At 70.7% G+C, this 113,730-nt stretch carries 99 protein-coding genes and 7 pseudogenes (1 of these 106 only partly in view); 50 read left to right on the top strand and 56 right to left on the bottom strand.

All coding sequences use genetic code 11. The features are described from left to right. Positions 1-1,241 carry the 3' portion of an FAD-dependent oxidoreductase gene (locus AB0P41_RS12480; RefSeq protein ID WP_365931711.1) on the top strand. It extends 409 nt beyond the left edge of the window, so the window shows 1,241 of its 1,650 coding nt (coding positions 410-1,650); its start codon lies beyond the left edge, outside the window; its stop codon occupies positions 1,239-1,241. Positions 1,242-1,300: 59 nt separating this feature from the next. Here the strand turns inward: AB0P41_RS12480 and AB0P41_RS12475 are convergent, their stop codons facing one another. Beyond that, positions 1,301-2,656, bottom strand: coding sequence for a SidA/IucD/PvdA family monooxygenase (locus AB0P41_RS12475; RefSeq protein WP_356707124.1), 1,356 nt, complete (start codon positions 2,654-2,656; stop codon positions 1,301-1,303). A gap of 244 nt (positions 2,657-2,900) precedes the next feature. Here AB0P41_RS12475 and AB0P41_RS12470 point away from each other — a divergent pair, with 244 nt between their 5' ends. Beyond that, a complete protein-coding gene (locus AB0P41_RS12470) occupies positions 2,901-3,848 on the top strand; it encodes a methionyl-tRNA formyltransferase (protein ID WP_365931709.1) in 948 nt (315 codons plus the stop codon). A 38-nt stretch (positions 3,849-3,886) separates the two neighbouring features. Further along, entirely contained in the window at positions 3,887-4,438 is a 552-nt protein-coding gene (locus AB0P41_RS12465; RefSeq protein ID WP_365931706.1) for a MarR family winged helix-turn-helix transcriptional regulator, read from the top strand. Positions 4,439-4,459: 21 nt separating this feature from the next. Here AB0P41_RS12465 and AB0P41_RS12460 read toward each other — a convergent pair whose 3' ends face one another. The 11 genes from AB0P41_RS12460 to AB0P41_RS12410 are packed head-to-tail and all read right to left on the bottom strand — an operon-like array spanning position 4,460 to position 14,516. Beyond that, positions 4,460-5,476: an aromatic ring-hydroxylating dioxygenase subunit alpha gene (locus tag AB0P41_RS12460; RefSeq protein ID WP_356707127.1), complete on the bottom strand. Its 1,017-nt coding sequence runs from the start codon at positions 5,474-5,476 to the stop codon at positions 4,460-4,462. A gap of 2 nt (positions 5,477-5,478) precedes the next feature. Further along, the gene (locus AB0P41_RS12455) at positions 5,479-5,703 is read right to left on the bottom strand and encodes a recombinase-like helix-turn-helix domain-containing protein (protein WP_356707128.1); all 225 of its coding nucleotides are present in this window, start codon (positions 5,701-5,703) and stop codon (positions 5,479-5,481) included. A gap of 28 nt (positions 5,704-5,731) precedes the next feature. Then, entirely contained in the window at positions 5,732-6,667 is a 936-nt protein-coding gene (locus AB0P41_RS12450; RefSeq protein ID WP_356707129.1) for a PDR/VanB family oxidoreductase, read from the bottom strand. A gap of 38 nt (positions 6,668-6,705) precedes the next feature. Then, positions 6,706-8,331 carry a thiamine pyrophosphate-binding protein gene (locus tag AB0P41_RS12445; RefSeq protein ID WP_356707130.1) on the bottom strand — a complete coding sequence of 542 codons (1,626 nt, stop codon included), beginning with the start codon at positions 8,329-8,331 and terminating at the stop codon, positions 6,706-6,708. Between the two features lie 10 nt (positions 8,332-8,341). Beyond that, on the bottom strand, positions 8,342-9,130 hold the full coding sequence (locus AB0P41_RS12440; RefSeq protein ID WP_365931702.1) for an SDR family oxidoreductase: 789 nt from the start codon (positions 9,128-9,130) through the stop codon (positions 8,342-8,344). Positions 9,131-9,149: 19 nt separating this feature from the next. Further along, the gene (locus AB0P41_RS12435; protein ID WP_365931700.1) at positions 9,150-9,905 is read right to left on the bottom strand and encodes an SDR family oxidoreductase; all 756 of its coding nucleotides are present in this window, start codon (positions 9,903-9,905) and stop codon (positions 9,150-9,152) included. Then, entirely contained in the window at positions 9,898-10,419 is a 522-nt protein-coding gene (locus tag AB0P41_RS12430; protein ID WP_073749699.1) for a cupin domain-containing protein, read from the bottom strand. Before AB0P41_RS12430 ends, AB0P41_RS12435 begins: the two co-directional genes overlap by 8 nt. A gap of 11 nt (positions 10,420-10,430) precedes the next feature. Next, positions 10,431-11,231 carry an alpha/beta fold hydrolase gene (locus AB0P41_RS12425; protein ID WP_365931698.1) on the bottom strand — a complete coding sequence of 267 codons (801 nt, stop codon included), beginning with the start codon at positions 11,229-11,231 and terminating at the stop codon, positions 10,431-10,433. After that, positions 11,228-12,025: an aspartate dehydrogenase domain-containing protein gene (locus AB0P41_RS12420; RefSeq protein ID WP_356707134.1), complete on the bottom strand. Its 798-nt coding sequence runs from the start codon at positions 12,023-12,025 to the stop codon at positions 11,228-11,230. The genes AB0P41_RS12425 and AB0P41_RS12420 overlap by 4 nt, the downstream gene beginning before the upstream one ends. Further along, entirely contained in the window at positions 12,022-12,999 is a 978-nt protein-coding gene (locus AB0P41_RS12415) for a VOC family protein (protein WP_365931696.1), read from the bottom strand. The genes AB0P41_RS12420 and AB0P41_RS12415 overlap by 4 nt, the downstream gene beginning before the upstream one ends. A gap of 32 nt (positions 13,000-13,031) precedes the next feature. Then, entirely contained in the window at positions 13,032-14,516 is a 1,485-nt protein-coding gene (locus AB0P41_RS12410; protein ID WP_365931694.1) for an aldehyde dehydrogenase, read from the bottom strand. Positions 14,517-14,805: 289 nt separating this feature from the next. Between AB0P41_RS12410 and AB0P41_RS12405 the strand changes: the two genes are divergently transcribed. Next, positions 14,806-16,173 carry an MFS transporter gene (locus AB0P41_RS12405; RefSeq protein ID WP_365931692.1) on the top strand — a complete coding sequence of 456 codons (1,368 nt, stop codon included), beginning with the start codon at positions 14,806-14,808 and terminating at the stop codon, positions 16,171-16,173. 36 nt (positions 16,174-16,209) lie between these two features. On the opposite strand, the gene AB0P41_RS12400 is transcribed toward AB0P41_RS12405, so the two are convergent. Beyond that, a complete protein-coding gene (locus AB0P41_RS12400) occupies positions 16,210-17,403 on the bottom strand; it encodes a TetR family transcriptional regulator (protein ID WP_365931691.1) in 1,194 nt (397 codons plus the stop codon). A gap of 69 nt (positions 17,404-17,472) precedes the next feature. Beyond that, the gene (locus AB0P41_RS12395) at positions 17,473-18,576 is read right to left on the bottom strand and encodes an XdhC/CoxI family protein (RefSeq protein WP_365931689.1); all 1,104 of its coding nucleotides are present in this window, start codon (positions 18,574-18,576) and stop codon (positions 17,473-17,475) included. A 150-nt stretch (positions 18,577-18,726) separates the two neighbouring features. Here AB0P41_RS12395 and AB0P41_RS12390 point away from each other — a divergent pair, with 150 nt between their 5' ends. The 6 genes from AB0P41_RS12390 to AB0P41_RS12365 all read left to right on the top strand — a co-directional run bounded on the left by AB0P41_RS12390 (position 18,727) and on the right by AB0P41_RS12365 (position 23,809). Continuing rightward, complete coding sequence (locus tag AB0P41_RS12390) at positions 18,727-19,611, top strand: FAD binding domain-containing protein (RefSeq protein ID WP_365931687.1); 885 nt, start codon at positions 18,727-18,729, stop codon at positions 19,609-19,611. Further along, positions 19,608-20,144, top strand: coding sequence for a (2Fe-2S)-binding protein (locus AB0P41_RS12385; protein ID WP_365931685.1), 537 nt, complete (start codon positions 19,608-19,610; stop codon positions 20,142-20,144). The genes AB0P41_RS12390 and AB0P41_RS12385 overlap by 4 nt, the downstream gene beginning before the upstream one ends. Positions 20,145-20,149: 5 nt before the next feature. Further along, a complete protein-coding gene (locus AB0P41_RS12380) occupies positions 20,150-21,379 on the top strand; it encodes a xanthine dehydrogenase family protein molybdopterin-binding subunit (protein WP_365931683.1) in 1,230 nt (409 codons plus the stop codon). A gap of 29 nt (positions 21,380-21,408) precedes the next feature. Continuing rightward, on the top strand, positions 21,409-22,539 hold the full coding sequence (locus tag AB0P41_RS12375; RefSeq protein ID WP_365931682.1) for a molybdopterin cofactor-binding domain-containing protein: 1,131 nt from the start codon (positions 21,409-21,411) through the stop codon (positions 22,537-22,539). Between the two features lie 42 nt (positions 22,540-22,581). Continuing rightward, positions 22,582-23,187, top strand: a complete 606-nt coding sequence (locus AB0P41_RS12370) for an SRPBCC family protein (protein WP_365931680.1) — start codon at positions 22,582-22,584, stop codon at positions 23,185-23,187. An 82-nt stretch (positions 23,188-23,269) separates the two neighbouring features. Further along, positions 23,270-23,809 (top strand): MarR family transcriptional regulator, encoded by a 540-nt coding sequence (locus AB0P41_RS12365; protein ID WP_365931678.1) that lies wholly within the window; start codon positions 23,270-23,272, stop codon positions 23,807-23,809. Between the two features lie 51 nt (positions 23,810-23,860). Here the strand turns inward: AB0P41_RS12365 and AB0P41_RS12360 are convergent, their stop codons facing one another. The 3 genes from AB0P41_RS12360 to AB0P41_RS12350 all read right to left on the bottom strand — a co-directional run bounded on the left by AB0P41_RS12360 (position 23,861) and on the right by AB0P41_RS12350 (position 25,804). Further along, positions 23,861-24,223, bottom strand: coding sequence for a DUF4180 domain-containing protein (locus AB0P41_RS12360; protein ID WP_356707145.1), 363 nt, complete (start codon positions 24,221-24,223; stop codon positions 23,861-23,863). Between the two features lie 77 nt (positions 24,224-24,300). Then, positions 24,301-24,783 carry a hypothetical protein gene (locus AB0P41_RS12355; protein WP_356707146.1) on the bottom strand — a complete coding sequence of 161 codons (483 nt, stop codon included), beginning with the start codon at positions 24,781-24,783 and terminating at the stop codon, positions 24,301-24,303. 55 nt (positions 24,784-24,838) lie between these two features. Then, entirely contained in the window at positions 24,839-25,804 is a 966-nt protein-coding gene (locus tag AB0P41_RS12350; protein ID WP_365931675.1) for a YihY/virulence factor BrkB family protein, read from the bottom strand. Positions 25,805-25,948: 144 nt separating this feature from the next. Between AB0P41_RS12350 and AB0P41_RS12345 the strand changes: the two genes are divergently transcribed. Then, positions 25,949-27,394, top strand: coding sequence for a glyceraldehyde-3-phosphate dehydrogenase (locus AB0P41_RS12345; protein ID WP_356707148.1), 1,446 nt, complete (start codon positions 25,949-25,951; stop codon positions 27,392-27,394). Positions 27,395-27,461: 67 nt separating this feature from the next. On the opposite strand, the gene AB0P41_RS12340 is transcribed toward AB0P41_RS12345, so the two are convergent. Then, a complete protein-coding gene (locus AB0P41_RS12340) occupies positions 27,462-28,289 on the bottom strand; it encodes a class I SAM-dependent methyltransferase (protein ID WP_365931673.1) in 828 nt (275 codons plus the stop codon). Between the two features lie 61 nt (positions 28,290-28,350). Between AB0P41_RS12340 and AB0P41_RS12335 the strand changes: the two genes are divergently transcribed. Then, a complete protein-coding gene (locus AB0P41_RS12335) occupies positions 28,351-28,947 on the top strand; it encodes a TetR/AcrR family transcriptional regulator (RefSeq protein ID WP_365931671.1) in 597 nt (198 codons plus the stop codon). A 66-nt stretch (positions 28,948-29,013) separates the two neighbouring features. On the opposite strand, the gene AB0P41_RS12330 is transcribed toward AB0P41_RS12335, so the two are convergent. The 4 genes from AB0P41_RS12330 to AB0P41_RS12315 all read right to left on the bottom strand — a co-directional run bounded on the left by AB0P41_RS12330 (position 29,014) and on the right by AB0P41_RS12315 (position 33,763). Beyond that, on the bottom strand, positions 29,014-31,074 hold the full coding sequence (locus AB0P41_RS12330; protein ID WP_356707151.1) for a SpoIIE family protein phosphatase: 2,061 nt from the start codon (positions 31,072-31,074) through the stop codon (positions 29,014-29,016). A 224-nt stretch (positions 31,075-31,298) separates the two neighbouring features. After that, entirely contained in the window at positions 31,299-32,483 is a 1,185-nt protein-coding gene (locus AB0P41_RS12325) for an SGNH/GDSL hydrolase family protein (RefSeq protein WP_365931669.1), read from the bottom strand. A gap of 53 nt (positions 32,484-32,536) precedes the next feature. Continuing rightward, positions 32,537-33,106 (bottom strand): TetR/AcrR family transcriptional regulator, encoded by a 570-nt coding sequence (locus AB0P41_RS12320; RefSeq protein ID WP_356707153.1) that lies wholly within the window; start codon positions 33,104-33,106, stop codon positions 32,537-32,539. A gap of 108 nt (positions 33,107-33,214) precedes the next feature. Then, complete coding sequence (locus AB0P41_RS12315) at positions 33,215-33,763, bottom strand: AAA family ATPase (protein ID WP_356707154.1); 549 nt, start codon at positions 33,761-33,763, stop codon at positions 33,215-33,217. 323 nt (positions 33,764-34,086) lie between these two features. Between AB0P41_RS12315 and kdpF the strand changes: the two genes are divergently transcribed. The 9 genes from kdpF (at position 34,087) to AB0P41_RS12270 (ending at position 43,859) form a co-directional block, all read left to right on the top strand. Further along, on the top strand, positions 34,087-34,176 hold the full coding sequence (kdpF, locus tag AB0P41_RS12310; protein WP_033304754.1) for a K(+)-transporting ATPase subunit F: 90 nt from the start codon (positions 34,087-34,089) through the stop codon (positions 34,174-34,176). Between the two features lie 8 nt (positions 34,177-34,184). Then, positions 34,185-35,849, top strand: coding sequence for a potassium-transporting ATPase subunit KdpA (gene kdpA / locus AB0P41_RS12305; protein WP_365931666.1), 1,665 nt, complete (start codon positions 34,185-34,187; stop codon positions 35,847-35,849). Beyond that, positions 35,846-37,945 (top strand): potassium-transporting ATPase subunit KdpB, encoded by a 2,100-nt coding sequence (gene kdpB / locus AB0P41_RS12300; RefSeq protein WP_365931664.1) that lies wholly within the window; start codon positions 35,846-35,848, stop codon positions 37,943-37,945. Before kdpA ends, kdpB begins: the two co-directional genes overlap by 4 nt. A 28-nt stretch (positions 37,946-37,973) precedes the next feature. Further along, positions 37,974-38,651 (top strand): potassium-transporting ATPase subunit C, encoded by a 678-nt coding sequence (locus AB0P41_RS12295; protein WP_356707157.1) that lies wholly within the window; start codon positions 37,974-37,976, stop codon positions 38,649-38,651. Positions 38,652-39,143: 492 nt separating this feature from the next. Then, positions 39,144-40,145 (top strand): glycoside hydrolase family 11 protein, encoded by a 1,002-nt coding sequence (locus tag AB0P41_RS12290; RefSeq protein WP_365931662.1) that lies wholly within the window; start codon positions 39,144-39,146, stop codon positions 40,143-40,145. Between the two features lie 113 nt (positions 40,146-40,258). Beyond that, the gene (locus tag AB0P41_RS12285; protein WP_365931659.1) at positions 40,259-41,257 is read left to right on the top strand and encodes a polysaccharide deacetylase family protein; all 999 of its coding nucleotides are present in this window, start codon (positions 40,259-40,261) and stop codon (positions 41,255-41,257) included. 230 nt (positions 41,258-41,487) lie between these two features. Beyond that, on the top strand, positions 41,488-42,303 hold the full coding sequence (locus AB0P41_RS12280) for an SAM-dependent methyltransferase (RefSeq protein WP_356707160.1): 816 nt from the start codon (positions 41,488-41,490) through the stop codon (positions 42,301-42,303). Positions 42,304-42,441: 138 nt separating this feature from the next. Next, a complete protein-coding gene (locus tag AB0P41_RS12275; protein ID WP_356707161.1) occupies positions 42,442-43,635 on the top strand; it encodes a cytochrome P450 in 1,194 nt (397 codons plus the stop codon). A gap of 5 nt (positions 43,636-43,640) precedes the next feature. Further along, complete coding sequence (locus tag AB0P41_RS12270) at positions 43,641-43,859, top strand: ferredoxin (RefSeq protein ID WP_356707162.1); 219 nt, start codon at positions 43,641-43,643, stop codon at positions 43,857-43,859. Positions 43,860-43,881: 22 nt separating this feature from the next. Here AB0P41_RS12270 and AB0P41_RS12265 read toward each other — a convergent pair whose 3' ends face one another. After that, entirely contained in the window at positions 43,882-44,547 is a 666-nt protein-coding gene (locus AB0P41_RS12265; protein WP_356707163.1) for a DUF998 domain-containing protein, read from the bottom strand. 204 nt (positions 44,548-44,751) lie between these two features. On the opposite strand from AB0P41_RS12265, the gene AB0P41_RS12260 reads away from it, so the two are divergent. After that, complete coding sequence (locus tag AB0P41_RS12260; RefSeq protein ID WP_356707164.1) at positions 44,752-45,015, top strand: DUF5133 domain-containing protein; 264 nt, start codon at positions 44,752-44,754, stop codon at positions 45,013-45,015. A gap of 71 nt (positions 45,016-45,086) precedes the next feature. Then, a complete protein-coding gene (locus AB0P41_RS12255) occupies positions 45,087-45,293 on the top strand; it encodes a hypothetical protein (protein ID WP_356707165.1) in 207 nt (68 codons plus the stop codon). Positions 45,294-45,383: 90 nt separating this feature from the next. On the opposite strand, the gene AB0P41_RS12250 is transcribed toward AB0P41_RS12255, so the two are convergent. The 4 genes and pseudogenes from AB0P41_RS12250 to AB0P41_RS12235 all read right to left on the bottom strand — a co-directional run. Next, on the bottom strand, positions 45,384-45,740 hold the full coding sequence (locus AB0P41_RS12250; RefSeq protein WP_356707166.1) for a hypothetical protein: 357 nt from the start codon (positions 45,738-45,740) through the stop codon (positions 45,384-45,386). A gap of 94 nt (positions 45,741-45,834) precedes the next feature. Beyond that, the gene (locus AB0P41_RS12245) at positions 45,835-47,553 is read right to left on the bottom strand and encodes an acyl-CoA dehydrogenase family protein (protein ID WP_356707167.1); all 1,719 of its coding nucleotides are present in this window, start codon (positions 47,551-47,553) and stop codon (positions 45,835-45,837) included. Positions 47,554-47,600: 47 nt separating this feature from the next. Continuing rightward, entirely contained in the window at positions 47,601-48,167 is a 567-nt protein-coding gene (locus tag AB0P41_RS12240) for a PadR family transcriptional regulator (protein WP_356707168.1), read from the bottom strand. A gap of 89 nt (positions 48,168-48,256) precedes the next feature. Further along, a pseudogene (locus AB0P41_RS12235) lies at positions 48,257-48,523 on the bottom strand (class II aldolase/adducin family protein); the annotation flags it as partial. Here AB0P41_RS12235 and AB0P41_RS12230 point away from each other — a divergent pair. Then, positions 48,510-48,644 (top strand): annotated as a pseudogene (locus AB0P41_RS12230) (DeoR/GlpR transcriptional regulator); the annotation flags it as partial. The pseudogenes AB0P41_RS12235 and AB0P41_RS12230 overlap by 14 nt on opposite strands. A gap of 24 nt (positions 48,645-48,668) precedes the next feature. On the opposite strand, the gene AB0P41_RS12225 reads toward AB0P41_RS12230, so the two are convergent. Both AB0P41_RS12225 and AB0P41_RS12220 read right to left on the bottom strand, forming a co-directional pair. Beyond that, positions 48,669-50,306: an MFS transporter gene (locus tag AB0P41_RS12225; RefSeq protein ID WP_365931654.1), complete on the bottom strand. Its 1,638-nt coding sequence runs from the start codon at positions 50,304-50,306 to the stop codon at positions 48,669-48,671. 117 nt (positions 50,307-50,423) lie between these two features. After that, entirely contained in the window at positions 50,424-51,557 is a 1,134-nt protein-coding gene (locus AB0P41_RS12220; RefSeq protein ID WP_365931652.1) for a PP2C family protein-serine/threonine phosphatase, read from the bottom strand. Positions 51,558-51,786: 229 nt separating this feature from the next. On the opposite strand from AB0P41_RS12220, the gene AB0P41_RS12215 reads away from it, so the two are divergent. From AB0P41_RS12215 to AB0P41_RS12205, 3 genes are all read left to right on the top strand, one after another. Continuing rightward, positions 51,787-52,425: a DUF4232 domain-containing protein gene (locus AB0P41_RS12215; RefSeq protein WP_365931650.1), complete on the top strand. Its 639-nt coding sequence runs from the start codon at positions 51,787-51,789 to the stop codon at positions 52,423-52,425. 239 nt (positions 52,426-52,664) lie between these two features. Continuing rightward, positions 52,665-54,287 (top strand): ATP-binding cassette domain-containing protein, encoded by a 1,623-nt coding sequence (locus AB0P41_RS12210; RefSeq protein WP_365931648.1) that lies wholly within the window; start codon positions 52,665-52,667, stop codon positions 54,285-54,287. 92 nt (positions 54,288-54,379) lie between these two features. Further along, on the top strand, positions 54,380-55,399 hold the full coding sequence (locus AB0P41_RS12205; protein WP_365931647.1) for a bile acid:sodium symporter family protein: 1,020 nt from the start codon (positions 54,380-54,382) through the stop codon (positions 55,397-55,399). 101 nt (positions 55,400-55,500) lie between these two features. On the opposite strand, the gene AB0P41_RS12200 is transcribed toward AB0P41_RS12205, so the two are convergent. Continuing rightward, positions 55,501-55,719 carry an MbtH family protein gene (locus AB0P41_RS12200; RefSeq protein ID WP_365931645.1) on the bottom strand — a complete coding sequence of 73 codons (219 nt, stop codon included), beginning with the start codon at positions 55,717-55,719 and terminating at the stop codon, positions 55,501-55,503. Positions 55,720-55,816: 97 nt separating this feature from the next. Continuing rightward, entirely contained in the window at positions 55,817-56,647 is an 831-nt protein-coding gene (locus tag AB0P41_RS12195) for a helix-turn-helix transcriptional regulator (protein WP_365931643.1), read from the bottom strand. 90 nt (positions 56,648-56,737) lie between these two features. Between AB0P41_RS12195 and AB0P41_RS12190 the strand changes: the two genes are divergently transcribed. Continuing rightward, entirely contained in the window at positions 56,738-57,658 is a 921-nt protein-coding gene (locus AB0P41_RS12190) for an alpha/beta hydrolase (protein ID WP_365931642.1), read from the top strand. A gap of 289 nt (positions 57,659-57,947) precedes the next feature. Here AB0P41_RS12190 and AB0P41_RS12185 read toward each other — a convergent pair whose 3' ends face one another. From AB0P41_RS12185 to AB0P41_RS12170, 4 genes and pseudogenes are all read right to left on the bottom strand, one after another. Further along, positions 57,948-58,514, bottom strand: coding sequence for a GNAT family protein (locus tag AB0P41_RS12185; RefSeq protein ID WP_365931640.1), 567 nt, complete (start codon positions 58,512-58,514; stop codon positions 57,948-57,950). 99 nt (positions 58,515-58,613) lie between these two features. Then, positions 58,614-59,534: an AEC family transporter gene (locus AB0P41_RS12180; protein ID WP_356707176.1), complete on the bottom strand. Its 921-nt coding sequence runs from the start codon at positions 59,532-59,534 to the stop codon at positions 58,614-58,616. Positions 59,535-59,682: 148 nt separating this feature from the next. Next, positions 59,683-59,975, bottom strand: a pseudogene (locus AB0P41_RS12175) (AraC family transcriptional regulator); the annotation flags it as partial. A gap of 100 nt (positions 59,976-60,075) precedes the next feature. Beyond that, a complete protein-coding gene (locus AB0P41_RS12170) occupies positions 60,076-61,134 on the bottom strand; it encodes a LacI family DNA-binding transcriptional regulator (protein ID WP_365931639.1) in 1,059 nt (352 codons plus the stop codon). Between the two features lie 272 nt (positions 61,135-61,406). On the opposite strand from AB0P41_RS12170, the gene AB0P41_RS12165 reads away from it, so the two are divergent. The 4 genes from AB0P41_RS12165 (at position 61,407) to AB0P41_RS12150 (ending at position 66,537) form a co-directional block, all read left to right on the top strand. Further along, on the top strand, positions 61,407-62,777 hold the full coding sequence (locus tag AB0P41_RS12165) for an extracellular solute-binding protein (RefSeq protein WP_356707178.1): 1,371 nt from the start codon (positions 61,407-61,409) through the stop codon (positions 62,775-62,777). Positions 62,778-62,799: 22 nt separating this feature from the next. After that, positions 62,800-63,732: a sugar ABC transporter permease gene (locus AB0P41_RS12160; RefSeq protein WP_356707179.1), complete on the top strand. Its 933-nt coding sequence runs from the start codon at positions 62,800-62,802 to the stop codon at positions 63,730-63,732. Positions 63,733-63,735: 3 nt separating this feature from the next. Continuing rightward, a complete protein-coding gene (locus tag AB0P41_RS12155; RefSeq protein ID WP_356707180.1) occupies positions 63,736-64,635 on the top strand; it encodes a carbohydrate ABC transporter permease in 900 nt (299 codons plus the stop codon). Between the two features lie 78 nt (positions 64,636-64,713). Next, positions 64,714-66,537, top strand: coding sequence for a sugar-binding domain-containing protein (locus AB0P41_RS12150; RefSeq protein ID WP_365931636.1), 1,824 nt, complete (start codon positions 64,714-64,716; stop codon positions 66,535-66,537). Between the two features lie 73 nt (positions 66,538-66,610). Here the strand turns inward: AB0P41_RS12150 and AB0P41_RS12145 are convergent, their stop codons facing one another. After that, positions 66,611-67,162: a YciI family protein gene (locus AB0P41_RS12145; protein ID WP_365931634.1), complete on the bottom strand. Its 552-nt coding sequence runs from the start codon at positions 67,160-67,162 to the stop codon at positions 66,611-66,613. A 107-nt stretch (positions 67,163-67,269) separates the two neighbouring features. Between AB0P41_RS12145 and AB0P41_RS12140 the strand changes: the two genes are divergently transcribed. Further along, the gene (locus tag AB0P41_RS12140) at positions 67,270-68,058 is read left to right on the top strand and encodes a hypothetical protein (RefSeq protein ID WP_365931632.1); all 789 of its coding nucleotides are present in this window, start codon (positions 67,270-67,272) and stop codon (positions 68,056-68,058) included. Positions 68,059-68,114: 56 nt separating this feature from the next. Here the strand turns inward: AB0P41_RS12140 and AB0P41_RS12135 are convergent, their stop codons facing one another. The 9 genes from AB0P41_RS12135 to AB0P41_RS12095 form a co-directional block, all read right to left on the bottom strand. Next, on the bottom strand, positions 68,115-71,123 hold the full coding sequence (locus tag AB0P41_RS12135) for a family 16 glycoside hydrolase (RefSeq protein WP_365931631.1): 3,009 nt from the start codon (positions 71,121-71,123) through the stop codon (positions 68,115-68,117). Between the two features lie 194 nt (positions 71,124-71,317). After that, positions 71,318-72,718 (bottom strand): MDR family MFS transporter, encoded by a 1,401-nt coding sequence (locus AB0P41_RS12130; protein WP_365931629.1) that lies wholly within the window; start codon positions 72,716-72,718, stop codon positions 71,318-71,320. After that, positions 72,715-82,689 (bottom strand): amino acid adenylation domain-containing protein, encoded by a 9,975-nt coding sequence (locus AB0P41_RS12125; protein ID WP_365931628.1) that lies wholly within the window; start codon positions 82,687-82,689, stop codon positions 72,715-72,717. Before AB0P41_RS12125 ends, AB0P41_RS12130 begins: the two co-directional genes overlap by 4 nt. 1 nt (position 82,690) lies before the next feature. Then, positions 82,691-83,476, bottom strand: a complete 786-nt coding sequence (locus AB0P41_RS12120; protein WP_356707187.1) for an ABC transporter ATP-binding protein — start codon at positions 83,474-83,476, stop codon at positions 82,691-82,693. Beyond that, positions 83,473-84,414, bottom strand: coding sequence for an iron chelate uptake ABC transporter family permease subunit (locus tag AB0P41_RS12115; protein ID WP_356707277.1), 942 nt, complete (start codon positions 84,412-84,414; stop codon positions 83,473-83,475). The genes AB0P41_RS12120 and AB0P41_RS12115 overlap by 4 nt, the downstream gene beginning before the upstream one ends. 50 nt (positions 84,415-84,464) lie before the next feature. Then, a complete protein-coding gene (locus AB0P41_RS12110; protein ID WP_365931626.1) occupies positions 84,465-85,490 on the bottom strand; it encodes an iron chelate uptake ABC transporter family permease subunit in 1,026 nt (341 codons plus the stop codon). Next, positions 85,487-86,485: an ABC transporter substrate-binding protein gene (locus AB0P41_RS12105; protein ID WP_365931624.1), complete on the bottom strand. Its 999-nt coding sequence runs from the start codon at positions 86,483-86,485 to the stop codon at positions 85,487-85,489. Before AB0P41_RS12105 ends, AB0P41_RS12110 begins: the two co-directional genes overlap by 4 nt. A 101-nt stretch (positions 86,486-86,586) precedes the next feature. Continuing rightward, positions 86,587-87,438 carry a siderophore-interacting protein gene (locus tag AB0P41_RS12100; protein ID WP_365931622.1) on the bottom strand — a complete coding sequence of 284 codons (852 nt, stop codon included), beginning with the start codon at positions 87,436-87,438 and terminating at the stop codon, positions 86,587-86,589. Next, positions 87,435-87,677 (bottom strand): phosphopantetheine-binding protein, encoded by a 243-nt coding sequence (locus AB0P41_RS12095; RefSeq protein WP_356707191.1) that lies wholly within the window; start codon positions 87,675-87,677, stop codon positions 87,435-87,437. Before AB0P41_RS12095 ends, AB0P41_RS12100 begins: the two co-directional genes overlap by 4 nt. Before the next feature lie 360 nt (positions 87,678-88,037). On the opposite strand from AB0P41_RS12095, the gene AB0P41_RS12090 reads away from it, so the two are divergent. Then, a complete protein-coding gene (locus tag AB0P41_RS12090) occupies positions 88,038-88,508 on the top strand; it encodes a PPOX class F420-dependent oxidoreductase (protein WP_356707192.1) in 471 nt (156 codons plus the stop codon). 232 nt (positions 88,509-88,740) lie between these two features. Here AB0P41_RS12090 and map read toward each other — a convergent pair whose 3' ends face one another. Both map and AB0P41_RS12080 read right to left on the bottom strand, forming a co-directional pair. After that, positions 88,741-89,523, bottom strand: coding sequence for a type I methionyl aminopeptidase (map, locus tag AB0P41_RS12085; RefSeq protein ID WP_365931620.1), 783 nt, complete (start codon positions 89,521-89,523; stop codon positions 88,741-88,743). A 119-nt stretch (positions 89,524-89,642) separates the two neighbouring features. Further along, positions 89,643-90,578, bottom strand: a complete 936-nt coding sequence (locus tag AB0P41_RS12080) for a LysR family transcriptional regulator (RefSeq protein WP_356707194.1) — start codon at positions 90,576-90,578, stop codon at positions 89,643-89,645. A gap of 132 nt (positions 90,579-90,710) precedes the next feature. Here AB0P41_RS12080 and AB0P41_RS12075 point away from each other — a divergent pair, with 132 nt between their 5' ends. Further along, positions 90,711-91,976 (top strand): MFS transporter, encoded by a 1,266-nt coding sequence (locus tag AB0P41_RS12075; RefSeq protein ID WP_356707195.1) that lies wholly within the window; start codon positions 90,711-90,713, stop codon positions 91,974-91,976. Between the two features lie 170 nt (positions 91,977-92,146). On the opposite strand, the pseudogene AB0P41_RS12070 reads toward AB0P41_RS12075, so the two are convergent. Beyond that, positions 92,147-92,233 (bottom strand): annotated as a pseudogene (locus AB0P41_RS12070) (IS5/IS1182 family transposase); the annotation flags it as partial. Positions 92,234-92,489: 256 nt separating this feature from the next. On the opposite strand from AB0P41_RS12070, the gene AB0P41_RS12065 reads away from it, so the two are divergent. Further along, the gene (locus AB0P41_RS12065) at positions 92,490-93,269 is read left to right on the top strand and encodes a hypothetical protein (RefSeq protein ID WP_365931618.1); all 780 of its coding nucleotides are present in this window, start codon (positions 92,490-92,492) and stop codon (positions 93,267-93,269) included. 266 nt (positions 93,270-93,535) lie between these two features. On the opposite strand, the gene AB0P41_RS12060 is transcribed toward AB0P41_RS12065, so the two are convergent. Beyond that, positions 93,536-93,883 carry a VOC family protein gene (locus AB0P41_RS12060; RefSeq protein WP_356707197.1) on the bottom strand — a complete coding sequence of 116 codons (348 nt, stop codon included), beginning with the start codon at positions 93,881-93,883 and terminating at the stop codon, positions 93,536-93,538. Between the two features lie 251 nt (positions 93,884-94,134). Between AB0P41_RS12060 and AB0P41_RS12055 the strand changes: the two genes are divergently transcribed. Together AB0P41_RS12055 and AB0P41_RS12050 are read left to right on the top strand one after the other, a co-directional pair. After that, the gene (locus tag AB0P41_RS12055; protein ID WP_356707198.1) at positions 94,135-94,506 is read left to right on the top strand and encodes a VOC family protein; all 372 of its coding nucleotides are present in this window, start codon (positions 94,135-94,137) and stop codon (positions 94,504-94,506) included. Between the two features lie 7 nt (positions 94,507-94,513). Continuing rightward, positions 94,514-94,810, top strand: coding sequence for a hypothetical protein (locus tag AB0P41_RS12050; protein WP_356707199.1), 297 nt, complete (start codon positions 94,514-94,516; stop codon positions 94,808-94,810). A gap of 5 nt (positions 94,811-94,815) precedes the next feature. On the opposite strand, the gene AB0P41_RS12045 is transcribed toward AB0P41_RS12050, so the two are convergent. Beyond that, a complete protein-coding gene (locus tag AB0P41_RS12045) occupies positions 94,816-95,643 on the bottom strand; it encodes an alpha/beta hydrolase (protein WP_365931616.1) in 828 nt (275 codons plus the stop codon). Positions 95,644-95,713: 70 nt separating this feature from the next. Here AB0P41_RS12045 and AB0P41_RS12040 point away from each other — a divergent pair, with 70 nt between their 5' ends. Beyond that, positions 95,714-96,676 carry a helix-turn-helix domain-containing protein gene (locus tag AB0P41_RS12040; protein ID WP_365931614.1) on the top strand — a complete coding sequence of 321 codons (963 nt, stop codon included), beginning with the start codon at positions 95,714-95,716 and terminating at the stop codon, positions 96,674-96,676. A gap of 11 nt (positions 96,677-96,687) precedes the next feature. Here AB0P41_RS12040 and AB0P41_RS12035 read toward each other — a convergent pair. Then, positions 96,688-97,009 (bottom strand): annotated as a pseudogene (locus AB0P41_RS12035) (redoxin domain-containing protein); the annotation flags it as partial. Positions 97,010-97,224: 215 nt separating this feature from the next. Between AB0P41_RS12035 and AB0P41_RS12030 the strand changes: the two are divergent. Next, on the top strand, positions 97,225-97,422 hold the full coding sequence (locus AB0P41_RS12030) for a hypothetical protein (RefSeq protein ID WP_365931613.1): 198 nt from the start codon (positions 97,225-97,227) through the stop codon (positions 97,420-97,422). 127 nt (positions 97,423-97,549) lie between these two features. On the opposite strand, the gene AB0P41_RS12025 is transcribed toward AB0P41_RS12030, so the two are convergent. The 4 genes and pseudogenes from AB0P41_RS12025 to AB0P41_RS12010 all read right to left on the bottom strand — a co-directional run bounded on the left by AB0P41_RS12025 (position 97,550) and on the right by AB0P41_RS12010 (position 100,230). Continuing rightward, on the bottom strand, positions 97,550-98,173 hold the full coding sequence (locus tag AB0P41_RS12025; protein ID WP_365931611.1) for a hypothetical protein: 624 nt from the start codon (positions 98,171-98,173) through the stop codon (positions 97,550-97,552). 257 nt (positions 98,174-98,430) lie between these two features. Next, positions 98,431-98,873, bottom strand: a pseudogene (locus AB0P41_RS12020) (IS630 family transposase); the annotation flags it as partial. 80 nt (positions 98,874-98,953) lie between these two features. Next, entirely contained in the window at positions 98,954-99,307 is a 354-nt protein-coding gene (locus tag AB0P41_RS12015; RefSeq protein ID WP_365931609.1) for an antibiotic biosynthesis monooxygenase, read from the bottom strand. A 428-nt stretch (positions 99,308-99,735) separates the two neighbouring features. After that, positions 99,736-100,230 (bottom strand): TetR/AcrR family transcriptional regulator, encoded by a 495-nt coding sequence (locus tag AB0P41_RS12010; RefSeq protein ID WP_365932112.1) that lies wholly within the window; start codon positions 100,228-100,230, stop codon positions 99,736-99,738. Positions 100,231-100,371: 141 nt separating this feature from the next. Between AB0P41_RS12010 and AB0P41_RS12005 the strand changes: the two genes are divergently transcribed. The 8 genes from AB0P41_RS12005 to AB0P41_RS11970 all read left to right on the top strand — a co-directional run bounded on the left by AB0P41_RS12005 (position 100,372) and on the right by AB0P41_RS11970 (position 111,192). Beyond that, entirely contained in the window at positions 100,372-101,343 is a 972-nt protein-coding gene (locus AB0P41_RS12005; protein ID WP_356707205.1) for an SDR family NAD(P)-dependent oxidoreductase, read from the top strand. Positions 101,344-102,428: 1,085 nt separating this feature from the next. Next, a complete protein-coding gene (locus AB0P41_RS12000; RefSeq protein ID WP_365931607.1) occupies positions 102,429-104,417 on the top strand; it encodes an ABC transporter ATP-binding protein in 1,989 nt (662 codons plus the stop codon). Positions 104,418-104,439: 22 nt separating this feature from the next. Further along, on the top strand, positions 104,440-104,667 hold the full coding sequence (locus tag AB0P41_RS11995) for an NUDIX hydrolase (RefSeq protein ID WP_365931605.1): 228 nt from the start codon (positions 104,440-104,442) through the stop codon (positions 104,665-104,667). 213 nt (positions 104,668-104,880) lie between these two features. Next, positions 104,881-105,096: a hypothetical protein gene (locus AB0P41_RS11990; RefSeq protein ID WP_365931604.1), complete on the top strand. Its 216-nt coding sequence runs from the start codon at positions 104,881-104,883 to the stop codon at positions 105,094-105,096. A gap of 76 nt (positions 105,097-105,172) precedes the next feature. Next, entirely contained in the window at positions 105,173-106,645 is a 1,473-nt protein-coding gene (locus tag AB0P41_RS11985) for an NUDIX domain-containing protein (protein ID WP_365931602.1), read from the top strand. Next, positions 106,642-107,904: a M15 family metallopeptidase gene (locus AB0P41_RS11980; RefSeq protein ID WP_365931600.1), complete on the top strand. Its 1,263-nt coding sequence runs from the start codon at positions 106,642-106,644 to the stop codon at positions 107,902-107,904. The genes AB0P41_RS11985 and AB0P41_RS11980 overlap by 4 nt, the downstream gene beginning before the upstream one ends. A gap of 126 nt (positions 107,905-108,030) precedes the next feature. Then, a complete protein-coding gene (locus tag AB0P41_RS11975; RefSeq protein ID WP_365931598.1) occupies positions 108,031-108,777 on the top strand; it encodes a hypothetical protein in 747 nt (248 codons plus the stop codon). A 423-nt stretch (positions 108,778-109,200) separates the two neighbouring features. Next, entirely contained in the window at positions 109,201-111,192 is a 1,992-nt protein-coding gene (locus AB0P41_RS11970; protein ID WP_365932110.1) for a serine/threonine-protein kinase, read from the top strand. A gap of 328 nt (positions 111,193-111,520) precedes the next feature. Here the strand turns inward: AB0P41_RS11970 and AB0P41_RS11965 are convergent, their stop codons facing one another. Continuing rightward, positions 111,521-112,465, bottom strand: coding sequence for a C45 family peptidase (locus AB0P41_RS11965; protein WP_365931596.1), 945 nt, complete (start codon positions 112,463-112,465; stop codon positions 111,521-111,523). 258 nt (positions 112,466-112,723) lie between these two features. Here AB0P41_RS11965 and AB0P41_RS11960 point away from each other — a divergent pair. Beyond that, positions 112,724-113,058: pseudogene (locus AB0P41_RS11960) on the top strand (transposase family protein); the annotation flags it as partial. Between the two features lie 256 nt (positions 113,059-113,314). Continuing rightward, positions 113,315-113,614 (top strand): hypothetical protein, encoded by a 300-nt coding sequence (locus AB0P41_RS11955; protein WP_365931594.1) that lies wholly within the window; start codon positions 113,315-113,317, stop codon positions 113,612-113,614. Positions 113,615-113,730 lie beyond the last annotated feature (116 nt).

Below are 113,730 nucleotides of genomic sequence, written 5' to 3'. Positions count from 1 at the left end.
CGGGCGCCGAGGTGACGCTGATCGACCGGCTGCCGGTCGCGGGCGGGCTCATCCGCTACGGTGTGGCGCCCGACCACCTGTCCACGAAGAAGGCCGGGGACACCTTCGCCCGGTTCCACACGCATCCGAGGGTGCGCATGTGCCTCGGCCTGGAGGTGGGCAGGGACATCACCCCGGAGGAGCTCGCCGCACACCACGACGCGGTGATCTACGCCGTCGGGGCGCCGGCCGGCCGCCGGCTCGGGATACCCGGCGAGGATCTGGCCGGCAGCATCTGCGCGACGACGTTCGTCTCCTGGTACAACGCCCACCCCGAGGTCGCCCCGGACGCCGTGGACCTGTCCGCGGAGCGGGTCGTCGTGGTCGGCAACGGGAACGTGGCACTCGACGCCGCGCGGATCCTGGTCTCGGACCCCGAGGCACTGGCGGCCGGGGACATCGCCGGACACGCGCTGGAGGCCCTGCGCGCGGGCTCCGTGCGTGAGGTGGTGCTGCTCGGGCGGCGGGGGCCCGAGGACGCGGCGTACACCAGGTCGGAGCTGCTCGCGCTCAAGCACCTGCCCGGTGTGGAGCTGGTGGTCGACGGCCACGACCCGAGGACCGGTACGGCGATCGACGCGGCGGAGCCGGGTGAGCGGGCCTCGCTGCTGGCGGATGTCGCCCGCGAGGAGGTGGACTGGTCGCGCCCGCCGCCTGCGGGGCGCCGTATCGTGTTCCGCTTCCACTCCGCGCCGGTGGAGGCGGTCGGTGACGGCAAGGTCCGCGTGGTGCGGGTGAGCGGCGGCGACGACGGCCGGGAGATACCGGCCGGGCTGCTGCTGCGGGCCGTGGGTCAGCGTGGACTGCCGGTCGCCGGGCTGCCGTTCGACGAGGCGACGGGCACCGTGCCGCACGAGGGCGGCCGGGTGACGGGCCGGCCGGGGACGTACGTCGTGGGATGGATCAAGCGCGGCCCCTCGGGCGGCATCGGGGCCAACCGCACCTGCGCCGCCGAGACCGTGGGCACCCTGCTCGACGATGCCGTCGGCGGCTCCCTGCCCACGCCGACGCAGGGAGAGAAGGCGTTCCGGCGCCTCGTGCGGCGCCGTAACCGACGGATCGTGGACGCCCGCGGGCTGGCGGAGATCGAGCGCGCCGAGCGCGCCCTGGGACGACGCGACGGCCGCCCCCGGGTCAAGCTGGCAACGCTGCCGGAGCTCGTGGCGGCGGCGCGGGGCGGCCGGCGGCGGATCCCCGGCTGAACGCCCGTCCGGGCCCGCCGGCTTCACCGGCGGGCCGGGCGGACGTGGGACCGTACCCCTCAGAGGGGCGCGCCGACCCCTCCGACCGCGTCGTGGGGCCGGCCGGGCGCGTCCCTCTGCCCGCGCTCCACGACCGAGTCGAGAATCTCGCCCACCCTGATCGCGGTGTTCGACAGCAGGGACGACGTGATGCCGTGGGTGTGCTCCGTGCCGCCCTGCAGATAGACGCCGCACCGCAGTGCGGGATCGGTCGCCACGCGGTAGTCGCGCTCGACACGGACACGTCCCTGGCCGTCGAGCAGGCAGTGCTCCGCGATGTCGCCGAGCAGGCCGAGCGCGTCGGCGGGCAGATAGCCGGTGGCGTAGACGACCACATCGGCGTCCAGGGTCGTACGTTCGCCGGTGACCAGCGATTCGACCGTGGTGCGGACCGTGTCGGGGGTCTCGACGGCGTCGACGACCCGGGAGACGTTGAGGAAGCGCAGCCGTTCGGTCCCGAGGACCTTCTCCTGGTACGCGGTGCGGTAGAGGTCGTCGATGAGGTCGATGTCCACCACGGCGTAGTTGGTGTTGCCGTGGTAGCCCATCAGCCTGCGTTTGGTCTCGTCCGGGGCGGTGAAGTACTCGTCGACCGCGTCCGGGTCGAAGATCCGGTTGGCGAAGCCGCTGTCGTCGGCGGGGCTGTAGCCGTAGCGCGAGAAGACCGCGCAGACCTCGGCCTGCGGGAAACGGCGGTGCAGATAGGCCACGTTCTCGGCCGCACTCTGGCCCGCCCCGACGACGACGAAGCGGGACGGCGGTTCGGCCCCGTCCAGGCCGTCCACCCGGGCCAGCAGGTCGGAGGTGTGCCAGATGCGGTCCGTGCGCTTGATCCCGTCGGGCATCTGCGGCCGCAGGCCCGTGCCGATCACAAGGTTCCGCGCCCGGTGGACCACGGTCTCCGATCCCGACCGGGAGGTCACGTCCACGTACTCCACGACCCCGTCGTGCACGACGGGCCGGACATCGATGACCTCGTGTCCGTAGGACACCATGTCGTCCACCTGGGCGGCGGCCCATTCGAAGTAGGCGTGGAACTCGACCCGCAGCGGGAAGAGGCTCTTGCCGTTCACGAAGTCGACCAGACGCCCCTGGCTCTGCAGGTAGCAGAGGAAGCTGAACTCGCTCGACGGGTTCCGCAGCGTCACCAGGTCCTTGAGGAAGGACACCTGCATCGTGGCGTCGTCGATCAGCATCCCGCGGTGCCAGCCGAACCGCGGCTGCTTCTCGAAGAAGTGAGCGGTGACGGCCTGCTGCCTGCCGACGCGTTGGTTGCGCTCCGTGAGCGCTATCGCCATGGCCACATTGGACGGTCCGAAGCCGATTCCTATGAGGTCGTGGACCGGTGGTGCGTCGTCGGGTGAAGCCTGTGACATGTCACTCCCATCGTGCGGGGGCAGCCGCTTTGGCGGACGTGGGGAAAGCGGAACAGAGCACACCGGCTGAGCGGCAGCCGGAATGAAACTTAGGTAAAGCTAACCTCATCATCGCACGCTGTCGACAGGGCGATCCGCATGAAGTCCGGAGGGGTGGCTGTCAACTCACCCCGCGATGACAGGCATTGCATGCTTAGGTTAGGCTTGCTTTACTAAGCTTCATCGTCATTCCGAGGAGGAACCTGTGCGGGTCGTCATGTTCGGTTATCAGACCTGGGGACACCGGACCCTGCGAGCACTCCTGGACTCCGCACACGACGTGGTGCTGGTGGTGACGCACCCCAGGAGCGAGCACGCGTACGAGAAGATCTGGAGCGACTCGGTCGCCGACCTCGCGGAGGAGAACGGCGTGCCCGTCCTGATCCGCAACCGGCCCGACGACGAGGAGCTGTTCACCCGTCTCAAGGAGGCGGAGCCGGACATCATCGTGGCCAACAACTGGCGTACGTGGATCCCCCCGCACATCTACGGGCTCCCCCGGCACGGCACCCTCAACGTGCACGATTCGCTGCTGCCGAAGTACGCGGGCTTCTCGCCCCTCATCTGGGCGCTGATCAACGGTGAGCGCGAGGTGGGCGTGACCGCGCACATGATGGACCCCGAGCTCGACGCCGGCGACATCGTGGTGCAGCGCGCCGTGGAGGTCGGACCCTCCGACACGGCGACGGACCTGTTCCACAGGACCGTGGAACTCATCGCCCCCGTCACCACGGAGGCACTCGACCTCATCGCGTCCGGACGTACGGACTTCACCCCGCAGGACCGGTCCCTGGCGAGCTTCTTCCACAAGCGCGCCGAGGAGGACATCCGCATCGACTGGAACTGGCCGGCCGAGGACCTGGAGCGTCTCGTGCGCGCGCAGTCCGCGCCGTACCCCAGCGCGTTCACCCACCACAAGGGCAGGCGTCTGGAGATCGTGACGGCGGTCGTGTCCGAGGGGCGCTACGGCGGCACACCGGGCAGGATCTTCTACCGCGAGGGCGACGGAGTGGTGATCGTCGCCGGGGCGGACGCCCGGACCGGCCGCAACCGCGGTCTGGCCGTCACCCGGGTGCGTACGGAGGACGGCCAGGAGCTGCCCGCGGCCGAGTACTTCACGTCGATGGGCGGCTACCTCACCGGCCGGCCCTGACCTCCGGCCTGCCGGCCGTCACCATGTGAGGAAGAACCATGCACGAGCCGAGAGTGCCGGGGGCAGCGAACGGTCCCCGGACCGCGGGAGCGACGCCGGCGAGCGTGCTGAGCCTCAACGCCTATCTCATGTACGCGGCGGGCAAGGCCGCACGCCGCAGGCTCACCGGCACGCTGACGGCGCACGGGCTGCGGCTGTGGCATCTGACCGTCCTGGCCATGCTGGACGAGACCGGCCCGTTGTCCAAGGGCGATCTCGCTTCGCGACTGGACATGAACCAGAGCGATCTGACCAGGACCGTCACGGACCTGGAGGCGGCCGGCTACGTCGTGTGCGCCCGCGGTTCCTCGGACCGCCGCCGGATCGAGGTCGCCCTGACAGCGGCGGGCGGATGCGCGCTGGCACGGCTCGACGCCGAGGTGTCCGCCACCGAGGCGGACCTGCTCGCCCCGCTGGGCCCCGGGGAACGCGAGCTGTTCGCCTCGCTGCTGCACCGCGTCCACGCGCACCTGGAACGGGGCCGGGCGGCCGACGGCCTCACGGCCACCGGCGCCGGACCGCGGGAACCGGGGGAGGACGTCCCCCGGTGAACACCCCGCGCGACGCGTCCCTCAGGCTCCGGCCGTCGACTGTGCCTCGGCCGCCGCGCGGTAGAGGCGTCGCAGCCGTACCACGCCGAGGTCGTGCTGGTAGAGGTTCTCCTGCTGGTCGGCGTCCGTCGGCATGGCCTCCAGCATGACGCGGTCCTGTTCCAGGACGTCCCAGTGGCGCTGTTCGATCAGCGTCCGGTAGAGGAAGCGCCAGGAGGCGCGCTGCCAGTCCTCGACCCGGCGGTAGCGCCAGAAGAAGACACCGCTGCGGCGCTCGTCCACCGGGCAGACCATGCCGACGATGCCGAACGGGCCACCGGGGCCGGCGGACGGCGGGTACGGGATCGAGAGGTCGACCCAGTCCACCCCGGTCCGGCAGAGCTCCACCCAGTCGAAGTTGACGCCGCGCTGGTCGGTCTTCTCGAAGAAGTAGCCGCGGTCGGTCTCCCGGATGCGGAACTTGGCCGTCGTGTCGCCGTCGAACATGGTGTGCGAGTCGTGGTGCAGGAAAGCGCCGTGCATGGGGTCCAGCAGGTTCTCCACGTCGTAGCGCCAGGGCGAGTTCCACTCCGCATAACAGAGGAACGCGTCCACTCCGGAGTCGGTCAGCGGCTCCGGAAGGGTCAGCTCGACGGGCTCGGGGTGTTCCTCGTCCCCGAAGTAGGCGAGGATCGCGCCCGCGACCTCGCGCACCGGCAGCGAGGTCACCAGCTTCTTGCCCTCCAGGCTGCAGCCCGGCAGCCCCGGGACCGAGGAGACGGTGCCGTCGGACTCGACCTCGACTCCGTGGTACCAGCAGGCGACCCGGTCACCGAGGTGCTTGCCGAGCGAGAGCGGTGCACCACGGTGGGGGCAGCGGTCGGCGAGCATCGACAGGGCGCCGTCGGAGCGCCGGAACAGCAGCCACTGCTCGCCGAGCACGGTCACCTTGCGCATCGCCCCGGGGGCCACGAAGTGCGAGGGGACGACCGGGTGCCACTGGTTGCGCAGACCGGTGGCGTAGATGTGGTCCGCGGTGGCGGAGGACGACAGCGTCATGGTCAGGCTCCCAGTCGGTTCATCTCGGCGCGGAAGGATTCCTCGGTCCACGGGGCGCCGTCGGCGGAGTGGACCTGGCGGGCGTTGAGCCCGCGCACGACGTCGGCGAGCTCGTGGCCCTCGCGGGTGTAGACCTCTTCGAGGGTGGCGGCGAGCTTGTACTCGTACGGGGTCGGCTCGTGCGTACGGGACTGGTGGACTTCCAGGTAGGGCCAGGTGTCGGTCACGGTGTCTCCTGTGGGTGCGGGGAAGGTGTCAGAGGTCGAGGACGAGCCGGCCGGAGGCGCACCGCGAGACGCAGATCATCATCGTGGTGTTCGCGGCCCGTTCGGCCTCGCTGAGCAGGAAGTCGCGGTGGTCGGGGATCCCTTCGAGCACACGGGTCTCGCAGGAACCGCAGATGCCGTCGCGGCACGAGTTGTTCACCGTGAGTCCGGCGCTCTCGGCGGCCTCCAGGACGGAGGTCCCGGCACCGACGGTGAGCGTCGTCCCCGAGGTACGACACTCGACCTCGAAGGCCTCGTCGTCACCGGTGCGTTCCACCGTCGGCGCGGCGAACCGCTCCAGGCGCAACCGGTCCGCGGGGCAGCGCTGTTCGACGGCCGCGAGCAGGGGTTCGGGGCCGCAGGAGTACACCAGGGTGCCCTCGGGCAGTCCGGCGAGCGCGGAGTCCAGGTCGATGTGCCCCTGCTCGTCCTGCGGGACGAGCGTGACGTCGCCGCCCAGTGCGTCGAGTTCGCCGGTGAACGCCATGGAGGCCCTGCTCCTGCCGCCGTACACCATGCGCCACCGGGCTCCCCTGCGGGCGGCCTCCCGGGCCATCGCCAGCAGTGGAGTGATGCCGATCCCGCCGGCGACGAACACGTAGGAGTCAACGTCTTCCAACGCGAAGTGGTTACGCGGCTCGGAGACCGTGATCTCCTGGCCCGGCCGCAGCTGGGTGTGCACGAAACGTGAACCGCCCCGCGAGGCGGGCTCGTTGAGTACGCCGATGCGGTAGACGTCCTGGGTGTGCGGGTCGCCGCACAGGCTGTACTGGCGGACCTGGCCGCCGGCGTGGACGTCGAGGTGCGCGCCGGGGGTCCAGGCGGGCAGGGGTTTGCCGTCGGGATGGGTCAGTTCGACGGACAGGACGCCCTCGGCCTCCCAGGTCATACGACGGACGGTCAGCCGCAGCGAATCCTCGCTCATGGTCTGTTGCCTCCTTGCCGGCGGTTCGGTCGGCCGGGCTACTGGCCCGGGATCCTGACGGGCGGGGTGAACGGGTTCTTCATCGGGCCGAGGGCGTCGAGGTCGACCTCGACGAGCGTGGGGCCTTCCGAGGCGATGGCTTCACCGAGCACCGGGCCCGCGTGCTCCTCGGCGGAGATGCGGGCGTACGGCAGGCCGCAGGCGCGGGCCAGGAGCTCGAAGTCGGGGGTGGTGAGGTCGACTCCCGAGCGGCGCTCGCTGTGGTGGTCCTGCATGTTGCGCAGAACTCCGTAACCGCCGTCGTTGAAGACGATCAGCGTCAGACGGGGCCGTTCCTGGGCGAGGGTGAGGAGTTCGCCCAGGTGGACGGCGAGTCCGCCGTCGCCCGCGATCACGACGGTGGGCGTGCCGGGCCGCGCGAGCGCCGCGCCGATGCCCATGCCCAGTCCCTGGCCGATGCCTCCGCCGCGCGGGAAGACGTTGTCCTTCGGGTCGTACATCTCCAGGAGCCGGTTGCCCCAGCTGCTGGAGGGGATGGTGACGTCGCGGGCGACGACAGCCTCGCGGGGAAGCGCGGCGCGGATGGCGTCGCAGATCGCTGCCTGCGGTCCGATGGTGTCGTGCAGGATCGCGCGCACCTCGGTGCGTACTGCTCCGACGCGGTCCGTCCAGCCGGGCTCGGCGGTCACGGCGTGCGGCAGCAGGGCTGTCAGGGCGTCCGCCGCGTCCCCGTGGAGCGGGTGGGTGACCGGATGGACCCTGCCGAGGGCAGCGGCGTCGACGTCGATCTGGATGTGGGCCCCGGGGAGTTCCAGGGTGTAGTCGGCGGTCTCGTTCGACCGGAAGTGCGTGCCGACGGTCAGGAGGACGTCCGCGTCCTCGAGAAGGGCGCGCACCGCCGGTGTGGTGGCGAAGTTCCCGATGACCTGCGGGTGGTCCTCGGGGACGCTGCCCCGGCCGGAGTTCGAGGTGATCAGTCCGGCGCCGGTCGCCTCCAGCAGCCGGGCCAGCTCGCCGCGGGCCGTGTTCGCTCCGCCGCCGGTCCAGACGAGCGGGCGGCGGGCGGAGGCCAGAAGGGCTCCCGCGGCGGCGAGTTCGTCCTTCGCGGCGGCCACCGGGGCGCTCTCGGCGTGTTCGGCGGGTTCGTCGGTCTGGGCGGCGTACTGGAGGTCGATCGGCCACTCCACGCTCGCGGGGCCGCCGGGCGCGGTCAGCGCCGCGCGGGCCGCCTCGCGCAGGATCCGGCCCGCCCGCACGGCGTCCGGGACGCTCGCGGCGTACGCGGAGACGGCCTGGAGCATGCCGAGCTGGTCCTTGGTCTCATGGATGAATCCCCGCCCGCTGCCCAGGAACTCGCTCTCCACCTGACCCGTGACGTGCAGCACGGAGCTGCCCGCGCTGAGCGCCTCGATCAGCGATCCGGCGGCGTTGCCCGCGCCGGTTCCGGTGGAGGTCAGGGCGCATCCGAGGGAGCCCCGGGCCCGGCCGTAGGCGTCGGCGGCGTTGACGGCCGATGCCTCGTGCCGCACGGGCACGAAGCGCAGCTCGCGGTCGACGGCTTCGACGAGCGGCAGGTTGTGGACGCTGACGATGCCGAAGACGGTGTCGATGCCGAGTTCGCGCAGGACGGTGACGAGAAGATCGCCTCCGTTGTCGTGACGCATGGTGGTCTCCTCAGAGGATGGAGCGGCCGACGCCGCCGCAGACGTCGATGCTGGTGCCGGTGATGTAGGAGGCGCGGGGCGAGAGCAGGGCGACGACCGCGTACGCGACCTCCTCGGCCCGGCCGAGGCGGCCCAGCGCGATGCCCCGGTCCTCGGCGAGTTCCGTCTGCCATTCCTCGTAGGAGAGGCCGGAGTCAGAGGCCGTGTGGCGGCGGGTCCACTGGCCGGTGTCGACGAGCCCGAGGCAGACGGAGTTGACCCGGATGCCGTCGCGTGCGAGCTCGACGGAGAGGGACTTGGAGAGGTTGAGGATGCCGGCGCGTGCCGCGCTCGTCGTGATCAGGCGGGTCTCGGGCTGTTTGGCCAGGACCGCGTTGATGTTGACGACGCTCGCCGCGCCGGATGCGGCGAGGTGCGGGCGCGCGGCCTGCAGGGGGTTCAGCACCCCGGCGAACTTCAGCTCCAGCTCGTCGCGCCAGTCCTCGGCGGTGGAGTCGTCGAGCCCCTTCATACGGGACTGTCCGGCGTTGTTGACCAGTCCGTCGATCCCGCCGAACTCCTCGGCGGCGCGGCGGACGAAGCCGCGGACCGCGTCGGCGTCCCGTACGTCGCAGACGCCGGTCAGCAGGCGGTCCCTCCCGGCGCCCAGGCCGGCTGCCGCCTCGGCGAGCCGGCCGGCGTCGCGGCCGCAGGTGGCGACGCGGGCGCCCTCGTCGAGCAGGGCGCGGACCGTGGCCAGGCCGACGCCCGAGCTGCCGCCGGTGACCACGATGGTGCGGTCGGCGAGGCCCAGATCCATAACTCGTGTCTCCTGGGTTTCAGTTCATGGTGAAGCCGCCGTTGACGGCGATCACCTGTCCGGTCAGATAGCGGGATTCCTCGCCGAGCAGGAAGGAGACGATCCCGGTGAGGTCGTCCGGCTGCTGCGGGCGGGAGATGGCCCGGTTCATGCGGTAGAGGTCGTGCCGTTCGGCGGGCACGGTCTCGGTCGCCTCGCACTCGGTGAGGCCGGGGGCCACCGCGTTGACGGTGATCCCCTTCTCGCCCAGCTCGCGTGCCATGGCACGGGTCAGCGCGATGACGGCGCCCTTGGAGGCGATGTAGTGCGCGAGCCGCGGGGAGCCGTACAGGGCGGCGTCCGAGGCGAGGTTGACGATCCGGCCCGGCTGCGTGAACAGCGGGTACAGGGCCTTCGACACCAGCCAGGGGCTGCGGGCGTTGACCGCCATCAGCCGGTCCCACACCTCGACGTCGATGTCCTGGAACTCCTTGCCGCCCACCCCGTTGGCGAGCGCGGCGTTGTTGACCAGGCCGTAGAGCGAGCCCAGTTCGCGCACGGCGTCGGCGAGCGCCTCCACCGAGGCGGGGTCGGCGACGTCACAGCGTACGAAGTGGGCGTCGATGCCCTCCGCGCGGAGTTCCGCCGTGGCGTGCTCGCCCCGCTCGCGTTCCAGTTCGGCGAGGACGACGCGGAAGCCGTCGGTGCCCGCCCGGCGGGCCATGGCCAGTCCGAGGCCACGGCCCGCTCCGGTGACGACGACGGTGCGCCGGCCTGCCGGGGGCTGGTCAGCCACGGGTCACGCCGTGCATCGGCGAGTACTCGGGGTAGGTCGGGACCTGCGGCTTCTGTGTGCCGATGACGACGCAGAACAGCGCGTCGGTGTCGCCCTCGTTCTTCAGGGACCGGGTCACACCGGCGGGGACGACGATCATGTCGCGGTAGCCCAGGGTGCGGTACTCGGCCTCGTCGGCGCCGCGGTGGATGCCGACCTTGACCTCGCCCTCAAGGACGAAGAAGGCCTCCTCGACGTCGTGGTGGGTGTGGGCCGGTCCCTCGGCGCCGGGCGGCAGCAGCATGTTGGAGAAGGTGAAGCCGCCGGAGGGGAGGATCCGGCTGTCGCTCTCGTGGTTGCCGGTGGCGCCGGAGCCGACGTAGCGGATCTGACCGCGGCGGAACTGCGGGCCGGCCTTCTCCTGGAAGGACAGGGTGTCGAAGTCGGCGACCCGGGATGCCTTGGTGGCGATGAGGGAGTCGGTGTACGCGGAGAGGTCGTCGCCGTTGTCGTACGCGTCGGTGGTCAGGGGCATGGTGGTGGCTCCTATTCGGGGATTGCCGCGGTGATGCGGAGGTGGGAGAGCACCCAGGCGTCGAAGTGGCCCGGCTGCTCCTGGTTGGCCAGGTGACCGGCGTCCTTGACGATCACGTAGGCGGTCCTGTGGATGGCCCCGGCGACGGCCTGGCTCGCCTCCGTGCCGGTGACCCGGTCCTGTTCGCCGCAGAGCACGAGGGTGGGGGCGGCGATCGAAGGGAGCTCGGCGCGCAGGTCCGCGGAGGCCATGGATTCGGCGGCGTAGGCGTACCCCGGCAGGCGTACCGAGTCGGCCATGGTGTCGACGACGCGGCGCACCAGCTCGTCGGGCGCGCCGGACGACACGAGCCGTGGGCCACGGGCTTCGGCGAAGGCGCGGGGGCCCAGCTCGGCGAGGTCGGCGGCCCTGGCGCGCATGCCGGCGGCCTTGGCCTCGTCGGTGCCCGAACCGGGGCTCGAGTCGGCGATGATCAGTGAGGCGACGAGCTCCGGGTGGCGGGTCGCCAGGCGCAGCGCGATCACCCCGCCCCAGGAGACGCCGAGGACGTGGGCGCTGGCGGCTCGCTCCCGGATGAGGGCGGCCGCCGCGTCGGCGTAGTCGTCGAGGCCCATCGGCCCGGTGGGATCGGGTGATCTGGCGTAACCGGGGGCGTCCCAGGCCACGACCCGGACGTACGCGGAGAGTTCGGCGAGCTGGGGGGCGAAGGCGGCCGAGGACGAGCCGATGCCGTGCAGGCACAGCAGCAGCGGTCCGTGGTCGCCCGCCTCCTCGACGTGGACGTGGGCGGCGGTGGCGGCGGCGGCGCTCACAGGATCTGCCCGGTCCGGCCGGCGAGGGCGGCGAGGCTGCGGAGCACGGCGTACGGCACCACCTGGCTGGTGGCGGGGTTGACGGGGTCGGGCAGGTGCGCCACCTCGAAGCGGTAGGTGCCGTGTCCGCCGGACGCCTCGATCACATGCCGCGTGTGGGACGCCGCCGGGTCGGCGACGACCTGGACCCGCACAGCGTCCAGGTCGCCGACGGCCAGCGCGACCGAGGCGGCCACGTTCGTCGACTTGGGGAATTTCACGGGGACGTCGCGGGCGGTGCCGGACATGACCTCGACCGGGCCCGTGGCCGTCCGCATGCGTCCCAGCAGCTCCTCGTCCATCCAGGGCTGTTCGAGGGTGGACGGCAGCTTGGTGGTGGTCAGCCGCACCTCGTCGAGTGGGCCGAGGGCGCGTACCGCCTGGAGCAGGTCGAGCCCGCCGACCGCGCCACCCGTGAAGTACACCCGGCCGGGGCCGGCCGCCAGCAGCCGTTTCGCCAGCTCGTCGTCGGTGAGCGCGCCGGTGGAGGCGATCAGCAGATCGGTGCCGGATTCCAGGACCCGCTCGCCCCATTCGCGTACGACGCCCTGGCCCGCGGCCTCGACGACGAGGTCGCAGGCCTCCATGGCCTCCTCGAAGGTGGCCTGGCGCACGGGGGCGGCCTCGCCGAGCGGGCGGTTGTCGACGACGCAGACCAGCTCGGCGCCGGTCACGCGGCCTTCGGCGAGCGCGGTGCCGACGACGCGGCCGATGGCGCCCCAGCCGACGACGGCTACCTTGCGTACGGTGCTCATGCGGTGGCCTCCTGGGCGTCTACGGGCACCAGCGGGCCGGCGCCCTGGGTGCCGGGGGTGGCGAGCGGGCCGGGGTCCGGGGAGCCGGCCATGCTGCAGCGGATCTCCTTCGACGGCGCGCCGGCCGTCCCCCACAGGTCGGAGAGCTCGGGGACCCGCCGCCACACCCGGGCGATCCAGGCGTCCTCGACGATCTGGGCGACCTCGGAGGTGTATTCGCAGACCAGCCCGGAAGGGTCGGTGAAGTAGGAGAAGGTGTTGTTCCCCGGACCGTGCCGGCCGGGGCCCCACCGGGGGGTGATGCCGTGGTGGCGCAGCCGTCCGAGACCCCGCATGAAGTGGTCGACGGAGGTCATCTCGTAGGCCACGTGGTTGAGCGAGGTCCACTCCGCCTGGTTGAAGGCGATGCAGTGGTGATCGCTGTTGCAGCGGAGGAACGCCATCTGGTGCTCGGACCAGTCGGAGACGCGCAGCCCGAGCACGTCGCAGTAGAAGGCGACCGCGGCGTCGATGTCGGTGGTGTTGAGCACGGCGTGCGTCACCCCGACGGGAACGGCGCCGTCCCTGCCGCGCGGTACGACGGCGTCGACCTGGGCGCTGATCTCGATGAGCCGGCCCTCGGGGTCGGTGAAGCGCAGTCCGTAGCCGCCGCCGGCCTGGTCCAGCGGGCCGGGTCCGGTGACGGGCACCAGGGAGCGTGCTTCGAGGCGGCGCGCCGCCTCGTCGACCTCGGCGGGTGTGGCGACGGCGAAGGCGATCCTGCCGAGGCCGACCCGGTCCCGCTCGGTCAGGTGCAGGACGTGGTGCTCGTCGCTCGTGCCCCGGAGCCAGCGGGCGCCGGTGTCTGACTCGACGGTTTCGAGGCCCCAGACGTCCTCGTAGAAGTCGGCGGCCTCGGTGAAGGCCGGGGTGTGCAGCTCGACGTAGCGGAGCGAGCGGAGCCGGGCGATCGGACCGGGCGGTATGGGGTGCATGGGGTCCCTCCAGGACTGGCAGGTGTGCCGGGTCAGTTGGCCCACGGAAGCGGGTGGTCCGAGATGCCCCAGTACAGGGACTTCTGGCGCTGGTAGGCGCGGATCGCGTCGCGGCCCTTCTCCGTGCCGAGGCCGCTGTCCTTCCACCCGCTGAAGGGGGTGGAGGCGCTGAACTGTTTGTAGGTGTTGATCCAGACGGTTCCGGCCTCGATCCGGCGCGCCAGCGCCCCGGCGGCGCGCAGGTCGCGGGTCCAGATGCCGCAGGCCAGGCCGTAGACGGAGTCGTTGGCCTGGCGGACCAGGTCGTCCTCGTCGTCGTAGGGCAGGGCGACGAGGACCGGGCCGAAGATCTCCTCCTGGCAGGTGCGGGAGGTGTTCGGGAGACCGTCGAGGACGGTGGGCAGGTAGTACGCCCCGTCCTCGTACAGCTGTCCCTCGGGCGCCGATCCGCCGCACAGTACGCGGGCACCTTCGGACCTCGCGAGGTCGACGTAGGCGGCGACGGAGTCGCGGTGGCGGTGGTGCACCAGGGGGCCGACCTGGGTGGCCGGGTCGGTGCCGGGGCCGACCCGCAGTTTCCGTACGCGTTCGACGAGTTGGCCGACGAAGGAGTCGTAGATCTCGCGCGCCACGAAGAGCCGGGATCCGGCGATGCAGGACTGACCGCTGGACGAGAAGATCCCGAACAGCACGCCGGCCAGGGCCTGTTCGATGTCGGCGTCGGCGCGCACGATCGTCGGCGACTTGCCGCCCAGCTCCAGTGAGGCGGGGATCAGCTTCCGGGCGGCGGTCTCGGCGATGGACCGCCCGGTCTCCGTGCCCCCGGTGAATCCGATGCGGCCGACGAGGGGGTGGCGCACGAGGGCGTCACCGACCACCCGGCCGCTGCCGGGCAGCACGGAGAGCAGTGCGGCCGGCAGCCGGAACTCGTCGAGCGCCTGGAAGACGATCCGTCCGAGTGCCAGGGAGACCAGAGGGGTCCAGGCGGCGGGCTTGAGGATCACTGCGTTGCCGGCGGCGAGAGCGGGGGCGATCTTCTGGGCGTCGCTGGCGACCGGGGAGTTCCAGGGGTTGATCGCGCCGACGACGCCGATGGGCTCGTGCGTGCTCACCGTGACGTACGGGCCCCGGGACGGGGTCACCGACTCCTCGGCCGTCTCCAGGACGGCCGCCATGTAGCGGAACGTGCCTGCCGCGCTGAGCGCGAGTGCCCTGGTCTCGGTGAGGGTCTTGCCGGTGTCGGCGGTCTGCAGGGCGGACAGCTCGTCGGCGGCGCGCTCGGTGAGCTCGCCGATCCGGTGCAGCAGCCGGGCCCGCTCATGGGCGGGCAGGTCGCGCCAGGCCGGCTCCGCCACGGCGTGCGCCGCGGCTTCGGCCGCTTCGGCGACCTCGTCCGCCGAGGCGGAGTGGACGGTGGCGAGGACCCGGCCGGTCGCCGGGTCGACCGTGTCGACGGGCTCGCCCGCACCGCGCCGCCACTGGCCCGCGATCAGGATGTGGGTGGGGAACTGCAGCACGGCTGGACCTCCGGACGAGGCGGAAAGTGGGTGGACTCCGGGTGCGGACAGGCTCGTTGGGTTACCGCCACCGGACTGCCGAAGTGCTAGAAATCTAAGCGCTTAAGTTTCTCCGCACAAGACCCCGAGGTGAAATCGTTGCCCGAACGGTCTTGAGCACCACTTCCGCGCGATCGATGATGGTGACCGAGTCGCGGAGAACAAGGTTCCTAAGCTCTTAACTATTGACCCCTTAGGTATGGCCCCCTACTGTCTCCGCAACTCATCTGCCCGCGGAAGGACCCCCTCCATGACGACTGTGGCCGGCAAGCCCGCTCTCGGCTCGATCGCCGCGAGACTCGAACGACTGCCGCACTCGCGCTGGCACATCAAGGTCCGGTTCCTGATCGGCGCCGTCACCTTCTTCGAGGCGTTCGACCAGCTGCTGGCCGCGTCCGCGCTCCCCGTCCTGATGAAGGAGTGGAACCTGTCCACCGGCCAGGCCACCTTCGCCGTCACCTCCGCCTCCATCGGCATGCTGCTCGGCGCCCTCGCGGCGGGCTGGCTGGGCGACCGCATCGGACGTGTGCGCACCGTCGCCCTGGGAGTCGGGGTCACGGGCCTCGCCAGCCTCGCCGTGGCCTTCTCCGGCAGCATCGAGACGTTCTCGCTCTTCCGCTTCCTCCAGGGCCTCGGCATCGGCGGCGTCGTACCGGTCGCGGCGACGTACATCAACGAGATCGCCCGGTCCGACAAGCGGGGCCGCTTCGTCCTGCTGTACGAGATGATCTTCCCGGCCGGACTGGCGGCCGCCACCCTGCTCGCCGTCTGGGTGGTCCCGGCCTTCGGCTGGCGCGCGATGTTCCTCGTGGGCGCGCTCCCCGTGGTGATCGCCGCGATGCTGCCGCGCCACGTCGAGGAGTCCCCGCGCTGGCTGCTCTCCCGTGGACGTACGGCCGAGGCCGAGGCCGCGATCGCGCGGATCGAGGCGGAGGTCGCCCGCGCGACCTCCGAGGAGCTCCCCGCACCGGTTCCGTCCGTGGACACGCCGGACGAGCCCAAGGGCACCCTCATGGACCTGTTCCGTGGACGCTATCTGCGGCGTACGGCGGTCCTGTCGGGGCTGTGGTTCGTGGCGTACTACGTGAACCACGGCATCTCCACCTGGCTGCCCTCCCTCTACACGAAGGAGTTCGGCCTGGACCTCACCACGGCGCTCGTCTACACCCTGGTCAGCAACGTCACGGGCCTGCTGGGCACCTTCGTCGTGGCCATGCTGATCGACCGCATCGGCCGCAGGCCCGCCCTGGTCGGCGCCTTCGTCGGCACCGTGCTCTCCCTCGCCGTACTGGCGCTCGCCGGCGCGACCTCGGGAGGCCAGGTGGCCCTCTTCGCCTCCTGTACGACCTTCTTCCTGTACGCGATCAACGCGGGGCTCTACCTCTACTCCCCCGAGCTGTACCCCACGTCCAACCGGGCCAGGGGTGCGGCGTTCGGCGGCCTGTGGAACCGGTGCGGCGTCATCCTCGGCCCGGTGGCCGTCGGCGCGGTCATCGGCGCGGGCGGCGGCCTGGGGCTGGTCTTCGCCCAGCTCGCCGTCGTGGGCGCGGTGGGCGCCGTGATCGCCTGGTTCGCGGTCGAGACCAAGGGCAGGACGCTGGAGGAACTCAACGCCTGATCACACCGGTTCGGGGCCGGTGGCCGGGAGCAGCGCTCACTGCTCCGGGCCACCGGCCCCGAGCGTGTGCGCCAGGGTCCCCAGGAGGGCCGTGAGCCGCCGGCGTTCCGCGTGTCCCAGGCCGGCCAGCAGCGCCCGCTCCTGCTCGGACCGCACGTCCGACACCCGCCCGGTCAGTTCGAGGCCCTCGGGGGTGAGACACAGCCAGACGATCCTGCGGTCTCCGGTGTCCCGCTCCCGGCGGATCAGTCCGGCCTCCACCAGCCGGTCCGCCTGCTGCGTGAGCCCGCCCGCCCGGGCTGAGCCGGCCGCCGCCACCTCACCGGTCGTCAGCCGGTACGGGGCACCCGCCTCGCGCAGCGTGGCCAGGACGTCGTAGGCGGGCAGGCTGATGCCGTACGCGCGCACCGCCCTGCCGACGACGAGCTGGTGGCGCGCGGCGCAGTCGTTGAGCAGGGCGAACAAGGAGGCCGTGCCCGGAGTGGTCCCCGGTTCCTCCGGGGCGGCAGGGCCGGCCTCCCCCGGGCCGGGGGCTTCCCGGTCCGGGCCTTTCGTCTCCGCCCCGGCCGTCCCCGCGGCGGCCGGACCCCCGGCGTCGCCGAACGCCGTGGCGAGTACGTCCGTCAGCGCCGGGGCGAGCTCCGAGGCCGGCACAGACGCTGCCGGTTCGTGCGCGAAGACATAGCGCTCCATGATGACGCCGAAGAGCACGCTGCGGATCACCGCGGTACGCACATCGGCCTCGTCGGTCGTGCCGAGGACCTCGGCGAGCGGCTCCCCCACCTGCGTGTCGAGAATCGTACGCAGCAGTTCGGCGCTCGGCGGGTGACTGACCGCCGAGCGGATCAGCGCCGGCCAGGGGTCGTCTGCGGGCAGTCGGTCCCACCGGTCGAGATAGGCACGGGCGAGGACGCCCGGAAGGTCCCCCGCCTCACCGCCGGTCGCCGCGAGTACGTCGCGGCTGACGCCGGCCCCGCTGCCCACGGCCTCCCGGAAGAGGCCGTCCTTGGTCCCGAAGTACGCCATCACGAGGCCGGGCGTCACCCCCGCCTCGGCCGCGATGGCGCGCACCCCGACGCCTTTGAAGCCGTGCGCGCCGAAGAGACGGCGTGCCGCGTCGAGGACCGCGCGGCGATTGCCTTCCGGGTCGTGCGAACCGGGGCGGCGTGGCGGCGCCGGTTCCGGAGCGGGGGCACCCACGCCGTCGCCCGGCCGTCGTCGCGGGCTCATGCTCTTGCTCTCTGGATCCACATGGTTCAGATTAAACGGGTGTGTATAAAAACAGTCGTTCAAAAATGCTCACAGAGCGTGGACGGGCCCTGTCCCGACGGTGAGCGGAAGACCGGTGCCGCCCCGCCGTACGGCGACGATCTCCGCCAGCACCGAGAGGGCGGTCTCCTCCGGCCCCCGGCCACCCAGGTCGAGACCGATCGGCGACCGCAGACCGGCGAGCCGGTCCTCGCCCACGCCGGCCGCACGAAGACGCGCCATCCTGTCCTCGTGTGTGCGGCGGCTCCCCATCGCGCCCACGTACCCCGCGGGGCCGCGCAGTGCATGGGTGAGGGCCGGAACGTCGAAGCGCGGGTCGTGGGTCAGCACGCACACCGCGGTCGTGCCGTCGACCACGTCCCCATGGGCGCGGAACCAGCGGTCGGGCCGGTCGGCGACGACCTCCTTGGCACCCGGGAAACGCCCGGGGTCCGCGAAGGCCGGCCTGGCGTCGCAGACGGTCACACGGTGGCCCAGTGCGGCCCCGAAGGCCGCGAGCGGCCGGGCGAACTCGGTGGCCCCGAAGACCAGCAGCCGGGGCCTGGCAGCGAAGGACTGCACCAGAAGTCGCCGCTCCGGGACACACCCCGGGTGCCCTCCGTGCCTCTCCGCCCCCTCCCCCAGGGTCACCAGCCCGCTCGCACCACGGCCCAGCATGCCTTCGGCGGCCAGGGCGGCCGCCCGGTCGACGGCCGCGCCGCCCAGTGAACCGCTCACCTCCCCACGCCCCACGGCCAGGCTTCCTCCACCGTCGAGCGGAGTGACGAGCGCGACCGGGGCCCCCGCGGCCAGGTCCGCCGAGAGGCGGTCGAGCGGCACCCGAGGGCCCACTTCACGGATCAGGACCTCGATCGTCCCACCGCAGGTCAGACCCACCGCGAAGGCGTCCTCGTCGCCGACTCCCCACCGCTCCACGACCGGTGGCCCTCCGGCGAACACCTCCTCCGCGGCCGCGACCACGGCGGCCTCGACGCAGCCGCCGGAGACACTCCCGACGATTCTGCCGTCCCGGGCCACCAGCATGGAGGCGCCGGGCCCGTGCGGGGCGGAGCCCCAGGTCCGCACCACGGTCGCCATCACACAGCGGGTTCCGGAGCTCTGCCAGGCCGCCGCCTGGTCGATGACGTGTCGCATGTCGCTCACCTCGGGCCGTGAAATCCGCGGATACCTCTTGCCAACGAGAAACTTTAGTGTAAATCATTTCAGGTACTAGATACATCTGTGCGTAACGATCGGCACACCGACGCCCGAGTGCCACGGCGTGTCGACCATCCGAGAGGCCCGGTGGCAGCAGATTTGAAACCCGCACCGTTCGACTACACCGCACCCCGCTCCGTCGCCGAAGCGGTCACCCTCCTCGCGGACCCCTCGCGGGACGCCAAGATCGTGGCGGGCGGCCAGTCGCTGATCCCCATGCTGAACATGCGCCTCGCGCGGCCTGAGCTCCTCGTGGACATCACCCGCATCCCCGCGCTGGCCGAGCTGTCGGTCGACGCCGCCGGCGCCCTGCACGTAGGCGCCGCCGTCAGGCAGGCCCGGGCCGCCGCCGATCCGGCCGTCCGTCATGGATGGCCCCTGCTGGCCGCGGCCATCGGGCACATCGGCCACCCGCAGATCCGCGGTCGCGGCACCGTCTGCGGCAGCCTGGCCCACCACGACCCGGCCGCCGAACTGCCCGCGGCGGCGCGGGCACTGGACGCCCGGTTCGTGATCACCGGACCGCGCGGCAGCCGCACCGTCCCCGCCGAGGACTTCTTCGTCGCCACGTTCTCGACAGCGGTCGGCGACGACGAGCTCCTCTCGGAGGTCGTCGTCCCCCCGGCACCGGCACCGCACGGCTGGGCCTTCGAGGAACTCACCCGCAGGCACGGTGACTTCGCGACCGTCGGAGTCGCCGTCCTGCTGGGGCGCGACCCCGGCACGGGCACGGTCCGCACCGCCCGCGTCGTCTTCAGCGGTGCCGGACCCGTCCCCGTACGGCTGCCCGCCGCCGAGGAGGCGCTCGTCTCCACCCGAGTCGGTGAGGAGGCCCTGGCCGCCGCGCGGAGTGCCGCGCTCACCGGCCTCTCCCCCACCGACGACGTCCACGCGAGCGCCGCGCACCGGCGCGAGACCGCCGCCCACCTCCTCGTCCGTGCCTGTACGACCGCATGGGAGCGCTGTTCATGACCCCTTCCGTCCCCGCCCCTCCCACCGTCCGCACCCCGCCGCTCGCCGAACCGTCCGGCTGGCACCGGATCGCCCTCACCGTGAACGGTGAACAGATCACCGCCGAGGTCGAGTCACGGCTGCTGCTCAGCGACTTCCTCCGCGACCGGCTCGGGCTCACCGGCACCCATGTCGGCTGCGAGCACGGAGTGTGCGGTGCGTGCACCGTGCTCGTCGACGACGAACCGGCCCGCACCTGCCTGACGCTGGCCGTGCAGTGCGACGGCGTCGCTGTCCGCACCGTCGAGGGCCTCGCCCCCGGCGACGCCCCCCTCAGCCCGGTCCAGCGCGCCTTCCACACGTGCCACGGCATGCAGTGCGGCTTCTGCACGCCCGGGTTCGTCATGACGGCGACGGCTCTCACCGAGCAGCCCGATCGCCCGGGGCCGGAAGAGGTCGCCGACGCGCTCAGCGGGCACCTGTGCCGGTGCACCGGCTACCGCAACATCCGCCGTGCCGTGTGTCAGGCACTCGACGAGCGTTTCGGGGAGTGATCCGCATGTCCCACGCTTCCGACACGGGCCGGCAGGACGGCGGCGGCTGGATCGGCAGGGCCGTCCCGCGCGTCGAGGACGACCGGCTGCTGCGCGGCAACGGCCGTTACGTCGACGACATCGCGCTTCCGGGTGCCGTCGAGGCCGCGTTCCTGCGCAGTCCGCACGCCCATGCCCGCATCGAGTCCATCGACGTGAAGGCGGCGCTGGAAGCACCCGGTGTCGTCGCCGTGTGGACCGGCGGCGACGTCGCGGACCTGCCTCCCCTGCTCAACAAGGAGGAGCTGCGCACCCCGCCGGGCCTCGCGGAGCTCCTGGACCCCACGGTCCGGATGACGCCCATGCCCCTCCTCGCCGACGACAAGGTGCTCTACGTCGGCCAGCCCGTCGCCGTCGTCCTCGCGGAGAGCCGCTATCTCGCCGAGGACGCACTCGAACTCCTCGACGTCCGCTACACCCCGCTGCCCGTGCTCGTCGACCCCGAGGACGCCCTGTCCCCCGGGGCCCCGCTGCTGCACGAGGAGCTGCCGGACAACACCGCCGTGGCCGTCGCGACGCGCGTCGGCGAACCCGACGCGGCCTTCGCCTCCGCGCACACCGTGGTCGCGGAACGCTTCGAGGCGCACCGCTATGTGGCCTCGCCGATCGAGACCCGCGCGGTATCCGCCCAGGTGGACCCCTACAGCGGCGGGCTCACCGTCTGGGCCGGGACGCAGACGCCCCACCGTCTGCGGGACGCCATCACCCACACGCTCGCCCTCCCGGCGGGCACCGTCCATGTCATCGCGGCCGATGTGGGCGGCGGCTTCGGACAGAAGGGCATCCTCTACGTCGAGGAACTCCTCGTCCCGCACGCCGCCCGCAGGCTCGGCCGCCCCGTGCGGTGGCGCGAGGACCGCAACGAGAACCTCACCGCCTCCTCCCACGCCCGCGAGCAGATCCACCACATCGAGCTGGCCGCGGACGCGCAGGGGCACCTCATCGGCGTACGCGACCGGATCATGGTGAACTTCGGCGCTTACAACATGACCGGCCTGGTCGTGCCGTACAACTCGCTCTGTCATCTGCTCGGCCCCTATCGGGTCCCCCACGTGGCCGTCGAGGTCACCGGTGTGCTCACCAACACCACGTTCGCCACACCGTACCGAGGGGCTGGCAGGCCGGAGACGGTGTTCGCGATGGAACGCGCGATGGACCGGCTGGCCGCCGAACTGGGCATCGCCCCGAGGAGCTGAGGGCCCGCAACCTCGTCGGACCGGACGAGATGCCGTACGAGACGGGGCTGGTGGACCGCTCCGGCAGCCCTCAGTCCTACGACTCCGGGGACTTCCCCGAGCTCCTGCGCCGCGCCGTGGCGAAGGCGGATGTCGAGGGGGTGCGCGCCAGGCAGCGCGCGGGCGGCGGCGACGGCAGGCGCATAGGTATCGGTTTCGCGATGTACATCGAGGCCACCGGCCTCGGACCGTTCGAGACGGCACGGATCGACGTCGCCCCCACCGGGCGGGTCCGGCTCTCCATAGGCGCGCCGTCCCAGGGTCAGGGGCACCGTACGTCCATGGCGCAGATCGCCGCGGACGCCATCGGCGTGCCGCTCGACGTCATCGACGTGACCGGGGGCGACACCGAGGCCACACCGTTCGGCGTGGGCACCATCGCCAGCCGTGCCCTGGTCAACGCGGGCAACGCCACCCACCGGGCCGGACTGCTGGTCCGCGAGAAGATCATCGACGCGGCCGCCCGCCGGCTGGGCGTCCCGGCGGACCGGCTGGGCCTGCGTGACGGCGTGGTGGCTGCGACGGAGCCGGGCGGCCCGTCGATGGACCTGGCGGAGCTGGCCGGCCGGGCGCCGCTGCCCGGGACGCCGGAACCCTCCGACGGCCGTCACGGCACCGAACTCAGCGAGACCGTCCACTTCCGGCCGCCCGGCTTCGCCGTCGCGAGCGGAGCGCACGCGGCCGTCGTGGAGGTGGACGAGCACACCGGCGTCGTGGAGATCCTGCACTACGTCGTCGTCCACGACGCGGGCGTCATCGTCAACCCGATGATCGCCGAGGGCCAGGTCACGGGCGGCGTCGCGCAGGGCATCGGTGGCGCCCTGTACGAGGAGATGGTCTACGGCCCCGACGGGCAGCCGAGGACCGGCACCTACATGGACTACCTGGTGCCCACCTCCTCGGAGATCCCCGACCTCGACATGGACGAACTCTTCACCGCGAGCCCGATGAACGACCTCGGGGTGAAGGGACTCGGGGAGGGCGGCGCGATCGCCCCGCAGGCGGTGCTCGCCAACGCCGTCGAGGACGCGCTGCGCCCCTTCGGCGTGGTCGTACGCCGCGGCCCGCTCTCGCCCAGCCGGGTGCGCGACCTGATCCGGACCCCGGCCGCCGGCGGCTGACCTGCCCCCACGTCCGCCTTCGAACCCAAGGATGGGAAAACCATGCAGCTCGACCACACCTTCACCGTTCCCGCCGGTCCCGATGACGCGTGGAAGCTCTTCCACGACCTCGGCCGGGTCGCGCCCTGTATGCCCGGTGCGGTGCTCGACACGCTCGACGGCGATTCGTTCACCGGCCGGGTCAAGGTCAAGATCGGTGCGGTGCAGATGAGTTACCGCGGCGAGGGCACCGTCACGCGCGACGAGGCCGCTCGCTCGATGCACCTCGACCTCACCGGCAGCGAGACCCGGGGGGCGGGAACCGCGTCCGCGACGGTGACCGCCACCCTGGCCGGGGACCCCGACGGCACCCGCGTGCACGTGCGCACCGACCTCGACATCACCGGGCGTCCGGCGCAGTTCGGCCGCGGGATCATGACCGAGGTCGGGGACCGGCTGGTGCGGCAGTTCGCGGACCGTCTCGAGGAGCTCCTGCGTGCTCCCGGATCCGCGGGCCCGGCGCCGGTCATGTCCCCGGCCGAGCCGGAGGCCGTGGACCTGGGCGCGGCGGCACTTCCCGTGCTGCTCAGGAAGGCCGCCGTACCCGCGGCCGCCGTGCTGTTCGCGGTCGTGCTGCTCAGGGCGGTGAGGCGGCGCTCCCGCGGCTGAGCCTCCCATCACCTCAGCGGTAAGATTCTCAGTGCCGTGAGAAGCCGGGGGGACGCCGGCCGACGCCGTACGAGGGGATGAGATGGCATCATCAAGGCCTGGGGACCGGGACGCCGTGGCGAAGGTGGTCGAGGACTGGGCGCGGGAGCGGCCGGAGCTGGACACGAGCCCGCTCGAGGTCCTCGCCCGGCTCCACCGCTCCTTCCTGCGCTACAGCACCGGACTCACCGAGTCCATCGAGCGGCACGGCCTGTCCGTCGCGGGCTTCGACGTCCTCACCGCGCTGCGCAGGTCCGGGGATCCCTACCGGCTGACGGCCGGTCAGCTCGCCGACTCCGGGCTGGTGTCGTCGGCGGGTGTGACCCTGCGGATCGACCGCCTGGAGAAGGACGGCCTCATCGTCCGGGAGCGGGACACCCAGGACCGCAGGGTCGTCTACTCCCGGCTGACGGAGAAGGGCCTGGCGACGGTGGACACGGCGTTCACCGAGCACCTGGACAACGAGAACCGGATGCTCGCAGGGTTGTCCCCCTCCGAGCGCCGGCAGCTCGCGCGGCTGCTCCGCAAGCTGGAGATCTCGATCCTCGACGCCGACGAGGAGCGGGCCGGCGCGGCGGAATGACCGCCGGGCCGGCAAGGTTCCGCTCCCGCCCGGGTGTTCCGTGCCGGGCCGTCAGCCCTTCAGCCGCTCGCGCAGCTCGTCCTCGTCGGCGACGAACCAGGTCTGGGTCCCCCGGTTGCACTCCCGGACGAAGTCCCGGAGCGCGGCGCTCTCCCGCACGTGGTGGGAGACGTCGCCGATCACCACCAGTCCCACGCCGTACTGCACGAACTTCTGGACGATGTCTCCCGCGACGCGGGTCTCCAGCCGGAAGAAGCTCTCATCGAGGCGCCCGACGGGGATGACGGCCCACCGGGCGCCCTGGTAGCCCGCGTCGCCGATGAGATCCAGGGCCTCCCTCTCCCCGTGGACGGTCTCGCCCTGGGAGGGGCACATCAGGACGGGCACGTCATGGATGGACTGCAAGGTGCTCATGGGCGACCAGACTAGGCCGTTCCGGGACCGAGCAGGGGGCGATGCCGGAAACGTCGCCGCGGGAACGGGATCGACTGTCACTCGTCCGCGTGGGAGCACCGGCTGCCCTCGGCCTGCCTCGGCACCCGCATCCGGCGCATGAGGTCGCGCGTTCCGCGCCGATCGAGCGTGGTGCGCCAGACGACTCCCGGATACCGGGCTCGCAGGTGGGAGAGCGCCCTGGTGCCCAGCCCGCTGCGATGGAACTGCTTCTCGATGAGCACGTCGGTGATGACCGCCTCCGCGCAGGAGGCGCAGAGGCGGAAATCCACGTGGCCCACCACCTTGCGCACGTGTACCAGGAGCAGACACTGCGTGTCACCGGCCTCCTGCCCGGACGACTGCACCAGCTCGACCTCGCTGTAGGCGAGCACGCGCCGGTGCCAGTCGCCCTTTCGGTGCCTGAGCAGTCGGTGGCGGCCCCCGCCACCGTGCTTCGAGGGGTGTTCGACGTCGTCCGGCACACGGAGGGGCGCGCCGTGGAGCGGGTCCGTCCTGGCCTGTGCGTGGCTTCCCTGCATGACTGGCGCCTGCCCCGCCTGCCGCGACCGATGCGTCCCCGCGGCCGGACGGGCTTCAGGTGCCGGGGCCGGGGTCCGGCCGGACGGGCTCGGTGATACCCGCCCGTGCGGCCTCCAGTTGAGCCGCGAACGCGATCCCGAGGAACAGGACGATGCCGGTCAGGTTGGCCCACAGCAGCAGCGCCACGAACGCGGTCAGGGGTCCGTAGACGGCGCCGAACGAACCGCTCTTTCCCACGTAGAACGTGAGCAGCCAGGTGGCCGCGACCCACAGGACCAGGTGCACGGCGGAGCCGAAGACCAGCCAGGTGTAGCCGGGCTGCACCCGCCGGGGTGACCAGCGGAAGATCACGGCGGAGGCCAAGGCGGCGCAGACCGTTCCGACGGGTACCTCCAGGACGCCCCACCAGCCGAGCCAGGACCGCGACCAGCCGAGGGCCTCCACCACCGCGTCCCCGACGGCTTCGCCGGCGACCAGCACGAGGAACCCCAGCATCAGAGGCAGCCCCGCGGCGACTGCCAGCAGCAGTCCGCGACCGTACTTGGCGAGGAAGGGGCGGTCGCGCTCGATGCCGTAGATGCGGTTGCAGCCCCGCTCGATCTGGCCCATCGCCGAGGCGAGATTGAGCACGGCGAAGCCGAGGCCGAGCCACATCGCCAGCGCCCCCGCCGTGGTGGAGCCCGCACTCCGGCGGGTGTCCCGCAACGCACCTTGCACGAGTTCCGCGCTGGCGCCGGGCACGATCCTTCCGAGCGTCAGCTCGATCACGCGGCCGATGCTCTCGGTGTGCACCGTCGTGGCCACGCCCACCAGCGCGATCACGAACGGCACCATGCCCACGACCACCTGAAACCCGAGGGACCTCGCGAAGCTGAACCCGTCGGCGTACCGGAACCTCGCGAAGGCGTCCAGGAGCAGCTTGCGCCCGCCGTAATGGCGCAGCGCGCTGAGCGCCTCGTCCCCCGAGAGCTCCTCCCCGATCATGTCCCGCGTCTGCGGCACATGGACGACTGTCCCCATAAGACCTCTCCTCCGACTGCCGGTTCTGCTGTCCCGACCCGCCCGCACAGTAGTTCGTGCAGGTGACAACAGGCGGCACCGCTTGCATGATCAAAATCTGGTGCGGTTAACATATGAGCACCGCCTAGCTCGAAAGATGGACTTGTGACTGCCACCGAGGACTCGTTCACCAATTGGAAGACCCGCGAGGAGATCGCGGAGTCGATGATCCCGATCATCGGGAAGCTGCACCGGGAGCGGGACGTCACGATCCTGCTCCACAGCCGCTCCCTGGTGAACAAGTCGGTGGTCAGCATCCTCAAGACCCACCGTTTCGCCCGGCAGATAGCCGGCGAGGAGCTCTCGGTCACCGAGACGCTGCCGTTCCTGCACGCCCTCACGGCGCTCGACCTCGGTCCGTCCCAGATCGATCTGGGCATGCTCGCGGCGACGTACCGGACGGACGACCGCGGCCTGTCGGTGGGCGACTTCACCGCCGAGGCCGTGGCCGGGGCCACGGGCGTCAACAAGACGGAGCGCCGCGAGGCGCGTGACGTGGTCCTCTACGGGTTCGGCCGCATCGGCCGCCTCCTGGCCCGGCTGCTCATCGAGAAGACCGGCTCCGGCAACGGCCTGCGGCTGCGCGCCATCGTCGTACGCCAGGGCGCCGGGCAGGACCTCGTGAAGCGCGCCTCGCTGCTGCGCCGGGACTCCATCCACGGCCAGTTCCAGGGCACGATCACCGTCGACGAGGCGAACAGCCGGATCATCGCCAACGGCAACGAGATCCAGGTGATCTACTCCGACGACCCGACGGCTGTGGACTACACGGCGCACGGCATCAAGGACGCCATCCTCATCGACAACACGGGCCGCTGGCGCGACCGCGAGGGGCTCTCCAAGCACCTGCGCCCCGGCATCGCGAAGGTCGTCCTGACGGCGCCCGGCAAGGGCGACGTCCCCAACATCGTGCACGGGGTGAACCACGACACGATCAAGCCGGACGAGCAGATCATCTCCTGCGCCTCCTGCACCACCAACGCGATCGTCCCGCCGCTGAAGGCGATGGCGGACGAGTACGGCGTGCTGCGCGGCCATGTGGAGACGGTCCACTCGTTCACCAACGACCAGAACCTGCTGGACAATTACCACAACTCGGACCGCCGGGGGCGCTCGGCGCCGCTCAACATGGTCATCACCGAGACGGGCGCCGCCTCCGCCGTCACCAAGGCGCTGCCCGACCTCGACGCGAAGATCACCGGCAGCTCGATCCGGGTCCCGGTGCCGGACGTCTCGATCGCGATCCTGAACCTGCAACTCGCACGCGGTACCAGCCGGCAGGAGGTCCTCGACCACCTCCGTAACGTGTCGCTGACCTCGCCGCTCAGGCGCCAGATCGACTTCATCACCGCCCCCGACGCGGTCTCGAGCGACTTCATCGGCTCGCGCCACGCCTCGATCGTCGACGCCGGAGCCACCAAGGTCGAGGGCGACAACGCGATCCTCTACCTCTGGTACGACAACGAGTTCGGCTACTCCTCCCAGGTCGTCCGGGTCGTCCAGCACGTCTCCGGGGTCGAGTACCCGACCTACCCGGCACCGGCGGTCTGATCCGGGCGGAAGACCCTACGGTTCCCGGTGCCACGCGACGGCACCGGGAGCCTTCGCCATGGCCGGGTCAGGCCGTTCCGCCGCGGACGGCGGTGACCGCCACGGTGGCGGAGGACATCGTGAAACCGCCGCCCATCGCGTCGATCGCGGCCCCGACCTCCTCCAGCACCTTCGCCAGCCGTCCCGCCGGGAGCCGGGTGAGCGAACCCTGGGTGGGCAGCAGGTCCAGCCATTCGTCTCGGGTGTAGGCCCGCTCCCAGCCGAAGCGCCACCGCTCGGCTTCACCGAAGCCGCCTGCCTCGCCAATCCCTTCCGCGGCCCTGTCGAGGATCGCCTCGTACGGGTTCCCGGACCTCTCGGCCACCGGCCGGGCGAACGGCGAATCGGGCACCTCCCGCCGGTAGGCCCTGACGAAGGCGTCCGTCACCTCGGGCGGAGGCTCGAAGACATGCCAGAACGCCGCCAGCCGCCCGCCGGGCCGCAGCACCTGCGCGGCCCTGGCCGCACCGGCGACCGGGTCGATCCAGTGCCAGGCCTGCCCGGCCACGACCATGTCGAACCGGCGGTCGCCCGGATCCCAGGCCTCCAGCGTCGCCACCTCGACCTCGATGCCGCTGCGCCGCGCGATGCCGGCCATCCGCGCGTCGGGGTCGATGCCGAGCACGGTGCAGCCGGCTGCCCGGAACTGCCGGGCTCCGATGCCGGTGCCGCAGCCGACGTCGAGGACGCGAGTGCCGGGGCAGGCGGCGATCACGGCCTGTACGAGGGCGTCCGGGTAAGGAGGACGGGCCCGGTCGTAACGCTCGGCGTCCGAGCCGAACGACTCCGCCACCTCCCGGGCCCGATGGGGCTCGCCCCCGGGAGGCGCTGGCTGTTCCTTCGGTAGAGTGGGCATGCGCCCACCTTAGTGGGCGCATGCCCACTCACTCAATGGACCGAACAAAATGGGGAGCCCGATGCCGACAGGGGTGCACATCCGCGACGCGCGTCAGCAGTTGTTCGACGCCGCGGAGCGTGTCCTGCTCCGGGACGGGCCGAGCGCGCTGACCAGCCGGGCGGTCACCACGGAGGCGGGGTGCGCCAAGGGCGTCCTGCACCGCCATTTCACCGACTTCGACGACTTCCTCACCGCACTCGTCCTGGAACGGACCGGCGAGATGGAAACCCGGGCAGCCGCCCTCCGGGACTCCGCGGGGACGGGCACCGTCACAGGCAATCTCGCTCCCGCCCTGACGGTTCTGTTCGGCTCGGTCGCCGTCGCGATCATCCCCCTCATCACGTTCCGCGACGAGCTGCGCGCCAGGCTGCGCCGGACCTGGCCGACCGGTGTCCCGGTCCTGTCGGAAGGGGTGACGATGGTCGGCTCCTACCTCACCGCGGAGCGCGAGCTGGGCCGGATCGACGCGGACGCCGACATCGGCACGCTCGCCCCGACCCTGATCGGGGCCGGCCATCTGCTGTTCGCCGACCGGGACAACCCCTCGCCGGGAGCCGACGCGGTGCACAGAATGGTGACCACGGTCCTCGCCGGCGTCATACGCGAACCGGCATGACCGGAGCGGCACGGGTGCGCATGCATGCCGGCCGGAAGCCATCGGGGAAACCAGCTTCTCACCGCCTCAGACCAGGTCCGCCACCTCCGCGTCCGGCAGCGGCTGTTCGGCCCAGATGGTCTTGCCGTCGCTGGTGTAGCGGGTGCCCCAGCGCTCGGTGAGACTCGCGACGAGCAGGAGGCCGCGTCCGCCTTCGTCGAAGATCCGGGCGCGGCGCAGATGAGGGGCGGTGCTGCTGCCGTCGAAGACCTCGCAGATGAGCGCGGTGTCGCGGATGAGGCGGAGCCGGATCGGTTCGGCACCGTAGCGGATGGCGTTGGTGACCAGTTCGCTGACGACCAGCTCGGTGGTGAACACCGCGTCGTCCAGGCCCCACGCCGTGAGCTGGGCGGCGGCACGCTTACGGGCGTTGGAGACGACGGACGGGTCGGCGGGGAGGTCCCACGCGGCGTAGTGGCCCGCGTCGAGGCGCCGGGTACGGGCCAACAGCAGGGCGACGTCGTCGTTCGGCTGCTCGGGGACCAGCGCGTCCATGACGGTGTCGCAGGCCTCTTCGAGCGAGTCCGTGGAGCCGCCGAGCAGATCGCGGAGCTCGGCGAGGGCGTGATCGCGGTCCCGGCCCGCCGTCTCGATCAGGCCGTCCGTGTACAGGGCGAGCCGGCTGCCCTCGGGCAGCTCGAACTCGGCCCCCCGGAAGGTCAGGCCGCCCACACCGAGCGGTGGCCCGGAGGGCAGCGGCAGCTGTCTGACGGTGCCGTCCGGGCAGGCCAGCAGCGGCTCGGGGTGGCCCGCCCTGGCCATCGTGCAGAGCCCTGTCGACGGGTCGTAGACGGCGTAGAGGCAGGTGGCACCGGCGACCTGCGCGCCCTCGGAGCTGTCCGCCGGCTGTTCACGGTCGAGCGTGAGCACCAGGGCGTCGAGCTGCGTGAGGAGTTCCTCGGGCGCGAGGTCGACATCGGCGAGGGTCCGTACGGCGGTGCGGAGCCTGCCCATGGTGGCCGAGGCGTGCAGACCGTGACCGACGACGTCGCCGACCACGAGCGCGACCCGCGCGCCGGACAGCGGGATCACGTCGAACCAGTCCCCGCCGATCCCGGCCCCGTCGGTGTTCGGGAGATAGCGTGCCGTGACCTCGACCGCCTGCTGCCGGGCCGCCCGGCGCGGCAGCAGGCTGCGCTGCAGTGCGAGCGCCGTGGCCCGCTCGCGGGTGTACCGGCGGGCGTTGTCCACGCAGACGGCCGCGCGCGAGACGAGTTCGGCGGCGAGCTGCAGATCCGCGGCCCCGAACCCGCCGGGGGTCCTGTGCCGGCAGAACAAGGACGTGCCGAGAGTGATGCCACGGGCCCGCAGCGGAACCACCAGCACCGAGTGGATCTTGTTCTCGTGCAGGCTCCGCGCCCGTGCGGGATCGACCAAATTCCAGCGCCGCAGTGCCTCCTCGTCGACGGTGAAGCGCACCGGCTCCCCGCGGACCAGCGCGCGGCCCACCTCCGAGTCCCGGTCGTACGCGTGGGTCTCACCGAGCGGGACGACCGACTCGGGGCATCCTTCGAGCACCGACTGCTGGGCCACCCGGTGGAAGCTGATGGTGTCCCTGTGGAGCACCGAACGCGCCTCGCCGCCCGTCAGTACCTCGGAGAGCAGGTCGACAGCGACGAAGTCGGCGAAGTCCTCGACGGCGAGCTCCGCCAGCTCCTCAGCGGTGCGCCCCACATCGAGCGTGCTGCCGATACGCCGGCTGGCCTTGTTCAGGACGCCCAGGCGCTTCCGCGCCCAGAACTGCTCGGTCGTGTCCAGTGTCACGACGGCCACGCCCTCGACCTCGCCGGCGGCGTTCCGTACCGGCGACAGGGCGGCCTGCCAGATGTGCTCGCTGTCGCTGACCACGAGGTGCGTCTCGTACGGCTCGCCCTCGCCCGTCCTGAGCACCCGCTCGATCGCCGCCGCGAGACCTTCCCCGCCCTGCAGGACCAGGCCGGGCTCCACCTCGCCGGGCTGCAGGCCGAGCAGGGATGCCTCGGTCCTGCCGACGGAGGCGGCCGAGGCGGCGTTGGCCATGGCGAGTCTCCGGTCCCGGTCGAAGTACGCAACCAGCACCGGCAGCTGCTCCAGGATCCGGCAGCGCATCTCCTCGGACGGTACGCCGACGGACGGCCCTCGACCGGCGGCCGCACGTGCACCCCTGTCCGCGGACGCACCCGCGCGCCCGGTCTCGTCCATGCTCATGGGCTCATCACTCGTCCATCGCCTAGGCAGGTCGCCCACGAACACCTATATGCGACCTTTGTTCAAGAATGCCTTTGCGGGTTCCCGCTCTCAACCGGCGGCTTCCCCCGGCACAGCCGATTGGCTCAGCGGCCCGCGACGGCGAGCGGACCGCCCGCGTCGAAGGCCAGCTTCGCGAAGCGTGCGCCGATACGACGGTGTGTGGCCGCGTCGGGGTGCAGGGCGTCGGGGAGCGGCAGCTCCGCGGAGTCGGCCTCGCCGTAGAGCTCGCGGCCGTCGAGGTGGTGCAGATTCGGGTCCTCGGCCGTCCGCTGCTCGACGATGCGGGCGAGTTCGTCCCTGATGACGCTCAGCGTGAGCTTGCCGGCGGCCGTTTCGGCCGGGTCTCCCGCGGCGCTGAACTTCAGCTTCCCCTCACCGAGGGCGCTGCGGTCCGGTGCGCTGGGCCCGGGGGTCTTCTCGTGGATGGGGCAGAGGATGGGCGAGACGACCAGCAACGGGGTGGTGGGGTGGCCTTCGCGGATCGTGTCGAGGAAGCCGTGGACGGCCGGGGTGAAGGCGCGCAGGCGCATCGCGTCCGTGTTGACCAGGTTGATGCCGACCTTGACGCTGATCCGGTCGGCGGGTGTGTCGCGCAGGGCGCGGGCGGTGAACGGATCGAGCAGGGCGCTGCCGCCGAACCCCAGATTGACCAGCTCCACCCCGCTGTGGGCGGCGGCCAGCGCGGGCCAGGTGGTGGTGGGGCTCGCGGCGTCGGAGCCGTGGCTGATGGAGCTGCCGTGATGGAGCCAGACCGGGCGGCCCCGGTCCGGGACCGGTTCGACCGGGGCGTCGGTGCGCAGGGCGACCAGTTCGGTGGTCTCGTTGTGAGGCAGCCAGATCTCGAGGTCCTTCGGAGCGTCGGACAGACCGCTGAAGCGCAGGGTGCCCACCGGCCCCGGCCTGACCTCGGCCGACCCGGTGGCCATGTCGATGGTGAGGGTGTTGCCGCCGGTCACCGAGGCCCGGCCCGCGAGGCGGCCGTCGACCAGCAGGTCGTAGACGCCGTCCGGCCTGGGCGGTGCGCCCGTGTACACCCGCTTGGTGGGCAGGGTGTCCAGCTCCACGACGGTCGCCCGCGTGCGCATGACGAGGCGCACTCCGGAGGGCTGGGACTCCGCCATGGCCAGCTGGCCGTCGGTGTTCCGGGCGCGCGCATGCGCGGGCAGCCGGTGCGGCAGCAGACCGTGCTCGGTGCGCTCCACGTCGAGGGCGCCGCGCAGCAGGTCTTCGGTGAGGGGGGTCGTCAGCAGCTGGGGCCTGGTGCTCATTCTCGGTACCTGTTCCGTCGCGCGTCGGCCCGGCCGGGAAGGGCGGGCCGGATTCAGGGTGTGGGCCAGTTGCGCAGCAGCGCGTCGAGGGCGTCCAGGACCCGTGACCAGGTCTCCTGGGTGCCGGGGGCGCTGTGGCTGAAACTCCCGCCCGATTCCAGGCTGATGTAGCCGTGGAAGACGCTGCCCAGCAGCCGGACCGCATGGGTCTGGTCGGGCTCCGTGAGGTCGTAGCCGCGCAGGATCGCCCGCGTCATCTGGGCGTGCCGTCCACCGGCACTGGCTGCGGCCGCCTCCGGGTCGAGCCTGAGCTGCGCCGCGGCGTAGCGGCCGGGGTGCTCCCGGGCGTAGTCGCGGTAGGCGTTCGCGAACGCCTCCAGCGCGTCCTTGCCCGCTCGCCCGGCCAGAGCGGCGGCGACGCGGTCGGCGAGTTCCGCCAGGGCCAGCAGGGCGATCCTCGTCCGGAGGTCCTGGGAGTTCTTCAGATGCGAATAGAGGCTGGCGTCCTTGACGCCGAACTGCCGGGCGAGCGCCGCGACGGTCACGTTGTCGAAGCCGACCTCGTCGGCCATGTCAGCTCCGGCCCGCGTCAGGCGCTCTGCGGTCAGTCCTGCTCGTGCCATGGTCACCCTTCCTCAACCGGGTTCGATTATGCGTTTACCTAGAGGCATTAGGCAAATCATCGAGCCGACTAGGAGAGCGGGTCCGCGGAGTCCGTCGGCACCGCGCCCTCAGCCGCCGTGGACACGCGCCGCGGGGAGGCCGGCCAGGATCGCCGCAACCGTCTCGTCGGGTGTCTGCCGCGAGGTGTCCAGCCTGAGGCCGATGCCGGCCGTCTCCTCCCGGAGACTGCGGTCGAGCGCGTCGACCGTCCAGGCGCCGTAGCCGGTCTTCGAGCGCGCCGCCTCCCTGTCCCGCACGACCGCGGCGGAGGGAGCCAGCACGACGACGTACAGGGGACGTGTGCGCACCCTCGCGACATAGCGCTCCAGGTCCGCGCCGAGGACGACGTCCTGGACGATCGCGGTCCACCCGTCGCGCGCGTACTCGTCGGCCACGAGCGCGGAGAGCCTTTGGCGGAGCTCCAGTTGGGCCCTGGCCTCTGCGGTCTCCTCCGGCATCAGCTCCTCCCGGCCCGAGACGGCCATACGGCGGAACACGTCGCCTCGCACATGCGCCGCGCGGGGCAGACGCCCGGCCAGGAGCTGGGCCACGGTCGACTTCCCCGACGCCATCACACCGGTGATCAGAACGACGGCCGGGCCGGGGTCGATATCCATTCGGTTCCTCCCGCTCGCACACACCACACGCTGACGCGAGAGCGTACCCGTCCGGGAAGCGGGGCGCGGCCCGGAATTTCCGCCCGGAATGACGCCTCCCTCCGCGTACGGACCGCGTCAAGAATCCGGCCCCGCCCGTATGGAGCCCGTCAAAGGCGCTCAACACCCGGCGGGCCACGCGGTTTGCTTTTCTTCGGCCGCACCGGCCGACTCCATTCCTTTCACTTCACACAGGAGCTCACGATGGCCGATCTGGCCTTCGTCGCCACCACGATCGCGGTTTTCGCACTGGTGGCTCTCATCGCAAGGGGGGTGACGAAGCTGTGACCGCCGAGAACATCGCCGGCCTGGTCGTGGCCGTCTCCCTGCTGGTGTACCTCGTCCTTGCGCTCGTGTACCCGGAGAGGTTCTGAAGCTCGCTATGAGCCCTGTAACAGCTGGTGTGCTTCAGCTGCTCGCGCTGATTTCGGCGCTTGCCCTCGCATACCGTCCGCTCGGTGACTACATGGCCCGGGTCTACTCCTCGGAAAAGCATTACCGGCCGGAGAAGTGGCTTTATCGTGCCGTCGGAGCCGATCCGTCGGCGTCGATGCGCTGGCCCGCCTATCTGCGCGGCGTACTCGCCTTCTCCGCGGTGAGTGTCCTCTTTCTCTACGCGCTTCAGCGTCTGCAGGGAGTCCTGCCCGGATCGCTCGGCTTCGTGTCGATCGACCCGGACCAGGCGTTCAACACCGCGGCGTCCTTCGTGGCGAACACCAACTGGCAGTCGTACTACGGCGAACAGGCCATGGGCCACGTCGTGCAGACCGGCGGCCTCGCGGTGCAGAACTTCGTCTCGGCCGCTGTCGGCATGGCCGTGGCCGTGGCCCTCGTACGCGGGTTCTCGCGCTCCCGCACCGGCGAGCTCGGCAACTTCTGGACGGACCTGGTCCGTGGCACCGTGCGCATCCTCCTGCCGATCGCCGTGACCGGCGCGGTCGTACTGGTGGCGTGCGGTGTCATCCAGAACTTCTCCGGCATCCACGAGGTCGGGCAGTTCACGGGCGGTACCCAGCAGTGGAACGGGGGCGCGGTCGCCTCGCAGGAGGTCATCAAGGAGCTGGGCACGAACGGTGGCGGCTACTTCAACGCCAACTCCGCCCACCCCTTCGAGAATCCGAGCCCCTTCTCCAACCTGTTCGAGATCTTCCTGATCCTCCTGATCCCGTTCGCGCTGACCCGCACCTTCGGCCGCATGGTCGGCAACCTGCGGCAGGGCTATGCGATCCTCGCCACGATGGCCACCGTCTGGATCGGTTTCACGGCGCTGATGATGTGGACCGAGTTCGCCCACCACGGCCCGGCCCTCGACCTCGCCGGCGGTTCGATGGAGGGCAAGGAGACACGGTTCGGCATCGGCGGATCGTCGATCTTCGCCGTGGCGACCACCCTCACGTCGACCGGTGCGGTGAACTCCTTCCACTCCTCGTACACGGGGCTGGGCGGCGGCATCACCATGCTCGGCATGCAGTTGGGGGAGATCGCGCCCGGCGGTGTCGGATCCGGCCTCTACGGCATGCTGGTGATGGCGGTCATCGCCGTGTTCATCGCCGGCCTCATGGTCGGCCGCACACCCGAGTACCTCGGCAAGAAGATTGGCACCCGTCAGATCAAGCTCGCGGCGTGCTACATCCTGATCACGCCGGCGCTGGTGCTCTGCTTCACCGCGGTGGCGATGGCCCTGCCGACCCCGGCCGACTCGATGACCAACAGCGGCGCGCACGGGTTCTCCGAGATCCTGTACGCCTACACCTCCGGCGCCAACAACAACGGCTCCGCCTTCGCCGGGCTCAACGCCGACACCCAGTGGTTCAACACGACCATCGGGATCGCGATGCTGCTCGGCCGCTTCCTCCCGATGGTGTTCGTCCTTGCGCTGGCCGGCTCGCTCGCCGAACAGCACCCGGCCCCCGCCACGGCGGGAACCCTGCGGACCGACAAGCCCCTCTACGCGGGCCTGCTCGTCGGCACGATCCTCATCCTCACCGGTCTGACCTACTTCCCGGCCCTGGCGCTGGGGCCGCTCGCCGAAGGACTCGCCTCATGAGTACCGTCACCCCCACCCGAGCCCCGCACGAAGACCTGCCCGGCGAGGGCGCAGCCGCGGCCGGACGTGTCGGCGGGGGTCTCTTCGACCCGAAGCAGTTGCTGAGGTCCTTGCCCGACGCGGTGAGGAAACTCGACCCACGCGTCATGATCAAGTCCCCGGTCATGTTCGTGGTGCTGGTCGGCTCGGTGGTCACCACCCTGCTGGCGCTCCAGGATCCGGGTGACTGGTTCGGCTGGGCCATCACGGCCTGGCTGTGGCTGACCACCCTCTTCGCCAACCTCGCCGAGGCCGTCGCCGAGGGGCGTGGCAAGGCCCAGGCCGACACCCTGCGCAAGGCGAAGACCGACACGGTCGCCCGCCGGCTGGACGGCCGTGACGAGGTGGAGGTGCCCGGCACCGAGCTGCGCGTCGGTGACCTGGTCGTCTGCGAGGCCGGCGACGTCATTCCCGGCGACGGTGACGTCGTCGAGGGCGTGGCGTCCGTCGACGAGTCGGCCGTCACCGGCGAGTCCGCCCCGGTGATCCGGGAGTCGGGCGGCGACCGCAGTGCCGTCACCGGCGGTACGAAGGTGCTCTCCGACCGGATCGTCGTCCGGATCACCACCGAGCCGGGGAAGACCTTCATCGACCGGATGATCGCCCTGGTCGAGGGCGCCGCCCGGCAGAAGACCCCCAACGAGATCGCGCTGAACATCCTGCTCGCCTCGCTGACCATCGTCTTCCTGCTCGCCGTCGTCACCCTCCAGCCGTTCGCGGTGTACGCCGGTGCCAGGCAGTCCATGATCGTGCTGACCGCGCTGCTGGTCTGCCTGATCCCGACGACCATCGGGGCCCTCCTCTCCGCGATCGGCATCGCGGGCATGGACCGTCTCGTCCAGCGCAATGTGCTGGCCATGTCGGGGCGCGCGGTGGAGGCGGCGGGTGACGTCTCCACCCTGCTGCTCGACAAGACCGGCACGATCACGCTCGGGAATCGCCAGGCAGCGGAGTTCGTACCGGTGAGGGGGGCGACCGAGGCGGAGCTGGCCGATGCGGCGCAGCTGTCCTCGCTGGCCGACGAGACCCCCGAAGGCCGGTCGGTCGTGGTCCTCGCGAAGGAGAAGTACGGTCTGCGCGAACGCCACCAGGGCGAGCTCTCCCACGCCACATGGGTCGCCTTCACGGCGCAGACCCGTATGTCGGGGGTGGACGTGGACGGCCGCAAGGCCCGTAAGGGAGCGGCGGGTTCGGTTGTGGCGTGGGTGCGGGAGCGGGGCGGTCACGTCGCCGACGACGCCGGCTCGCTCGCCGGCCGGATCTCGGAGGCGGGCGGCACCCCGCTGCTCGTCGCCGTGGAGGACGCGAAGGGTGCGCGGATCCTGGGCGTCATCCATCTGAAGGACGTCGTCAAGGACGGCATGCGGGAGCGCTTCGACGAACTCCGGCGGATGGGCATCCGGACCGTCATGATCACGGGCGACAACCCGCTGACCGCCAAGGCGATCGCCGACGAGGCGGGAGTCGACGACTTCCTCGCCGAGGCGACCCCCGAGGACAAGATGGCCCTCATCAAGCGGGAACAGGCGGGAGGCAAACTCGTCGCGATGACGGGGGACGGCACCAACGACGCCCCGGCGCTGGCCCAGGCGGATGTCGGCGTGGCGATGAACACCGGCACCTCGGCCGCCAAGGAGGCCGGGAACATGGTCGATCTGGACTCCGACCCCACCAAACTCATCGAGATCGTCGCGATCGGCAAGCAGCTCCTCATCACGCGGGGCGCACTGACGACCTTCTCCATCGCCAACGACGTCGCGAAGTACTTCGCGATCATCCCGGCCATGTTCGCGGTGGTGTACCCGGGCCTGGACAAGCTGAACATCATGGGGCTCGCGTCACCCGAGTCCGCGATCCTGTCCGCCGTCATCTTCAACGCACTGATCATCATCGCCCTCGTACCGCTGGCCCTCAAGGGGGTCAGGTACCGGCCGGCAGGCGCCGACAGGATGCTGCGGCGCAACCTCGGGATCTACGGACTCGGCGGCCTGGTCGCCCCGTTCATCGGCATCAAGATCATCGACCTGCTCCTCTCCCTCGTTCCCGGGCTCTCCTGAACCATGAACCAGAAACGGCTGATCAGCCATGAACACCTCTCTCAAGAACACCGCCCGCCTCGTCGGAGCGGGGCTGCGTGCCCTGCTCGTCCTCAGCGTCATCTGCGGCGTCCTCTACCCGCTCGCCGTCACGGGCGTCGCCCAGGCGCTCTTCAGCGAAAAGGCCAATGGTTCCGAGATCAGTGACGGGGACGGCCGGACCGTCGGTTCGTCCCTGATCGGGCAGACGTACAACCTGCCGAAGCAGAACCCCGACGACCCGGGCGAGGTGGCGAAGCCGGATCTGAAGTGGTTCCAGCCCCGCCCGTCGAACGGTCTGGGCAGCAACAGCGTGAACCTTCAGTACTCGCTGATCCTCTCGGGTGCCACCAACCGCTCGGCGGACAACGAAGACCTGGTCGCGTGGGTCAAGGAGGCGAAGGCCGCGGTCGTGGCGGACAACTCCACTCCGTCCCACACGGTGCGGCCCCAGGACGTGCCGGCCGACGCGGTCACCTCCTCCGGCTCGGGGCTCGACCCGGACATCTCCCCGGTGTACGCGAGGCTCCAGGTCCACCGGGTCGCCGAGAAGAACGACCTCCCCGTCGAGCAGGTCGCGAAGCTGGTGGCCGAGCACACCGAGGGCCGCACGCTCGGGTTCATGGGCGAGCCCCGGGTCAACGTCCTGGAGCTCAACACCGCGCTCAGGGACGTGAACAAGGGCTGACACGGCCCGGCGGTCAGCGGCGGCGGTTCCGGAGGGAACCGCCGCCGTTCTCGTTCCCCCTCTCTGCCCGCCTCTCACGCCACCGAAACTTTCGAAAGCTTCGGACGTGAATTCCAACCCTTTTCCCACGGAGCACGACAACCCACTCCATGCCGAGCAAACGCAAGCACGGCTGAACTGGCGAAATGGCCTTCGAAGAGCTCAATCCCCCGATCGATGGTTTCGTAATCCTCGCCGAAACTATTGACACCCGGCGGGGCCGGTTCAACACTGTTCGCCGTCGACAGACCTCAATCACTGTCGATCCGGGTCACCCCGACCCGGCACACCAGGCCGGTCACCGAGCACGACGGCCGGCCCAGTCCGGCCGGGAAGCGCGACACCCACACGTCATCGCGTGATCGCCCGTGCACCGACTCCCCCCACAGAGGGCGTCTCGCGCTGCCCGGAACCCCCACCCGGCCTCATGAGGACGAGGAGGAAAGCACGCACATGAACGACGCACCCGCACAGTCGACGAGCCGCACACGCGGCCGGCTCAGACGGTCCATCCGCAATGTCCTCGCCATGGCGATGGCCGCCGTGGCCGTGCTGGCCCTGCCTGGCAGCGCGAGCGCCGACACGGTCGTCAACTCGAACCGGACCGGCACCGACAACGGTTACTACTACTCCTTCTGGACCGACAGCCCCGGCACCGTCTCGATGAACCTGTCGTCCGGCGGTGGTTACAGCACGTCGTGGAGCAACACCGGCAACTTCGTCGCAGGCAAGGGATGGAGCACCGGAGGCCGCAGGAGCGTGACGTACTCGGGCTCCTTCAACCCGTCCGGCAACGCCTACCTCACCCTCTACGGGTGGTCGACGAACCCGCTCGTGGAGTACTACATCGTCGACAACTGGGGCACCTACCGCCCGACAGGCACCTTCAAGGGCACCGTCACCAGCGACGGCGGGACGTACGACATCTACGAGACGACGCGCGTCAACGCCCCGTCGATCGAGGGCACTCGCACGTTCAAGCAGTTCTGGAGCGTCCGGCAGTCGAAGCGGACCGGCGGAACCATCACCACCGGCAACCACTTCGACGCGTGGGCCCGGCAGGGGATGAATCTGGGCACCTTCAACTACATGATCATGGCGACGGAGGGCTACCAGAGCAGCGGGAGCTCCAACATCACCGTGGGCGGCACATCCGGCGGTGGCGGAGGCGGAGGCGGAGGCGGAGGCGGAGGCTGCACCGCCACCGTGACCGCGGGCGAGAAGTGGAGCGACCGCTACAACCTCAACGTCTCGGTCTCCGGATCGAACAACTGGACCGTCACGATGAACGTCCCCTCCCCCGCCAAGGTCCTCTCCACCTGGAACACCAGCGCCAGCTACCCCAGCGCCCAGGTACTGAGTGCCAAGTCCAACGGCAGCGGCAACAACTGGGGCGCCACCATCCAGGCCAACGGCAACTGGACCTGGCCCAGCGTCACCTGCACCACCGGCTGACACCCGCGCAGCCGGTACGTCCCCGGCCGTGGGGCGGCGGGGAACGCCGCCCCACGGTCAGCCGTCTCTCCCCCTTTGTCCCTGTCCGTCATGACGAGAAAGGACTCACCCGTATGCGCATCACGCCACGCCTGTCCCTGCGGCCGGTGGTCACGGCACTGGCCGTCGCCGCGACGGCCGCGACCGCCACGGTCGCCGTGGACACCGCTCCCTCCCATGCCGCGGCCGGCGCCGCCTGCAACGGGTACGTCGGGCTCACCTTCGACGACGGCCCGTCGGGCAGCACTCCGGCCCTGCTCAGCGCCCTCGAGCAGAACGGGCTGCGGGCCACGATGTTCAACCAGGGCCAGTACGCCGCGGCCGATCCGGCCAAGGTGCGGGCACAGGTGGACGCCGGCATGTGGGTCGGCAACCACAGTTACACGCACCCGCACCTGACCCAGCAGAGTCAGGCGCAGGTCGACTCGGAGCTCTCCCGGACACAGCAGGCCATCGCCGCCGGGGGCGGGGGCACGCCGAAGCTGTTCCGTCCTCCGTACGGTGAGACCCACGCGACGGTGCGGGCGGCCGCGGACAAGTACGGCCTGACCCAGATCATCTGGGACGTCGACTCGCAGGACTGGAACAACGCGAGCACCGACGCGATCGTGCAGGCCAGCGCCCGGCTGACCGACGGCCAGATCATCCTGATGCACGACTGGCCGGCCAACACCCTCGCGGCCATCCCGCGCATCGCCCAGGGCCTGGCGAGCCGAGGGCTCTGCACCGGCATGATCTCGCCGCAGACCGGCCGCGCCGTCGCTCCTGACAGCGGCAGCGGCGGTGGGGGTGGGGGTGGCGGCAACGGCGGTTGCACCGCGACCGTCACGGCGGGTGCGAAGTGGAGCGACCGCTACAACCTCAACGTCTCGGTCTCCGGATCGAACAACTGGACCGTCACGATGAACGTCCCCTCCCCCGCCAAGGTCCTCTCCACCTGGAACACCAGCGCCAGCTACCCCAGCGCCCAGGTACTGAGTGCCAAGTCCAACGGCAGCGGCAACAACTGGGGCGCCACCATCCAGGCCAACGGCAACTGGACCTGGCCCAGCGTCACCTGCACCACCGGCTGACACCCGCGCACGTCCTGTGCCGGTGGGACGGTGGCCCTGCCCGCCGCTTCCACCGGCATGTCCGCGCACGGCCCTGCTGGAGGGACTCGCACGGTACGTAGGCGACATCACCGGCTAAGTCGCCATGTAGATCAGAGGAGTTGAGCGCCCGTCGGCCTTTCAGGCGCTTCCGTTGCCTATTCTGGTCGCAAGCTGATCATCCCGCTGCCGCGCACACCCAGGAGTTCGTCATGTCCCGACCGGAGAACGATGCCCCCGCCCTGCGCATCGACACCAGCAGACCTCATCCCGCCCGGATGTACGACTGGTTCCTCGGCGGCAAGGACAACTATCCGGTGGACGAGGCCATGGGACGGCAGATGCTTGCCGTCGAACCCTCGGTGCCGGTCATGGCGAAGGTGAACCGCGCCTTCATGCACCGCGCCACCCGGTGGCTCACCGAACAGGGGATCCGGCAGTTCCTCGACATCGGCACGGGGATACCCACGGAGCCGAATCTGCACCAAGTGGCCCAACAGGCGGCGCCGGCCGCACGGGTCGTCTACTGCGACAACGATCCCATCGTCCTGGCGCACGCCGAGGCCCTGCTGAAGGGCACTCCGGAGGGCGCCATCGACTACGTGCAGGCGGATGCCCGCGAGGTGGACGCCATTCTCGGACACGCGGGCAAGACCCTGGACTTCAGCCGGCCGGTCGCCCTCTCGCTGATCTCGTTGCTGCACTTCGTGAGCGACGAGGACGGTGCCTACGAGCTGGTGGAACGGCTGACCGAGGTGCTGGCGCCCGGCAGTCATCTGGTGATCTCGCATCTCACCGCCGACTTCCACCCGGCGGAGGCGGGCAAGGTCAACGAGATGTACAAGGCCAACACCCTCACCCTGGCACCTCGCACGCGTGCCCAGTTCGCCCGCTTCTTCGACGGACTCGACATCGTCGAACCGGGCATCGTGGCGGCGGAGGCATGGCACCCCGGACTCGGTGAGCCCGTCCCCGGCCAGGACGACATCGTCAGCGCCGGCTATGTGGCGGTCGGACGGAAGCCGTAACCCCTCCCGCGCAGCCGGGCCGTCGCTCCGTGGTGGCGACGGCCCGGGATGGCCGACAAGGCGCTGTTGACCTCTCCGGCGGCGCCGCCTGATTCTCGGATGGTCCGCTCATCCGCCGAGAGCCAGGGAGACGACACCATGACGGCCACAGCCGGAGAGACACCGGTTCCCTATCCCTTCAACGAACCGGACGGGCTCGGTCTGGCTGACGCGTACCGGGAAGCTCTGGAGCGGCCCGGCCTCGTGCGCGTACGCATGACGTACGGGGACCCCGCGTGGCTCGCGACCCGCTACGCCGACGCGCGCCTGGTCCTCGGCGACCGCCGCTTCAGCCGGGCCGAGGCCCTCCGCCACGACGAGCCGCGCCAGTCGGAGGGAAGCCGGGACAGCGGCATCCTGAGCATGGACCCGCCGGGCCACACCCGGCTGCGCACCCTGGTGGCGAAGGCGTTCACCGTGCATCAGGTGGAGAAGTTACGCCCCTGGGTACGGGAGCTGGCCCACGGCCTGCTCGACGAGCTGGAGGCCCAGGGTCAGCCGGCCGACCTGGTGGAGCACTACGCGCTGCCGGTTCCCGTCGCGGTCATCTGCCGCATGCTCGGCGTGCCGGAGGAGGACCGCCCGAGGTTCCGGGCCTGGAGCGATGCCGCCCTCTCCACCAGCTCCCTGACCGCCGAGGAGTTCCTTCGCAGCCGCGAGGAGCTGCGCGCGTACATGGGTTCGCTGATCGACGAGCACCGGCGCAGCCCGCGGCAGGACCTGATGACGGGGCTGATCGAGGCCCGGGACACCGGGGACCGGCTCACCGAACTGGAACTGGTCGACCTCTGCGTCGGCATCCTCGTCGCCGGCCACGAGACCACCGCGACCCAGATCCCGAACTTCGTGTACGCGCTGCTCGAGCACCCTGATCAGCTGAAGCTGCTGCGGGAGCGCCCCGAGCTGATCCGCGGCGCGGTCGAGGAGCTGATGCGGTTCGTCCCGCTCGGCAGCGGCGCCGGCTTCCCCCGGTACGCGACGGAGGACGTGGAGGTCGGCGGGACGCTCGTCCGGGCCGGCGAGCCCGTGCTCGTCGCGGTCGGTGCCGCCAATCGCGACGCCCTGAAGTTCGAGGGCCCGGGGCGCCTCGACGTGGCCCGGACCGGTGTCCAGCATCTGGGGTTCGGGCACGGGGTCCACCACTGTCTGGGCGCACCGCTCGCCAGGCTGGAGCTTCAGGAGGCGCTGGAGGCGCTGCTCGTGCGCTTCCCCGCACTGCATGTGGCGGGGGACGTGAAGTGGAAGAACCAGATGCTCGTGCGCGGTCCGCGTGAGATGCCGGTGGGGTGGTGACCGGCATGGTCTGGACGACCGAGGTGGACCGCGAACTGTGCATGGGTTCGGGTATGTGCGCGGGAATGGCGTCCGATCTGTACGCCCTGGACGACGAGGACCGGGCCAGGCCCGTGCGGGAGCGGATAGCTCCTGACGAACGCGCGCTGGACGCGGCGGACTCGTGCCCCGCGGCGGCGATCCTGGTCCGCGACGGGGACCGGGCGATCGGGCCGCGTCCGTGAGGGAGGGGCCGGGCCGCCCGCGTCAGCCGTCGGCCCGGCCCCCTGCCCCGAACCTGTCGTCCCGGGTCCTGAAGCAGGACAGGACCACGACGAGAGGCCAGAACGACTGCGCGAACGTGAGGACGCGCTCGGCCGCGCCCGCGGTGTCGAGGACGAAGAGTGCGAGCAGGAACCAGGCACCGCCGAGCCATATCAGCGCGGCTGCCATGGCGGAGGGCCCTGGCCGCAGCCCCCAGGGCGGGGCCGCACGCGGTACGCGGGCCGCACCTGGCCCGGACGGGTTCCGGGGGTCGGCGGTGGAGCGTCGCACGGCCAGGACCGGCCACACCGCGAGCAGCGAGAAGCCCACGGCCACGACGACGCCGTGGGAGAACGAGCCACCACTGCTCGGGGCCGGGAACAGGGCCAGCAGCATCGCCGAGACCCCACCGCCGGCCAGGGCCACCCGTCCGAACGGCGCGGCGGGTCGCAGTCCGCACGCGGTCACCACGTGGCAGGCTCCGAGGGCGAGCAGAGCTGACGTCATCACCCAGTAACCGGCGGCGCCGTCGGCGGCCAGGATGCTGATCGTCGCCGACGCGGGATCGTAGCCGGGCCCCTGGAGCTCCGCGGAGACCGCCCAGCCGCCGACGAGGAGGACCGGGGCACACACCGAGGAGAACAGGACCCACCAGGAAACAGACCGCATCGGTGCACGGTAGAACGCCGGGACCGGCGACGGACGGCGCACACGCAGGAGAGGGGCGTACTCCGCTCGCAAGCGGGTACACGCCTGACGGCGGGTCACACGACGGCGTGTGCCACCGCACCGCACGGGCGGCCGGAGGACGGCCCCCGGCGTCCCGGAGCCCGCACCGGAAGTGGATCCGACCGGAACAGAGGAGAACCTGCTGTGCTGACACCCAGTCCTCAGGACCTGAGAGTCGCTCTGGCCCGCTACGCCGACGCACGGATCGAGGACTCGCGCCGCTCGACGGACGCGACCGCCCGTGCCGCGGAGGACGCCGCCTACACCCTGTGCGTGATGACCGGCACCCAGACGGTTCCGCAGGCCCTCCATGTCGCCGACACCATGCTCGGCATGCGGACAGCGGTCTCCCCCGCGCTCCGCCGGACCGTCGGGACGCAGCGGGACGACCGCCTCCAGGCCGTCTGACCCGCGCCCGCGCTCCGGCTCGCCCCCTCGACGCCGGTCGGACGGACGACAGCCGAGCGGGGAGGGGCGAGGTGAGCAACGCGGAACGGCTGACCGTCCTGTCCGACGAGATCTTCGTCACCGCCGTGCCCCTGCTGGTACCGGATGCCCGGGTGCAGCCGGGACCGGCGGCGGAGGGGCTCCGGGACGCCGTCCACGAGGTACTGCCGCCCTCGGCCGCCATGTGGTCCTGGCCGGCGCCGCTGCCACTGCCGCTGCCGCCCCGCCGCTCAGAGTGACACTCGGCCGCCGGTACCCCCGCGCCAGGTCTTCCTGACGCGGGGGCCGGACAGCGGTTCGGCCCCGCCGCCGGACGTCGACGGTCCCGCTCACCCGTGGGAGGCCGTCAGCGATTCGTAGTACGCACCGAGCCGGCGCAGATAGAAGAGGTCCCCGGTGTCCTGATCACGCTCGAAGCGCGGGGCGTCCTTGATCTGGTCCTTGGTGCACCCCACCTTGATCACACGTTCTTCGTCGTCGACACCTGTCACCATGCCGGCGGGCACGACGACGCTTCTCCCGAACTTCCAGACACCCGCGTCGATCACGAGATGGTCGAACCCCGGTACCGGCGAGAGCCTGATGACGGTGCCCACGCTTCCGTCCGGTGCTTCCACGTCGTATCCGATGACGCCGTCACCCAGTGCGCCGTCCGTCTGTGCCCGCCCCGCCCAGACCCTTTCCATGGTCGCCTCCTCCTTCCGGCAACCGGCCCTTCCGGCCGCCGGACCTTTCATATGCCCCTGCGGGCGCGGGCGATGCGGGCCGGAGCGGCCTGAGTCACCCAGCCATCTCGTACGCCCCCGAAAGCGCCTCGACCCGGTCCCAGACCCGTGCCGAGCGGGCTTCGTCCGCGACGGGACGCCGCACCGCGGCGATGGCCCAGCGCTGCTGTCCCTCGGTCGCCGAGTCCTTTCCGTGCAGCTCGACCGCGTTCGCGGAGAAGTCGCGGACGAGCACGGAGAACAGCTCGTCGAGCACGTCCTCGTCCAGTCGGGTCAGCCCCGCCTGCTCCAGGATCAGCTGCCCGTGCACCACGAGCGCGAAGAGCCGGCCGACGGACAACAGGAAGTCCAGGTCGCGGCTCTGTTCGTCGTCGGGCGCGGAGTCGGACACGAAGTCGCACAGCGCGTCCGCCTGTTCCCGGAAGCGGGCGACGTTGGGGAGTGCGGCGTAGGCGTCGTAGGCGGGCCGCCAGTCGTGGAAGCGTACGGAGCCGAGGCCGCGGGCCGGTCCCTGCCGGAAGAGGAAGGCGTCGTCCGCGGTGTCCAGGCGCGTCGTCACGGGGGCGTACCCGGCGGGGTCCAGCAGGTGGTTGCGCATGAACTTCAGGATGAGGGCGAGGTTGACGTGGACCGTGCCCTCCAGCTTGGGCAGGCTGCGGATCTCCACGGCCGCCTGGGCGAAGTACGTGTCCTTCTCGAAGCCCTTGGCGGCGATGACGTCCCACATCAGGTCGATGACCTTCTCGCCCTCCGTGGTCACCTTCATCTTCGTCATCGGGTTGAACAGCAGGTAGCGGCGGTCGTCGGGGCCGGCCGAGCGGAAGTAGTCGACGGCGCGGTCGCTGAACAGCTTCATGCCGACGAGCCGGACGTAGGCGTCAGCCAGCTCACGGCGGACGTGCGGGAAGGCGGTGACGGGACGGCCGTAGAGGATGCGGTTCTGCGCATGGGTGACGGCCTCGTACATCGCGTGCTCGCAGATGCCGATCGAGGCGGTGCAGAGGTTGAACTTGCCCACGTTGACGGTGTTGAGGGCGGCGTCGAAGGCGGCGCGGCCGGTGTGCAGGACGTCGTCGGGGCCGACGGGGTAGCCGTCGAGGCGGAACTCGCTGACGTACTTGGAGGAGTCGACGACGTTCTTCACGAGGTGGTAGGAGGGGTGGCGGCTGTCGGCCGCGAAGAAGACGTAGCCGTCCGGGCCCTCGACGTCGGTGCGCCTGCCGAAGACGGAGACGAGGCCGGCGGCGTTGCCGTTGCCTATGTAGTACTTGGAACCGGTGGCCAGGAAGCCGCCGTCGCCGTCCGGCTCCAGGAGCATGTCGGTGGAGTAGATGTCGGCGCCGTGCGCCTTCTCCGAGAGGCCGAAGGCGAACACCTCACCCTGGGCGAGGAGTTGTGCCGCGCGGCTGCGGGCGGCGGCGTTGTCGCTCTGCCAGACCGGGCCGAGACCGAGGATGGTCACCTGCCAGGCGTACCAGTAGTCGAGTCCGTAGAACCCGAAGATCTCGTTGAGCGCGGCGATCCGCGCCGTGTCCCAGCGCTGGTCGTCCCGCTCCGCGGCGGAGGCGGGGGTGAGGAAGGTGGCGAAGAGGCTCTCCTTCGCGGCGAATTCGAGGAAGTCGCCCAGCCAGGCACGCGTCCGGTAGTCCTCGATCAGCCGGCGCTTGCCGCGTGCCTCGAACCAGTCGACGGTGGCGCGCAGCAGCCTGCGGGTCTCCGGGTCGAAGTGCGCCGGGTCGTAGGTGCGCGGGTTGAACAGCAGCGGGTCGGCCATGGTGGCACGCCTTCCGGGAGGTGGTGGGCGGAGGATGCGGGACGGTTTCAGCTGCGCGGGTGGTCCGCGGCGAGCCGGTGGAGAGTGGCGATCACGTCGTCGAGCCAGGCGACCGTCATGCGCTCGTAGGCGATGCCGCCGCGCAGCACGACGTGCTGCAGCTCCTGCCCCGCGTCCAGTGGTGCGGGGGCGCCGGGGCCGGTGAAGTCACGCAGTTCCCCGGCGAGGTAGTGCGCGAGCCGGTCGCCGTGCACCCGGTGGTGCCGCTCGACCTCGTGGAGCAGCGCGGCCGGGTCGTCGAAGGCCGCACCACGGATCTTCACGGCGAGGTCGTGGCGGAGGCTCTCGGGTTCGATCGGTTCGTGCAGCCAGCCGGAGAGTGCGGCGCGGCCGGGGTCGGCGACGGAGTACTCCTTCTTGTCCGGCCGGCGTTCCTGCGGGACGTCGCGGACGTCGAGCAGGCCGTCGCTCTCCATGCGCTTGAGGACGCGGTAGATCTGCTGGTGTGTGGCGGTCCAGAAGTATCCAATGGACCGCTCGAACCGCCGGGCGAGCTCATAGCCCGAGCCCGGCTGTTCCAGCAGGGAGACGAGGATCGCGTGTTCGAGCGCCATGCCCCGATCGTTCTATGCAACTGGTTGCATAGCAAGCGGCGGCGGGCAGGTGAGACGCTCCTCACCCGCCCGCCGCCGCGTGGACGACCTCAGTGCTCGGCCCACGGCGGGCCGTACTTGTCGCCGAGCCCGCCCGCCTCTTTGGGCGTCAGCAGCCGCGGGGACCGGTCTCCCAGGGCGAGGAGCAGGGCGGACACCTCCTCCAGTTCCACCGCCGCGTCGACGGCGCGGGCCATCGAGGGTCCGGCGAGTACGGGTCCGTGGTTCTGGAGGAGCGCCGCGCGGAACGGGAAGGGCAGTCGGGCCGGCCCCTCGGCCCGGTCCGCGTCGCCGGGCGGGGCGTACGGGACGTTCGGCAAGTTCCGGGTGGCACCGCTCAGCGCGTTCGACACCATCGTCACCGACGACTCGCCGGCCGAGGCCGCCGCCGAAGGGCTGCGGGCCGGCGGCGCGGACCTGCGGCCGGCGGCCCTCTGAGCCTCCCTCCCGGAGGGAAGGGGTTCAGAGGCCGTCGGCTCTCCGTCCGCCCCGCCCCGGCTGTGCGGAAGGCTCCGTCGCTGAGTCCCCGGTCACCCGTGTCCCGGGGTGCCGGAGTGCGCACAGGTACCCGATACCGAGCGCGATGGCCATCCCGTAGAACACCCACTGGTTCGCCTCCGCGAAGTCCAGTCTGACCGCGTCCATCGAGTCCCTCATGAGGGTGGCGACACGGCCTCCGCCGGACGGCTCCTGAGCGTCCGGGTTTCCGGTGACGGCCTCCGCGACCGATCGGGCGGCGTCGTTCGCCGCACCTGCCGGCACTCCCCCGGACGTCAGGGTCTCCACGACCCTGTCGGTGGTGACGTGGGTGAGGACCGTCCCGAAGACGGCGATCCCGATGCTCGCCGCGTAGTTGCGCACGGTCTGGGTGACGCCGGTGACCTCGCCGTACGAGGCTCCGATCGACCGGTTGACCGCGTCGGTGGACGCGGGAGCGAGAAGGAAGCCGATGCCCGCTCCGGCGAGCGCGGCGTACGGCCACTGGTCGTGCATCGACAGGTCCGTCAGTTTGTTCGCCCACAGGGCGAACCCGACGGCGCCGAGCGCCGTCCCGATCTTCATCGCCGGACGGGCTCCGTGCCGGTCCAGGATGCGGCCGCCCCACTGGGACGCGATCCCGAAGCCGATGAAGAAGTAGAGCAGGTACAGGGCGGCCTGGTTCGGCGAGGCACTCAGCGAGACCTGTGCGTAGACGGAGGCGAAGAAGAAGACCGGGACGAAGGCCAGCATCGCGAAGAAGAGGACGAGCATGTCGACGGTGAACGCCCGGTCGCGGAAGACACGCAGGTTGATGAGCGGTTGCGCCACCCCTAGTTCGTAGCGGCAGAACACCGCGAGGACGACGAGCCCGCCCACGACGCACGCCCAGGTGGCGACGCTGCTCCAGCCCCACGCGGACGCCTGCTGGAACCCGAGCACACTCAGCCCCATGCCCACGGCGACCAGGACGGCACCGGGCACGTCCAGCTTCTCGCGCCGGCGGGTCTCCGGAATGTGGGCCATGACGGCCAGGACCAGGGCGATGACGGCGATCGGCACGTTCACCCAGAAGATCGCCCGCCAGGTCCATGCCGTCAGCCAGCCGCCGAGCAGCGGCCCGACCGCGGTGAGCGCACCCGACAGACCGAAGAACAGCGCGAGCGCGCGGCCGCGCTTCTCCACGGGGAAGACCGCGATGACCACGGCGAGCGCGGCGGGGAACATGAGTGCCGCGCCGAGCCCCTGGGTGGCGCGGAAGATGATCAGCCAGGTCTGCGCGAAACCACCCGTCGGAACGCACCCGCAGAGCACGGAGGAGACGACGAACAGGAGGGTACCGATCAGCATCACCCGGCGGTGGCCGATGATGTCGGACAGCCGTCCGCCGAGCGCGAAGAACGCGGCGAGCGCGAGCAGGTACGCGTTGACGACCCACTGCATCCCGGAGGACGAGAGGCCGAGTTCGTCGATGATGCTCGGAGCGGCGACGGCCACGATCGTCTGGTCGATGAACGTCATCGACACGGCGAAGAGCATCGCCGCGAGGGCCAGCGGCTGGTTCGCCGCTCCCCCTCCGGCAGGGGGGCCGGCCACGCCTGATCCGGGGGTGTCGGTGCGCATGATCCGAGTGTGAACCGGACGGGAAGAGCTCGCACATCCAGGATTCCGTCGTCGTACGGCGGATGGCGGTCTCTCAGCTCCTACGCCTCCTCCGCTCTTTCGCGGCCGGACCGGCCGTCAGCCCGGAGGGCCGGCCCCGGCACGCGGAGCGGGTCCGTCCCCGGCGCGTGAGCGGTGCAGGGCCAGCATGGCCTGATCGTCCTGCGGCCGGCCGCCGACATGACGCCGGACGTCCTGGATCAGGGTGTCCAGGATCTGCCCAGGAGTGAGGCGCCCGCCGGAGCGCGCCCGTCCGCCGAGGACGAGCGGCAGGCGTGCGACCGGGTCGTAGAAGCGTCCGGCGGCATCGCGGGACTCGGTGACGCCGTCGGTGAAGCAGAGAAGGGTGGAGCCGGCGGGGAAGGGGAAGCTGTCGACCGGGGAGGACCACGCCCCCAGATCGCTCATCCCCAGCGGGGGCGCCTCCTCGGAAGCTTCGAGGAGGGTGGTGCGGCCCCGCGCGTCCAGAATCACCGGGGGCGGATGGCCCCGGTTGACCAGGCGTACGGTCTCCAGGTCCTCGGAGAACTCGGCGATGAGCGCCGTCGTGAAGCCCTCCGACTGCTGCTGGCCGCCGCGCCGGCCGCCCTCGCGCAGGAGGGCCCGCTCCAGCCGGGCCACGAGCTGAGGGAGGTCCTCGGCCTCGTCCGCCGCGTACCGGAAGGCGCCGAGGTCGGCGCTGACGGCGCTGACCGCCCCGAGCCCTTTGCCCCGTACGTCCCCGACCATGACCCGGATCCCGTACGGGGTGCTCTGCACCACGTACAGGTCACCACCGATGAGAGCCTCGCTCTCGGCGGGCACGTACCGCGCGTCGATGTGCAGGTCCCCCAGGCGCGACGGGGGCCTGGGCAGCACGGCCCGCTGGGCGACGGCCGCGACGTGCTGGGCGCGCCGGGCGCGGGCGTCCTGTCTGCGGAGCGCGCGGTGGATCAGGACGGCGAGCGCGGTGACGGCCGCCAACGTGATCTGGTTGGCGATGCCGGCGCGCCAGCCGAAGGTTCCGTCGAGCCGTGCGAGGAGCGCGTGGACGACCATCGCCGTGAGTCCGACGCCGATGATCGCGCGGATGCCGCAGAGCGGCGCGGCCGCGACGGGGGCCGCCATGAGCAGCGGCGCGGACGTCACGTCGTGCGGGGTGACCAGGTCGACCACCACGGCCAGCACGATGAGGCCTACGGGGATCCACTGGGTTCTCAGCAGCTGCGGCACTCCCCCACGCTGCCCGCAAGCACGGCCCGCCGCATCCTCTGCGGCAGCGGCCCGGCGTACATGGCGGGGCTTCTGACGGGCATGAGCCTCTTGTGGTCGCGGGGCGGGCCGGTGTTCTTCCCGACGTGATGATCTTCGGTCCGGCACGCACCCGTTCGCGGGACGGTCGCGTGCATCGCCCACGTAAGTGCTCCTGCGGAGCAGCCGGTGCCTCATCACAGGGGAACTCATGCGCCTTCGGAAGATGTCCGCCGTCATCGCCGCCGCAGTGGCGGCCGCCCTCTCCCTCACCGCGTGCGACGGTGAGGACGACAGCGACGCGGGCGCGGCGGCGTCCGCGCCGGCGGAAACGTCCGCCGGGCCCGTCAGCCCGAGCGGTGCCGGCGCCACGGAGGGTTCACCCGGAGGGGACGGCCAGGCCTCGGCATCCGCCTCGGCCCCGGGCTCAGGCGCCCCGTCGGCATCCTCGGCCGGAGACATGTGCCGGACCGCGGACCTCTCCTTCAGCAGTTCCGGCGGTATGGCGGAGGGCGAGGTGCTGATCAACCTGGAGAACACCGGCTCCGCGTCCTGCTCGATGCACGGATTCCCGGGCCTGGACCTCAAGGGCGAGGACGGCACGGTGAGCGCCGTGCGCACCAGCGGCCGGTCGGTACCGACGGTCACGCTGGCCCCCGGGGAGCGCACCAACTTCTCCCTCCACTTCCCGCCGAACACCACAGGCGGCTCGGGGGTCACTTTCACCTCGGCGATCGTGACGCCGCCGGACGAGACGCACTCGCACAGCATGCCCCTCTCCGTGAACATCCCCGTGGGCTCGGGCTCCACGCCCCGTATCACGGTGAACCCGGTCGGCTCGGGCAAGTAGGCATGACGGCGCCTCAGGATCGGCGGCCGGCCGGCTGCTAGGCTCGTCGTGGACATCGCTCTCTCGGTGAGGAGACCGGACATGGTGGGAGACGACGACATCTCCGGGTGACACCCGGATGTGATCGCCCGTGGGCAGGTGCGCGACAGCGCCGCCGCGAGGCACTTCGTCGTACCCGTTCCCCCTGCCCGCCCTGGGCGGAAGCCAGTCCGCCCGCATGCCTCATGAGGTCATCCCCCGTGTCCGACACCTCCGCAGCCCTGCTCGCACGCGACATCGTCCGTTCCTTCGGCCACGGGCGCGTGGTCGACGGCTTCTCCCTCACGGCGCCCCCCGGCCACCGCATCGGGCTGATCGGCGAGAACGGCGTCGGCAAGTCGACGCTGCTCCGTCTGCTCGCCGGGGCCGACGAACCCGACGCGGGAAGCATCACCCGCCCGGCCGATCTGGGCTTCCTGCACCAGGAGATGCCGTTCGCCGCCGCCGCCACGATCGCCGACGTTCTGGACGAGGCGCTGAGCGGGGTTCGCGACGATCTCGCCGAGGTCGAACGCCTCTCCGGAGAACTCGCCCGCGCCGACGAAGGCTCCCCCGGTTATGCCGCACTGCTCGATGCCTACGGCCGGCGGCTGGAGCGCGCCCAGGAGCAGGAGGCATGGGACGCCGACCGGCGCGCCACGATGGTGCTGGAAGGACTGGGCCTCGGCGGGATCCGGCGCGACAGGACACTCGGCTCCCTGTCCGGTGGACAGCGCGGGCGTCTGGCCCTGGCCTCCCTGCTCGTCCGGAGGCCTTCGGCGCTGTTGCTGGACGAGCCGACCAACCACCTCGACGACGGTGCCGCCGAGTTCCTGGAGGAGCAGGTCCGCGGCCTGCCGGGCGCAGTCGTCGTGGCGAGCCACGACCGGGCCTTCCTCGACGCCGTGTGCACGGACCTGGTCGACCTCGACCCCGCCATGGAGGGGCCGGTTCGGTACGGCGGCAACTACACCGCCTACCAGGCCGAGAAGCGGGCCGAACGGGAGCGCTGGGAACGGCGTTACGCGGAGGAGCAGGAGGAGCTGGAGGCACTGCACCGGTCGATGGGCACGACCACGCATCGCGTGGCCCCGGACCGCGGACCGCGCGACAGCGAGAAGATGGGTTACGGCGTCCGGGCCAACCGGGTGCAGAGCCAGATCTCGCGACGGGCGCGCAACGCCGCCCGCAGGCTGGACGACCTCGAACGGCACCGGATCGCCGAGCCGCCGCAGCCGCTGCGGTTCCGGCGTACCGCCCTCGCCGGGCCTTCGGCGGACGGGCTCCTCGTCTCCCTCCGGGACGTGCGGGTGCGAGGCCGCCTCGCCGTCGACCGCCTCGACGTGTCGGCGACCGATCGGCTGCTCGTGACGGGTGACAACGGGGCGGGCAAGTCGACGCTCCTGGCCGTGCTCGCCGGCCGTCTCACGGCGGACGGCGACGTACGGCGCAAGGCCGGCGTCTCGGTGGGGATGCTGGCCCAGGACACCGTGTTCGAACGCGCGGACCGCACCGTCCGCGACACCTACGCGCACGCCCTCGGGAGCGAGCGCGCGGAGGCCGTACCGCTGAGTTCACTGGGGCTGATGAGCGAGGCGGACCTGGGCAAGCAGGTCGGGCGCCTCTCCGTCGGCCAGCGCCGCAGGCTCGCGCTGGCCCTCCTGGTGGCGCATCCGCCCGAGCTGCTGCTGCTCGACGAACCCACGAACCACCTCTCCCCCCGGCTCTGTGACGAGCTCGAGGCCGCGATGGGGGCGGGCCCGGGAGCGATCGTCCTGGCCGGTCACGACCGCTGGCTGCGCAGGCGCTGGCAGGGGCGCGAACTTCGCCTCCGCCCCTGGTAGGCGGATACTTCGAGGGGACGCATCCTGGACATTGCGTCCGAATGGCGAGACGCGCTTGCGGAGGCCCACGCTTGCGGCGTCTCATCGCGCCTGTGCAAACCGAACAGATAACCCCTGATCAACCGGCCTCCGACGACAAGGCGGCGAGGCGCGCCGTCACGGTGTTCCCCGTCCTCGTGCTCGTGGCGGGCGTAGCCGGTCTCGTCACCCCGGGCACGTTCGACGGCTGGACGGAGTCGGTCCCGTACCTGCTGGGGATCGTCATGTTCTGCATGGGCCTGACGATGACTCCGCTCGACTTCAGGGGCGTGGCGAAGCGCCCGTGGGCCGTGGCCATCGGCCTGGTCGCGCACTACGTGATCATGCCGGGGCTGGGCTGGGCCATCGCCCATCTGCTCGGGCTGCCGCCGCAGCTGGCGGCCGGACTGATCCTGGTCGGCTGCGCGCCGAGCGGCACGGCGTCGAACGTGGTGACCTTCCTGGCCCGCGGCGACGTGGCGCTGTCGGTCTCCGTCGCCACCGTCTCCACCCTGGTCGCCCCTCTGGTCACACCCCCGCTCACACTGCTGCTCGCGGGCGCGTACCTGCCGGTGGACGCCGGTTCGATGATCACGGACATCCTCAAGACGGTGCTGCTTCCGGTCATCGGCGGCCTGGTGGTGCGGCTCGTCGCGGGGAAGCTGGTCGACCGGGTGCTGGGCCTCATGCCCTGGCTGTCGTCGCTGGCCATCGCCGCGATCGTCTGCGCCGTCGTGGCGGGCAGCGCCGGCACGATCAAGTCGGCCGCCATGACCGTGCTGATCGCCGTCGTGCTGCACAACGGCCTCGGACTCGCGCTCGGCTACGGCGCGGGCAAGATCTCCGGACTCGGGCGGCCCGCGAGCCGTGCCATGGCCTTCGAGGTCGGCATGCAGAACTCCGGGCTCGCCGCCTCACTGGCGACCGCTCACTTCAGTCCACTGGCAGCCCTGCCGGCCGCGGTGTTCTCCGTGTGGCACAACATCTCGGGCGCGCTGGTCGCCGCCTGGATGGCCCACCGGTCACGGCGTGACGAGTCGGCACCGGCGGCCGCCGGTGCGGCACCGATGACAGCGACCGCCGAGGAATCCTGACCCGCCACTCCGGCCAGGCGGTTCCACCACGCGAAGGCGTTCGTCCGGGTTCCGGACGAACGCCTTCGTGCGTCACGCGGCCGGGCACCGCCCGGAGGAACTCACGCAGGATCGGCCGCCATGTTCCGTATCAGGCTCTTGGGCCGCAGGTCCGTCCAGTTCTGCTCCACGTAGTCGAGGCAGGCCTGCCGGGTGTCCTCCTGGTGGGCCACGGTCCAGCCACCGGGCACCTCGGCGAAGGCAGGCCACAGCGAGTGCTGTCCCTCGTCGTTGACGAGCACCAGGTAGGTGCCGTTCTCGTCCTCGAAGGGGTTGGTCACCGGAACTCCTTGAACTTAGGTAAGGCTTCCTTCACTTAGTTTCTGTCACCTTACCCGGCCCGGTCCCGGTTGACGCCCCACAGGTCACGAACGCCGGCTACCCGGACGGTTCGGCTGTGAGAGCACCCAGAAGACGCAGGCCGTCGTGGGAGGGCGTGCCGTGCGCGGCTGTCAGCGCGATGAGGTGCTGGTCCGGGTCGGACGCGTCGGTCAGTGCGGACCAGTCGAGAGCGAGTTCGCCCACGACCGGGTGGCACAGGGCCTTGGTGCCCGCTGTTCGCACGGCCACGCGGTGGTCGCCCCACCATGCCCGGAAGTCCGGGTCCCGCACCGAAAGTTCGCCTACCAGCGTCGTCAGGCGCGGATCCTCCGGGTCCCGTGCCGCCTCCATCCGCAACTGCTCCACGCAGGCCCGCGCCATGTACTCCCAGTCGGTGTACAGGGCCCGTACCGTCGGGTCGCAGAACACCAGGCGTACGAAGTTGCGCCGGTCCCGGGGAAGGAGCGAGAAGTCGGTGAACAGCGCGGCGGCCTGCGGATTCCACGCCAGGATGTCGGTGAACCGGCCGAGGACGAGGGCCGGGGTGTCCGTGAGGTCGTCGAGCAGGCGCTGCAGCTGTGGCCGGACCCGCTGGGCGGGCCGTCGGCGCGGTCGCCGGCCGTCCTTCCCGGAGAGCTCGAAGAGGTAGGCGCGCTCGTCCTCGCTGAGCCGCAGCGCCCGTGCGAGGGAGTTCAGCACCGGCTCGGAGGCCCGGCGGCGCCCCTGCTCAAGGCGGGTGTAGTAGTCGGGGCTGATCGATGCCAGCAGGGCGATCTCCTCCCGGCGCAGGCCCGGGACCCGCCGTCGGCCGTCGTCGGGGAGCCCGGCCGTCGCGGGGCTCAGCTCCCTGCGCCGGGCTTTGAGGAAGTCACCCAGTTCGCTGCTCATGCGCGCAAGTCTCGCACCGGGACCCCGAACCGTGAGGGGGCCGGTTCTGTCCCCTTATCCCCGCGTGGGGCACCTGCCAGGGTCGGGATCATGAAGACGGACGTCACCTTTCTCAGCGGCAACCTCAGGCTTTCCGGCATTCTCTTCCGGCCGGAAGCGCCCACCGCCTCTCGGCTCCCGGCCGTGGTCGTCGGCCATCCGAGCGGTGGCGTGAAGGAGCAGACGGCGAGCGTCTACGCCGGGCGCCTGGCCCGCGAGGGTTTCGCGGCGCTGGTGTTCGACGCCGCCCACCAGGGCGCGAGCGAGGGCGAGCCGCGTGGTCTGGAGGACCCTTTCCAGCGCGCCGAGGACATCAAGTCCGCCGTGAGCTTCCTGACCACCCGCGACGAGATCGATCCGGACCGGATCGGGGCCCTGGGCATCTGCGCCTCCGGCGGCTACGTCCCCTACGCGGCCCAGACCGACCTGCGTATCAAAGCCGTCGCCACCGTCAGCGCGGTTGATCTGGGGTCGGTGATGCGCGACGGTCTCGGCCGCAGCCAGGGCCCTCCGGCCCTGCGCTCGATGCTCGAACTCGCCGCGGCCGCCCGCACCGCGGAGGCCCGCGGCGAGGCCGTCCACCACCAGGAGTGGATCACCGAGGCCGTGGACGCGGAGACCTACGAGTACTACCGCACCCCACGCGGTCACCACCCGCGCGCGGTCCGGCCCTGGCCGGTCCGCAGCCTCGACCGGATCATCCAGTACGACTCGTACGCGTTGGTCCGCCTCATCTCGCCGCGCCCCCTGTTGATGATCATCGGATCCGACGCGAATACGGCGTACATGAGCCGCGAAGCCGTCGACAGGGCCTCGGAGCCCAAGGAACTGTTCGTCATCGACGGAGGCACCCACGTCTCCCTCTACGACAGGGACGAGCACGTCACCCCCGCGGTGGCAAGGCTCAGCGCCTTCTACGCCACCCATCTCACCGCCGGCCAGGGTCCGGCAGATCCATCGACGCGAGCTTGACCGGGTCGGTCACGGCCGTGATGGCGGTGATCCGGCCGTCGACGTCGGTGAACGCGAGGGGTATGACGAGCCCGGAGGGGCGCAGGTAACCGATGAGGGAAGTCCGGTGATCCGGATGAGCGGCTGCACAACGTCGTTGTGAGCAGGCCGGCAGGACATGGTGATCCGGGCAGGCTCCGTCTTCCCGGAGGCCGTGCCTTCCTGAGGCGGGGGGCAACGCCCGCCCGGACCGCAACGCGGGCTCTGGCGGGCGTCGGAGCGTGCGGCCCGCGGGGCCGAGGAGGTCAGGTCACCGCACCGAGGGGCGCCGGTGCGTGGCCCAGTGTTCGGTGGCGGTGATGCCGAGCAGCACCACGTCGTGGTGAGCGCCGGCGAAGAACTCATGCTGTCGGAGCCGGCCCTCCTCGACGAAACCCAGCCTGCGGTAGAGCGCGAGTGAGCTGTCGTTGAAGGCGTAGACCTCCACCTCGCACTTGTTGTAGCGCTGCTCGGCGAACATGTAGGTGAGGACGAGTTCTGTCGCCTCGGCCGCGTACCCCTTGCGGCGGTGGTCGCGGCTGATCTCGATGCCGGTCCTGAACCGTCCCGCACGGCTGTCGGTCTCCCCGACCGTCACGGACCCCGCGAACGCCCGGTCCGCCAGCCCCTCGACGACCAGGCGGAAGGCTTCGCCTCCCGGCGGGCGGCCGGCACGCTCGGCGGTCCAGGACCGGAAGCTCTCGGCGGAGCGCGGAGGTTCGACCGAGTCGGCGTTGCGGGCGTCGAGGGTGTTCCGGGCCAGGTCGCGGAAGCCCCTCCAGTCATCGGGCTCCACACCCCGCAGGCGTACCTTCTCCCCGGTCCACATGTCGCTCATCGCGCCCGCCAGTCCTGAGTCGGTCGCAGGGCGCTCACGGCCCTGTCTGTCGGACGGGACACTAGCGGCGGCGCGCGGCGGCCGGCCCGGCGGGTCCGGCTATCCCAGGAGCGCGGCGACGGTGATCAGTACGGGGATCGAGGCGACGGTGGACAACAGGATGGACTCCCGGGCGATCTGTTCGCCGACCCGGTACTGCGAGGCGTACGTGTAGAGGTTCTGCGCCGCGGGCAGCGCCGAGGTCACGACGACGTCGAGGAGGGCGGCGCCCTGGAGATGGAAGACGCCCGCGCCGATGCTCCAGGCGACGAGCGGCTGGACGGTCGTCTTGAGGGTGGCGGACAGGATGACGGCGGGCCGGCTGTCCCCCCGGGCGGGCATGCCGCTGCCGCGCAGGGAGATCCCGAAGGCGAGCAGGACCGCGGGGACGGACATGTTGCCGATGAGGGTGAGCGGTTCGAGGGCCGGCGACGGGACGGTCCATCCGGTGGCGGCCACGACGACGCCCGAGAGCGAGCCGACGGCCATCGGATTGCGGAGCGGTGTGGTCAGACGCTGCCACAGAGGGCGGGGCTCGCCGGGCCGGTTGAGGTCGAGGACGGTCAGGGCCAGCGGTGTGACGACGATCTGCTGGAAGAGCAGGACGGGCGCGACGAGGGAGGCGTCTCCCAGCACATAGACGGCGATCGGGATGCCGAGGTTGCCGGCGTTGACGTAGCTGGAGCACAGTGCGCCGATGGTGATCCGTCCCGTGCCCCAGCGGCGGAGGAGTCCTACGGTGATGAAGAGGGCGGCCGCGGAGGCCGTTCCCGCCGCGGTGACGAGGAGCCGTCGGGAGAAGACGACCGACAGGTCCGCGCCCGCCAGGGTCGTGAAGAGCAGGGCCGGGGTCGCCACGTTGAAGGCGAGCCTGGTCAGGACCGTCCGGCCCTCGTCCCCCAGGTGTCCGCGGCGCCCGAGGACGTAACCGATGCCGATGACGACGGCGATCACCGCGAAACCGGTGAGAACTCCCTGCATGGACTTCCTTGCTGATGGATCGTGTGCGTCCGGCCGGCGGGCGGGGAGACGGCCGGTTGGAGGGACCCGCAGGCACCGGGTTCCCGCGCGGGAACCCCCCGCCGAGGCGTTGACCAGGGCTTAGCCTACGGTCACCGTGGCGCAGTACTCAGCGACCGGTCGCCCGGAGCGGGCCTCCGCACCCGGCCCCCGCGGCCGCGAGGCGGGACGGCCACATGCCGAAGGCACGCGAGAAAGCCGCGGTGCAGGCGGCTGCCGACCTCCCTGACCGACACGGTGCGCACAGCCGCGAGCAGACGAGCGGGACCGCCGGGCGGCCGGGCTTTCACCGGTCTCCAGGCGGTAGCGCCGGGTGAAGGCGCGTTCGCTCATGTTCGTTCCGGTGGCCCAGCCGGCGTCGGTGACGCCGGCGTCCGGGGCGGCCAGGTACGCACGGCCGAGCCGGGTTCGCCACAGCCGTCACACCGCGGCGCGTACTCCTCGCCCACCGAGCAGCCGTCCGCCGCCGCTCCTGCTCGGCCGGCGCCGTGGCCGGCCGCTGTCAGCGGGGCTCAGGGCCCTCCGTGCTCTCACGCAGGACGAGTCGGTGGGCCACCACACGGTCCTGAGGCGCCTGGATCCCGGGGCCCCCGGGGTCGACCGGCCGCGGGGTCAGTGCGGCCGCTTCCTCGATGCGGTGGTGCAGGAGCTGCACGGCGACCCTGGCCACCGCCGCCTTGTCGGGCGCCACGGTGCTCAGTGTCGGGACGCTGAAGCGGCCTCCCTCCACATCGTCGAAACCGATCACCGCCACGTCCTCGGGCACGCGCAGGCCGTGTTCGTGGAGGGCGCGCAACGCCCCCAGGGCGAGCTGGTCGTTGAGGCAGAGCAGTCCGTCCGGCCGCAGACCCGCGTCGAGTGCCCGCGTCACCGCCCGGGCGCCGTCGGGCATCCTGAAGTCGTCCACCGCCAGCAGCGCGTCCGGGTGGCGGGCGAGCCCCTCCTCGGCCAGGGCGGCGAGGTAGCCACGCGTGCGGGCCTCAGCGGTCCCGAGGCCGGGGGCCTCGTGTCCACCGACCGCGAGGATGTTCCGGCGCCCGAGGGCGATCAGGTGCTCGGTGGCCTGGCGCGCGGCCTTCTCGTTGTCGATGGCGACGTGGTCGGCCCCTTCCTCCAGCAGTTCTCCGAGCAGCACGGTCGGCGGGACACCCGCCCGCTGGCGCAGGTCGTCGGCGGTGAGGGCGAGCGGGCTGAGGATGATCCCGTCGACGAAGTCGGAGCCGAAGCCGGCGAGTGCGGCCAGCTCGTGCTCGCGGTCCGCCCCGCTCTGATGGATCAGCACCGTGAGGGAGAGCTGCTCCGCCTCGCGGATCACGTGCCGGGCGAGCTCCGCGAAGTACGGGACGTCCAGCTCCGGAACCACGAGGGCGATGATGCCGGTGCGCCCCTTCCGCAGGTGGCGGCCCGCCAGGTTCACGCGGTAGCCGAGGTGCTCGATGGACTCGCGGACCACGCGCCGGGTCCGCTCGGAGACGTGGACGTAGTCGTTGATCACGTTGGAGACCGTCTTCTCCGACACCCCCGCGTGCCGTGCGACGTCCTTGATCCTGGGCCGTGCCACGGCCGACCTCCCTGCCATCGAACGCTGCCGATTCTATGTCCCGGCGTTCCGGGGGCCGACGGAGGTGTCGGGCACGGTACGAGGCGCGCCCCGCAGGTCCCTGACACCCGTACCGCTCGAACTCTTTACAGCCAATGTACATCGATGTAAAAACATGTGACCGCACCGTTTCAGCCAGTGCGGCCACCCACCTGCCGTGTGCGGTGGACCCCGCCTCACGTGCGGGTCCACCGCCGATCCGGCATGAGCGTCCGGCCGTCGAAAGGTCCGCGATGAGTTTTTCGTCCTCCGCCCACGAGGCACCGGCCGTGCCCGGCTCCGGCCCGGCGCCCGGGATCGGCCGTCGCCGGTTCCTGCGTCACGGAACAGCCGGGGCGGGCGCGCTGCTCGCCATGGGCCCACTGGCCGGGTGCTCCTCACCGGCCTCCGCCTCCGATGCCTCGGCGCTCAGCGTCTGGGACCTGTTCCAGGGCGGTGACGGCATGCTGATGAACGACATGATCAAGGCCGTCTCCCAGGGTCCCGAGGGCTTCGAGATCGACCGCACGATCCTGGACTGGGGGCCGTCGTACTACACCAAGCTCGCCATGTCGGCCGCGGGAGGACGCGCCTCCGACGTGGCGGTCCTGCACCTGTCCCGGCTGGCGGGCTACGCACCCGGCGGACTGCTGGACCCCTTCGACCTCGACCTGCTGGCCGAGTTCGGCGTCACCGAGAAGGAATTCACACCGGCGGTCTGGTCCCGTACGAAGCATCAGGGGCGCGTCTACGCCATCCCCCTGGACGTGCACCCGTTCATCGTCTTCTACGACCGTGAGGCCGCGGGTGAGGCCGGCCTCCTCGACCCGAAGGGCGAGCTCGCCCCCATGGGTTCCCCGAAGGCGCTCCTGGAGGCGGGCAAGGCCCTGGCGGACGTCACGGGGAAATCCGGCATCCTCTTCGGCCATGTCACCGACACCGCTCAGAACTGGCGGCAGTTCGCCGCGCTCTACGCGCAGACCGGCGCGGCCTTCACCCTGCCGGACGGCGGCCCGGCCGAGATCGACACCGACGCGGCGGTACAGGTCGTGTCGTTCATGCAGCAGCTCTTCGACGGCAGGACCAACCCCAACAACCTGGACTACAACAGCGCGCTGGCCGGCTTCCTCGGCGGCCGCGGAGGCATGGCCATGCTCGGGGAGTGGGAGCTGCCGACGCTCCAGAAGTCCGGGATCCCGCTCGGAGCCGCGCCCTTCCCGCAGGTGTTCGGCCGGCCCGCCGTCTACACCGACTCCCACAGCTTCGTCCTGCCGCACCAGAACAGCCCGGACCCGGCCCGCCGCAGGGAAGCGCACCGCTACGTCGCCCGGATACTCAAGCAGAGCCTGACCTGGGCGAGCGCGGGCCACATCCCGGCGTACCAGCCGGTACTCGCCGAACCGGAGTACGCGAAGCTGAAGCCGCAGTCCTCGTACGCCGACGCCGGCGAGGTGGCGGTCCTCGATCCGCCGAACTGGTTCGCCGGGGCGGCATCGAACTTCCAGAACCGCATGTGCCAGCCCCTCCAGTCGGCGCTGCTCGGCAACACCTCCGCCGAGAAGGCGGTGCGGCAGATGGTCCAAGAGGCGAACACGCTGCTGCGGCAGCCCAATCCGGTGGCCTGACCGAGCAGAAGGAGTTACCGACGTGACCACCACCACGCCCGTCGCCGCCCCCGCGCCCACCGGCGAACCGCCCCTCGCCCCGCCGCCCCGGCGCGGCTCCCGCCGGCGCGGCCCGGGCCTGCTCTTCGTCCTGCCCTTCGCGGTCCCCTTCGTGCTCTTCCTGGTGTGGCCCGTGATCCAGGGCATCTGGATGAGTCTCACCGACAGTTCCCTCGCGCTGCGCGACACCTCGTTCGTCGGGTTCGACAACTACGCCGAGGCATTCGGCGACCCGGACGTCTGGAGCAGTCTCGGCAACACCGTTCTCTTCACCGCTCTCTCCAGCATCCCCCTGGTGCTGGTCGCCCTGGTCATGGCGCTCCTGGTGCACAGCGGACTGGCCGGCCAGTGGGTGTGGCGGCTGTCCTTCTTCGTGCCGTACCTGCTGCCGGTGACCGTCGTGACCCTCATCTGGACGTGGCTCTACCAGCCGGACATCGGCCTCGGCAACGAGCTGCTCAGGACGCTCGGCTTCGAACCGGTCGGCTGGCTGTCCGACGAGGCCGTCGCGATGTGGTCGGTGGCCGCCCTCACCGTGTGGTGGACGGTCGGCTTCAACTTCCTGCTCTACCTCGCCGCTCTGCAGTCCCTGCCGACGACGTACGACGAGGCCGCCGCCCTCGACGGCGCCGGCGCATGGCGGCGTCTGTGGTCCGTCACCCTCCCGCAGCTGCGCAGGACCACCGTCCTGGTCTCGATGCTCCAGATCCTCGCCTCGCTGAAGGTGTTCGACCAGATCTACATCCTCACCAAGGGCGGCCCCAACGGCTCGACCCGCCCGATCCTCGAGTACGTCTACGACGTCGGCTTCACCGGTTACCGGCTGGGTTACGCCTCCGCCGTCTCCTACGTCTTCTTCGCGCTCGTGATCGTCGTCTCGCTCGCGCAGCTCCGTCTCTTCCGCCAGGAGGACTGACCGATGTCCACCACCGCTACCACCGTGCGGACCCGGCGCCGCCCGACCGGGGACCCGTCCGGATCCCCTCTGCTCCTCGGCCACGGCCGGCTGCCGCGCGTCCTGGCCGGCACCGCGCTCACCGTGCTGGCGGCCGTCTGGCTGCTGCCGTTCCTCTGGGCGGTGGCCACCTCTCTCCAGAGTGAGCAGGACGTGTCCAAGCCGGGGCTGTCCCCCTTCAAGGGCGCCTTCACCCTGTCCGCGTACGAGCAGATCCTCGAACGCGGCAACGTGGTCCTCTGGGCGGCGAACAGCTTCCTGGTGGCCGGGCTGGTCACACTGATCACCGTCGCAATCTCCACGCTGGCCGCCTACGGCTTCTCGCGCGGGACCTTCCGCGGCCGCCGTGGACTGATGGCCGTGACCGTCGCGGCCGTCATGGTCCCACCGCAGCTGCTCGTCGTGCCCCTGTTCGAGCAGATGCTGATGTTCGACCTGGTGGACACCTACGCGGCGATGATCCTGCCCCAGGTCGTGGCGCCCATGATGGTCTTCATCCTGAAGCGGTTCTTCGACGGCATACCCCGGGAGCTGGAGGACGCGGCCCGGCTCGACGGCGCGTCCGAGGTGCGAGTCTTCCGGTCGGTCGTGCTGCCGCTCTCCCGGCCGATCGTCGCGGCCGTCTCGATCTTCGTGTTCATCGGCGCGTGGAACAACTTCCTGTGGCCGTTCATCGTCATCAACGATCCCGATCTGATGACGCTCCCGGTGGGGCTGGCCACCGTCAAGGACGCCTTCGGGATCCAGTACGCCCAGGCCATGGCATCGGCCCTGCTGGCGGCGCTGCCGCTGGTCGTGGTGTTCCTGCTCTTCCAGCGCCGCATCGTCAGCTCGGTCGCCACGACCGGGCTCGGCGGGTCCTGATCCGCACCCCGCACTCCCCTTCCTCCGTACCACCCCGGGGCCGGCCGTCCGCCGGTCCGACGACTCACTGGAGCATGCGTGCCCACTCACTCCGTACCCCGCCCGGAGTACCCGCGACCGCAGTTCGTCCGTCGCGACTGGCTCAACCTGAACGGACTCTGGCAGTTCGAGACCGACCGAGGCGACAGCGGTCTCGAACGTGGTCTCCTCACCCGTGAACTGGGCGGGGAGATCCTCGTCCCCTTCCCGCCGGAGTCCGAGCTGTCAGGGATCGGCGACACCGACTTCCTGGAGGCCGTCTGGTACCGACGGGTCATCCCGCTGCCGGCCGCGTGGGCGGGGCGCCGGGTCCTGCTGCACTTCGGGGCCGTCGACCACGACACGACCGTCTGGGCGAACGGCACCGAGGTCGCACGTCATCGCGGCGGCTTCACCCCGTTCTCCGCCGACCTCGGTGACATCGCCGGTTCCGGGGAGGAGGTGGTCGTGACCGTCCGCGCCCGCGACCCACGCTCGGGCCCGCAGGCCCGTGGCAAGCAAGCGGTCAAGTACGCCAACCACGACTGCAACTACACGCGCGTGACCGGTATCTGGCAGACCGTCTGGCTGGAGCCCGTACACGAGGTGCACCTGAGGCGGCCACGCATCACCCCGGACCTGGCCGGTTCCGCCTTCCACCTGGAACTCCCGCTGTCCGGCAACCTGCCGGGCCACCGGGTGCGGGCCGTCCTGAGCGACGGGGACGGCGAGGTGTGCCGCGCCGAGGCACGCGCCGACCTCGACCTCGCGCCCCGCCTCCCCCTGCCGGTCCCGGAGGAGCGGCGGCGCGAGTGGGGTCCGGGCGATCCGCACCTGTACGATCTCCGGCTCGAACTCATCGACGAGCGGGGCGAGGTGATCGACTCGGTGGAGAGTTACGCCGGGCTGCGCGCCGTCGGAGTGCGGGGCAAGGCGGTCACTCTCAACGGAAGCCCGCTCTTCCAGCGGCTCGTCCTCGACCAGGGCTGGTATCCGGACGGGCTGATGACCGCGCCGACCGACGAGGCGCTGGTCCGCGACATCGAGCTCGCGATGGAAGCGGGCTTCAACGGGGCGCGGCTCCACCAGAAGGTCTTCGAGGAGCGCTTCCTGTACCACGCGGACCGCCTCGGCTATCTGGTCTGGGGCGAGTTCGGCGACTGGGGCTGCGAGACGGGCGGTTCGTCGGGGAACAACCAGCAGCCCGACGCCTCCTACGTCAGCCAGTGGCTCGAAGCCGTGGAGCGCGACTACTCCCACCCCTCGATCGTCGGCTGGTGCCCGCTCAACGAGACGTACCAGAAGCTGCACGACCGCATCACCGGGCTCGACGACGTCACCCGGGCCATGTTCCTCGCCACCAAGGCGCTGGACACCACCCGCCCCGTGATCGACGCGTCCGGCTACGCCCACCGGGTCGCGGAGACCGATGTCTACGACGCCCACAACTACGAGCAGGACCCGGAGACCTTCCGGCAGCTGATGGCCGGCCTTGCCAAGGGTGAGCCGTTCGTCAACGCCTACGAGAACGGGGCCGCCTACTCCCAGCCCTACCGGGGGCAGCCGTACTTCGTCAGCGAGTTCGGCGGCATCTGGTGGAACCCGGAGGCCGCGGCCGAGCTGTCCGGCGAGGACCGCACCGTCTCCTGGGGTTACGGCGAGCGGGTGCGCAACGAGGAGGAGTTCCACGAGCGCTTCAGCGGCCTCACCGGCGTGCTGCTGCGGGACCCCGCGATGTTCGGCTACTGCTACACGCAGCTGACCGACGTCTTCCAGGAGGAGAACGGGGTCTACCGCTTCGACCGCTCCGCCAAACTCGATGTGGAGCGCATCCGGGAGGCCCAGTCACGCCCCGCCGCCATCGAGGAGCAGGGCGGCCGCTGACGCCGGCCTTCGCCCTCGCGGAGGGGTTCACCGCGAGGGCGAAGGAGGGGCCGGCCCACGGCCGTGACCCGGGTCAGGAGTCCCGTCCTCCGAACTGCCAGTTGTGCACCTCGACGCCCGCGTACCCTTCCGGGGTCAGGACGCCGCGTGCCGTGTCCGGATCCGGTGCCCGGACGAGCGCCGCCGTGCCCAGCCAGGTGTCACCGTCGTCGGACAGCAGCGGCCCGTAGGCGATCAGCTCGTCCCGGCCGGACGGCACGGCGAGGTCCACGGCCTGCCCGGCGCCGAGCCCGAGCACCAGGTACCGGTTGCCGCCGTCCGGTCCGCCGGGGTAGTCCCACATCGTGCGTCCCAGCGCGTTGCGCCAGCGTCGCAGCAGCACGTCCCGGTAGACGCCGGCCTGGTAGTTCGGTTCGTCGAAGGCGAACGCACGGGCAGCGGCGGGACCGGGCAGGTCGAGTATGTGCACGCTGCCCGTGGGTGTGTCGCCGTCGTCGGCGAGTGTCGGGCCCCGGGCGATCATCTCCTTGGCGTACCGGTCCATGTACGACCAGTGCTCTTCCAGCAGGTCTTCGCGCAGCGCCGAGGAGCCGGGCCGGTCGCGGTGGTAGCAGAGGAACTCCATGCCCCGATGATCTCCTGCAGGAGGTGCCCGGGTCGAGGCTGCGCCACAAGGAGCAGGCACCGTCGTCGGTGCGGCGACGCCGCAGCGGCACACCGCACACTCGAACTATGGTGAAGCACCGGACCACGGACGACGAGGGGGACGCCATCGACACCGCCGAGACGGGCCGGCACCCGCTGGACCCCGCCAGCGTCCTGAACGCGAAGAACACCCTCTTCGAGCTCCTCGGCCGTGCGGGTGTGTTCCGGGGCGAGGCCGAAGAGCTGATCGCGCTCGTGGAGGCCGGTGCGGTCGCGGACGCGCACAGCGAGGCCGGCAAGGCAGCGGGGGCCCCGGCCGCGCACGGGGAGCTGTACGCCACCGGCTGGCACGACGGCGCCCGGGCCGTCGGCGAGGAACTCGCCCGCGTCGCCGAGCGCGCCCTCGAGCGTGCCATCGGTCCGGCTGTGTCCGGCTCGGCGGACGGCGCCGTGCGGGGCCACCACCCCGTGGGGAGGGTGGACGTGGAGCGTGCGAGAGTCGCCGTGACGCCGCTCTACCTCGCGTTCAGCACCACCTCGGACCTCGACCCCGAGGTGTCGGACGAGGTCCTCACCGCGGTGCTCGGCACCATGAGCGTCGTGGGACGGGTCGGGTACGCCGGACAGCTGGAGCGGTTCACCGGGACCCACCGGCAGCGGCTGGAACGGTTGTACGCACGGTACGGGCCGGGCAGCCACATCGCCGTCCACGGCCGCTACTCCCTCCTCCACTCCCCCACGAGCATCGCCGTACTCGAACGCCTCACCGGTTCACCGGTGGCGCTCCGGGCGGAATGGGAGCACGCGGAACTCCCGCCGGCGTGGCTCGAAGGACTCGCGACCGCCTGGGGCGCGTCGGAGGCCCCGGCCGACTGAGACGGGGCACCCGCGTGGTCCGCAGGTGCCCCGCTGTTCCGTCCGGACGAAAGCCGCTAGCTCAGCGGTTCGATGCGGATGTCACGGAACCGCACCTTGTTCCCGTGGTCCTGGAGACGGATCGCCCCGGCCGAGGGGCCCTCCGGCGCACCCGCACCGGTCGGTCCGTCGATCGCGACGTCGTCGTGGACCTTCTTGCCGTTCCACACCACCGTGACGCGCGCGTCGACGGTCTTGCGGCCGCTGTCGTCGAAGCGCGCCGCGCGGAAGGTGATGTCGTACTTCTGCCAGGTCTCCGGGGCGGTGGCCGCGTTGACGTCGGGCGCCCGCTTCTCGTAGATCGCCCCGGCCTCGTTCGTGGCGGGGGTGGTGTCGCCGTACGAGTCGAGGATCTGCAGCTCGTACCGGTCCTGGAGGTAGATCCCGCTGTTGCCCCGGTCCTGGCCCGTCACGTCGTCCGGCAGCAGCGGCACCCGGAACTCCAGGCTCAGTCTGAAGTCCTGGTAGGCGTCCTTGGTGCGGATGTCACCGCAGCACACCTCCATGGACCGCTCGGCGGCCTGGGGCCATTCGACGGTCCTGCCGTCCGTGTGCTGCCACTGCGCCTGGGAGGCAGTCGTCCCGTCGAAGAGGTCGACGGGGGCTCCGTGGGGGCGGACGGTGATCAGGTCCAGGTTGACATGACCGGTGTCACCTGGGTCGAAGCGGTACGAGACGGTGTTCGGCCCCGCGTGCAGGCGGACCCGCTCGGTCCGCGTCGACCAGGCGTCCCAGGTGCCGGTGGAGGGGAGTTCCGTCTGTCTCAGCTTCTTCCCGTTGACGTAGAGGGAGAGGGACTTGGTGCCCTGGAAGGGGTTGGGGCCGTTGGAGTAGCGCAGGTTCACGTCGTAGTCGCCGACCTTGGGGGCTGTCACGTCGAAGGTCGTGGCGGCCTGGCCCTCGGTGGCGTAGCGGTCGACGAACCCGCTGCCCGAGTAGCCGGTGTGGTCGGTGTGGATGCCTGCCGTGCCGGTGAGCCGCGCCTCCTCGGCCTCGTACAGCGTGGCCGGCGGGGGCTGCTTCCCCGGCATGGCGTTGAGCGTGTACCAGGCCTCCGTGCTCCACAGGGTCTCACCGGACTCGGAGGCGAAGGGGCGCGGGGAGCGGAGGTGTACGACGCGGTCGGGCTTGAGCCCGTCGAGGCGGAGCCGCACGGTGCGGCTGTCCTCGGAGAGGGTCGCCGAGCTCACGGCGAGCTCCTCCTCGGCGATCTTCGGGCCGCCGTAGTCGGATGTGGGCGTGTAGCGCCACTGTTCCGCCTGGTAGCGGGACGTCAGCTCCGCCGCGGTGGCCTCGGACAGGGGCTGGGTGTACTCCAGGTCGAAGCCGCCGGGTACGGCACGCATCTCCTTGATGTCGAAGGTGTTGCCCCCGTTCGGTGTGAGTTTCTGCAGACCGAACTTGAGCTTCCCTTCCTGGCCCCAGTTGCCGTCGGCTCCGAGCCCGCCCGCGTATACGGCGCCGTCGGGCCCCATCGTGATGCGGTTGACGCCGGCTTCGAGCCCCTGCGTGTAGCGGAAGACGGCACCCTGGTACTGGCCCTTCACCTTCTCCAGGTAGCCGCGCTGCAGCCCGCCGTAGGTGACGTCGCCGAACAGCATCTGACCGGCGAAGCGGCCCTTCGTGAGATACAGCGGGGTGCTGGGAGAGTTGGCGATCTCGTTCTGCGGCAGCCAGAGGACCGGCGCGGTGACGGGCTTGTTGTCGAACGTGCCCGTCGGCTGGGTGTAGTGGTTGAAGAAGCGGTCCTGCTTGATCTGGACGAGCTTCGACGCGGGCAGCCAGCCGCCCTGGTTGTCCATGGCGAAGAGGGACTTGCCGGGGCCCCAGCCGATGCCGTTCGGGGTCCGCAGACCGCCGGCGATCGCGTGGATCTTCCCCGTCTTCTTGCTGATCTTGTACGTCGTGCCGCGGCCCTTCGCCGGCTGCGGGGTGGTGGTCGCGCCGCCGTAGTTGATGGCGACGGACAGGTTCACGTAGAAGTAGCCGTCACGGTAGAGCAGTCCGAACGCGAACTCGTGGAAGTTCCCGCCGTACGGCCAGGTGGCGACCGTGCGGTACTCGTCGGTGACGAAGTCCTTGTCGGTGTCGACGAGTTGCGTCAGCTCGTGCTTCTGCGAGACGTACAGGGAACCGTCGACGTACTTGATGCCCATCGGCTCGCGCAGTCCCTCGGCGACCTTCTTCACCGTCACCTTGTCGCGACTGGTGTCACCGGTGACGTTGTCGAGGAGGTACACCTCGCCGGTCACGTTCTCGGAGCCGCCCCAGGTGGAGAGCGCCAGACGGCCGTCGGGCAGCCAGTCCATCCCGGTGACCTGCGGTTCGAAGCCGTCCGGGCGCAGATCGGTGAGGTCGAGGTCGGGGCGCACATCGGTGAGCGGCAGGCCGTCACCGGGGCTGTCCGCACCCGATTCGCACTCCTTGCGGCCCGGCGCGGTGACCCGGACGACTCCGGCGTCGGTGCTCAGGGACTCGCTCGGGATCACGCCGAAGTCGTCCGCGCCCGGCGGCTTCCACGCGAGGGTCAGCTGCTGCTCGCCGCCGCGCTCGAAGTAGTCGACACGGAACGGGTGCGAACCGGCGGTGAGCTGGGCGGCTCCGTCCTTGGGCTCGGCGCCGTGCAGACCGTCGTGGTCGATGATCTCCCGGTCGTCGATGGTCAGCCGGGAGCCGTCGTCGCTGTTGAGCCGGAAGGAGTACGTCCCGTCGGCCGGGACGACCAGGTAGCCGGACGCCTCCGCCACGAAGTTGTCGGTGAAGCCGCCGAAGTGGTCGGTCGTGGACCAGTCCACGGTGGGCATCAGTTTGTCGTGGTTGGGCGTCTGGCCCGGTTTGAGCGTGCACAGCTTGCTGAGCGGCACCTGGGTGTCGAAGACGCGCAGGGTGACACCGGGTTCCTGGGGCGGGATGTCGTCGGGCGCGGCGGCGGCCGGGTGGCCGGCCCAGACACCTCCCGCGAGGAAGGCGCCGACGAGCAGGGTGGTGAGCCGTCTTCGGGCACGTGACAACAGCCGTGGATGCATCGGTCCTCCAGCAGGGGGTGGCACTCCGGTCGGGCTGTACTGATCCGGGCATTAGCACTACGCCTACGGTGGCGCCGCCACGCTAGGGGACTTCTGCCGGGGAAGTCCATACTTTGTCATCTACGAGTTCAAAGTCCGGCCGCTGCCTCCGGGGCCGCTGCTGATGCCACCTCAGATGCTTTCTGCGGAAGGGGTCATGGCTTGCCGGCCTGCGTACGCGGCAGCCTCGTGGCCCCTGCCGCGGCGAGCAGGCAGAAGCCGAGCACCCACCAGAAGGTGTCGGCGAACGCCGAGGAGATGTCCGGGCCACGGGCGGAGAGCCGGCTCTGCAGGACCACGGCGAGAGCGGCGGTGCCCACCGAACCTCCCACGGTGTTCAGCAGGTTGAGCGCGCCGGACGCCCGGGGCAGCTGCTCCGGCTCGATCCGGCTGTAGACGATGTTCATGACCGGCGCTCCGACCATCGCCATCCCGAGTCCGCGTACGGCGAGCGCGGTGGCGATCACGGCGTCCGGGATGCCGTGGCCGAGCTGGGTGAACGGAACGGTGCCCACGAGGATCAGTACGATGCCGGTCACCACCAGGGTCCGCGGCGCGACCTTGTCGATGGTGCGGTTGACCAGGACCGAACCTGCGGCCGCGCCCAGTCCCTGGGGGGCCAGGAGCAGCCCGGCCTCCCATGCCGAGAGGCCGCGGCCGGTCTGGAAGTAGAGCGGCAGCAGGAACATCGTGCCGAAGACCGAAGCGCCCAGCACCACCAGCGCGAGGGCGGCCGCGCCGAAGGGCGGCCGGGCGAAGAGCCGGGGGTCGACCAGCGGTGTGGCGCGGGTGCGCAGCCCGTGCACGGTGAAGCCGGCCAGCATCGCGAGCCCGGCGGTCACTCCGACCGTGGCCGGGAGGGTGTGGCCGTTGGCCACCTCGGTGAGCCCGTACACCAGCACGGCCAGGCCGGGCGAGAGCAGCGCGGCGCCCCGGAGGTCGAACGGCGTCCGCTGTGGCGACGGGGGCACCGTGGGCACGTGACGGCGGGCGAGCAGGGCGGCGACCACACCGATCGGCAGGTTGACCAGGAACAGCCACGGCCAGGGCGCCACACTGAGGATGGAACCGCCGGCGAGGGGGCCGAAGACCGGGGAGAGCAGCGGGACGACCGCGACGACGCTGATCACCCGGCCGGTGCGGTTCGGTCCCGCGACGCGGGCCAGCAGCGCCTGCCCGGTCGCGGGCAGCAGCCCGCCGCCCAAACCCTGGATCACCCGGAAGACAATCAGGCTGGTCGCCGACCAGGCCAGCGCGCACAGGAGCGAGCCGAGCAGGAAGACGCCCACGGCGGCGAGCCAGGTCCGCTTGCCCCCGAACCGGCCGGCCAGCCATCCGGAGGCGGGCACGGCGGCCACCACCGCCAGGAGGTAGGCCGTGCTGACCCACTGGATCTCCGCCACCGACGCGCCGAACTCCTCGGTCAGGGCGTCGATTCCGACACTGACGATCGTGGCGTCCAGCGTGGCCATGAAGGTGCCCAGCACGAGGATGAACGCGACCCGCAGCAGCTGCCGGTCCACCCGCTCGGCCGGAGGCGCGACGTCCTTGCTCATCGGTCCTCCAGGAGATCGAGCACATCGGCGTCGAGGTGCTTCTCCAGGTTGCGGAGCAGGTCGAGCAGCTCCTCCGCCAGCCCGTCGACGTCCACCCCCGACCGGTGGGCGAGCACGCCGGTCCAGCCGTCGCCGTCCGGCATGACCGTCAGGGTCGCCGGGTGGTGAGTGGCCTCGCGGAAGCGGGTCCCGACGACCGTGAGCCCCGGGGCGGGCTCGCGGAGGCGTTCCGGGTCGACGGGGTAGTTCTCGAACACCACCATGCTGTCGAACAGCCGGTTCCGTCCGGTCAGCCGTTCCAGGTCGGAGAGGGCGACGTGCTGGTGCTCCACCAGGGCCCGCTGCCGGTTCTGGAGATCGGACAGCGTATCGGCGAGTGTTCCGGCGAGCCGTGCCCGTACGGGGACGGTGTTGGCCAGCAGCCCGATGATCTCCTCGACACCGTCCAGCTCCGGGGGACGGCAGGCGACCATGGCCCCGAAGCAGACGTCCGTCCGGCCGGAGCGCCTGGCGAGCAGGACCGACCACGCGCCCTGGACCAGCGTGTTGCGTGTCAGACCGCGCCCTGCGGCGAGGCGGCTGAGATCCGCCACCAGGGCGGCGTCGAAGTCGATGACCTCGGGTGCCTGCCATGCCGGGCCAGGCACGCCGCCGCCCAGGTGGTCGCCCTCGGGCAGGCCGTCCAGCTCGGCCTCCCAGGCCGCGAGGTCGGGCTCGTGGTCGGCGCACCAGCTCAGGTAGTCGGCGAACGGTACGGGAGCGGGCAGCTCCGGGGCCACGCCTCGGACGCGCGTCGTGTAGAGGGCGAACAGCTCCATGAGGATGCGGGGTGCCGACCAGCCGTCGGAGAGGACGTGGTGGGTGGTCAGGACCAGGTCGGAGCGGTCGGGGCCGCGCCTGATCACGGTCAGGCGCACCAGCGGGCCCGCCGTGAGGTCGAAGGGCTCGGCGAGGTCCGAGGCCAGTACCTCCTCGGCCGGCTCGTCGGTCACCCGGAAGTCCGGCCTGGGGGACAGAGGGATCACCGCCAGGGCGGCGGGGAACACGGCGCCGAGGTTCGGGTGGCGGGCCAGCAGTTCGTCACCCGCGGCGCGCAGGGCATCGGTGTCGAGCGGGCCGGCGAGGGAGAACGCCGACTGCACGGTGTACGGGTCGGGGCGCTCGGTGCGCGAGTGCCGCAGCATCACCTCCTGCAGAGGGGTGAGCGGCTGTATGCCGGCGACCGTACGACCGGGGCCGAGCGCCTTGATCTCCGGCGCGGCCGCGGTGCTCAGGAGCGCGCTCCGCAGGTGTTCTCCCAGGTCCTCGATCTCGGCGGCGGTGAACAGCGCGGCCGGCCAGGTGATCCGTACGCCCAGAGCGTCGTCGCGTACGAGGGCGTTGACCATCAGGCTGTGCGGAAGGGGCATGGCGTCGGAGCCGCCCGAGCCGAGCGGATCGGCGTCCGGGGGTGCCTGCCACGGCGTCTCGTCCGCCGGGGCGCCGGGGTACCGGCCGAGGTAGGTCCAGGCGACCTCCGGTTCCACGGGGTCCAGCAGGCCCGCCGCGGTGAGAATGCCGTGGCCGAGGCCGTCGCCCTGTGCGCGCAGCCGCTCCCTGACGGCCTTGATGTCGTCGTCCGCGTCGAGCAGCACGGGGTGGACGGCGGTGAACCAGCCGACGGTCTGGGACAGGTCGGCCTCACGGGGGCGGCCGTGGCTCTCCAGCGCGACCAGGAGCCTGCCCGTCCCGCGCCAGTCCCGTACGGCCCGGGCGAGCGCCGTCAGCAGCACGGCGTCCGGGGTGGTGCGGTAGGCGGCGGGCAGGGTCGTGACCAGGGCGCGCGTCGCTTCGGCGTCGAGCCGGATCTCGTGGTGCGTCGCCGTGGCCACGGTGTCCCGGGCGGGGACGAGCGGTCCGGTGAGTGCCTGGGTGGCGCTCATCCGCCGCCAGTGCGGCAGTTCGGCGCGCCGGTCGGCGTCGTGCAGTGCACGCGCCCAGCCGAGGAAGGACTCGCCGTGCCGTGCCGGGGTTCCACCGGAGTAGGCGTGTTCCACGTCGTCCAGCAGGACGCGCCAGGACACACCGTCGACGACCAGGTGGTGGGCGATCAGGACGAGCCGGCCGGGCCTGGCCGGCCCGGCGTCCACCCACACCGCGCGCAGCAGCGGACCGGTGCGCGGGTCCATCGCGCCCCGTGCCGCCTCGGTCCCTGAGTCGGAGGCGGCGCGCAGGTCGTCCCCCGCCGTCACTCGGGTCAGCACGTCGGCTCCGGTGACCGTGCCGACGGGCGGGATGCGCAGCACGTCCCCGGCCAGGCGGGCGCGCAGCACGTCGTGCCGGGCCAGGATCGTGTCCAGCACGCCCTGCCAGGCCGTCTCGTCGCCGCCGGGCGGGACGCAGATCTCCACCCACTGGCAGAAGCCGTCCGCGGCGGCCCCCGCACGGCGCAGGAGGTCACGCATGACCGGGGTCAGCGGGGCGTCGCCGACCGCGGGTGCGTCGCCGGCGTCGAGGTCGCGGGCCCGCGCCGCGATGCCGGCGACGGTCTCCCCCTCGAACACGTCGCGCGCGGCGAGTCCGAGCCCTTGGCGCCGGGCGCGGGAGACCACTTGCAGGGCGACGATGCTGTCTCCGCCGACGGCGAAAAAGTCGTCGTCGAGGCCGACCTCGTCGGTGTCCAGGACGTCCCGGAACACGGCGAGGAGCAGTGCCTCGGCCTCGGTGGCGGGTTCACGCCTGGCGGCGGACGTGATCTCGGGGGCCGGCAGCGCCGAGGTGTCGAGCTTGCCGCTGGGGCTCAGCGGCAGCCGGCTGATCGGCACGAGCGCCGTGGGCACCATGTGGTCGGGCAGCTCCCCGGCCAGGTACTCGCGCAGCCGCGCGGTGTCGAGGTCGGCGTCGTCGGTGGGGATGACGTAGCCGACGAGCCTGCCCTCCCGCACGATCACAGCACAGGCGCGGACATCGGGATGACCGGTGAGGGTGGTCTCGATCTCGCCCAGTTCGACGCGGAAGCCGCGGATCTTGACCTGGTGGTCGGCGCGACCGAGGAAGACCAGCTGGCCGTCCGGCCGCCACCGCACCAGGTCGCCCGTGCGGTAGATCCGCTCCCCGGGCGGGCCGAACGGGGAGGCCACGAACGTCGCGGCGGTCAGGCCGGGACGGCCGAGGTAGCCGCGCGCCAGGCTCGGCCCGCCGAGGTACAGCTCGCCCGTCACGCCGACGCCGACCGGCTGGAGCCCGCCGTCGAGGACGTAGGCGCGGACGTCGGGGTCCGGGCGCCCGATCGGCAGCGGCCCGGTGTCCTGCGGGTCGTACCGCCACGTCGTGGAGTTGATCGTGACCTCGGTCGGCCCGTAGGCGTTGAAGAGGGCCCTGCGGCCCTCGCCCCAGCGCCGCGCGAGCTCGGGGTCGAGGCGTTCGGCGCCGACGACGAAGAACACGTCGGGATCGACGGTGCGGTCGTCGGGCATCGCGGCGAGGAACGACGGGAGGAGGTTCACCCCCGTGACCCGGTGCTCCACGATGTAGTCGAGGAGTTCGTCGCCGGGGACGCGCACCTCCTCGGGCGCGATCACGGACGTGCCGCCCGAGAGCAGGGGCACCATGGTCTGCCAGAACGCGACGTCGAAGCTGGTCGACGCGAAGTGCAGGTACCGGTCGTGCTCGGTGACGCCGACGACCTCCTCCTGGAGCGCGATCAGGTCGGGCACACCCCGGTGGGTCACACCTACGCCCTTGGGGCGCCCGGTGGTGCCGGAGGTGTAGATGACGTAGGCGAGCGCGTCGTCGGTGAGCGCGGCGCGTGCCCCGGCCGGGTCGGTCTCCGGCGCCGTCGCGAGCGTGGCCGGGTCGTCGAGCCGCAGCACCGGGATCTCGCGGGCGACGGGCAGTTCGGCGCCGGTCGTCACGACGGCGGCCGGTGTGATGTCGTCGAACATGTAGGCCAGCCGCTCGCGCGGGTAGCTCGCGTCCATCGGTACGTACACGGCGCCGGCCTTGGCCACGCCGAACAGCGCCACGGTCATCTCGATGTCGCGTCCGAGCAGGACCGCCACCGGGTCCTGGGGCCGTACGCCGCTCGCGATCAGCGCGTGGGCGAGCCTGTTGGCCCGCGCGTCCAGTTCCGCGTAGCTGAGGCTGCGGTCGCGGCAGACCAGTGCCTCGGCGTCCGGCTTGCGGTCCACCCAGGCGGCGAACTCGTCCAGCCAGTGGCCGCGGGCCCTGGCGGCGGTGACCTCGGTTCCGGTGCGGAGCATCCGCGCCCGCTCGTCGGTGTCGAGCGCGGGCAGCCGGATCGCGGGCCGCGCCGGGTCGTCGACGATCTCCCGCAGGAGGTTGCGCAGCCAGCGGCCGTAGTCGCGTACGGCCGACGCCTCGAAGGCGCGTGGCTGGTAACCGAGGCCGATGCTGATCTCGTCGTCGGGGATCACGATGACGGTCAGCGCGTAGTGCGTGGCGTCGGTGATGTCCACCCCGGCGAGGTCGAGGCCGGGGGCGAGGGGGGTGCGCTTCCGGCTGGACAGCGGGAAGTTCTCCATCACGAGCATCGTGTCGAACAGTTCGCCGATGCCGGTGGCCCGCTGGATCTCGGGCAGACCGATGTGGTGGTGCTCGGCCAGGGCGACGCTCTCGGTGTGCACCTGAGCCATGAGCTGACGTGCCGTCATGTCCCGGCTGTGCCGGACGCGTACGGGGATCGTGGTGCCGAGCTGGCCGATCATCGACTCGATTCCGTCGACCTCGGCCGGCCGTCCGGAGACCGGGCAGCCGAACACGACGTCGAGCCGTCCGGTGAGCCTGCCCAGCAGCAGTCCCCACGCGGTCTGGAGGACGGTGGTCAGGGTCACGCCCTCGTCGCGGGCGAACGCGCGCAGCCGGTCGCTGAACTCGCGGCCCAGCCCGACGGTCTCGCGGCCCGGCCGCTCGATGGCGGTCCCGGTGCGCGCGGGTGCCAGCCTGGTCGCGTCGTCGACGCCGGCCAGGGCGTCCCGCCATGCGGCGAGCGACGCGTCCCGGTCCCGGCCCGCCAGCCACCGGAAGTACTCCGACAGCGGCTGGCCGGCGGGAGCGGCGGGCCCGCCGCCGAGCTCGGCGTAGATGGCGAGGAGGCTCCGGCCGACGAGCGGCATCGACCAGCCGTCGAGCAGGGAGTGGTGGTTGGTGATCACCAGCTTGTGCTCGGCGGGTCCGACACGGGACAGCAGGAAGCGGATCAGCGGCGGCCTGCCCGGGTCGAACGGGCGCTCCAGATCGGCGCGCGCGGCCTCGGGGAAGCGGTCGTCCTGCCGCCAGTCCAGGGTGACGTCGGCGGGGATAACCTGCACCACGTCGTCGCCGGCCGTGCCCAGGTACACGCGCAGTGCGGGGTGCCGGCGCAGCAGTTCGCGCGCGGCCTCGGCCATCCGGTCCGGGATCAGGTCGCCGGCCAGGGTGGTCACGGCCTGGACGACGTAGACGTCGGTGTCGTCCTCGTCGCGGACCAGGGTGTGGAAGGACAGCCCGACCTGGAGCGGTGTGGCGGGCAGTACGTCGGCGATGCGGCCGGTGCGTTCGAGGGCGTCGATGGCCGCCTGGTCGAGGTGGACCAGGGGGAGGTCGGACGGGGTGAGACCGCCCCGGGTGTGGAGCGCGTGCTCGGTCAGTGTGTCCAGGGCCGCGGCCCAGGCCGTCTGCAGGGCCGCCACGGCGTCGGTGCCGAGCACTTCGGTCGCCGCGGTCCACTCGACGGCGAGCCGGGGCGCGTCTCCCTCGTGGACGAAGCAGTTGAGGGCCAGGACCTGTTCCAGGGCCTTGGCGCCGGGCTCGATCACGGAGAAGGCGTCGTGTTCCGGCAGACGCCATCCGGCCGCGGACAGCGGGGCGAACCGGCCGAGATAGTTCAGCAGGACGTCCGGGGGCGGGGTGGCCGAGAGCTCGGGCCCGGCCACCGGGTCGAGGTGGCGCAGGACGCCGTATCCGATGCCGGCGTCGGGGACGTGGCGCCTGGCCTCCTTGGCGGCGCGCAGGGCACGGCCGGCGTCGTCGGAGGCGGGCACGCGCACCGGGTACTCGCTGGTGAACCAGCCGACCGTGCGGGAGAGGTCGAGGTGTTCGCGGCCGTGGCCCTCCATGGAGACCGTGATGTCGTCGCCGGACAGGCCCCAGCGTCGCAGGGCGAGCACGAGGGCCGCCAGCAGCACCTCGTCCACTCCGGCACGGTAGGCCGCGGGCAGCGTCGTCAGCAGTGCCTCGGTGGCCTCGGGTGAGGCCACGGTGACCGAGCGGTGGGCGGTCGACACCGTGTCGCGCGCCGGGTCCAGCGGCCGGGCGCCCAGCCGGGACGCGGTCGCGAGCGCCTGTCGCCAGTGGTCGAGTTCGCCCCGTCGCGCGCCGGCCGCGCCCTGTTCGGCGAGGAGCAGGGAGTGCCGCCGCCATGACGCACCGACCGGGTCGAGGGCGCCGCCCGTGCACGCCGTGTGCAGGTCGGGCAGGAGGACGCGCCAGGAGACGCCGTCCATGGCGAGGTGGTGCACGACGACGACGAGGCGGTCCGCGTTGTCGTCGCCGGTGCGGAGCAGGGCCGCGCGCAGGAGATCGCCCGTCCTGGGGTCGAGTTCGCCCGCCAGCCGCCGGGCCAGGGCGGCCGTGTCCTCGCCGCGCACCTCGTCCACGACGGCCCGTACGGTGCCCCGGGGCAGCACCTCCAGGCCGTCGGCCACCCGGAGCCGCAGGGCGTCGTGGTGGTCGAGCACGGTCTGTACGCCGGTGACCAGGGCGACGCGGTCCAGCTCGTCGACGCTCAGGGCGGTCCACTGGGCGTAACCGGCGACGACGTCCACATCGGGATGCGGGTCGAGCAGGCCCCGTACGATCGGCGGCGCGGGCACGGCTCCGGCCGGGTCGTCCACCGGCTCGGGGACGTCCTGCAGCAGCTCGGCGGAGGCGGCCAGGGCGGCGAAGCTGCGGCGCGCCAGCAGGTCGCGCGGACGCAGCCCGAGGCCCACGGCCCGCAGCCTGCTGCTGACGGTGATCGCGGTGATGCTGTCGCCACCGAGGGCGAAGAAGTCGTCGTCCACACCGACCCGTTCGACGTCGAGCGCGTCGGCGAGCACGGCGCAGAGCAGGCGCTCCTGCTCGGTGCCCGGTTCCCGTCCGCCTCCTGCGGCTGCGGGCGCGGGCAGGGCGGCGCGGTCGAGTTTGCCGTTGGGCGTAACGGGCAGTCCGGCGAGGACCACCACGGCCGCGGGCACCATGTGGTCGGGCAGCCGCCCGGCGAGGTGCGCACGCACCTCGTCCCCGGTGACCGAGGCCGAGACCACGTAACCGACCAGCCGGGACGAGAGCACCCTGGCGGCGGCAGCCGTGACCCCGGGCACCGCCGCGAGGGCCGCTTCGACCTCACCGGTCTCCACCCGGTGTCCGCGGATCTTGACCTGTCCGTCGCCCCTGCCCCCGTAGGCGAGCCCCCGGCCGGGCACCCATCGGGCCAGGTCGCCGGTGCGGTACATCCGCTCCCCCGGCGCGCCGTACGGATCGGCGACGAAGCGGTCGGCGGTGGCTCCCGGCCGGCCGAGATAGCCGCGGGCCAGGTGCGGTCCTGCCAGGTACAGCTCGCCCGTCGTGCCGTAGGGGACGGGTTGCAGCGCACTGTCCAGCACATAGGTCCGGGTGCCGGCGAGCGGGTGGCCGATCGTCGGCTCCCCGTCGTCGATCCTGGCGGTGGTGCTGTCGACGGTGGCCTCGGTCGGGCCGTAGATGTTGCGCGCGTTCGTCCCCGATCCGGCGATCCTCCGCCAGAGCGCGGGCGGGGTGGCTTCCCCGCCGAGGACGAGCAGCGTCGGCCGCAGCTCCAGCAGACCGCCCTCGATCAGCGGCGCGGCCATCGACGGCGTGGTGTCGACGATGTCGATGCCGTCGCGGGTGTACGCGGCGAGCAGGGCGTCGGCGTCGCGGATCGTCTCGGCGTCGTAGACGTGCAGTTCGTGGCCGCACAGCAGCCACACCAGGTGGTCGAACGCGGAGTCGAAGGCGAACGAGTAGGTGTGGGCGACGCGCAGCCGCCTGCCCGCGGCCCGCTCGGCCTCCGCGACGACGGTGGACCGCTGGTGGTGCAGCAGCGCGGCCAGACCGCCGACGCGGCCGAGCACGCCCTTGGGACGTCCGGTGGACCCGGAGGTGTGGATCACGTAGGCGAGGTGCTCGGGGTGGCGGGGCGCGGCCAGTTCGCCGGCCGCCAGGGGCGCGCCCGACAGGCCGGCGGCCTCGGTGAGCAGCGTGTCCCATGCAAGCCCCTCGGTCGCGCCGGAGGTCACCACGAGTGCGGGGCGGGTGTCGTCGATCAGATCCCGCAGTCGTTCGGGCGGGTACGCGGCGTCCAGAGGCAGGAACGCGGCGCCGGCGTCCAGCACGGCCAGCAGCGCGACGACCGAGTCGGCGGAGCGTGGCAGCGCGAGCGCCACGACGTCGTCGGCCCCGATCCCGCGGGCCCGCAGCGCGCGGGCCAGCCGGTGCACCCGGTCCGCGAGGTCCGCCGCGGACAGCCGCTCCTCACCGCAGACCAGGGCTGTGAGCCCTGGGCCGGCGGCGGCCATCGCGTCGAACGCGGTGGGTACGTCGAGGGGGGTGCCGGGCAGCGGGGGCGGGCACCAGGCCTCCATCAGCCCGTCCAGGTCGCCGGTCATGGCGATCCGCCCGACGGGCCTGCGGTCGACGAGCCCGGTCAGCAGGGTGCGCAGACCGGCCAGCAGACTGTCCACGGCTGCCTGGTCGTTGGTCCGTGCGTCGACCTCGAAGCCGAGCAGCAGCCCGCCGTCCCGGGTCGGCAGGACGCTGAGGCCCATATCCTCCGGCGGGCCTCCCGCGACGTTGCGCATCACACCGCCGGCCCCGGCGAAGTCGATCGCCAGGTCGAACGCCTTGAGGTTGATCCCGCGTCCGTGCAGCAGGGCGCCGGCGCCGGGCACTCCGAGGTCCTGCGGAAGGTCCTCGCCCCGGTACCGCTGGTGGTCGCGCATCTCGCGCATCGCGGAGGCCACCCGCCGGCTCAGGTCGCCGAGTCCGTCGCCGCCGCGCACGGTGACCCGCAGCGGCAGCACGTTGACGGCCATGGCGGGCGTACGCAGTTCGACGGAGCCGGCCCGGCACATCAGCGGCAGCGCGAACACGACGTCCGTGCGCGCCAGCATGCGGTGCAGGAAGGCGGCGTACCCGGCGATCAGCGCCTCGCCCCAGGTGACGCCCTCGGCATCGGCGAACGCCCGCAGCCGGGCCGTCTCCTCGGAGGTGAGGACGGTACGGGCGGTGAGGGTACGGCCGGGTGCGCCGACGGCGGCGTCGGGGCCGTCGAGGGAGCCGAGTTCGGGCAGCGGGGTGAACCGCTCGACCCAGTACGCCCGGTCCTCGGCGAACCGGTCGCTCTCCCGGTAGGCCTGGTCGGCGGCGACGAGCGCGGCGAAGCTGCCGAAGGTGCACCTGGCCGGCTCACTCCCCCGCACCAGGGCGGTGTAGCGGGCGCCGGTGCGGCGGGCGAGCATCGCGGCGGTGTAGCCGTCGAAGACCAGGTGGTGGCCGAGCTGGGTGTACCAGACCTCCCGGTCGGAGAGCCGGATGACGGTACGTGAGTACAGCGGCCGGTCCACCATCCCCCGGCACTGCTCCGCCGTCCGCGCCCGCTCGGCGTCGACCAGCGCCTGGGCGGCGGCCACGGGATCGGCCGCTCCCCTGACGTCGATCACCTCGGGGGGATCGACCGGCTCCTCGCTGACCGCCTGGCGGGGCCCCTGGGGGGTGTCGTACACCCGGAGCCGCAGCGTCTCGGCCTCTTCGGTGGTCGCCCGGACCGCCTCTGCCAGCGCCTGGACGTCGACCGGCTCGCCGCCGGATATCTCCACGACGTCACCGACCACGTAGTACGGCGAGTCCGGCTCCAGACGCTGCGCGTTCCAGATGCCCAACTGAGCGCGGGTCAGGGGGAGGAGGCCGCCGGAGGAGACGCTTGCGGTGCTCAACTTACTCTCCTTGAAGTGTGGGGACGACCATCGGTGTGCCGGTCACGGGGTCGGGGACGATGACACTCGGCAGGTCGAATACGTCCTTCATGAGGGCGGCGTCCACGATGTCTCCGGGGACGCCCTCGGCGACGACCCTGCCGTCCCTCATCGCGACCAGGTGGTCGGCGAAGCGGCACGCCTGGTTGATGTCGTGCAGGACGGCGATGACGGTGCGGCCCTCGTCGCGCAGCCGGGCCAGCAGGCCGAGCAGCTGGTACTGGTGGGTGATGTCGAGGAACGACGTCGGTTCGTCGAGCAGCAGGTACGGCGTCCGCTGGGCCAGCACCATGGCGATCCACACCCGCTGCCGCTGCCCCCCGGACAGTTCCTGCACCGGCCGGCCGGCGAGGTCCTCGACCCCGGCGGCGGCCATCGCCCCGGTGACGGCCTCCTCGTCGTCCGGCGACCACAGGGCCAGCAGCGACTGGTGCGGGAACCGTCCCCGGCTGACGAGCTGCCGGACCTTGATGTCGTCGGGGGCGAGCGGGTCCTGCGGCAGGAAGCCGAGTTGTTTGGCCAGTGCCTTGGGCGCGTACCCGCCGACCTCGCGGCCGTCGAGTTCCACGTGCCCGGCCTCCGGGCGCAGCAGCCGCACCAGGGCGCGCAGCAGGGTCGATTTGCCACAGGCGTTGGGGCCCACGACGGCGGTGAACGCGCCGTCCGGGACGTCGAGGCTCAGCCGTGTGGACACGACCCGGTCTCCGTAGCGCAGGGTGATGTCCCGCGCGGTCAGGCGTGCGGTCACGCGCGCCTCACCTCCTTGGTCAGCAGCCAGATCAGATAGCAACCGCCGATCGCGGTGCTCACCACTCCCACGGGCAGCGCGACGGGCGCCAGCAGCATCTGGGCGAGCAGATCGGCGCCTTGGAGCAGAACCGCCCCGGTCAGCGCGGCCGGGAGCAGTGGCACACCGGCCGCACCGGCGAGCCTGCGGCCGATCTGCGGGGCGGCCAGGGCGATGAACGCGATGGGTCCGGCCACCGCGGTCACCGTGGCCGTGCAGCCGACGCCGACCAGCACCATCAGCAGCCGCAGCCGGTTGAGTCCGACCCCGGTGGTCGCCGCGACCGCGTCGCCGAGGGATGCCTGGTGCATGGCGTGCGCCCGCGTGGTCATCAGGATCAGCAGTACGGCGATCACCGCGAACGGGATCTGTACGTCGCCCCATCCGACGCCGTTGAGCGAGCCCGCGCTCCAGCCGACGGCGGCGATCGCCACCTCCAGCTCGGCACGCAGCACGATCCACGAGTTGACCGCGGTCACCATCGCGTTGACCGCGATGCCGATCACCACCAACCGGAGTCCGGAGAAACCGCGTTGGTAGGCCAGCAGGTAGATCGCCGCAGCGACGAGCAGTCCGCCGAGCACGGATCCCGAGGCCAGTTGCACGGACGTGCCCGAGAGCACGGTGATGGCGACGAGGGCGCCGGTGTAGGCCCCGGCGTCGAGGCCGATGACGTCCGGGCTGCCCATCGGGTTGCGGGTGAGGTTCTGGAAGAGCGCTCCGGCCACACCGAGTGCGGCGCCGAAGACGAGCCCGGCCAGCACCCGTGGGAGCCGCCAGTCCGAGATCACCACGGAGTGCTCCGCGCCGGTCAGCACGGCGAACACCTTGGCCGGGGAGGCCCAGGAGGCGCCGTAGCAGAGCCCGAGCAGCCCGAGGCCCAGCATCAGGGCGGCCATGACCAGCACAAGTACGGTCGTACGCCGTTCGATTCTCAGTCCGAGTGTCTTCACAGCGACCCCGCCCCGTAGCGCCGGACGGCCCAGATCAGCATGGGGCCGCCGAGGAACGCGGTCACGATGCCCACCGGCACCTCGCCGGTCGGGAGCAGCAGCCGGGAGCCGATGTCGGCGACCAGCAGCAGGACGGGGCCCACCACCATCGAGTAGAGGATCAGCCAGGGCACCGAGCCGGCGGCCGGCTTGCGTACCAGGTGCGGCACGATCAGTCCGACGAACAGGATCGGTCCTGCCACCGCGGTCGCCGCCGCGCAGAGCACGGTGATCAGGACCAGCGCGGTGGCCCGCAGCCGCCCGACGCCCGCGCCCAGGGTGTGTGCCACGTTCTCGCCCAGCGCCAGCGCGTTGAGCGCCCTGCTCAGCAGCAGCGCACCGCACAGACACACCACGATCGCGGTCGAGGGGAGTGCCAGCGGGGCCTGTTCGCGGGCCGCCAGCGATCCGACCGACCAGAACCTGTACAGGTCGAAGACGTCGGGGAGCATCAGCCGCAGGCCGAGCGCGACACCGCTCAGCACGGCCGTCAGGGCGACTCCGGTGAGTACCAGACGGAGCGGGGAGCGGCGCCCCACGGCGGCCACCAGCAGCGCGGCGAGCACGGATCCGGTGACGGCGAAGCCGAGCTGGCCCGCCTGCCCGGCGGCCAGCCCGAGCGCCGAGCCGACGGTGATGGCGAACCCGGCACCCGCGGTGACCCCGAGGATGCCGGGCTCGGCCAGCGGATTGCGGGCCAGCGTCTGGATCAGCGCGCCCGACACCGCGAGGGCGGCGCCCACCGCGACGGCGAGCAGCGCGCGGGGGGCCCGGACGTCACGCACGATCACGTGGTCGTCGGTGCCCTGGTAGTCCAGCAGCGCGCGGACGACCTCGGCCGGCGGGACCGGGCGGGCTCCGATGCCCATGCTGAGTACGGCGACCACCGCCAGCAGCACCAGTCCCCCGACGAGCAGGCCGGTCTGCGGCAGGGCGGCCCTCGTCCTCACCGCCGGTCCCGACGCGCGACCCGCGGCGGTCACGACTTCAGCAGCGGAGCGAACGACGTGTCGATCGCGTCCAGGGTGTTCATGGCCGACCCGTACGTCGCGGCCTCGGTGTAGCGGAGCGGGAAGGTCTTGCCGGCCTTGACGGCGGGCAGGTTCTTCCACAGCTTGGAGTCGAGGACGTACTGGACCGCTTCGGAGACGGTGCCGTCGGCGTTGACGGAGTACGTGATGGCGTCGGCCTCGGCGAGCGACGCCGGAAGCTCCTCGAGGGAGGGGTACTCGCTGACCGCGCTCGATCCCTTGCCGGGCTTCTTGACCTTGCCGTAGTACGTCGCGCCGATGTCCTGGGCGACGTTCGTCCCCCATGAACCGCCGAACTCCCGGTGGAAGTTGCCCTTGGCCACCTCGCCGTACGCTCCGACGTGGCCCAGCTTGAGCTGGGGCAGCACGTCCTTGTACTTCGTCGCCAGCTCTGCGGCCTTGGCCTCGTACGCCTTCTGTCCGGCGTCGAACTTCTCCAGGGCGCCGGCCGCGTCGGCCTGCTTGCGGGACAGGTCACGCCAGGCGGACGGCAGGGTCGGGCCGATGGCCACGACGGGAGCGATGGTCTCCAGCCGCTTGACGTCGATGTCGCCGAGCACGGGGGCGGGCACACCGATGACGATCAGGTCGGGCTCGGCCTCGGCGATGGCCTCGTAGTTGGTCTCGGCCGCCTGCTCACCCGCCACCTTGGTGAGCTTCTTGTACTCGGCGAGGTCCTCCTTGCTCATCATCGGCTCGCCGCGCTTCCACGACGAGATCCCGACGAGCGGCGCGTCGGCCTCGATCAGGGCGGGCACGGCGTAACCGGTGGCCACCACACGCTTCGGGTCCGCCGGGATGGTGATCTTCCCGTTGTCCGCGGCGAACACCCGGGTCCTGGCCTCCCCCGACGCGTCCGACCCGCCCTCGCCGTCGGACCCGCACCCGGCCAGGATCAGGGCCAGCGACACGGCGCCGACGAGGCCGGAGGTTCTGCGTATGGACATGCGATGCTCCTCGAAAATTAGGTAAGGCTTACCTTAGTTCAAAAATTCTCATCAAGACACCCGGGAGCGGCATCAGATCCGCCTCCTGACCTGCCCGTCGGTCAGTGGTCGTCCTCGTCGAAGTCCGCGACCCCGCGCTTCCAGTAACCGGTGATGTCGTGGTCGGCCCTGTCCAGACCCAACTCGTCGCGGACCCAGCGGCGCAGGGGTTTGATCTGCCCGGCCTCGCCCGCGACCCACACGTACACCCGCTCACCCTCGGGTACGGTCACCGAGGTCACCGCCCGCACGAACGCCTCGTCGGCTTCCGCCGGCCCGCCGTCGCGGTGCAGCCAGGTCACCTCGACACCATCGGGCGAGGAGAGCTCGATCTCCTGTGCGGCGTCGTGGACTTCGACGAAGGCCCAGCCCCTCGCACTCCCGGGCAGCTCCTCCAGCCGGCGCGCGATCGCCGGCAGGGCCGTGATGTCGCCCGCGAGCAGGTAACGGTCGTAGGAGTTCGGGACGATCAGCCCGCCGGGCGGGCCCGCGAGATGCATGACGGCGCCGGGCCGGGCCTCACGCGCCCAGTCGGAGGCGAGGCCACCCTCGTGGAGCGCGATGTCGATGTCGATCTCGCCGGAGACCGGGTCGTAACGCCGCACCGTGTACTGACGCGAGCGGAGCGCCGACCCCGCCCAGCGCAGCATCGTCCCGTTCCGCTCCGGCAGTCGCAGGGTTCCGTCCTCATCCGGGAAGAGCATCTTCACGTGCTCGTCCGGCGCGTGGGCCTCGAACCCCTCGGTGCCCTGCCCGCCGAGGGTCACCCGCAGCAGGCCGGCCCCGACCATGGCGGTCCGTACGACCTCGGTCTCCCGGACACCGATCGGGTAACCCACCTTCTCGGCATGGAGACCCGCACGGACTTCGGCGATCCGGTCCAGGTGACGGCTCCGGTGGTCGGCCAGGCTCATGCGGCGCCACCCGTCAGGAGCTCCGTCCAGTGCCCCAGTTCGGGCTGCTCGGCCAGGTCGGGGTACTCCAGCGCATCCGCACCCGCTCCGCGCCAGCGCTCGATCAGGACCATGGTCCGCACCGAGTCGAGCCCCAGGTCGTTCAGGTTGTCGTCGAGCTCGATCTCGGCGGGGTCGCAGCCGATCAGTTCCGCGACGTCGGCGCGAACGCGCTCGGGCGTCAAGGTGTGCTGGTTCATGGGATGACTCCTGAGGGGATGGACACCGGCCGCGGGGTCCGGCGCCGGCGATGGTGGTCACGACGCCCCCTCCCGGGGACGGCAAACACGCGCGCCCGGCCGGGACGGTCGCCCCGCCCGAACCTAGGCGAGGCTAACCTAACTTAGCGTTCCTCGGGCAGAATACACAGTGCCGATCAGTGTGACGCGGCCCTCCCACCCTGAGGCTCCGTGCCGCATGACCTGGCATCAGAGACCGGCGCGGTCACAGCCATCGGTCCTGAGCGGCCGGCAGCCGGTGCGAGTCGCGTGGCCGGCGGCCCCGTCGAAGCCGTTTTCCCCCGGAACCCTCTTGTCGATCATGATTGGTAGCCTCGAAGGATGACTGCGATCTTCGACGAAGCCGTCCGTGCCCGGCTGCAGGCTCCCCACATCTGGTACGTCGGCACCGTGTCCGCCGACGGTGCGCCGCAGGTCAGTCCGATGTGGGTGGACCTGGAGGGCGAGGGCGAGCTGACGTTCAACACCTCGGTGGGCCGGGTGAAGGAGGAGAACCTGCGCCGCGACCCGCGCGTCTACCTCTCCCACGCGGACGCCGCCGATCCCTTCGACCGCGTACAGATCAGCGGTGAGGTGGCCCGTTTCGTCGAGGGCGAGGAGGCGCACACGCGGATGGACCGGCTGGCACAGAAGTACCTGGGCAGTGAGCGGTTCGAGTGGCTCATGCCGAAGGAACAGCGGGTCGCCGTGATCGTCCGCCCGCTCAAGGTGCGGCACATCGTCGGGGTCGAACGGTTCCGGCCCGGCGGCCCGGTCCCGGAACAGCCCCTGGAACGGCCTCCGTACGCCTGACACACACGGGACGAGTCGTACGGCAGCGGCCGTGGCGCGGGCCGGGTCACGGCCGCTGCCGTACGGCGGCGGCCTACGGGGGGCGCGCCGGTGAACCCCCGGGAGTGAGCGACGGGGTCGGGACCTGGAGGGATTCGACGAGGGGGCGTGCCTGCGCCGGTCACGTCACGCACAGCGTCCCCGCCCGCGGCCGGCTCCCGGAGTCCGGTGCGACAGCGCCGCGGTTGCGGCCTTACGACCCCGACGGCTTCGGCAGCGTGAGGATCTCGGCCCCGTCCTCGGTGATGGCGATCGTGTGCTCGGTGTGTGCCGTCCGGCAGCCCGTCGCGCTCCGGAGCGTCCACCCGTCGGCATCGGTGACGAGTCGGGCGGTGTCCGCCATGACCCAGGGTTCCAGTGCCAGCAGCAGCCCGGGCCGCAGCTTGTACCCACGGCCGGGCCGCCCGGTGTTCGCGACGTGCGGGTCCTGGTGCATCGTCGACCCGATGCCGTGCCCCCCGAATTCGGTGTTGATCTCGTATCCGGCCTCGCCGAGGACTGTGCCGATGGCGTGGGAGAGGTCGCCGATACGGGCTCCGGGTCCGGCAGCGGCGATTCCCGCAGCCAGCGCGCGCTCGGTTGCGCCGATCAGTGCGAGGCTCTCCGCGGGCTGCAGCTTGCCCACCACGAAGCTGATGGCGGCGTCCGCGGCGACTCCGCGCTGGGATACGGCAAGGTCGAGGGTGAGCAGATCGCCGTCGGCGAGCGTGTAGTCGTGGGGCCGTCCGTGGAGCACGGCGTCGTTGACGGCCGTGCAGATGTAGTGGCCGAACGGGCCACGTCCGAAGGACGGCGCGTAGTCGACGTAGCAGGACTGCGCTCCCGCCTCGGCGATCATGGCCTTGGCCCACCGGTCGATGTCCAGGAGATTCGTGCCGACCGCACTGCGGCCCTTCAGTGTCTGCAGGATGTGCGCGACCAGGGCGCCCGTGTCTTTCGCGCGGGCCAGCATGGTGGTGTTCAGGATCTCGATCATGTGCCACTTTCCTCACGGAACCAACAACTATACCGGTCAAACTATACCGGTATTAGAATCGTGGTCGCGAAGGGCGGCCATCGGCGGCCGGGTTCCACGGCCTCACCGCACGGCGGCGTTCAGCGGGGAAGCACCCAGTCCGGCGCCCAGGTCCCGGTCGCGCCGTGGCCGGTGGCGCCGGCGGCGAGGTGGGTGCGGAGGGCGGCCAGCCCCGGGTGGGGGTTGTCGCGGTGCCAGAGGAGGGCGTGCGGGTAGACGGGCGTCGGTCCGGTCACCGGGATGCGGCGCAGGCCGTGGCCGGCGGGCCAGACGAGGCGCGTCCGTCCGCCCATGAAAGTGGCCAGGGCCGGTGTGTCGGCGACGGTGTCCAGGAGGGCGTCGGAGCCGAAGTTGGGGCCGGTCGCCTCGATGGTGAGCCCGAACTCGGCGACGAGGTCGTCGTAGTACGCGGTCCACTCCGTGCCGGGCACGAGGCCCGGCATCCAGATGCGGTGCCCGACGAGCTGGGCGACGGTCACCGACCGGGCGTCCGCCAGCGCGTGGGCGGGACCGGTGAGAAGCTCGAGCGGCTCGTCGAGCACCCGGACCGACTCGATGTCCGCCGGGAGGGGCCGCCCGGGCGCGGCCACGGCGCGGAAGGTCGCGTCGATCGCACCGGACCGGACGGCGGCGACGGCCGTCTCGATCTCGAACAGCATCACCACGTCGAGATCAACCTCGGGGTGCGCCCGGTGGAAGCCTCGCATCAGGCCCGATACCGCACCGCGCGAGTTGATCACGTCGACGCGCAGTGGACGGCTGCCGGTGTGCACGGAGGCGACCGCGCGCTCGGCGACGCGCAGCAGCTCGCGGGCATGGGGCAGGAACGCCTGCCCGTCGATGGTGAGCCCGGCGCCGCGCGGGGTGCGGGTGAACAGCCGCACACCGAGGGTTCGCTCCAGCGCGGCGATCCGCTTGGAGACGGCCTGCTGGGTGACCGCCAGCTCGGTGGCGGCCTCCTGGAACTGCCCCGCGTCAGCGGCGGCGACGAAGGTCCGGACGGCGTCGAGGTCCATGCCTGCCACCCTACGGTCACAACTGCTGGTTGTGTCCTGCGGCCATGCGGTTGTTTGACCCCCGGGCACGGCGCTCGCTTTGCTGACATCGATCGCGGATCGGTTGTACGGGTGCGGGGCGAGGGGCCGGGTATGAGGAGCGGGCAGCGGCGGGGGCGACGCCCCGGCCACCGGCTGGGCCGGCGGTTCGGGTGGCTCTGGGGAGCGTACGCGAGCAGTGCGCTCGGCACCTGGCTCGCCTTCGGCGCGTTCCCGCTGATCGCCGTCCAGGTGCTGCACGCCGGACCGGCCGAGGTCGCGGCGCTCTCCTCCGTGGGTGCGGCGGTGGGCGCGGCCGTCGCGGTGCCGCTCGGCCCGTGGGTGGAGTTCCGCCGCAAGCGGCCTGTGCTGATCGCGATGGACCTGGTGCGGTTCGCGGCGCTGCTGACGGTCCCCGGCGCGTTCGCGCTGGGCGCGCTCACGTTCGTCCAGCTCCTGCTGGTCACGGTGGTCGTGTCGGCGGCCGACATCACCTTCCGCGCCGCCTCCGGCGCGTACCTGAAGACGCTGCTGCCGCCCGAGGACCTGCTCGTCGCCAACGCCCGGTTCGAGTCCACGAACTGGACGACCACGATCGTCGGACCGCCGCTGGGCGGAGCGCTGACCGGGCTGCTCGGTCCTGTGGCCACGCTGGTGGCCGACGCGGTCAGCTACCTGCTCTCGGCGCTGGGCATCCGCGCGACGGGCGGGCACGAGCCGTTGCCCGGGCGGCGGGAGGGGGCCCGCATGCGACCCGGGGATCTGCTCGACGGCTGGCGGTACATCCTCGCCGACACGACGCTGCGCGCCCTGTTCTTCAACAGCGCCCTCTTCAACGGTCTGGTGATGGCCACCCAGCCACTGCTCGCGGTTCTCATGCTCGGCCGGCTCGGGTTCGCACCGTGGCAGTACGGCCTCGCCTTCGCCGCCCCCGCGGTCGGCGGACTGCTCGGTTCACGGCTGGCCCGACCGCTGGCCGACCGGTTCGGACAGCATCGAGTCCTCGTCGTGGCCGGGACCCTGCGCGCGGTCTGGCCCGTCGGCCTGGCCTTCCTGGGGCCCGGGACCGGCGGGCTGCTGCTGGTGACGGGAGTCGAGCTCGGACTCATCTTCTGCTGCGCCGTCTTCAACCCCGTCCACGCGACCTGCCGCCTGGAGCGCACCGCCACCGACCGGGTCACCCGCACCCTGTCCGCCTGGGCGGTGACGACCAAGGTTTCCACAGCGCTGCTGACGGCTCTCTGGGGCGTACTGGGCAGCCTGCTCGGCCCTCGTACGGCCATCGGCCTGGCCGGTGTGTTCGTGCTGGCGACCCCTCTGCTGCTCCCCCGCCGGGGGCGCGAGCCCGAGGCGTCCGTGCCGGTGCGGCAGAGCCCGTAGTCGGTATCCCGGCTGTGTGGCCACGGGCACCTGCGGCGTCCCTGCGTGCGGGTCCCGCCCTCATGGCCGCGCGTACCCCGTGGCGGGCGACGGGCGCACGATCGGCGTGGCGTCCGCCCGCACACCGTTCACCCGAACCATGGTGTCCCGCTGGCCTGCGGAAGAAGCCGGTTCACGCCGGGCCGGGGGTGCTTGTGGGAGTAGTCGGCCCGTCCGTCACCACCCCGGTCGCAGTCGGCGAGCCTGCCATCCAGCAGACGAAGTCGGGGTCGCGCGCACCACGCGGCACCGGCGTCATGTCGTACGGGAACCGCTTGGCCTGCCGGACACGGCGCAGGCAGGCTCGGGGACGTAGAAGCCGCGTCCCGTGATCACGACAGGAGTGTCATGACACCGTAACCGCGCTTACCAGGGGGCCGCCGCACCGTTCAGGATGGTGATCGACAAGGCAGAGACCAGCCGGAATGACCAGTCCGGCCCGGCCGCATCACCATCAGCAGGGGGAGCCCCACCATGCTTCGCACGCACCGCCGCAAGTCCGTCCTCGCCGCCGCGGCCCTCGTGGCCACAACGATGCTGCTGACCGCCTGTCAGGGAGAGGACACGGGGGGCGGCGGCAAGTCGACCGGGGCCATGGTCTCGGACTCGGCCGCCGAGGGGCAGTCCGACGACGGCGGGAGCGGCACCGGTGTCGGCAGCGAGTCCGCGTCGGGCGAGAAGGGCTCGAAGAGCGGCAAGGTGTCGGGGAAGTGGGTCGGCAGGGTCTCCTACCTCGCCCCCGGCAAATACACCGTCACGGACGCGAACAACGCGGAGCAGGCGTTCTTCACCTCCGAGGACACCGACATCGAGGGCGCGGGCAAGATTTGCGGTGACGCGGACGGCCAGGCCGCCACGCCGTGCAGCGAGGAGGAACTCGAAGCCGCGGCCAAGAAGGGGTTCGGAGCGACGGTCGACGTCAAGGACGGAGTGGCTGTCAGCATCATCGAGGACCACACCGACAGCGGTACCGGCGACGGTATGGGCGAGGGCGAGAGGTCGGGGCTCTTCTCCGGCACGCTCGGGTACATGGCCCCGGGCAAGTACTCCCTCAGCCGCGACGGTGACGAGCGTGCGTTCTTCACCGCCACCAGCACCGTCATCAACGGAGCCGGCTGGATCTGCGGTGACGCGGAGACCGTCACGCCCTGCACCGAGGAAGACCTCGAAGCCGCAGCCAGGAAGGGCAGCGTCGCTGTCGCCGTCCAGATCGAGGACGGGGTCGCCGTCACCATCGACGAGGAGCACAACTGATCGCGGACCCGAGCGGGGCAACGGGTCCGGCTCTTCTTCGGAGTGCCTGTCCGAGATCTCTGGTCGTACGGCCCGAGGTCCGTGAGTCCGGGGTTGCATGGGCTCGGGTGGTGCGGTGCGGCGGTACTGCTCGCACTCCGAAGCACACCTGACCTGGGCACTCATCCACCCTCATGACCCGCCGGCCGCCCGGACAGGCCCCCGAACCGACTGGTCCAAGAAGTCCTGACCGCCGGCGCGGCCCCCTCCCTGCGCCATTTGAGGGGTCAGACCGCGGGGTTCTCCAGCAGGGTGACCCGGTTGCCGTCCGGGTCTTCCAGGGCGGCGAACCGGGTGCGCGTTCCGCCGGTCTGCACCGGCCCCGCAGCCAAACCGCGTTCCTCGAGCTGTGCAAGAGCCTCGTCCAGATCAGGCACCTCCAGATTGAGGAGCGCCGAACCAGAACGCTCGGCGTCCTCGAAGACCGAAAGCCAGCCTCCTGCGGAGAGATGCCAGTCCGCCAGCGATGGCATCGGCCGGGTGTCCGCCGGGCGCCCCAGCAACTGTTCGTACCAGAACACCGCAGTGTCCACGTTTCCCACGGGCGCAACCATCATTACGCGGGCAATGTCCATGAACGTCACCTTTTTCGAACCACAGTTTCGTGTCTCTTCTCCAGACTGCTTGAGTCAACAGAACTCATCGCACGTTGCCGAACACGTACTGAGCGTTTCCGGAGTGCCCACCGACGGGGTGACGGCGGGGTGGGCGCAACGCACGAAACACCTGCGTGGGGTGCAGATCGCCTGGCGGGGCGGCTTTGCCGATGAGTTCACCGTCCGCGAACGGTCTACCCAGCGACACAACCGTTCTGGATAGGAGTGCCATGTCCACCATTCAGCCAGTGATCCTGACTGCCGACCAGGACGTCCTGCTCGGTTTCTACACGGAGTTGTTCGGCGCCGAGGAGATCTTCCGGGTACCGGAGGAAGGGGCGGCCTTCTACTGCGGCTTGCGCATCGGCGACACCGACCTCGGGCTGGTGGCCAAGTCGGACCTGGGGGTCGGCGGAGCACCGCGGATGTTGCTCAGCATCGGTGTCCACGACGTTGACGAGACGCTCGGCCGCGTGGAGGCTCTGGGCGGCTCGGTCCGCAGCGGCCCCGACGACATGCCGTGGGGACAGCGCGTCGCCCACATTCAGGACCCTGACGGCAACCCGGTGAACTTGACCCAGCCGATCCCCCCGGCCCAGTGACACTGACATGGCCGGCGGCAACAACGTCTCCGAGTCCACGTTCCGTCGCTGGCGCGACGAGGTGACCGCCCTGCTCGCTGCGCAGGCCCCGCGAATGGACCGCGCGTTGAAGAAGATGGCCCGTCAGGGTGGGGAGGTCGTCCTGGTGGACGGCTCCCTCGTCCATACCCGGTGCCGTACCGGGAAAGCCGGCTGCGAGTACTACTCCGGCAAGCACCGCCAATACGGTCTGCACTTCCTCGCCCTCGCCGGGTTCGCCGGTGCAGTAGCCGGCCCGTCGGCCTCAAAGCCGGGTGGGCCGTAATGTCTCTACGCCGCGAAAAAAACACCGAGCGCGCGACCGATCCGGCCGGGCGCGTTCTCCGTGGGGATGTGATCCGCATGGGGAATACGGATGAGCGTGGTGTTCGGGATCTCCGAGGCGAACCGCTCGGCGAACTCCACCGTCTCGTGGAGGTCGTCCTCCCCCCAGATGAGCAACTTGGGTGTGGTGGAGCGCCGCAGCGCGGGGACGAGGGCAAGGGTGTAGCGGTTGTCGGCCGCACTCGCCAGGGCCATCCAGGAGCGGCGAACCCGCGCATCGGTCCACGGGTCCACGTAATCCGCGGTCAACAGTTCGGTGGCGACACCTGCCAGCACTCTCGCCACCGCCTGCCGGCGGTTGTCGAGCACGCCCTCGGCCGTGTCCGCGTCCCGGAAACTGGCCACATGGGGCGCCGGCCAGGAGTCGTAGAGGACCGAGTTGACCAAGGCGAGCCGGGACACCCCGAAGCGGTCGTGGGCGAGGAGGTGCTGGGCGAGGGCGCCGCCGATGTCATGTCCCGCCACGGCGATCGGTCCGGGGAGCTCCAGCGCGGAGGCGAAGCGCGTCACCCAGTCCGCAAGGGCCGGGACTGTGGCCGTCTCCGGGGTGAGCTCGCCTCCTGAGCGCCCCAGTCCGGGGAGATCGACCGCGATCGGCCACAGCCCGGCGTCGGCGAGGTGATCCAGTACCGGGAGCCAGACCCGGCTCCAGTACGTTCCGTGCAGCAGCAGCACGGGCCGGCCGCCCTGTCGCCCGGCGGTCAGGTAACTGGCCGTCTCGCCGTCGACCTGGACCGCTTTCCTGACCACTGTCGTTTCGGTGGTTTCACTCATGGGACCACTGTGATCGGAGTCGATCTTCCTGCCGAGAGTCCGAAAAGACATCTGGAGGTACATTCTTGCCATGAGTCTTCACCGGGTGGTGGCCCTGCTCAATCCGCCGCAGTCGCCATTCGAGCTCGGCTGCGCCGCCGAGGTCTTCGGCACCGTCCTGCCCGATGTGCCGGCCCGCTACAGCTTCGGGATCTGTGCCGAGCGCCCTGGACCGCTGCGGACCACCATCGGTTACCCGATGCTCGTCGACGCGGGGCTGTCGGCACTGGAGGAAGCGGACACCGTGGTCGTCCCCGGCTGGCAGCCGCCCAGGGCACCGGTGCCACCGGCCGTCGTCGCGGCGCTGAGGGCCGCCCACCGGCGCGGGGCGAGGATCGTCGCCATCTGCACGGGGGCGTTCGTCCTGGCCCACGCCGGCCTGCTCGACGGCCGCCGTGCCAGCACTCACTGGCGCCACGCGGACCGGCTTGCCGCCACCTTTCCCCGGATCGAGGTGGACCCTGACGTGCTCTACGTGGACCACGGCGACGTGGCCACCAGCGCTGGAACCGGCGCGGGCATCGACCTGTGCCTTCACCTGGTGCGTTCCGACCACGGCGCCGCCTACGCCGCACAGATCGCCCGGAACATGGTCCTGCCCCCGCACCGGGAGGGCAGCCAACTCCAGTACGCCGCACAGCCTGCACCGTCGAGGGTGGACGAGTCGCTGGCGCCACTGCTGGAGTGGGCCACGTCCCACCTCGCCACCCCGCTGACCCTGAACCGGCTCGCCGGACGAGCCGGGCTGTCCACCCGGACCCTCGCCCGGCGCTTCACCGAGCAGCTCGGAGTCAGCCCGGGGCAGTGGCTGCTGCGTCAACGCCTCGACGCAGCACGCGTCTTGCTGGAGCAAACCGACCTGCCGGTCGAAGCCATCGCCCCCCGCGTCGGACTCACCTCGGCAGTCAACCTGCGCCGCCGCTTCCGGACGCATCTGGGCACCACACCCGGCGCTTACCGGCGCGCCTTCAGCCAAACCCGGGCGGCTGCCTGACGGACGGTGCCTCAGCGCAGGGCGCCGCGCGCGGCGGTGATGTGGGCCGGCTCGGCCCGCCTGGTGTAGTCGGCGTCGGAGAACGCCCAGCGGACGATGCCGGTCGGGTCGATGACGTACGTCGCGGGGAGCGGGAGGTGCGCGGTGGCCGCCGTTGACGCGGTGGAGGTCGAAACCCAGCTTGTCGTAGACGGCGGCGAGGTCGTCCGGCACGTCGAAGGCGAGGCCGTACGCCTTGGCGGTATCGGAGCCGACGTCGCTGAGGACGGTGAAGTCCAGGGCCTTCCTCTCGGCCAGCGACTGGAATTCGTCCGGAATCTGCGGGGAGACGGCGGGCCTGCCCTGGAGAAGGCCGTCTCCGCGATGCGGCGGCTGATGAACGCCGACGCCGCTCTGCGGCAGCAGACCAAGATCTACACCGGGCTGGAGATCCGGCAGGGCTCCGCCTGGGAGTGGCTGTACCTGTACCTGGCCTGCGTGCTGCCCAACAGTTCGTCCCGCCTGCCCGGCCGGCGTTCGGGGTTCACCCCGCACTTCGGGTGGGATCCATGGCCGCCCTCGACGGCGGGTCGCTCACGTTCCTGACCATCCGTGAGAGCGAGGACGAGAAGGGCCGGTACTGGGACGTCGGCGTGATCGGCCACGGCGAGGCGGGGGCCGGCTCGCCGAGCACCTCGTGGACGAGATCCGCGCCTGGGGCGCCAGCGGCGGAGTTGACCGCCGTAGGCCATTCCACGACGGCGTAGGCGGTAGTCTTGGGCACATCGTTGAGTACGAGGCTCACCGCATCGCCGTCGAGCCCGATACGGACTTCTCCCGGCTCAAGATGCATTCAGGCAAAGGCCGTTGTGTCGTCGATGCTGGTTCGCGCTCTCAGTATCCCAAGCCGGCGTAGATGGTGACGTTCTTGCCATTTTCCCTGGCTCCGACGCACAGGTCACGCCGGTCGAGCAGCCAGCCGCTGGAGCGGCAGCTCTCCTGCTGGAGGTCCAGTTCGCGGATGATCTCCGGGCCGGACAGGCCGTCCTCACTGGTGACCGTCACGACGCGCCAGCAGCCGCCGGAACCGCAGCTGATGCCTTCGTCAACCACGCTGATGCCTGGCGGCAATGGAGGGAGAGCCTTGGGCGGCGGGGCCTCCGAACCGTCGCTGATCAACAGCGCGTACAGGAGGCCGACCACGAGAGTGAGGATGAACTGCATCGACAGGAAGCCGATCGCTCCGTTGCGACGGGAGACCCATTGCGGCGAAGGAGAGTTCTCGTGCCGACCCTCCAGTGCCGCACCGCAAGCGATGAGCATGGGCGCCAGAGCCGTGAACACGAGATGGGCGTCGGGTCTGGGGGCATCGATCCAGCCCTGCTGGACACCGATCAGGAGACTGGCTCCGGCGAGCAGCGTGCCGCCGATCGCGAAGCCGACGGGACGGGTGCGGGCGATCTTCATCCAGACGACGGCGGGCGCGACGGCGAAGAGTATTCCCAGGACGATCAGCATGTACGGGGGGACGTGCGCCCCTGAGTGCCCGGTTCCACACGGCCGGGGGCTCGCCTCAGGCCCGCAGGCCGAAGGTTCATGCCGTGAGCGCCGCGTAGTCGTCGGCGTTGCCAGAGTCTCACCTGTGCGCGCTTACAGTCTTGCCGGTGACAACACACCTGCCTAGGTGACAGCTATCACGCTTCGGCTCAAGGCGCCCCTTTCACCCGGTCGGCACCAACTCCCCATCGATCGGGCATGTCCATCTCCTCAGGATCGCTCAGCACGTCCTCGCGGAGCAGGATGCGCAGGCCCTCGTGGCCGATGTCGTCGACCACCGGCTCGGCTACCAGGAAGTCCGCCAGCTCGATAAGGCTCCAGACCGAGAACGGCAGGTGATGCTGCTTGGTCGGTTCGGACTTGGCGATCTTGTTGATCTCGCGGCGTTCGGGGAGCGTGCACGTCTTCGGGCGGCCGCCCTTGCCCATCGGATACGGCGAGTCGGAGCCGTCCGTGGCGAAGTTGTGGATCACACCCGGACCCGGTCGTCGCTGGTGAACGACACTTCCGCGTTCCTCGTCACCGGCATGCCCTGCGCGGACGGCAACACCATCTGGGCCCGCCGCCAGGTCACCACCGACCCGGTGCCCCGGCGGATGACCCGCAGCAGCCGCCGCCCCTCGTCGTCATCGGTCTCGCGGATGCGTACTCGTTCTGCCACCCGAACATCCTGGCGGGACAGCGCTTGCCGCACCAGAAGACGACTTCGGCAGGTCGGCCTGCTGTTGGGCTCCGCAGGACCTACGCTCGCACGAACCCGTGGCTCCGTTCCACTTGCGCGACATGCAGCGTGTAGCTCTGGTACCACTCGGCTTGCCCACGTTTTTGCGCTGCGCGGTGCTCGGCGTGGGTGCGCCACTCCGTGAGGGCGTCGGCGTCTCGGAAGTACCCGACGGTGATGCCCAGCCCGCCAGGAGTCTGCGCGTGGTCCATGCCCAGAAACCCAGGGACGTCCTTCACCAGGTCTTCCATGTGTGCGTTCGTCTCGCTGTAGCCGCTCTGTTCCTGGGTTCGCACCGTAGTGAAGACAGCCACGTAATAGGGGGGTTCAAAGGCTTTGACGGGTTCGACAGGCGCTGCCGAGTGATCGCTCATGGCGCCACCGTAAGGGCGGGAGGCGCCCGCGATCCAGCATCTTTCCTGATCGAAGCCGTCTGAGCTCTCCCTCCAGTTCCCGACCACGGCCATGAGCTTGCCCGGCTCACACAGTGCAAGGGACGGGACACCAGGGCAAACGTTGGCTGATGCGGCACTGACGAGCTCGTGCACGGTTAGCGGGCGCGGCCGACGTTTCTGCTGATCAGCGCGGGTAGGGCCTCTGTACCACCAGCCGACGAAGATCTGCTGGACGAACGCGCACCGCGCCCAGTCGCGGCGTCTTGCCCCGCCTGCGGCAAGGCCGAGCTCGGTCTCAGGCCGGTCACGTGACCACCAAGGATCGTCCGGTGGCGGGGATCGGTGCCAGTTCTGCCGGGCAGGCGCCCTGACCACCGAACTCTCTCCCGCGGCTTGGGTGCGCGTCTTCAGCGCATCAGGAGATCGATGGCGACCTTCAGTCGTTCGAGGTAGAAGTCCTTCGATGCTGCCTGGTGCTTGAGGCCGGTCGATGCGCTGATCATCGTCTGGGCGACTTGGCGGGCCGCCGCTTGTCCTGCCTCGACGGCGATCGCGTCTGTGAGCAGTTGCTCGAAGCGTTGCGACGTGATCTCGACGATCTCGCCCAGAAGGCCGGGGTTGTCCTCGATGACCACCGCCACATCGCGTGTCAGCGGGCCGATGTAACGGCCCGCCCACTGGTCGAAGGCATCGAGGAGGCGCTCCGCAGAGGGCCGCCCGGTGTCGGCCAGGACGTCTTCGACCGCTGTGATGTCTCGCTCCAATGCCTGGGAGACGGCGGCGCGGAACAGGCTCTCCTTCGAGGAAAAGAGGAAGTACAGCCCGGGCCGGGAGATGTCCGCCGCCCGCGCCACCTCCTCCATCGAGGTCTTCCGGTAACCGAATCGGGCGAACGTGGCCATGGCGGAGTCCAGAACCATGGTCCGACGGTCGGTGTCGGCGACTGTCGACGGCGGGTGGCCGGCATCGGGGCTGTTCATGGGCCGAGCATACGAGCGAGAGTCGTACTATACAAATCAAGACTAGTACGTATAGTCACCGCCATGACTACTGGCGAACCCATCTCCACGCCCTTCACCGCTTTGAGTACCGCGGACGAGGTTTTGCGGGGCATCGACCTCACCGGCGTCCGCGCGATCGTGACGGGCGCTTCCTCCGGAATCGGGATCGAGACGGCTCGCGTGTTGACCGCTGCCGGGGCGGAGGTGACGCTCGCTGTCCGGAACACGACTTCGGGTGTCGCCGTCGCTGAAGCGATCGAGAAGTCGACCGGAGCGATACGGCCCCGAGTCGTCCGGCTCGACCTTGCCGACAGGACCACCGTCACGCGATTCGTTGACGCGTGGGGCGGCCCGCTTCACCTGCTGATCAACAACGCGGGCGTGGTCACTGGTGGCCTCGAACGCACACCTGAGGGCTGGGAGCTCCAATTCGCGACGAACCATCTTGGCCATTTCGCCCTCACCACCGGCCTTCGTGACGCCTTGGCCCTGGGAGCGGCGGACCGCGACGGAGCACGGATCGTCTCGGTCAGTTCGACGGCGCACATGCGTGCCGGCATCGACTTCGACGACCTCCACTTCGAGCGTCGCGGCTACGATCCGCAGATTGCCTACGCCCAGTCGAAGACGGCGAACTCACTGTTCGCTGTCGAGGCGACCCGCCTCTGGGCGTCCGACGGCATCTTCGCCAATGCGGTGAACCCGGGCGGTGTCGCGACGGGACTGCAGCGGAACTTCACCACGGAGCAGAAGGAGTCGCTCGACGCAGCCGAAGCCGCCGGAGTCTTCACGTACAAGACGGTCGAGCAGGGCGCTGCCACCAGCATCGTCGCGGCCGTCGCCCCGCAGTTCGCGCACTCCGGAGGCCACTACCTCGACGATGGGCAAGAGGCTTACACCGTACCGAACGACGCCGACCTCGCGCAGCACCCGCACGGGGTCAAGGAATGGGCGCTCGATCCCGCCACCGCCAAGCGCCTCTGGACGGTCTCGACCGATCTGCTCCGCGCCTGACCTCCCGACGCCACAGCAAGCGGGCCCGCCGCCTTCCTGGCTGGTCACCGTCGGCATCCAACACTCGGACGAACTCTCCACCCGCACCGGGCCTTCCCTGCACGCGCTCATCCGCCGGGCCGCCGCCGAGGCCCCTGGATTGCATGCCACCGCCGCGCGACGCGGACAGGCCCCGAAGCTGCCACCGGCGACAGTCACCGAGCAGCCTGACCGCAACGGGCCTGACGGTCGTCGGCACCGAGGTCACCGCCCAGCACAGCACCATGGCCGAGAAGAAGCCATGGCTGTCCCTCCCCGTCTTCGCACGGCCCGAGGGCCACTTCACGCACGCCCAGCGGTTGCAGAACCTCGACGCCGCCCACGCCACGAAACGAAGCGGATCGACAGTTGGCTCCGCGAGTACCTCTTCAGTCAGGGCTGGGCGGCCGAGCACACGTTCTCCGGCAAACGCAGCTTCCTTCGCGACACCATCGCCCGCCGCCCGGACCTCGCCACGCCATGACCGACCGGGCGGCGACCGGCAATCCCCCGCAGGAGGTACCGCAACCCACATGAGTGATCGAACACAGCATCACAGCCCGCCCCACCCGGCCACAGACGGAGAGGCGCCGGTATTCGAAATCAGGTTCTAGATTTCGCCCGCCTCTACCCGTTACGGCGACAGCACATCCGCCGTTACCCGATCACCCGTCCGCATCTCGCCCCCAGGAGCCCTCATGCATCCCGTACGCCGCCCTGCGCCCGTTCATCCTGCGTTCGAAACGCCACTACCTCCCCGCGCACCAATCTTCACCTCGTCTCCGGCCGCCGGGGGTCCGCATCAGCGCCGGGCAACCGGAGCTCTGCGGCCTCATCGACCACCACGATCGCGGTGACGGCCCGGACCGGATCACCACCGTCTTCGTCGCCCAGTCGTGGTCGGGCCAGCCGCGCAACGCCGAGCGGGACAAGCACGAGGGCTTCTTCTGGGTGACGTGGAGAGGCCCCCCGCCGGACTGCCACCCATGCACCCCCACCGTCTTCCCCATGCTCATCCACGGCCCGTCCTACCGGGCTTCGAACTGGCCGCCCCAGGGAGGCAACGAGTGAAGCGATTCTTCGGCAAGGTCCGCGTGGCGGAGCCACAGGTCTCCGATGCAGAGCGAGAACTCTTCGGCGGGCCCCTGCGCTACGACATGGGCTGGTCCCAGCACGAGCATGCCCGCTTGGACTTGACCATGCGGTCGGCGCTGCGCCAAATGCCAGGACTCGTCAGCACCACCCTGCGGATGGCCTGGAGTGCGGATCACCGAGCGCTCGTGGCCGTGGCCGTCAGCGAACTCGGCCAAGGCATCGCCGCCGCGGTCGGCCTGCTCGCCATCAACGCAGTCATGCACGGGCTGCTGGGGGCCGGTGACACGGTCACCCGGCTGCACGCCCTGCTGCCAGGGCTGCTCGCCGCCGCAGGCGTCGCCGTCGTGAACTCCGTTCTGGCCGGCTGGTCGACATCCCGAGCGGGACGCCTCGAACCGGTCGTGGAGCGGATTGCCACGACCCAATACCTGGCCGCCGCGACCTCGGTCGAACTCGAAGCCATCGACGATCCGGACTTCCGCCGCCTGATCGACATCGCCCAGTACGGCCCCGCCTCTGCCCGCCGCATGATCGGTGCCTGCGTCTCCGCGCTGAACAGCACCATCTCACTGATCGCCACGGCGGGTGTCCTCACCATCCTGCACCCGGCCCTGCTCCCGATGCTGCTAGTCATCGCAGCCCCCCGCGGGTGGGGCGCCATGCGAGTGGCACAGGAACGCTATGTGTCCGTGATGAGCTGGATCGAGCACCTGCGGGCCAGTCGCCTCATCGGCAACCTCCTCACCGAGCGAACTGCTGCCCAGGAAGTGCGTATCCACGCCGTCGGTCCCTTCCTCCTCGATCGCTACCGGCGCATGGCAGCGAGCGCGGAATCAGAACAGGAACGTCTGGCCTCCAGCAAGGCCGTCACCGAGTGGGTCGCCTCCGCGCTGTCCGGGCTGGCGATGGCCGCCACCTACGGCACCATGATCTGGCTGATCATGGCCGGACACATGAGCCTCGCCGTCGCCGGCACCGCGGTGATCGCGGTACGGACCGGTTCAGCAAGCCTGGGCGCACTGGTGATGAATATCAACCAGCTGCACGAGGAGTCCCTTTACGTCCGCGATCACGGGCAGTTCCTGGTCGAGGCTGCGCAACGCGCCATCCCGCAGGACGGCGGTCCCCTCCCCGACCAAGTCAAGCAGGTGTCCATGGAGCACGTCACCTACCGGTATCCCGACCGCGACGCACCGGCCCTGGACGACGTGACGCTCACCTTCCCCATGGGGTCGGTCATCGCCGTGGTGGGCGAAAACGGCTCTGGCAAGAGCACCTTGATGAAGATCCTCTCGGGTCTGCTCCTCCCTCACGCCGGATCGGTGAGATGGGGTGAGTTCGACGTCTCCGGGCTGGAACGCTCCCAGGTCTTCGACCGCGTCTCGCTTCTCACTCAGGACTTCCAACGGTGGCCCGTGACCGCCGCGATGAACATCCGGATCGGCCGCCCCGAGCACGTCGCCTCGGAGCGTGACCTGCAGACGTCCGTCGACTACGCCGGAGCCGGGCCCGTCACCGCCAAACTCCCCAACGGCTTGGACAGCATGCTCGGCCGCATGTTCCACGGAGCCATCGAACTCTCCGGCGGCGAGTGGCAGAAGGTGGGCCTGGCCCGCACCCACTGGCGGAGCTCGACATCACAGGGGGACAGCGTCCTCATCGTTGACGAGCCGACCTCCGCCCTCGACCCCGAAGCCGAGATCGCTGCCTTCGACCGCATCCGCCGCCTCGCCTCCCCGCACCGGGCCGTCGTCCTGGTCACCCACCGAATGTCCGGCGTCCGCCACGCCGATCACATCTACGTCCTCAGCCAAGGGCGCCTCGCCGAACACGGCACCCACGACAACCTCATGGCCGCAGGCGGGCGCTACGCCGCCATGTTCGACGCCCAAGCCGCCCAGTACAGCCCGGCACCGAACGTCCCGAAGCCCGCTTCACCGAGAGTCGTGGACAAGGCATGACTCGCCCACGAAAGGCAGAGCCATGTCCTCCTTCCTCCCTCCGTCAGCAGGCGTTGCCTCGCGGTCCGTCCTGTCCGCAACTCAGCACGCCACCACCCGGCACGCGGTGTGGCTCGGCGCTGCCGCATTCACCACCGATCAGGGCAGCCAGGCCCTGCTGGTGCACCCCACCTACAGCAAGGACGACTCGTGGCTGCTGCCCGGAGGCGTCGCCGAACCCGGCAAAAACCCGCACCACCTGCAGGCATGAGATCACCGAGGAACTGAGCCTGGATCTGACGCTGTCGGCCGTGCTCGCCGTCCCCTCCTTCTCCGCACACCACCCGGACCTTCAGCACGGCACGATCTGCCCCGGGGAGGCCCGGTTCGCCTTCGACGGCGGAACCCTGACCCTCGACCAAGTGCAGGCGATCCGCCTTCCGCGTGAAGAACTGTCCGAGTATGCCTTCCTGGGGACCTCCGTATGGCCGCCCGGGCCACCGCCGTCGGACCGGCAGCCGTCGATCCCGCCACCGGCCGCTCCTTCGCCCGCCTGCTCACCACCCCCGCCCAGGCAGCCGCCCTGCTGGGATGGGGCCCGCCCGGTGCGCGGCAAGCCCAGCTCGCGGTGGAGACAGCACGGGAGGTGTGGGGCCTGACCACCGCTCGCACTGCCGCCGACAAGGAAATCCCTGCGTAGGGCATGCCACTGACCTGACCCGAACGACCACCCCGCCTCGAATCGTCCCGCTCACGTACCTCCGAGGTAGCCCCCCATGCCGTTGTCGCACGAACACATTCGCACCACCGTCGAGACCTATCTCGCTCGCCACCCTCATGAGCGCGAGCAGCTCGGCGCCCTCCTCGACGCCCTCGACGGCCCTACCGACGTTTTCAGCCGCTCGTCTTTCACCGGGCACGTCATCTGCGGCGCGGTCGTCGTCGACCCGCTCGGCCGTGTCCTGCACGTGCTGCACCTGGCGAGCGGGATGGTCCTCGCACCCGGCGGACACACCGAGCCCGAAGATGAGTCTTTGGCAGGGGCGGCACTGCGGGAACTGCACGAGGAGACCGGGATCCCACCCCAGGCAGTGGCCCCGTGGCCCGGCTACGAGGCGGTTCCGTTCGACGTCGACATCCACGAGATCGACGCCCGGCCGAGCAAAGGCGAACCCGGACACGTCCACTTCGACCTCTGGTTCCTCTTCCGGCTCCACACCGCGACGAAGACGCCGATGGTGCTACAGGAAGAGGAAGTCGGTGGCATCGAGTGGCGGCCCCTGGACGAGGTGGCCTCTCCCTCCCTGCGCGAGAAGCTGCTCAAGCTGCCGCTCCGGGTCGAGCCTGAAACGGCTAATGCCTCGGCCCTGATCTACAACTCTCGCGGCGAGTATCTGCTCCATCTTCGCGACTACTTTCCCGGCCAGATCCGGGAGCCAGGCATGTGGTCCCTGCTGGGCGGCGGGCGAGAGCCCCAGGACGCCACCCTGGAACACACCGTCCGGCGCGAACTGGCCGAGGAAGCCGGCCTTGATCTCGCCGACCTGGTCCCGTTCGGCACCGAGTACGCCACCGACGATGCCGGCGCGACCGTGCCCATCGCCATCTACGCAGGCCGCTGGAACAGGGACCCGCGCGAACTCCACCTGACCGAGGGGGTGATGGTCGCCTGGTTCGCCCCCTCGGACCTCCACCGCCTCCGCATCGCGGACAGCACCAGTGATCTCGTACGGCGTCACGCCGCCAGCCTTCCGGCGTCACAGAGCGGGTCCAACCTCGAGGAGGAATACCGGTCCTCGCCACACGGCACGGTCCTCAACGTCATCGGCGTGCACCTCTACCTGGAGCGGCCCGACGGGACTGTGCTGCTCGGGCTGCGCCATCCCGACTCCGCGTTCGCGCCTTCGACCTGGCACGTCCTGGCCGGCCACTGCGAGCAGGAGAACGCCATCACCTGCCTGATCAGGGAGGCACGGGAAGAAGCCGGTCTGCACATCGAGCGCCAGGACGTCGAACTCGTCCACGTCGTCCACCACATCGACCGCGTCGGGGACCGGCCTCGTATGGGCCTGTTCTTCCGCGCCCGCACCTGGCGCGGCGAGCCGGAGCTGCGCGAGCCGGACAAGTGCACCCAGTGGAGGTTCTGGGACCCCGCCGCCCTTCCCGACGACCTCGTCCCCTACACCCGGGTGGCCATCGAGAAGGTCCAGAACGGCGAGCTGTACAGCGAGACGGGCTGGCCCGCATGACCGGCGAACCGGCCGACACATTTCGTCGCGTACCCGCAGCAACAGAAGCCGGGCGTCCCGACACCCGCCTGGTAGTCATCCGCGGCAACTCGGCATCGGGCAAGTCGAGCGTGGCCCAGGGCCTGCGAGATCACTACGGCCGCGGTGTCGCGATCGTGGGCCAGGACGTGATCCGCCGAAACGTATTGCGCGAGCACGACACCACGGGCGGCGCCAACATCGCGCTGCTCGGCAGGATCGCCCGCCACGCCCTGGACGCCGGCTTCCACGTCGTGCTCGAAGGGATCCTGTACGTCGACCGCTACAGCCACATGATCACGTCTCTGGTACGGGACCACCGTGGCGTCTCGGCCTGCTACTACCTCGACGTACCGCTGGAGGCGACGTTGGCCCGGCACGCCTCGAAGGCGGATCCCGCGTACCTGGAACAAGTCACCGACACCCACCTCACCTCCTGGTACCGGGAGCTGGATCTGCTGCCCGACGGCCTGGAGAACGTGATCCCGGCCGACAGCACTCTGCAGGACACCGTCGCCCGGATCGTGCGTGACACCGATCTGACCGCCGCCCCCACGCTGCCACCGCAGTGCAAGCCGTCACAGGGAGACTCGATGAACCTGGTATTGATGTCCGATCCGCAGGTAGCGGCGGTCCCGCTGCGCGAGTGCGGAGAGACGCTCGTCGACGTGCGCGACCACAACTTCCGCGTCGACCCCCGCAAGCAAGACCCGCTGGGCGCGTTCGCCCACGTCCGGGAAGGCGTCCTCACCCGGCTGAAGCACGCCCGCTCGCTCCTGCCCGCCGGCATCGACCTGCTGTTCGTCGAGGGCTACCGACCGCTCGCCCTCCAGCGGCGCTACTTCACCGAGTATCGTGACGCGTTGGCCGCCGCCCAGCCCAACTGGACACCTGAGCGGGTGCACCAAGCCGCCAGCCGGTACGTGTCGCCGCCGGACATCGCGCCGCACTCCGCGGGCGCGGCCGTGGACGTGACCCTCGTCGACCAGGACGGTCACGAACTCGACCTCGGCACCCGCGTCAACGCCTCCCCGGAGGAGAGCGACGGGGCCTGCTTCACGCACGCCGCAAACCTCAGCGACCAGGCGCGCCACCACCGCACCCTGCTGCTCAATGCCATGGAGAGCGCGGGTCTCACGAATTACGAGACCGAGTTCTGGCACTACTCGGCGGCGGACCGGTACGACGCGCTGATGCGCCAGGAGCCGTACGCGCGCTACGGACCGATCGAACTGCGATAGCGCGCCGGCGGACTTGTCCACTTCCCCGCCGCCCACTCCGATCCAGAGGCGCAGGAGACGGCCACCGTTCCGTGGACGGCCGCACCCCCGCCCGCGACGGACGAAAAGCATCGAACGGAGGCACGCATGCCTGACGACACCCAGCAGGCGATCCCAGCCGTCCCCAGCCCTTCCGCCGGAGACGTACCGCCCGAGCACCACATGCACCTGCTCGGGCGGTACTACCGGCAGGTGGAAGCCGGCCGCAAGACGACCGAAGCGGTGGTGGCCACGCCGAACAAGCGCGACATCGCCAGCACTACTAGGCCGTTTCTTCTGGATCACTCCCGCAGGAGCTGGTTGTCAGCGCCGGGTGGGAGAGTCCTGGGCATGACGTTGCAGGAGAACCTTGAGCGAGTGCTGCCTGAGATCGGACGCGACTTGTTCGACGTTCTCGTCATCAGGACCGACTTCAGCGACGACGAGGCGTGGAATGCGGTGGTTGAGGAGTTGCACCGCCCGTGGGGGTCAGGCGGTGAGTTTGCCGCAGCAGTTCAGCTCATCGATTCGCCTGCTTGGTCAGGAGCAACGGCCAACGAGGTTCTCGCCGCCGTGGTGGACGAGGACCTGGTCGTCGTCTTCCTCGCTGACCGCGGCACGATGAAGTCGCCGGCGCGGCCGTTGCTGGCTCTGTCGACCGGCTGGGAAGACGTGAGTGGCCTTGACCCCGTCTACTACCAGGAACTCATAGAGTCGCCGGACCCCAGCGAGTTTCGAGCCCTGCCCACCGCGGTGCACGGCGTCCAGATGGACCTGGCGCTCGGCAATGTGCACTTTGCCGAGTACGCCGGGGCTGCTTCCGCAGAGCCTGATCAGGTACTGCGGCCCGACTGACCGGTACGACGGGCGGCCGTTGCCTCTGCAAAGGGGAGTCGTTCGTTGGGGCATGCCGTTGAGTGACGCGCAGTGGGCGCGGATCGAGCCGTTAATTACCCCGGGCCAGGCTGTGACGCCCCGGCAGGGCCTTGGTCAGAACTGGCACGAGATGGCCCGCTGACCGACGGTCTTCACCGCAGACAAACGCCAACGACCGGCATGAGTACGGCATCAGTCATCCACGCCACCCCGTGACCTGTACGTTCAAGTTGTGCGAACTTCAGCAGCCCTTTCACCCGCCGCTTCGTCGGGCAAGGGCCAGGGTGACGGGACGGGCGGGCAAGGCTCCGGCGACTGCACCCGTGCTGCTGTTCCTCCTGAGCAGCAGCAGCGGACCGTCTCCCTGCCACGAGCGAGTGGGGTACTTTGACCTTCGATCAGGTGCGGCGGACGGCGGGGGACGGCGTGAAGGCACTGGGCAACGGCGATCCAACACGTATCGGGGCATATCGGCTCCTAGGTGTGCTCGGCGAGGGCGGCATGGGCCGCGTGTACATGGCTCGGTCAGAGGGCGGGCGCACGGTCGCTCTCAAGGTCGTACGGAGCGAGATCGCCCAAGTACCCGACTTCCGGAGGCGGTTCGCGCGCGAGGTGGATGCCGCGCGGCGTGTGGCTGGGCCGTGGACTGCGGCTGTTCTCGACGCCGACGTCGAAGCGGTCGTCCCTTGGGTTGCCACTCAGTACATTCCGGGCCCGGATCTGCACACCGTCGTCGCACGGGACTTCGCCGCGCTGCCCGAGCGTTCCGTACGCTTTCTCGCCAGCCGCCTCGCCCTCGCGCTCCAGGTCATACACGGCGGCGGGTTGATCCACCGCGACCTCAAACCGTCGAACATCCTGGTCACGGTCGACGGGCCGCGTGTCATCGACTTCGGGATCGCGCGGGCCCTCGACGGCCTGGACACGATGGCCGCCGAATCGGCGATGACCCGCACAGGCATGGTCATCGGCTCACCCGGGTTCATGTCCCCCGAGCAGGCCCGCGGTCGCGAACTCACGTCGGCCAGCGATGTGTTCTGTCTCGGCTCTGTCCTCGTGTACGCAGCCACGGGGCGTCAGCCGTTCGGTGCGGGTGGCTACGGCGGGCTCGCCGCACAGCTGTTCAGTGTGGCCGAGGACGAGCCAGACCTGAGCGGGGTGCCGTCTTCACTGGTGGATCTCGTGCGGGACTGCCTGGCGAAGGACCCGCAGCAACGCCCCACACCCGGCCAGATCGCCGAGCGCACCGAGGACGGGTCGTCCGAGCCCTGGCTACCCGGCGAGGTGCTCGCTCAACTAGCTCGCCGTTCCGCCGAATTACTCGACTACGACCCAGCACCGGCGGCGTCCGCCGCATCGCAAGACCACCCAGCCACGGTTCGCACACCCGCGTCGCCGTCGCCCCCGTTCCCGACCATGCCCGCGCGACCCCCTGCGGCCCCACTGCCGTCAGACCTCTCACGGCGCCGCAGCCGTACGACCATCACAGCAGGGGCCGTAGCCGCGGTGATCGCCGCCGGCGGTGGGCTGGTCGCGCTCGACCCCTGGGGTGCCGGCAGCAGCGGCAGTGGCGGAGCAGCTGGAAAGGGGGACTCAGCCGGCGGACTCACGATGGCCACCGTGCCGAAGGAGTTCACGGGCACATGGGAGGGCCAGCTCGCCAAGAAAGGCACGATGAGGAGCGATCGCGTCGTACGGGTCGAAATTCTGCCCGGTGACGAAAAGATCTCCGTGCAGACCGTCGACTCCGAGCGGTTCTGCATCGTGGAATCCGCCCCCGTCAAGGTGAAGAAGGAGTTCTACGACCGGCTGGTACTCGGCGCACCGAAGCTTCGGACCGGCGCTCCCGCATCGGAGAAGGACGCGTGCGCGGGGCAGCAGATCGGCAGCCTCCTAGCGGACGGTAGCGAGGGGACGACGCTCAAGTGGGAGTTCGGCGACTACGAGGTCACGCTGTTCAAGAAGCCGAAGATCGCCGTCCAGCAGGAGGTGCCGGCAGCGTTCACGGGCCACTGGCAACTCATGGAGGACGACAGCGGCTTCTCGCGAGACCAGCAGCTCCAGCTCCAGACGGTCACCATCGATCCGGGAAACGTTCTCCTCACCAGCAAGGTCGCAGTCTCCCTCAAGGCCGGGAAGTCCGGTAAGGCCACATGGTGCTACTACCAGGGTGGCGTGTTCTCGGTATCCGGCGAGAAGAAGGACATCCTGTTCACCACGAACCTGGAGCCGGGGTCACCCGCGGACGACTCCGCCGAGACCGCCTGTCCCGCTTCCCTGCCTGCCCAGATGTACGTAGCGAGGACTGATGAGAAGCATTTGGGGATGATCACCATGGGTTCCGAAGGAGTCGTCGCCGTCGGTTCCGGCGGCCTTCAGCGCGCCGCCCCATGACCCCGACCGCGAGACGCCGCACCGCGCTTGCCTACGGGGGCGGGAGACTCCGGATCGTCCGCGCGCGGGCCCGGCGCAGCGCATCAAGACTGGCGATGGTCTCCGACAGGTGCTTGTCGTAGGCCTCGCGCAGTTCCAGCGCATGATCGTCGTCGGCGGCCGGGGCGGCGGGCACAGGCGAGGAGGTAGGTCCCGGACTTCGGCGACCTTTCGCAGGTCACGGGGTGTGAAGTGGCCCTCATGCGGCTGCGAGGGTGACCGTCGGTGCTCAGTCCGGCGGCGGGCGGGCCAGGCGCCGGTTCGTCCGCTCAAGAACCGCGAGGACCTCTCAGTCGGGTAGGCCGATGGTCACGGCGCGGGATTCCGGAGCGAAGTCATCAAAGGACTGTTCCCAGGCCTCTCCCGGCCAGTAGTAGGTCACGCGGCCCTCGAACGGCCGGTAACGGGCGGTGTAGACCGTGCCCAATCCCTCGTCGTACGCGGATTGATACAGCGGCGGCTTCAGCATCACTGACACGTCCGTACCCGCTGCACGAATAGCCTCCAGCCGCTCTTGGGTCCGGGAGAACTGCTCCTGCTCGTCAGACACCGGCAGGTGCTGGTGGTTGGCAGCGCAGGCATCCCCTGCCCGGGTCATTGAAATGTCCGGTCCCACGAACACCGTCACTGCCTGCTTGGAGTCGACAAGGGTAACGTTCTGCGGAATCGCGATCGGTATGGACCGCAGTCTGCTGACTGCCTCGTCAACGGTGCTGCACGTCTCCAACAGGTAGCGCAGGACGATAAGAATCGCGAAGCCGGGGCCATGGACGAATCGCCCCCCGAAGGTGAGTGACACCGCGAGCCCGGCATCGTTCATCCCGTCAAGCAACCCCCAGGCGGCATCCTGCATTCCGATTACCGGTCGGAGAAAGTGGGAGGAGACAATGGTGCCCTCACACTCGTCCGGGTTGAAGTCGTAGTTGCGCAGCAGGGTGCCGCTGCCGCCGATCTGGGTGCAGCCCGAGAAGAACGGTCGCAGCGCCGCGAGGGTGAGGAAGGTTTCCCCTTCAGGCCGGTCGAGCTGACCGGCGAGGCGGTCGAGAAGCGGAACCAGCTCCGGCATGTGCGCCTCGAACAACTTCCGAGCACGGTCCGCGCCCTCCAGTGTCCGGCTCTCCTCGGTCATCCACCCCTCCGCGAGCGGCCACAGTGCGCGTGTATGGGTGGCCCATCGCCCGTCGCTTCCATCGCCGACCTCGATAGCACTGAAGATCTTCTGCTGTTGGCTCATGCCGCCGCTCCGTTGTGGACGTCAAGTCAGATGACGGCAACCTAGCTAATTCCGCAGGTAATTCACCAGGTCAGGCTTGGGTGCGCGAGACAGTCGAGCGCACTGGGATCGTGTCGATCGTCATGGGCAGACCGGGCCCGACTCGTGGGAAGGATCTAGGCCGTTTCCTTCGGATCATCGTGCGGACCAGATGAAGATGCCGACGATATGGAGTCCGGCGAGGTAGATGGTGGCGGTCTTGTTCCATCTGGTGGCCAGGCCGCGCCACTGAGCGTGTCCCAACACGACATCCGCGCCGCCCGCACCCACAGTCTCGTCAGTGCCTTGACGAGACGGGGGTGGCACGCTTCGCCGACAACGGGTAGCAGGGCGCCGGCCCTGCTGTCCGGGTGCCCTTCCGTGGCCGCTGGGAGAAGCTGTCCGCCGCTCAACGGGCCGCCAACGTAGCCCACGCTCGCATCCGCGACGTCGGTGCGCAGGCTACGGCGACTTCGAAGGACTGCCGGTTACTGCGGAAGCTGCGCCGCTCGACCACCCGCATAACCGCCCTCGTACAGGCCGTCCTTGCCCTGCACCTGACCTGCTCCGGATGAGGTCAGAAAAGCCTCACTGCGGGGCCCCGCAGCGGTGGAGTACCTGAGGCGTAGGGGAATGCCTCGGGGAGCCGATCCTATAAAAAGGGTCTTTACTGCGCCAGAGTGATCAACTCGACCAAGCCGTGACTCACTGAGTGGCAGTGCCGTTGAACATGCGTACGGATCAACCGGCGCACCCGATCGAAAGGATCGCCCCAGAATGGGAAATGGAAGGGAAGATGTCTCACGAGAGGAATTTGAGGGATATCCCGGCATGTACATCCCGAGCCCGGAAGAAGAAAGGGCCGATGTTGAAAAAAGGGTCCTGGAAACGATCTGGGAGCAGTTGCAGGAAGATGGAGCCGTCGACCCCGCGGCCCCCCTCAACCCCTCCGTTAAATTCAAGGAAATCTTCAAAAAGGGGCACGATAATGAGATCGCAATGGTGTTCTTCGTCGGTCGCCTCCGCCGTAAGCTCGAAGGTGATCGATTTGTCGACCGGAGTGTCACATTGCGCGACCCAGAAATGACGATCCAGGAGGCCGCCAAGGCGATGGTGCTGCCAGTGGAATGACGATGACTAAGACCGTGTCCTATGTGGGGCTGGCTCGTTGAGCTCGTCATGGGGCGGGGTACGTGGAGTTGGATTGTTCCGGACGGGCTGTGGGAGATCGCGGAGCCGCTGATCCC

This window comes from Streptomyces sp. NPDC079167 (assembly GCF_040686735.1).
GTDB lineage: Bacteria > Actinomycetota > Actinomycetes > Streptomycetales > Streptomycetaceae > Streptomyces.
This window is presented reverse-complemented; position numbering and strand designations above follow the sequence as displayed.

Coding starts and splice junctions, on each gene's coding strand:
- AB0P41_RS12475 (WP_356707124.1), bottom strand. CDS start 2,656: ATGTCACAGGCTTCACCCGACGACGCACCACCGGTCCACGACCTCATA.
- AB0P41_RS12465 (WP_365931706.1), top strand. CDS start 3,887: ATGCACGAGCCGAGAGTGCCGGGGGCAGCGAACGGTCCCCGGACCGCG.
- AB0P41_RS12460 (WP_356707127.1), bottom strand. CDS start 5,476: ATGACGCTGTCGTCCTCCGCCACCGCGGACCACATCTACGCCACCGGT.
- AB0P41_RS12450 (WP_356707129.1), bottom strand. CDS start 6,667: ATGAGCGAGGATTCGCTGCGGCTGACCGTCCGTCGTATGACCTGGGAG.
- AB0P41_RS12445 (WP_356707130.1), bottom strand. CDS start 8,331: ATGCGTCACGACAACGGAGGCGATCTTCTCGTCACCGTCCTGCGCGAA.
- AB0P41_RS12440 (WP_365931702.1), bottom strand. CDS start 9,130: ATGGATCTGGGCCTCGCCGACCGCACCATCGTGGTCACCGGCGGCAGC.
- AB0P41_RS12430 (WP_073749699.1), bottom strand. CDS start 10,419: ATGCCCCTGACCACCGACGCGTACGACAACGGCGACGACCTCTCCGCG.
- AB0P41_RS12420 (WP_356707134.1), bottom strand. CDS start 12,025: ATGAGCACCGTACGCAAGGTAGCCGTCGTCGGCTGGGGCGCCATCGGC.
- AB0P41_RS12415 (WP_365931696.1), bottom strand. CDS start 12,999: ATGCACCCCATACCGCCCGGTCCGATCGCCCGGCTCCGCTCGCTCCGC.
- AB0P41_RS12405 (WP_365931692.1), top strand. CDS start 14,806: ATGACGACTGTGGCCGGCAAGCCCGCTCTCGGCTCGATCGCCGCGAGA.
- AB0P41_RS12400 (WP_365931691.1), bottom strand. CDS start 17,403: ATGAGCCCGCGACGACGGCCGGGCGACGGCGTGGGTGCCCCCGCTCCG.
- AB0P41_RS12395 (WP_365931689.1), bottom strand. CDS start 18,576: ATGCGACACGTCATCGACCAGGCGGCGGCCTGGCAGAGCTCCGGAACC.
- AB0P41_RS12385 (WP_365931685.1), top strand. CDS start 19,608: ATGACCCCTTCCGTCCCCGCCCCTCCCACCGTCCGCACCCCGCCGCTC.
- AB0P41_RS12380 (WP_365931683.1), top strand. CDS start 20,150: ATGTCCCACGCTTCCGACACGGGCCGGCAGGACGGCGGCGGCTGGATC.
- AB0P41_RS12375 (WP_365931682.1), top strand. CDS start 21,409: ATGCCGTACGAGACGGGGCTGGTGGACCGCTCCGGCAGCCCTCAGTCC.
- AB0P41_RS12370 (WP_365931680.1), top strand. CDS start 22,582: ATGCAGCTCGACCACACCTTCACCGTTCCCGCCGGTCCCGATGACGCG.
- AB0P41_RS12365 (WP_365931678.1), top strand. CDS start 23,270: ATGGCATCATCAAGGCCTGGGGACCGGGACGCCGTGGCGAAGGTGGTC.
- AB0P41_RS12360 (WP_356707145.1), bottom strand. CDS start 24,223: ATGAGCACCTTGCAGTCCATCCATGACGTGCCCGTCCTGATGTGCCCC.
- AB0P41_RS12355 (WP_356707146.1), bottom strand. CDS start 24,783: ATGCAGGGAAGCCACGCACAGGCCAGGACGGACCCGCTCCACGGCGCG.
- AB0P41_RS12350 (WP_365931675.1), bottom strand. CDS start 25,804: ATGGGGACAGTCGTCCATGTGCCGCAGACGCGGGACATGATCGGGGAG.
- AB0P41_RS12340 (WP_365931673.1), bottom strand. CDS start 28,289: ATGCCCACTCTACCGAAGGAACAGCCAGCGCCTCCCGGGGGCGAGCCC.
- AB0P41_RS12335 (WP_365931671.1), top strand. CDS start 28,351: ATGCCGACAGGGGTGCACATCCGCGACGCGCGTCAGCAGTTGTTCGAC.
- AB0P41_RS12330 (WP_356707151.1), bottom strand. CDS start 31,074: ATGCGCTGCCGGATCCTGGAGCAGCTGCCGGTGCTGGTTGCGTACTTC.
- AB0P41_RS12325 (WP_365931669.1), bottom strand. CDS start 32,483: ATGAGCACCAGGCCCCAGCTGCTGACGACCCCCCTCACCGAAGACCTG.
- AB0P41_RS12320 (WP_356707153.1), bottom strand. CDS start 33,106: ATGGCACGAGCAGGACTGACCGCAGAGCGCCTGACGCGGGCCGGAGCT.
- AB0P41_RS12315 (WP_356707154.1), bottom strand. CDS start 33,763: ATGGATATCGACCCCGGCCCGGCCGTCGTTCTGATCACCGGTGTGATG.
- kdpA (WP_365931666.1), top strand. CDS start 34,185: ATGAGCCCTGTAACAGCTGGTGTGCTTCAGCTGCTCGCGCTGATTTCG.
- kdpB (WP_365931664.1), top strand. CDS start 35,846: ATGAGTACCGTCACCCCCACCCGAGCCCCGCACGAAGACCTGCCCGGC.
- AB0P41_RS12295 (WP_356707157.1), top strand. CDS start 37,974: ATGAACACCTCTCTCAAGAACACCGCCCGCCTCGTCGGAGCGGGGCTG.
- AB0P41_RS12290 (WP_365931662.1), top strand. CDS start 39,144: ATGAACGACGCACCCGCACAGTCGACGAGCCGCACACGCGGCCGGCTC.
- AB0P41_RS12285 (WP_365931659.1), top strand. CDS start 40,259: ATGCGCATCACGCCACGCCTGTCCCTGCGGCCGGTGGTCACGGCACTG.
- AB0P41_RS12280 (WP_356707160.1), top strand. CDS start 41,488: ATGTCCCGACCGGAGAACGATGCCCCCGCCCTGCGCATCGACACCAGC.
- AB0P41_RS12275 (WP_356707161.1), top strand. CDS start 42,442: ATGACGGCCACAGCCGGAGAGACACCGGTTCCCTATCCCTTCAACGAA.
- AB0P41_RS12270 (WP_356707162.1), top strand. CDS start 43,641: ATGGTCTGGACGACCGAGGTGGACCGCGAACTGTGCATGGGTTCGGGT.
- AB0P41_RS12265 (WP_356707163.1), bottom strand. CDS start 44,547: ATGCGGTCTGTTTCCTGGTGGGTCCTGTTCTCCTCGGTGTGTGCCCCG.
- AB0P41_RS12250 (WP_356707166.1), bottom strand. CDS start 45,740: ATGGAAAGGGTCTGGGCGGGGCGGGCACAGACGGACGGCGCACTGGGT.
- AB0P41_RS12245 (WP_356707167.1), bottom strand. CDS start 47,553: ATGGCCGACCCGCTGCTGTTCAACCCGCGCACCTACGACCCGGCGCAC.
- AB0P41_RS12240 (WP_356707168.1), bottom strand. CDS start 48,167: ATGGCGCTCGAACACGCGATCCTCGTCTCCCTGCTGGAACAGCCGGGC.
- AB0P41_RS12225 (WP_365931654.1), bottom strand. CDS start 50,306: ATGCGCACCGACACCCCCGGATCAGGCGTGGCCGGCCCCCCTGCCGGA.
- AB0P41_RS12215 (WP_365931650.1), top strand. CDS start 51,787: ATGCGCCTTCGGAAGATGTCCGCCGTCATCGCCGCCGCAGTGGCGGCC.
- AB0P41_RS12195 (WP_365931643.1), bottom strand. CDS start 56,647: ATGAGCAGCGAACTGGGTGACTTCCTCAAAGCCCGGCGCAGGGAGCTG.
- AB0P41_RS12190 (WP_365931642.1), top strand. CDS start 56,738: ATGAAGACGGACGTCACCTTTCTCAGCGGCAACCTCAGGCTTTCCGGC.
- AB0P41_RS12185 (WP_365931640.1), bottom strand. CDS start 58,514: ATGAGCGACATGTGGACCGGGGAGAAGGTACGCCTGCGGGGTGTGGAG.
- AB0P41_RS12180 (WP_356707176.1), bottom strand. CDS start 59,534: ATGCAGGGAGTTCTCACCGGTTTCGCGGTGATCGCCGTCGTCATCGGC.
- AB0P41_RS12165 (WP_356707178.1), top strand. CDS start 61,407: ATGAGTTTTTCGTCCTCCGCCCACGAGGCACCGGCCGTGCCCGGCTCC.
- AB0P41_RS12155 (WP_356707180.1), top strand. CDS start 63,736: ATGTCCACCACCGCTACCACCGTGCGGACCCGGCGCCGCCCGACCGGG.
- AB0P41_RS12145 (WP_365931634.1), bottom strand. CDS start 67,162: ATGGAGTTCCTCTGCTACCACCGCGACCGGCCCGGCTCCTCGGCGCTG.
- AB0P41_RS12140 (WP_365931632.1), top strand. CDS start 67,270: ATGGTGAAGCACCGGACCACGGACGACGAGGGGGACGCCATCGACACC.
- AB0P41_RS12135 (WP_365931631.1), bottom strand. CDS start 71,123: ATGCATCCACGGCTGTTGTCACGTGCCCGAAGACGGCTCACCACCCTG.
- AB0P41_RS12130 (WP_365931629.1), bottom strand. CDS start 72,718: ATGAGCAAGGACGTCGCGCCTCCGGCCGAGCGGGTGGACCGGCAGCTG.
- AB0P41_RS12115 (WP_356707277.1), bottom strand. CDS start 84,414: ATGGCCGCCCTGATGCTGGGCCTCGGGCTGCTCGGGCTCTGCTACGGC.
- AB0P41_RS12105 (WP_365931624.1), bottom strand. CDS start 86,485: ATGTCCATACGCAGAACCTCCGGCCTCGTCGGCGCCGTGTCGCTGGCC.
- AB0P41_RS12100 (WP_365931622.1), bottom strand. CDS start 87,438: ATGAGCCTGGCCGACCACCGGAGCCGTCACCTGGACCGGATCGCCGAA.
- AB0P41_RS12095 (WP_356707191.1), bottom strand. CDS start 87,677: ATGAACCAGCACACCTTGACGCCCGAGCGCGTTCGCGCCGACGTCGCG.
- AB0P41_RS12090 (WP_356707192.1), top strand. CDS start 88,038: ATGACTGCGATCTTCGACGAAGCCGTCCGTGCCCGGCTGCAGGCTCCC.
- map (WP_365931620.1), bottom strand. CDS start 89,523: ATGATCGAGATCCTGAACACCACCATGCTGGCCCGCGCGAAAGACACG.
- AB0P41_RS12080 (WP_356707194.1), bottom strand. CDS start 90,578: ATGGACCTCGACGCCGTCCGGACCTTCGTCGCCGCCGCTGACGCGGGG.
- AB0P41_RS12075 (WP_356707195.1), top strand. CDS start 90,711: ATGAGGAGCGGGCAGCGGCGGGGGCGACGCCCCGGCCACCGGCTGGGC.
- AB0P41_RS12065 (WP_365931618.1), top strand. CDS start 92,490: ATGCTTCGCACGCACCGCCGCAAGTCCGTCCTCGCCGCCGCGGCCCTC.
- AB0P41_RS12060 (WP_356707197.1), bottom strand. CDS start 93,883: ATGGACATTGCCCGCGTAATGATGGTTGCGCCCGTGGGAAACGTGGAC.
- AB0P41_RS12055 (WP_356707198.1), top strand. CDS start 94,135: ATGTCCACCATTCAGCCAGTGATCCTGACTGCCGACCAGGACGTCCTG.
- AB0P41_RS12050 (WP_356707199.1), top strand. CDS start 94,514: ATGGCCGGCGGCAACAACGTCTCCGAGTCCACGTTCCGTCGCTGGCGC.
- AB0P41_RS12045 (WP_365931616.1), bottom strand. CDS start 95,643: ATGAGTGAAACCACCGAAACGACAGTGGTCAGGAAAGCGGTCCAGGTC.
- AB0P41_RS12040 (WP_365931614.1), top strand. CDS start 95,714: ATGAGTCTTCACCGGGTGGTGGCCCTGCTCAATCCGCCGCAGTCGCCA.
- AB0P41_RS12030 (WP_365931613.1), top strand. CDS start 97,225: ATGGCCGCCCTCGACGGCGGGTCGCTCACGTTCCTGACCATCCGTGAG.
- AB0P41_RS12025 (WP_365931611.1), bottom strand. CDS start 98,173: ATGCTGATCGTCCTGGGAATACTCTTCGCCGTCGCGCCCGCCGTCGTC.
- AB0P41_RS12015 (WP_365931609.1), bottom strand. CDS start 99,307: ATGAGCGATCACTCGGCAGCGCCTGTCGAACCCGTCAAAGCCTTTGAA.
- AB0P41_RS12010 (WP_365932112.1), bottom strand. CDS start 100,230: ATGGCCACGTTCGCCCGATTCGGTTACCGGAAGACCTCGATGGAGGAG.
- AB0P41_RS12005 (WP_356707205.1), top strand. CDS start 100,372: ATGACTACTGGCGAACCCATCTCCACGCCCTTCACCGCTTTGAGTACC.
- AB0P41_RS11995 (WP_365931605.1), top strand. CDS start 104,440: ATGTCCTCCTTCCTCCCTCCGTCAGCAGGCGTTGCCTCGCGGTCCGTC.
- AB0P41_RS11990 (WP_365931604.1), top strand. CDS start 104,881: ATGGCCGCCCGGGCCACCGCCGTCGGACCGGCAGCCGTCGATCCCGCC.
- AB0P41_RS11985 (WP_365931602.1), top strand. CDS start 105,173: ATGCCGTTGTCGCACGAACACATTCGCACCACCGTCGAGACCTATCTC.
- AB0P41_RS11980 (WP_365931600.1), top strand. CDS start 106,642: ATGACCGGCGAACCGGCCGACACATTTCGTCGCGTACCCGCAGCAACA.
- AB0P41_RS11975 (WP_365931598.1), top strand. CDS start 108,031: ATGCCTGACGACACCCAGCAGGCGATCCCAGCCGTCCCCAGCCCTTCC.
- AB0P41_RS11965 (WP_365931596.1), bottom strand. CDS start 112,465: ATGAGCCAACAGCAGAAGATCTTCAGTGCTATCGAGGTCGGCGATGGA.
- AB0P41_RS11955 (WP_365931594.1), top strand. CDS start 113,315: ATGTACATCCCGAGCCCGGAAGAAGAAAGGGCCGATGTTGAAAAAAGG.